Here is a 115,343-nt window from a genome sequence, read left to right as displayed (position 1 = left end):
ATGAATAGTAATAATATCAGCTTGTTCAATTAACTGCTCCAATGGCGTAAAGGTGCGCGAATCGCCTTCTTTCTCCTTAGGAGGATCATTGATAAGCACATTAACCCCAATGCCCTGCAAACAATGCTGTAAATAACTACCGACTTGCCCAGCTCCGACAATCCCAACTGTTTTATCGAATATAGAAAACCCGTGCTGCTGGGCAAGCACCATAATGACACTCACCACATACTCTGCGACCCCAACTTTGTTACATCCTGGAGCAGCAGTAAAGAAAATACCTTTTTCATTAAGTAAGGCTTTGTCGACATGGTCCATACCCGCTGTTGCAGTGCCAACAAATCGAAGCTTATTTGCCTTGGATAATAGTGACTGATTAATTTGAGTTACCGAGCGAATCATCAGTGCATCGACATCAATTAGATCATCTGCGGTCAATGTACGGCCTGGTTTTAAAACAACCTCTCCTATTTGACTGAACAATTGCTCAGCATAAGGCATATTTTCATCTATAAGGATTTTCATGGTTTGACAAGTTAGCGATTAGAAACTGATACGATTGTGCAAAAAAGCGCGAGTGGTGTCGAGCATTAGCTGAAAATGAAAAAAAAACACCGCCCATTGAAAAAGAAAAATGCCTAGCAAATGCTAGGCATAAATGAAGTCCATACGGGCTTGCTACTTAAACTTAGTACTTTTTGATGACCAAAGTAGCGTTTGTTCCACCGAAGCCAAAGCTGTTTGACATTACAGTGGTAAGCTCTGCTTCACGAGTTTCCGTTACTATATCCAACCCTTGTGCTGCTTCATCAAGGTTCTCAATATTAATGCTCGGCGCGATAAAGTTATTATCCAACATCAAGGTCGAATAGATCGCTTCATGGACACCTGCCGCTCCTAGTGCATGACCTGTCATTGCTTTAGTTGCAGAGATAGCTGGGCTGTCATTACCAAACAGCTCTTGAATTGCTCCAAGTTCTTTGACATCACCAACGGGTGTTGAGGTGCCATGGGTATTGACATAATCGATGGTTTCAACGTCTTGCATCGCCATTTTCATGCAGCGTACCGCTCCTTCACCAGAAGGCGCTACCATGTCATAACCATCCGAAGTCGCACCGTAGCCAACAATCTCGCCGTAGATTTTTGCTCCACGCGCCAGTGCATGTTCTAACTCTTCAATAACCAACATTCCGCCACCACCTGAGATGATGAAGCCATCGCGATCCGCATCATAAGTACGTGATGCTTTCTCTGGAGTTTCATTGTACTTAGTCGACAAAGCGCCCATAGCATCAAACATCATAGTTTGAGACCAATCTAGCTCTTCACCACCACCAGCAAAAACAATATCTTGTTTACCGAGCTGGATAAGTTCCATCGCATGTCCAATACAATGTGCAGAGGTTGCACAAGCAGAGCTCATCGAATAATTAACACCGCGAATTTTAAACGGAGTTGCAAGACAAGCAGACACAGTCGATGACATGGTACGTGGCACCATATATGGCCCAACACGCTTAACACCTTTCGCTCTCATGGTGTCAACCGCTAAAGCTTGGTTTAATGCAGAAGCACCACCAGAACCGGCTACAATACCCGTGCGGTCGTTAGATACTTGCTCGTCAGTTAAGCCTGCATCTTCGATAGCTTGCTGCATTGATAGGTATGCATATGCAGCCGCATCACCCATAAAGCGCATCTGTTTACGGTCGATGTGTTCAGCTGGATTAATTTTTAAGTCACCCCAAACTTGAGAACGTAGACCTTGTTCTTTGAACTGCTCGGAGGCAGTAATGCCAGATTTATCTGCTTTAAGAGACGCTAAAACTTCTTCGACGTTGTTACCGATACTTGAAACAATACCCATACCGGTGATTACGACTCGTTTCATTATGACATTCCTATAATTCAAAAATCAGCTAGATGATAACTAAGTTGCCTGTTAAAAGTGGTCAGCTTTCCCTGAAAACCGTACAATCGCAACAAGTTTATTGTCTACATCACAAAAATTCACACATTATGACCTCGATTACCAATGCTAAATTGGACTGGAACGACTCAGGCACTCCTGTGTCAGACAAGTTTGATGATGTCTATTTCTCCAATGTTAATGGTCTTGAAGAGACCCGCTACGTATTTCTGCTACAAAATAATCTACCCCAAAGATGGCAAGATTATGACCAACGTCGATTTGTTATTGGAGAAACAGGTTTTGGCACAGGTCTTAACTTCCTTGCGGTTTGGCAGTGGTTTGAAAAATTTAGAAGCCAAAACCCAAATGCGCCACTAAAAGAGCTGCATTTTGTGAGCTTTGAGAAATACCCATTGAGCCGCAATGATTTGATCAAGGCACATCAAGCTTGGCCAGAATTGGCGAAATATGCACAAGAGCTTCAGTCTCATTATCCAACTGCAGTTCCTGAATGCCATCGTATTGTCCTTGCAGATGGTGCAATTACGCTTGATTTATGGTTTGGAGATATAAAAGATTGCCTTCCCAAAGTCCCCGTTAAAAAAGAAGGAATGGTTGATGCGTGGTTTTTAGATGGTTTTGCTCCAAGTAAAAATCCTGACATGTGGAGTCAAACATTGTTTGATGGAATGGCGAGTTTAGCTAAGCAAAATTGTACATGCGCCACTTTTACAGCAGCAGGCTTTGTAAGACGAGGACTAATAGAAGCTGGCTTTACCATGAAAAAAGTCAAAGGCTTTGGCACTAAGCGAGAAATGATAGCCGGTCATCTAGAGCAAAGAAAATCACATTCTAACTACAAGCCTTGGTTTCAACGCCACCCAAGCAGTTCAACTGAATCTATTGCCATTATTGGTGGAGGAATAGCCAGTGCAACACTGGCAAAAGCACTCACTCGTAGAGGAAAAAAAGTCACCTTATATTGCCAAGATTCGAAACCTGCACAAGGTGCCTCTGGAAACCGTCAAGGAGCTATATATCCTTTGCTTAATGGCTCTCACACAGGAGTTTCACGAGTATTTGCTCCTGCATTCTTATTCGCTCGACAATTTTTCCAGCAAATTGCTACTTCTGTTTCCTTCGATCACGATTGGTGTGGTGTCGTTCAGTTGATGTGGGACGAAAAGTCACGAGCCAAGCTCGAACGTATGTTGAATGCCAATTTCAGCCCTGAGCTTGTCAGAAAGCTTGATGCAGTTCAAACCAATCAACAAGTAGGGTTAGATGTTGATATTGACAGTATTCACTACCCTCTAGGAGGGTGGCTATGCCCTGCACAACTAACACAAGGCGTGATTGACGAGCTTTTAGAGCAACCGCTGTTTGAGGCTCATTTTAATTCAAAAATCATCGATATGGACCTTAATGATAATGGTTTGAGTTGGTCTCTAAAGTCTGATGATAATGTTTTTGTTCACGATACCGTAATTGTTGCTAACGGCCATCTATTTGACGAGCTTAGGCAAACCAAATCGATTCCTCTGGGCAAAGTAAAAGGACAAGTTAGCCATATTCCAACTACAAATGATTTGAGTCGCTTGAAAACCGTTCTTTGTTACGATGGCTATTTAACCCCTGTAAATCTGAACAATGGTCACCACTGCATTGGTGCAAGCTATGACAGAAACAAGATTGACGACCAATTTGATCCTATCGCTCAACAAGACAATGGTGAAAAACTCATCAGGTGTGTGAGTAAACAGAGTTGGCCCAACCAAGTAGATACTTCAGAAAACCTTTCGCGCCAAGGCATCCGATGCGTAAGCCGAGATCACCTGCCTTTTGTTGGCAATGTTGGAGATTTAGAAAAAATAAAACAGGAATATGCCAATTTAGTGCATGATACTGCACAGGATGCTAAGGAAGTTCCACACTATCCTAACCTATTTTGCATGTTAGGTTTGGGATCTCGCGGATTAACTTCTTCTCCTTTGCTCGCAGAAACACTCGCATCACAAATTTGTGGCGATCCTCTTCCTTTACCCATTGACGTATTAGAAGAACTGCATCCAAGCCGAATGTGGGTGCGAAAACTAAAAAAAGGCAAGTCGATTAGCGAAGGATAATCGCGCTCAATAATAAAAGTGAGGCAAATCAGCTGGGGGGATTCAGCCCCAGCGAGGAAAGCCTTAAGTTACAGCGAGAGGCATCGTTGTAAGGCTGCTAGTCCAAATTTAGCTTATCAATTGCAGACTCTAATTGAGAGCTCAACGATAAATTGGTCAACTTGCCTGATTCCATATCAAAGTTATCGTAAAAGCTTGGAATAGATAGCGATGCTTTAACTTTTGCTCCAAAATATGGTGCTGATGCTGTCGCCGCTGCTAACACACTTGCAGCGCCCCCAGGACCTGGAGAGGTTGCGAGATACAATGCAGGCTTATCAGCAAACACATTTCTTTCGATGCGCGTCGCCCAATCAAACAAGTTTTTGTATGCTGCAGCGTAGGATCCATTATGCTCGGCAAAAGAAATAACGAGTGCGTCAGCTTGAGCAATATCAGATAGAAACATTTTCGCGCCGTTTGCTTGGCCAATCTCTTTCTCTTTGTCTTCACTAAACAAAGGCACATCGTAGTCGTTCAGGTTTAACACCTTAACTTCAGCACCTGAAACTAGGCTAGCAGCGTAGCCAGCCAGTGCCTTATTAATCGATGTCGAGCTGGTTGACGCTCCAAAAGCAACAATTTTCATGAACAAACTCCTTGTTATAAACCATTATGCAAACAAGAGAGTATCGGTAAATGCTAGGTCGAACAAGAACAAAAAACACAACAGGACATTCGAAAATTTCGAACAACCCAAAAATATGTTGTTAACTCTAGACTAAGCTTGGTTTGCCAGCTCTAGCCACAGATCATTAACAATAGTTCTATCCGCTGGGGTCAGCTCTGAACGGGCAGCGTCTAGGCTAGCTTGGATGCGTTGCTTAAGTTCTTCCACATCATTAATACCTTCTTCTTCGCACGCAGCGGCAGACAGCGAAATGTGCCCTCGCAAGTATCCCCCAGCGAATAATTCATCATCGGAAGCAGTGGAAATTCGTGTATCAATCAACTCTAGTAGCTGTTCTTCAAATTCAATAATCATTGTGGCCTCATGCCTAATCAGTTTGCTTCTCAAAAAGAATGGCAAGCTTCTCACATTGAGAATTCCAACGCAAACCCTAGCAATATCAAGGCCTCACATTATGGCACGTAGTGTGCAACCAAGCAGATATTCCGTCAGATTAGCGAGGAATTTCCCATGAAAATAAAGCCTTTGGCATCAAAAATATCCCTACTCTGTGTCGCCTTCAGCCAAAGCATGTATGCATCGGCAGAAACGCCTTTTAGTTCATGCCCTACACAAGCGTTTTTAATTCAGAACCCAACAGGAACACCTGTCTCTTACGGTGTAAACATCGACGTGGGCAGCTATGTCACCTTGGATTCTAACCTTGGAACCGCGAAACTAAATGGCGTTGGCTATAGCAAACATGATGACTTTATTTACGGCTGGGATTATGGGGCTGCTTCTCTATCGCGGATTGACTCAACCTTTACTAAGACACTACTGAATGTAACAAAACCTTCTGGGGCACCAACTTCTATATACGTTGGTGATGTCTCGTTAGATGAGAATGCTTGGTATGGCTACAGACCAAGTTACGGCCTGTATCGTATCGATTTAGATACGTTTGTCATGGAACTTTCTTCTCCTCCGAGTCAGTTCGGTAATCCATCGATCTTTGACTTAGCTTTTCACCCCGACAACGCTTTGGCTTACTCTATTGATGCCAATGGATACCTGTGGGAAATCGACGTTAGCTCAGGAACCACATCAAGATTAAACCAATTACTCGACAAAAATGTGCTCGGCTACAAGCTTACTTTTGGGGCCGTATACTTTGATGTAGATGGTAATTTCTATGCGAGCAATAATAGCAATGGTTACGTATTCAAAATAAATATCAATGGCTTTAGCTCTTCAGCCGATTTTTTCGCATACGGTCCATCGAGTAGCTCAAATGATGGTGCCCGCTGTGCTCTCGCTCCCGTCGAGCCTACAGAGTATACAGACTTTGGTGATGCACCAGACTCCTACCAAACAACGTTTGCAGAATCTGGCGCCCGCCACGGTATGTCAGATCTAAAATTGGGTTCAGTTATCGATGGGGAAACAGATGGAAGCCCATATCCACTTAGTGATGACTCTTCAGATGGTATCGATGATGATGACGGTATCCAGTTCCCTGTTCCTATTCAGGTAGGGCAAATGAGTAAAATCATAGCCACCGCATCAGGAACTGGTAACGATTCGGTGTTGAATGCATGGATAGACTTTGACCGTGATGGTGTATTTGAGTCAAGCGAAAAGATTATCAGCGATCAGTCAATGACAGATACAACCAGTGATGTGTTCTTCTCTGTCCCAACTTGGGCAGTCGCCGGTGATACTTGGGCTAGATTTCGAATCTCAAACACATCAGGTATAGGACCAACAGGTGGTGTACCAGCTGGTGAAGTTGAAGATTACCAAGTAGATGTTACAGAGAGCGGAGTAGTGACCGAACTATACCCTAGTGGAGGCGGTTATACCTCTTTTGCGTATGAGGACCAATACCCCAAAAGCGGCGACTATGATATGAACGATGTGCTTATGAACGTGAAGTACACAGAATATCAATTAGATAACCAAGTAATACGTATGAAGATCGAGGGAAAACTCGCCGCACTTGGAGGGGATAATCATTCAGGTTTCGCTATTCGCTTGCCTAATGTCGTAAAAGAGGACATCAAGTCAGATTCTGTACAGTTGTACGTAAACAACGAGCTACAATCCGGCACTATTTTAGAAACCGACACCACAGATGCTGTATTCATCATTCAAAATGACCTTAAAGACATAGTTGAGCCAGGTGAAGCAGAAGTATGTACCATGTTTAGAACACAAGAAAACTGTGGTACGGCATATCGACCAAGTTGGGTTCTCACCTTCTCTTTCAGTAACGCAGTTAACACCTCTGTCATGCCGAATTTCCCCTATGACCCATTCATTTTTGCAGCGCCTGGTCACTACTATGGTGATATTGGATATGAGGTTTCTGGGGGCTATCCAGGAAGAGGCTTAGAGATACACCTCAAAAATCAAGCACCAACCAGTAAGTTTGACACTCGGTATAAGTCGTATGGTGTAGACACGTCCAATGGCGATACTCACTATCATGATGCAAACGGACTTCCATGGGCAATAGAAATACCAATTTCATGGAAACACCCTTTTGAGCAAGTCAATATTTTAGAGGCATATGATAAATTTGACGATTACGCTCAAGACGCCAGTGGACGCACAGAGCCCACTTGGTACGAAAACTTCCAAAGCAACAAAATATTTATAGATTAAAGGAGATAGGATTATGCATAACATACACTCAAAAATCCTAATAGGACTTGCGATGCTAATGACTATCTCGGCATGTGGCGGCGGAGGTGGTGGTGAAGGAGGCTCTACTTCAGGTTCATCACCCAGCACTACAGTAGAGAGCGCAACTCGCTTGGCAGATATCAAAATCGACCCCAGCAATAGCTTAACTTCTGTTTATGATGTGGATATTGATGTGTCTCTGCCACATCTAGCAACTTCTCAGGTATACATATCCGTATGTGATAATTCAGGAGGAGGAATTGAATCAATTAACTATGACAATTGCCTACTCAAAGCAGCACTTCAGTCTGGGGCAGGGAGTTACCAACTGCGCGTACCCAACCACTGTGATTCATTAATTGCTGTAGTTAATATTATGGAGCCGGATACTAGCCCATTGGTTTACACTCTCAATCATAACAATCAAGCTGAAACGACTTGGTTGATTCAATAAAGAACTACCGAGATAACCCGAGCGAGCCATCAAGTATGGCTCGTTTTTATTTCACTTCAAACAAAGAGTAATCTAGCTCTGGTTGATGGTAAAAACACCTCAAGGCCTCTGACAACATACCAACTCGTAGTGGTAAGCCACGAGCCAATATATCACCGACTTCTTTGTGCACTCTTCTCATAAAAGCCAATCTATCTGGCTCAAATTCGCCGTTAAGATTGTCACAACTCACAGTAAATGGAAAACCCGCGCTAATCGATAGAATCCATTCATAAGCTTGTGGACGCACCTCCACATTTTCAAACTCAGCCTGAGTAGCTTGAGTTCGACCATCGGGCTCATACCAATAGCCAAAGTCTTCTTGTAAACGACGTTCTGGACCAGCCACACACCAATGCGCTATCTCATGAAGTGCTGAAGCATAAAATCCGCGAGCAAAAATAATTCGGTGATGAACATTTACCTCATCTGCTGGTAGATATATGGGTTCATCGTCTCCTAGCTCTAGACGAGTGTTGTACTCCCGAGAAAAAGTATCATTAAAAATATTGATTAAATCTTGATATTGGTGGTGCATTGATTCAAGCGTTGTTATAAATAGTCCTCGGACTATTGTCTCACGTCTGCTCTTAGTTGCAACTTTTGAACTCATTGCATTAGAAATAGTTATGTGAAAAGCTATTTTCTAGTGAGAAAATATCATTCGTCACAGATCACATTTCCGACTAAAATCCTATTGATTATTTTCAGATTAGTCAATTTATCTGCCACTTATCACCAAAGGTGAAACAATGTTATTAAGCATTTTATATATCATTGGCATCACAGCTGAAGCCATGACTGGAGCATTGAGCGCTGGTCGAAGAAAAATGGATTGGTTCGGTGTCATGCTCGTTGCCAGTGCGACAGCCATTGGTGGTGGGACTGTGCGTGACATCTTGCTTGGGCACTACCCTTTAGGCTGGGTTGAAAACCCTCACTTTCTCGCCATTACTTGTATCGCAGGCATAATAACCACTGGTTTAGCTCGATGGATTATTAAACTCAAAGGGCTTTTTATACGTTTAGATGCACTTGGACTAATCGTTTTCAGTATTATCGGAACTAAGGTCGCTATGGGGATGGGTCTCCATGCTCTAATTTGTATCGTGTCAGCATTGGTTACTGGTGTATTTGGAGGGCTACTGCGCGATCTGATTTGTCGCCAAACACCTCTGGTACTGCACGAAGAGCTTTATGCGTCAGTAGCAATAATTGCTTCTGGTTTGTATCTAATACTGCTTGAGTTTGGAGTGCATGATGTGACAGCAACCATATCTACTCTAGTGATTGGCTACCTGCTGCGAATGGCCGCAGTCCGTTTCAAATGGCGTTTACCTTCTTTTCACCTTGAGGGTGAAGGCTCTGTTCATTAAACCTAAATTGTCTTTAAAATAAAAAGGCTCCAAAAGGAGCCTTTTTTACAATTAGATTTTAGGTGTATCTGTGTGAACCCCATAATTTTGCCCACGGTGACGAAGTAAGTGATCCATCACCACTATCGCCAGCATAGCTTCAGCAATAGGCACAGCTCGAATACCAACACAGGGATCATGACGCCCTTTGGTAACCAGTTGGGTGGGCTCACCTTGTTTAGTGATCGTCTCCCCCGGTACGGTAATACTTGATGTCGGTTTGAGTGCGATATTGGCAACGATATCTTGGCCAGTAGATATACCACCTAAAACACCACCAGCGTGATTACTACCAAACCCACCAGGGGAAAGTGTATCGCGGTGCTGACTACCTTTTTGGCTAACCACATCAAACCCATCACCAATTTCCACACCTTTAACGGCATTAATGCTCATTAAAGCATGTGCTATGTCAGCATCTAATCGATCAAAAACGGGCTCTCCTAGTCCAACAGGGACATTTGTGGCAACAACTTGCAACTTTGCACCAATGGAATCTCCTTGTTTTTTTAGATCCCTTATCAATTGGTCGAATGCTTCAACTTTGTTTGCATCAGGACAGAAAAAAGCGTTGTTTTCAATTTCATCCCAGTCAACAGAATCAATCGAGACATCCCCCATCTGAGCAAGATAAGCACGAATTTCAATACCAAATTCTTGTTTGAGGTATTTTTTCGCCACGGCACCAGCTGCCACTCTCATCGCCGTCTCTCGAGCCGAAGAGCGGCCTCCCCCACGATAATCACGAATTCCATACTTTTGGTGGTAGGTATAATCCGCATGCCCAGGGCGAAACTTATCTTTTATCTCGGAGTAATCTTTCGAGCGTTGATCGGTATTTTCGATCATTAAACCAATTGAAGTACCTGTCGTTTTACCTTCAAATACACCAGAAAGAATTTTCACTTCGTCAGGTTCTCGACGCTGAGTCGTATAGCGAGAGGTACCAGGGCGACGGCGGTCAAGATCGATCTGTATATCTGATTCTGTAATCTCTAATCCCGGTGGGCACCCGTCGATAATACAACCTAATGCGATACCGTGACTTTCTCCAAATGTGGTTACTCGGAAATGCTGTCCGATACTGTTTCCTGCCATTCCTTCCTCTACCTCAGACTGTAAATAATAACTTACGCTTTAAATTTTAATAATTTCATAGTCGCTTTATTAGAGATCGATGTAAACCCCTAAACCGATCTATTTTGCTTTTAATAATACAAAAACGCCAAGCTATGGTTAGCTTGGCGCGACTGTTTGGAAGATAAGCCATTTCCATTAATCTTTATAGATGGAAAACTCTTGAGCATGTTCGAGTAGCTGTGCTCGTGTCAGCATAAACACGCCATGGCCTCCATTTTCAAACTCTATCCAAGTAAATGGGATATGTGGATATTGCTCCATCATATGCACCATAGAGTTACCGACCTCGCAGATAAGAATACCCTTTTCTGTAAGGTAGTCAGGTGCGTTCGCAATAATACGCCTTACCAATTTCAAACCGTCAGTACCAGCAGCTAAGCCAAGCTCAGGTTCGTGAGTAAACTCATCCGGTAGGCTATTCATGTCTTCTTCATCCACATAAGGTGGATTAGAGACAATTAAGTTGTATTTCTCTTTGGTAAGATCTCTAAATAAGTCAGAGCGGATTGGGAACACTTGCTGCTCCAACCCATGTTCCTGAACATTTTGTTCGGCCACCTGCAGTGCATCAGTAGAAATATCGATCGCATCCACTTCAGCCTCTGGAAAAGCATGGGCGCACGCAATCGCAATACAGCCACTTCCCGTACATAGGTCCATGATACGAGTTGGCTCTTCGATAAGCCATGGCTGAAACTCCGCTTGAATCAGCTCTCCGATTGGAGAGCGAGGGATAAGAACCCTTTCATCAACGAAAAACTCTAGACCACAAAACCAAGCTCGATTAGTTAAATAAGCCGTGGGCGTTCGCTCGTTGATACGCTTCACCACTCTTTCTACAACGCGTAAACGCTCACTGCTGGTTAAACGAGAGTTTAGTGCATGTGGAGGAACATCAATAGGCAAATACAATGTAGGAAGAATAAGCTGTAACGCCTCATCCCATGCGTTATCAGTACCATGTCCATAAAATAGGTTCGCCGCGTTGAATCGACTTACCGTCCAACGAATCATGTCCTGAAGCGTGTGTAACTCTGACACAGCCTCTTCTACAAAAATCTTATCCAAAATTGCCTCCGAAAAGCGCTACAATACTGCCAATAGCATTTTATTTAAGTATCTATAACCGAATGAGCAAGAAAGACACCGAAATTAATGACGATTTCTCCCTTTTTAGGGATGCAGTACAAGGCGTTAAAAAGTTGCGTCAGGATACCATAGTCCAGCAACCAAAAAAAAACACTAAACAAAAAGAAATCACACGCCAAGCCCGTGAAGCGAGCGATACAGAGTTTTACTTTTCTGATGAATTTGTGCCATTACTCAGCGAAGAAGGTCCAACACGTTATGTCCGCGATGATGTCTCTCATTATGAAGTAAAGCGCCTTAGACGCGGCGTATACGTCCCCGATGTCTTCCTAGATATGCATGGTATGACCCAAAATGAAGCCAAACGAGAGTTGGGTGCCATGATCGCTTACTGCATCAAAAATGAAATCAGTTGTGCCTGTGTGCAACATGGCATTGGCAAACATATACTCAAACAAAAAGCACCACTTTGGCTGGCTCAACATCCTGATGTAATGGCATTTCACCAAGCTCCTCTCGAGTTTGGTGGTGACGGTGCACTACTGGTCTTACTCTCTATCCCAGACAAATAAAAATTACTATTAGATTCTGCTACTTTCGGTATTGCGGTGGAATAGGTAAATCAGATGCTTTGAAGTTTGGCCTTTGACCACCGCGCTTGCGGTATTGCTTTAGCTGAAAAACATAAGCAAGTACCTGCGCTACTGCGGTAAACAAACCATCAGGAATGGCTTGCTCTAATTCAGTGGAATGATAAAGGGCTCTCGCAAGAGGGGGAGCTGGTATCACATAGATGTCATGTTCTCGAGCCACTTCTCGAATTTTTAGCGCCATATGATCACTACCTTTAGCAACAACAATAGGCGCTTTATCTATATCTTGTTTATACCTTAAAGCAACAGAAAAGTGCTCTGGGTTAGTCACAATAACATCAGCTTGAGGCACTTCTGCCATCATTCTCCTCTGAGCGGCTTCCCTTTGTAGCATGCGAATACGACCTTTAACTTCAGGCTTACCCTCAGTATCTTTATATTCGTCTTTGACTTCCTGTTTTGTCATTTTAAGTTGATTGGCATGCTGCCAAATCTGAAATGGAATATCAATTGCGACAACAATCAGCAGCGAACAACTAATTAAGAGTACAAAATTAAGCAGTATATCTAAGGCATGAAAAATATTTTGCGGGTACACATCTAGACTGAGTTGGAAGAGATCTTCCTGAGCTGCATTAATCAAATAAAATGCAGCGCCCGATACTAAAATAACTTTTAGAATTGACTTGATCAGTTCAACCCAACTTTGTACCCCGACCATGCGCTTTAAGCCACTTAAGGGGTTCATTTTAGACCACTTAGGCATGGCAGCCTCAACGGAAAAGCTGATCCCACCAATACCAGCAGCACCAGCAAAAGCCGCAACAAAAAGGACAAAAAGGATGATAATAAGTGGCCATAGTAACTCCCCCATAGCCCCAAACGCGATATCAAAAAGTTTCGTCAGATCAAAGACTTCGTCTCGGGAGAGGCTGAATAGTCTTCCCATCAAAGTGTAAAGAGAACGAGACAACCATTCTCCGAACCACATAAGAGCCACAGCCCCAACGACTAATACTGAAACCGATGCCAGTTCCTTAGAGCGTGCAACTTGGCCTTTTTCACGCGCCTGTTGCAATCGCCTGGGCGTGGCCTCTTCGGTACGTTCTTGACCGTCTGATTCTGCCAACTCAGCCCCCTAGCAATCCAAGCGAATAAAGCGACATACTTGCTGCTCTCCTTGTAACCAGAATAGCTCATAGTGGCTATACAAACCTGAGATAATGTACCAACAAAGTAACAAGCCTACGATCAGTGCAAAGGCAAAGCCAAGAGAGAATATATTCAACTGAGGAGCTGCACGAGTCATAACACCGAAAGACAAGTTAATGGTTAGCAAAGCAATAATGCCAGATAAAGACATGCTCAGCGCAACTTGGAACATAATACCAAGCCAAAGAGCCAGCTCTCTAAAGTCAACCGTATTGAGTGAGCCGCTACCAATAGGTAATGACTTAAAACTCATCACAACCAACATAATCATCTTGAGATGACCATCTGTCGCTAAGAAAAACATGGTCGCCAAAAACATGAACAATTGACCAAGTAATGGCGTGTTCTGACCATTGGCAGGGTCAACCATAGACGCGAAACCTAAACTCGACTGCATACCCAATATTTGACCGAGAATAACAAAGGTCTGGATCATGAACTGAGTGATCGTTCCCATAGCAACACCAATGATGATCTGCTCAAGAACCGTCATAAAGCCTTGGAAAGAGAGGAGCTCAATATTATCAGGAACAACAGGAACTGACGGCATTACAGCAAAAGTGATCGCCAACCCTAAATAAAGGCGAACACGGGTAGACACAAATCTTGCACCAGTCACCGACATCACCATCAACATGGCCGCAATCCGAGTGTAAGGCCAAAAGTAGTTGGCAATCCAATCGAGTATTACGCTAGTCGGATACTCCATTCTCAATCACCTTAATATAAAACCTGAGGTAAACGTTCCACGATCGAGAAAAAGTACTCCATTAGCATCTGCGTCATCCAGTGAGCGAAAACCATCATAGCCAATAAAGTCACTACTAGACGAGGTAAAAAGCTCAATGTTTGCTCGTTGATTGACGTCGCCGCCTGAAAAATTGCCACAATCAAACCAATCAATAAACTGGGAATAATGATGGCACATACCATAAGTAGCACCATCCATAACGCATCTCTAAATAGTTCGACAAATAACTCTGGCGTCATGCTCTCCTCCCTCTATAAGGCAAAGCTACCTGCCAATGTTGACAGAATCAGATTCCAGCCATCGACCAGCACAAATAGCATCAATTTGAAGGGTAAAGAGACAATCATAGGCGATAGCATCATCATACCCATAGCCATGAGAACTGAGGCAACCACTAAGTCAATAATCAAGAAAGGCAGAAACAGCATAAAACCAATTTGAAAAGCCGTCTTAAGTTCAGAAGTAATAAAAGCGGGTATTAACACTGCCATAGAAACATCTTCAGGTCTGCGAGCATCAGACCCAGAGATATTAACGAAAGTCTCCAAATCCTTAACCCGAGTCTGCTTGAGCATGAAGTCTTTCATTGGCATTTGAGCTAAATCAAACGCTTTGCGCGCTGTTATTTGTTCATTGATATAGGGCTGAATTGCATCTGTATTTATCTTATCAAGGACAGGCGACATGATAAAAAACGTCAGGAAAATTGCGATACCAATAATCACTTGATTAGAAGGTGTTTGCTGTAGACCCATCGCCTGACGAAGAATCGACATCACCACAACAATTCGAGTAAAGGAGGTCATTAAAATAACCATGGCAGGCAAGAAGCCCAACATGGTCATTAGCGCCAATATTTGCAGGTTAATCGTATAATCTTCGCTACCATCCGGATTGGTGGTCATGGTAAAAGCGGGGATGCCACCTCCACCTCCAGAAAAGCTGCTAGTTGAAATCGTTCTTGCAGCTCCCTGGTCCTTCTCCATTGCAGAAACCGTAACCGCTTGTGAGGGCGCAGCATTAGATGGAATTGGAGTAGGAAGAGATTCTTCAGATAAAGACAGCGTAGAATACGCTGTCAAAAAAAAAGCCAGAATGAATGGTAACAACTTGCTAGTGTTTATCATTTTTTTTCAATATCTGAGTGAGTTGAGTAGCGAAAGGCGTATTCGCTAGGGCTGATTTACTCAGTTCTTCTTGATTCAAGGGTGTATCCAATTTAGAAATCAGTTGAACCGACTGTGATGTAACACCGACTAAAAACTGTTCTTCTCCAGCTTGCACTATCACCACACGCTCACGAGTACCAACTGGCAACTGGCGAACAATACTTAAACCACCTTGATTCATCATTGATGGCACTCGCATACGCTTTAATAGCCATGCGAGAAACAAAATAAACGCCACAACAAATATCAAAGAACCAAAGGTTGTAGCCCAATCCAATTGTTCATTACTAGAACTTTCAGCCAGAGCAAACGGTGAGATAGGTAACAGAGCCAAGACTTTGAACCTGTTTCTACAACTTGTCATAACCTACCTTAGTTTCTTAATTCGTTCAGTTTGGCTAATAACATCTGTTAAACGAATACCAAACTTATCGTTGACGACGACAACTTCACCATGGGCGATCAAAGTTCCATTAACCAATACATCCAAAGACTCGCCTGCTAAACGCTCGAGTTCAACAACCGAGCCTTGGTTAAGTTGTAATAGATTACGAATACTAATTTTTGCGCGCCCAACTTCCATAGAGATGGTCACTGGAATATCTAAAATAGTGTCCAGTTTACGACGTTCATCATCTGAGATAGGAGATGAAGTATCTTCGAGCTCATCAAGCTGCGCAGACATCACTTCCTCTACGTCTACCTCAGGAGCATCTGGATCCTCGCCAAGCGCTGCGGCCCATTCATCAGCCAGTTTTTGATCTTCATCCATACCTAATTACCTATTTTCTAATCTTCTATTTCGCCGTCATCATCTTCTAATTCAGAGATGACGTCCTTACCCAAAAATGCGATATCCGTTTTCACTACATCAGGACGTTTAATTTTCTCGGATACTTGCACTGCCAACATCTCGCCCGAGCGTCCCATTTTTACACGATATGTGGGAAGCTCTTCGACAAACATAGTGGCGTTTTCTGGCATGGCAACAGGAATAATATCACCCGGTTGAAGCTCCATCAGATCGCGCAGAGAAATATCATGCTCGAGCAAATTAACCCTAAAGTTGATAGGAACATCCATGATTTCTTCTCGCAAAGCACTACTCCAGCGGACATCAGCTTCCATTTTGTCAGACTGAACACCAGCATCAAGCAGTTCTCTTATCGGTTCAACCATGGAATAGGGCATAACTACGTGAAAGTCACCGCCGCCACCATCAACTTCAATGTGGAATGAGCTAACCACGATAACTTCCGTAGGGCTGACTATGTTCGCCATACTCGGGTTAACTTCGGAATCAAGATACTCAAACTCTACGCCCATTACAGGCGACCATGCCTCTTTGTAGTCTTCAAACACAATTTTTAGGAGTAACTGGACAATTCGGCGCTCTGTTGGTGTAAACTCACGACCTTCAATCCGAGCATGGTAACGTCCATCGCCACCAAAAAAGTTTTCCACCAAAATGAAAACCAAACGCGCTTCCATTGTGATAAGTGCGGTACCTTTAAGCGGCCTAAAGCGTACCATGTTCAAACTTGTTGGCACGTAAAGCGTATTCTGGTACTCACCAAACTTCATCATTTGAACGCCGTTGATGGAAACCTCGGCAGCTTTTCTGAGCATATTAAACAAACTGATCCGCATATGTCGGGCAAAACGTTCGTTAATAAGCTCGAGTGTCGGCATTCGACCACGAACAATCCGGTCTTGGGACGAGAAGTCAAAATCTACTGACGAACCACCGCCGTCACCACCACCGTCACCACCATCATCGACATCGTCAACACCATGAAGAAGCGCATCAATCTCATCTTGGCTTAATAAATCGGTCACTCATCACCTACTGTATTACAAAATCAGTAAACAACACACGTTCAATAACGGGCTGCCCTACGGCTCTATTTAAACTCGCCTTAATATCGTTTGTTGCTTTGTCTCTAAGTTCCACTCTGCCGTTGACACTTCTAAGTTGCTCAACCGTAGCCGAGGCAAACGTCCCTAGTAACGAGCTCTCAATTAGCGGAGAGTGATAGCGAGCCAAGTTTTCATTTTCGAACCCCCTCACCATCAGTTGTACTTTTATCTGCACCAATCGTTCTTTGGTATCACCTGTCACATTAAACAGAAAAGGCTGGGCAATATTGACATAGGAAACAGGTTCCGCTGAAACCTCGACTTCCTGTTGAGCAACTTCTCCCGCTTCTTCTTCATCTCCTGAACCCATCATAAAAAATGCGGCACCGCCACCACCAACTAGTAACACAACAACAGCGATGATGATAACTAACAGCTTACTTTTACCTTGGGGAGCTTCTGTTTCGATTTCTTCGTCGGCCATATTCGTGGTTCTCTATTTTGCTTACTTTTCTATAGTTTAAGCGTAATAACTGATTCCATCACGCTTTGTTGTAACATTCAAATCAAGATTGACGCCTGGTTCAAGGTTTTCTTCGTTAGAAAAGGCTTGATTGCTGTCGCCTTGACCACTCTCCGAGTTATTTCCAGCGTAGCGGTTGTGCTGCCCAGAAGACTGTTGTTGAACAGATGAGTCACCCAACTGGACCCCTTGCTGCGCCAACATTTCCCTCAAACGTGGCATAGATTGTTCAATCACATCTCTAGCTTGTTGGTTTGCAACGGTGAAATGTACTGTTGCACCATCTCCCCCTACATTTAAGCGAATTTGCAATCGCCCTAATTCTGGAGGATCAAGACGAATATCAACATTCTTAAGGTTTTTGGACATCATCATCTGAACACGCTCAGCAACTTGCTCGCCCGCTAGCTCTCTATTTAATGGCAAAGGGGCTTGAGCCGAAGCTTGTTCTGCACGTAGTTGTGTTTGCCCAGCTCCAACCTGTTGACCTGTTGCCTGAGATAACTGTTGGGCCAAGCTAAACTCTTGTCCTTGAGGCGCTCCCTGCTTGGAGCCTGATTGAGATAGTTTCCCAAGCGACCCTAAAGTCTTAGCTCCCATTACCGCCTTTAACATAGCCTGCTCACTAGCAACCGGGGTTGCTGCAACCTGCTGAAGCTGATTAACAGAAAAGTCATTCGCTAGAGGGACATTTGCCGTCGCCTGAATAATATTCTGATTATTAGCTAGCTGGGATGATTGAGAAGCTTGATTCACCCCTTGAGGACTTGTCTGGACGATATGTGCTTGGGGCACCTTTTGCTTTCCTTCAAATTTTTGTAACACCTCACTCGCGTCTACCTCCTCAGAGGGTGTTGACCAAGGAATGGCTGAACTCGCCATTGCTGGCGAAGCTTCTAGTACCTGTGAAGGTCTAGCCTGAACATTAACACTGTCGGTAATATCTATGTTTTGTGGATTAAGACCTGACTGTCGTAGCTCTGTATGTACTGCTTTTGCCACCGGAGTAATATGACCTTGCAATTGCTCAGACATAGCCTGAGACTTCGCGGACGCAATAATTTGCTCTAGTTCAACCTCTGAAAGGCCCTGCCCTTTAAGTTGATGTTTTAAAAGCTCAATATCCTCTTTAATCGCTAGCTCAGCTTGCTCCACATCAAACATATTGGCGTTACCCACTGTCTTTACATCTGAGAGATCGTAAGTGTCGAATTCAGGACTTAAAGCCAGATCTGATGGTATCTGTTCAGGTTCAATAAACTGTTTTGCTATTTCAGGAATATCAGCAATTTGCTCTTTATAAGTAGTATGAGCCAATGCTGCAGGCCCTAGTTTATCAAGGTCACTCGATAGATCAGCTGTTAGATCCTTTTTACCAAGTGATTGGTGTAAATTATCTTGGTTGTATTGCACATTTGGATCGTCACTAGAAAGGACCTGATCACTCTTACCCTCTAGTGGCAACTCCTTGCCGGGTTGGTCTTGTAATACTTTGTTTGCATCATCCAACCTTCCGAGTAATTCACCATTTTCTGAGACTATCTTATCCGCATCAGATTCAAGTAAGTTGCTCGGTATAGCTGAATTACTCTTTAGTACTGCTTCTTCAGCTAAAACCTCCGATTGGCCTTTTAGGCTGTCAACATCTATGTGTTTTTCTGAATCGGATAAATTGTTTTTACCAAGATGGTTAACTTCCTCACCACCAAAGTCACCACCAGGACTAACCTCTTGTTCTAGCATTAATTTAGTACTTTCATCCCCCTCAACAGGAGAGTCCTTTACTACTGTATCTGCCGCTTGTTTTTCACTAGGTTCACCTTTTATGAACGCAGCCAACTTGGCAAAAAAACCTTCTGGTTGCTCAGTCTCTGCAGACTGAGGATTAGTCGAGATCGCTTTAGAAGAATCGGAGACTGGGGGTATATTTACATTCATAAACAGAGCACTCACATACAATTGAGAGAACAGCCGCAGATAATCATTAAAACAACCATCAGCGACGCAGCAATATTTAACAATGTTTAATGAGCAAGAAACGCGCCAAGTAAGTAGTCATACAACTGATACAAGGTAGCTGACTTTATATAATGTTAGAACTAGTTTGTAGAGCGGCGGGCATACTGTACAGTAGCAAACTCATCCATTTGTTTTTGTTCTCGGATGTGCTGTATCCGTTGCTTTTCTTCCCGCTTTTTCTCGATAAGCCATTCATAAGATCGACGCTGCTTTCGACATTCAGTCCAATTGTGCTCACAATTTTCTACTTGTGAGATGAAATGTTGTTCCGCCTGCTTTTGTTTAGATAACGTTTCATCAAGTGTTGTAAGAAATCTATTTAGGTGCATATACTGACTGGCCGTCAAACCCTGCTTACCTTTTTCTACAAGTTGGTCACAATAGTCTAAGCGGTAGTTCTCTATTTGTTTCAACTGCTGATAATAATCTTCTAGTTCAGCTCTAGCCTGGCTAAGTGCAAGAACCGCTTGGTTTTCGCGCTCTTTAGATTGTTCAAGCAAAAATACAACCGCGTTATCCATACATTACTCCTCCGTTTGCACTTGCAGCAGGTTACGCAACATACTAATGCTCATATCGAAGGGGACGGTTTCTTTCATTCCTTGTTGTAGGTAGGCGTCTAGCCTTGGTTTAAGTGTAAACGCACTGTCTATTGCAGGATCTGAGCCTGGCTTATAAGCACCAATGGATACCAAGTCTTGGTTTTTTCTACAAACTGACAGTACCTGTCGCACAGCTTTAGACATCAGGATTTGCTCTTCATTAGTTACCTGAGGCATCACACGGCTGACTGATCTTTCAACATCAATTGCTGGGTAGTGGCCAGCATCTGCCATTTCACGCGATAACACAATATGACCATCAAGTATCGCCCTTGAAGCATCAGCAATAGGGTCTTGTAAATCATCTCCCTCAGTAAGAACAGTGAAAAAAGCCGTGATGGACCCATGTTCTTGATTGCCATTACCAGCACGTTCTACCAGAGAAGGCAGCTTAGCAAATACAGATGGCGGGTAGCCTTTAGTCGCTGGTGGCTCACCAACAGATAAAGCGATTTCGCGTTGAGCTTGTGCAAAACGGGTAAGAGAGTCCAATAAAAGTAACACATCAAGACCTTGATCTCGAAAATACTCAGCAATGGTCAATGCTGTTTGACAGCCCTTAAGACGCATGAGTGGAGAGGAATCTGCAGGCGCCGCAACAACAACAGAACGCTGACGTCCGTCTACTCCGAGTATTTCATCAATAAATTCTTTTACCTCACGCCCCCGCTCACCAATGAGACCCACCACTACAACTTGAGCGGTTGTTCCTCGTGTCATCATTCCCAAGGTGACAGACTTACCTACACCAGAGCCTGCAAATAAGCCGATACGTTGGCCTTTACCAACTGTTAGCAAACTATTAATTGCTTTTATCCCGACATCTAAAGGTTCAGAGATTGGCTTTCGAGAAAGAGGGTTAATCGGATCAGAGTTAAATTTAGCACGCTTATCCGTATACAGTGGCCCAAGACCATCGAGCGGGTTGCCTACCCCATCGATCACTCGACCGAGCAATTCCATTCCTACAGGTAAACCAGAGTCCGTAGCCAATGGAGTAACTTTAGCTCCAGGCAGAACCCCCGTAATTTGCTCACTAGGCATAAGGAACAAGTTATCACCTGAAAAACCGACCACTTCGGCATCCATGTGTCCATGTATAGTCTCGACTTGACATAAACTGCCAATTGGCGCTCGGCATCCTGTCGCTTCTAGTGTGAGTCCAACGACACGTACTAGCTTACCTGATGCAACAGGGCGACAAGTCAGGCCTTCAGTGTGATAATGTGAGAGACGTTCAGCAAGCGCTAACATTAGTCACCACCTTGATGATGATTTGCGCCACAGAAGTTATCGAGAACATTACGAATTCTGTCCTCTAATCGGTAATTAATGCTGGACTCACCCGCTTCAATCTGTAAGTCGCCGGGATTAAGTGCAGGTTCAGAAACTAGCAACCAGTTACGAAACTCCAGCTCCCCCTCACCGTACGCAGAACGCACGATCTCCACATCATCTGGGTGGAGTTTGACGGTAATAGAGTGCCCTGATATTGGCAGGGATTCTACCGATTGTTTAACAGTATCTAACACCACTTTAGGATTGATTTTAGCTTCAACATGGACAACTTCTTTGACCAAAGTCAGCACCATATCAACGATCTGTTTTTCGACCTGAACATTAAGTAGCTCAAGTGGCTGGGCAAACTGATTCGCCAGATCAACAAAGGTACTAATTTGCGCCTGAATAAGTTCTTGTCCAGCTTCTATACCTTCAGCTTTACCCTCTTCAAAACCTTCCTTATGGCCTTCAGCACTTCCTTGTTCCTTGCCTTTTTCATATCCTTGTGTAAATCCAGCCTCTTGTCCTTGTAGCAACCCTTCTTCATAAGCTTGCTGCTTGATTTGTTGTATTTCTTCTTCTGTTAGCTCTTTCGGAGGTTCTGGCTCAGGCTCAGGAAGCATAGGCATCCAACTGGGGTCATAATTCAACGCGGTCTCTTTAGCCTGAGAACGAGTTTCCGAAGAGTAATCTGGCATGCCCCACAACTCAGTCTTATGAGCAACATCCCCTTCCTCTATACGCAGGTATCCTCGCTTTCTTTCATCTGACATGACCAAATCACCTAATGTTCAAGACTATAAGAATTCATCGGCACCACCGCCAAGAACAATTTCACCAGAGTCAGCCATTTTACGTGCAACGGCCAATACCTCTTTCTGCGCAGCTTCAACGTCAGAGACTTTAATTGGTGCCATAGCTTCAAGGTCATCAGCCATAAGTTCTGCCGCCCGTTTAGACATATTCTTGAAGATTTTTTCACGCAGAGCATCATCTGCACCTTTGAGTGCTCTCTGAAGAGACTCTTGCGGAACATCACGCAGCAGTTTTTGGATACCTGAATCGTCGACTTCGATAAGGTTTTCAAATACAAACATAAGATCTTGTATCTGTGTTGCCATATCTTCGTCTTGCTCACGGATTTGCTCCATCATGATGCTTTCCATCTGGTTATCCATAAAGTTCATGATTTCGGCCGCAGCTTTAGTACCACCAATTTTCGCGGCTTGGGCACCCGCTTGACCAGCAAACTGTTTCTCCATGATTTCATTCAACTCAGCAAGGGCTGATGGCTGCACTTCTTCTAGCGTGGCAATTCGCATAATAAGGTCAAGAGCATCACGCTCAGCAAACTGTGTCAAAATTTCAGCAGATTGATCGGGCTCTAGGTAAGAAAGTACAATGGTTTGAATTTGAGGGTGCTCGTTGATGATGATACTGGCTACCTGACGAGGATCCATCCATTTTAGGGAATCCAAACCTTTCGAGCCTGTGCCAAGTAAGATCTGGTCAACAAGGTTGTTAGCTTTGTCTTCACCTAGAGCAGCAACCAAAGCATTACGCATAAAGTCTTCACTGCCCATACCTATGTTGGTGTACTTCTGGATATCTTCCAAAAAGGCCCGATGAACAACACTCACCTTCTCTTGGTTGAAGCTAGCAGCCTGAGCCATTGCACTACCCACGCGCTGCACTTGCTTGGGTTCTAGATGGCGAATGATACCAGCCGCGTCTTCTTCATTAAGACTCAGCAAAAGGATCGCCGCACGCTCTTCACCGGGTACACTTTCAATATCTAAGGTGTTTTCTTCACCCTCACCTTGAGGGGCAACGTCATTAGCCATCTTCCATCCAGTTCTTCACTACTTGTGCCGCAAGTTCAGGCTCATTCGCTACAAGAGCTCGAACCGCTTTCAGCACGTCTTCATCTTTATGGAGATTGGGTAAGTCGATGCTAGAGCCAAACTCAAACAATTCTCCACCGTCCATGTCGCCACCAATCAGGCTTGTTTCACCATCAGCACCAATTGGTAAGCCATCAGGCCCATACAGGTCCTCGTCATCATCCGAAGCAGGGTTCAATAGCTTGGTCATTGCTGGGCGAACCAAGACAAGAACAATCACGATAATGACAAGTGCACTGGCTAACCATCTCATCCAATCATTGAAGTTTTCATGCTCCCAAATTGGCACATCGAGTACAACTTCAGACTCAGGTTCCGCAAACTGCATACTGAGGACATTAAGTAAGTCACCGCGACTTTCATTAAAACCTACTGTACCAATCAACACTTCGCGAATGGACTTCAATTCAGCGTCAGAAATCGGTTGATACGTTGTTTCGCCAGTATCTGGGTTGGTTGTAGGACGATTTTTTATCGCAACAGCAACCGTTTGACGGTTAACAACACCTGTCTGACGCCGCTCATGACTGATCGTAGTATCCAGTTCAAAGTTACGCGTCGCTTCCTTATGCACTGAGCCTTGCCCAAGCAAAGATCCATCCTTCATTTGCGCCACATCTTGCGGAATAGATGCATCTGCAGGAGGTTGGTTACTAAGCGCACCAGGAACACCAGCAACGACATTACCATTATTATAGTCTTCTAGTGTGTATTCACTTCGAGTAGAAGGTGTGTTGGGATCAAAGCGCTTACGGGTTTGCTCCACTGCACTGAAATCTAACTGAATATCCACCTGCGCCGTATAGTTACCGAAACCAAGAATTGGAATAAGCACAGAGTCTATTTTCTCTCGTAGTGCTTCTTCTTGTTTTCTCTCAAGCTCATGTTCTTTACGACGCGCGGCTGAGGCTGGGTCTTGGGAGCCAGAGCTCAACAAACGCCCATGCTGATCCGTCACCGTAATTCGATTTGGTTTCATCCCAGGGACCGCACTTGCAACTATATCGACAATAGAGTCGACTTCTTCTTGCTTTAGCGAAGCACCCATACGAAGCGTTAGAAATACAGAAGCCGATGCTTCCTGATTATGCCTAACAAACACGCTTCGTTTAGGTAAAGCTAGTAAAACACGCGCTTTACGCACATGTTTCATTTCCTCAATCGCCATAGCAAGTTGAAGCTCTCGACTGAGTTTTAAGCGTTCTTGTTCTAAGCGCTGCGAGACACCAAACCCCATGTTCTGCATCAATATGTCATTTCCAGCTTGTTTTTCGGTATTCAAGCCAGCACGGACCATATTTAACTTAATGGAGTTGTAGTCGCTAGCAGGTACTGAGATGGTATTACCGTCAAGGTTATAATCTATTTTTTCTTGATCAAGGTAGTCGAGAACTGGAATCAGTTCCTCGGTCTCATACGCCCCTAGTGGACGCATTTCAGGCTCTCGAACCCAGAAAAACAGCATCACAATCAAGGCAACACAAATGGAGATAGAGAAGACAAGTACAACTTGACGAAGAAGGTCAAGGTCTCCCACAGCCATATCGAATTTTTTCGAGCTTTGCTCATCCAAATCTGGATTTTGAATATCAGTATCCAAATCAGATGCAGCTACCATACCTGTATCCGGCGCATCTTCCGCTACAGCTAGCTCTGTTGATGGGGTTTCTTCTTCTGACACAGACAGTACCTATTGCTTAAACTGGCATATTCATCAATTCTTTGTACGCTTCGACAAGCTTGTTACGCACTTGAATCGTTGCTTCAAACGCAACGCTCGACTTGTTTCTCGCAATCATAACGTCAGACAACGAAATATCCTCGTCACCTCGATCAAAACGCATCTGTAGGTCACTTGATGATTTTGCTAATCCATTAACGTTATTAATAGCGTTGTTGAGCATATTTTTAAAATCGGCGCCAACTTTCTGTCCAGTTGCAGCAGGCTTGGTGTTCGCTGCTTCGAACATCATTGACTGTAATTCGCTTTGAAAACCATCCACTTTCATTGAACACCTCAACCGTCAACTCTTTGACCATAGTCCTTGTTGTTAGAATAATCTGCAATCTACATGCCATAAAGATATAGCAATGCTATGAGCGCCTTAATTGGGGATATCAATTCCCGCATCTCTCATTTTTGCTAGCTTGTAGCGTAGCGTTCGAGGGCTAATACCAAGTTTTTCGGCCATATCCTTACGACGTCCATTACACTCTGCCAATGTGTCAAGAATAATCGCAAACTCCTGCTCTCGTAATTCGCCTCCTAAACCAGAAGACATAGGGAGCTCATCTTCAGCTTCAGCCAAAGGCTTTATATTAGGCGCACTAATCTGACCGGTTTCCACTATATGCTGCAAACTGCACGCATCCTGCCAATCAAGCCCTTCTAAAAGGATATGTTCAGACATAATCTGCTCATTTTCACTTAAAATAAGAGCGCGCTGGATAACATTGTCTAACTCACGAACGTTGCCTGGCCAATGATAGGCGTGGAGTTTATTTAACGCGTTAATAGCCAGTTCAGGAACAGGAAGCCCTAACTTTTTGCAATGACGTTCAATAAGATGCTTAGCTAGAGGCTCAATATCTCCTTTTCGCTCGCACAACGCTGGCCAAGCTAGTGGAAAAACATTTAAACGGTAATATAAGTCTTCACGAAAATTACCTTCTTGGACATAAAGTTTAAGATCTCGGTTACTCGTCGCTAAAACCCGCACATCAAGCTTAATGCTTTTACGACTTCCCAAACGTTCAACTTCTCTCTCTTGTAGAACACGCAGTAACTTGGCCTGAAGGTTCAAGTCCATCTCACTGATTTCATCGAGTAGAATCGTACCGCCTTGAGCTTGTTCAAATTTGCCTGGACAAGCCTGCACAGCACCCGTAAATGCGCCTTTTTCGTAGCCAAATAGAGTTGCCTCCAGCATATTATCTGGAATAGCAGCACAGTTTATCGCGACAAAAGGTCCATCTTTACGGTTCGAAGCATTATGAATATAACGTGACATGACTTCTTTACCAGAACCACTAGGTCCAAGAACCATAACATTCGCATCTGTCTTTGCCACTTTATCGGCCATAGCTAATAATTTGAGGCTTTTATCATCGGCAACCACAGCGTCACCATTATCCTCTGATTTACTGGGCGCATAGCGGCTAACCATATTGAGCAAAACTTCGGGCGCAAACGGTTTGGCCATATAGTCTATCGCCCCGTCTTTCATTGCTGATACGGCATCTTCAATGTTTGCATATGCTGTCATAAGTAAAACAGGAATATTTGGCCAATGCTGCTTGATGGTACGCAATAGAGCTAGCCCTCCCATCCCTGCCATTTGCACATCAGATACCACTACATCGACAGAATGTGATTTGAGTTTAAGCAAGGCATCTTCAGCGCTGTCTGCTTCTAGCCATTCATATCCTGCAAGGGCAAGAGTATCAACTAAGGCTTCGCGCAAGCCTTCATCGTCTTCCACGATCAGTACTTTGCTTTGCGTCATTGTCCTTCTCCTGTGATTGTCTTAGGGTTGGCATTTGAGCTGCTTTCAAGAGGAATGCAGACAGTAAAGCATGCACCTTCTCCTTGTTCAGAAATTAGCTCCAGCCTTCCATCATGAGCACGGCATACCATCTGTACAACAGCCAGCCCAAGCCCTGTTCCTTGAGAGCGAGTTGTAAAAAACGGCTCCATAATTTGATCTTGTAATTCTTTCGGCACACCTGGCCCATTGTCTTGAACCGAAATTTTAAGTTCACTACGCACTGGCCTGAAAAAAACATCTATCTGGGAGTCCTTACCAGCAATCTGAATTGCATTCATAACCAAGTTACTCAAAGCCGATGCTATTGCATTAGCATTACCTAGAAGCTGAGCATCTTCTTGTTCAACTTCTAGGTGATAGTCAATCTGATTGTTTTTAAGCGCCGTCTCAACCATGGGGGAGAACTCAGAAACTAATTCCGAGACAGTGAAAGGCTTAACAACTTTATTGTCACCGCCTTTGGCAAACAACAACATATCGTTCACTTGCTTTTCTAAGTCGTGTAAGCGGTCCATCAGCTTAGCTTGGAAACGTTGCTTAGTTGCAGCTGATAAGCTAGGAGCACCTAGGTTTGATGCGTAGAGCATAGCACTGGATAAAGGGGTGCGTACTTGATGCGCAAGTGAAGCCACCATTCTGCCAAGAGAAGACAAACGTTGAAGATCGCTGATGCGTGACTGTAAGAGCCGAGTTTCAGTCAAATCAGTAATAAGTATTAACTGTCCTGTGGTCGAAGCAGAAATAGCAAGCCTGACTTTACGTCCATTTCGTAAAGAAACTTCATGCCCATCATCCTCTCTGGGAGCAAACGCTCCTTGGATAACTTCAAACCACTTTTGCCCAGTCAGTGGCATTTCCAATAATCGCTGAGCTTCGGGATTGGCTTCATGCACAACGCCTTGAGTGTCCAACAAAATCACTCCTGCTGGCATAACATCCAATACTTGTTTGTATCTCTCAACTTGCTCTTCAATAGTACCAAGCGGAGTATGATTCGTAGTAGCTTGAGCTGCTTGCATGTCGTATTTCTGCCTTTAAAAACAACAATAGTCTGAAATGCAAAAAGCAAGCCAGACTATTCTTGTTTATATTCAACAACTTAATTAATGGTCAGAATTTTGACAATACGAAGAATTGGCGCACTAGCGCTGAACGTTATACTTTCGCATTTTCTCGACTAAGGTTGTACGCCGCATACCCAACATATCTGCTGCACGAGCAACAACGCCATCTTGAGCCTCTAAAGCTTGGTTAATCATATTCACTTCTATCTCTGCAATCATTTCCTTGAGATTAACGCCCTCGGGTGGAAGTTCTTGGGGAGCATTAGCATGATCGTGTATTCCTTCCGTTTTATCGAGACTAAAACCCTCAGAGAATATGTCTTGCAATACATCTCGTTCTTGCTCCTCAACGGAAGCAAACGCATTATACTCTGGGTGAAACTCAGGGATATCACTATAACGATACTTGGTCGGCAAATGATTGACATCAACTAAACTATTTGGATAGAGAATAACCATCCTCTCCACCAAGTTAGCTAGCTCCCTCACGTTACCTGGCCAATTATGTTCCATCAATGAGTTAATTGACCTTGGGGTAAAACAGATTGGCTGACTGCCTTCAGACTCCATACGAGCCATCAGTTCCTGAAGTAAAAGTGGTACATCGTTAATACGATCACGCAAAGGGGGCATATCAATGGGAAAAACATTTAAACGGTAATATAAGTCTTCTCGGAAAGATTCCTCTTTTATCATCTTGTCTAAGTTTCGATGAGTAGCGGCGATAACCCTTACATTAACTCTTATGGTTGTATTGCCCCCCACACGTTCAAAGCATCGCTCTTGCAATACCCTGAGAAGCTTAACTTGCATCGGCATTGGCATATCGCCAATCTCGTCCAAAAACAAAGTACCGCCTTCAGCTAATTCAAAACGCCCTTTACGTGAGGTAATGGCTCCTGTAAACGCACCTTTTTCATGACCAAATAGCTCGCTTTCTAACAAATCAGGCGGAATAGCACCACAATTTATGGGTACAAATGGCCCTGTTTTACGTGCAGAGTGGTAGTGAATATTGCGAGCAACGACTTCTTTCCCTGTACCAGACTCACCTAGTATAAGTACGTTTGCTTCGGTCGTAGAGACTTGCTCTATAAGGTGTCTGACTTCCTGTATACCCATACTTTGTCCCACCAGACTTCGGAACAAAGCGTTATCACGAGAGGAAGAAGTAAGATTTACACCTTGACGCCCTAGAAACTCCTTACAATGGCGCAGAGCTTCACTTAGTTGAGGGTAATTTAAAGGATATTCCAGTTCGCCAACATAATTGGTCATTTCTTCAACTGGATAAGAGTGGGGCCCTAACATAAGTAAAGGTATATGGTTGGCTTTTAAGAGATGGCCGTTTAGTTGAGTGGAGAACCCTTGATTATTCATAGAACCAAGAATGCACCCAGCCCAAACATTAGACCAGTCAACGTCGTTTAACTGTGCGGAGCTTATTGCCTCGCACTGTTCTCCAACGAACTCCAATATGTTACGCAGAACGATGCGTGCTTGTGCATCATCTTCAATTACGAGCAGCTTTGCTAAACCTTGCATGGGTGAGAATTATTGCCTTTATTTTCAAACGTTGTGGCTGACATTTTGTTCTGGCGACTAATCTAACTATAGAACAGGATTAGTGATAGACAATTTATAAAATTTAGCAACAAATTTAGCCACTAAACAAGTTAGTGGCTTACATTCTATTTGATAAAAAAATAAAGGCAACCAAGCAATTAGGTGATGTGATATTTATACCAAAAGCTTTGGAGCAAAATATGTTTATAAGGCCGATTAAATCAATATTTTTATTTAACTTTCCGCATCATTTGCAGTTAAATTGTGATATTCCGCTGGTATCTGTTCCCAAGCAGACTTAATTTCACGAATTATATCAATAACATCATCAATTGGCTGAGGATCATTTTTATGATTAGCTTCGGTTATTTGCGTAATCATAAACTCGTAAAGTTGATCAAGGTTTTGAGCAATATCACCACCATCATCCATCGATAAACAACTACGTAAGCTGATAATAATATCCAGCGCTTTACCTAGCCTTTCTCCTTTGATCGGAATATTTCCTTGCTCCATTGCCGCTTTACCTTGAATCAAACGCTCAATCGCTCCTGCCATAAGCATTTGAACAATCTTATGCGGGGAGGCAGCACTGAGCTGGCTATCTACTGATACCTTCTTGTAAGCCTGTAATGAACCACGCATAACAACCCTCTTTATAAAAATTTTTTGTACTGCTGAACCGACTTACTGCCGTAGCGATACTTTTTCAAATCACTGCCAAGTTCTGCGGTTTTCTTTTGCATTAACTCAACAGTCAACTGAGTGCGCTTTATGGCATCCTGCCATTCTGGTAATTGCGCTAACTCATCCTGTTTATTTATTATACTAATCAAGGTTAGCAATATCTGTTCCCTTATATCGACTCGATCAAGAATTTCTTCAGAATTAATCTCTTCTTCTGCAAGTTTAAGAGTGATTTCGTGATCTACATCACTTAGCTGAGACAGCTTTTTCAAAAATTCATCCGCCAAGTGCATTCATCATACTCGCTAGCTGGGACTGCATATTGCTCGTAGCATCTTGCATTGCCGAAAATTTGGCGTGCGTACGTTTTTGAAGGCTCTCCATACGCCTATCTAGTACTGCTTGATCATCATCAAGGCTATAGTTGCGTTCAATCATGGTTTTTTCACGAGTCCTAAGTGTTCCGGTGACACCAGTTATCCCCTGAATCGCTTCTTCTACTTTCTTAGCAAAGCCCTGATTACCACCAAAGAAATCCTCTAGCTTATTGAAGTTTTTATTGATTTGACGATCTAGCATATCATAATTGATCTCTAACGTGCCTTGGCGAGTCGTCGCTATACCAAACTCTGTAAGGGTCTTAAGATCATCCGAAGCTGGCTCAATTGGGGAAGAAAAAACTGACTTTAGCCTTGAGTCAGCATTGCGTACAACGCTCTCCCCTGCGAGAGGTCCGGCTTGTCCTGTACTTGGATCAACACCGGCAAGCTCTTTTGATACTTGATAAAACTGGTTATATGCTGACACAAACTGCTCAATATCCGCTCGGACTCGCAAACGATCGTATTCAATATCAATCTCAGAGGGAGCTTTGTTCATATCCGAGCGCCCCTTCAAGGTTAAGTCAACGCCTTCAATCGCATCTTCAATGATATTGTTGTCGCTCGAAAGTTGAGCCACACCATCAAGCAACACCTTGGAATCTTGAGCAGCTTGAACCTGAGTCATACCTCGATAAGCATCAAAAGACTCCTGAGCTGATTTTAAGTCCGCCTGGGCTTTATCGATGCGTTCTAGGTATTCTCTTTCTTCTTGAGGTAGCTTGGATAGTTCAATTTGCTTGGCTTCTTCTGGCGTCAGTTCTCCAGAAAGTACTTTTGCATCGAGCGCTGCTTTTTCCTGAGCTAGTTTCTCTTCAAGAGCTGCTTGCTTAGCCTCAAGAGCCGCTTGCGCTTCTTTGGGAGTGACATAAGAATCAGTCAATGTTCCGGAAGCTGATGGACTCCAACCAGGGACGTCAGGCGCTTTCTCTAACGCTTTTGCATCAAGTTGTGGTTCTGGCTCCCAATATGAGTCTAACAAAGTACCTGACGCTGTATCTGTCCAGCCAGGTATCCTCTCTTCAGGTCTTAGATATTGATTCGCTTGGGTGCCAGCAGTTGCGGCTGCAACTGCCGCTACATCAGATAACTCATTGCCAGCACTTGCGTCCTTAGCAGCATTTGGGTCAACGGCGATTGCCGCTTGTTTTGAAGCATCGGCAATTTCTTGATCGACAACTTTTGCCGCTTTAATATTGTTTTCTGCAATACGATCCGCCACTGCTTGTTCGTCTTCAGTCAGCGGCTTTATCAAATCTTGTGCTGTTGAACGGGCTTGTTCGAGATCTTTAACACGTTGCTCTAAGGTCTTATATTCGAGTCTTTTTAGGAGATTGCCAGGCTCAGCTTCAGCACTTAGGGTCAGTGCATTTTTCTCCCCTGAATTACTTGATGCAACAATAAGACGCGGACCTTCAACATCATTAATAACTGAGGCTCGAACACCCGGGTTTGCTTTGCTTTCATTAATGCCGCGAACAATGTCAGTAAGCTTTGCATTGTTTTTTACTTGAACTGTAAATTCCTTGTTATCTAAAGAAATCTGCAGCTTACCCGGGCCAAATTTTGCATCTTGCGGCATTACATCAGATGCAATTTTATGACTCTGGGCAAGCTGCAACACATCAATAGCATATCTACCAGCGATAGCTTCAGTGGTTGCTGTCGCAGAAATGACGGTCTCGTCTGTCGATTCAACCTTTCTTGCGGCGAAAGCTTTCTCTTGGCGAAAGCTCACCATCAAGTTTTTCATCGTATCCAACGACTCTCTGAGCCGACCGTAGGCACTGATACTGGAATCAATTTTGTCACGCTCACTGTCAATTCGCTGCTGTTTAGGAACACGCTCCGAATCAACAACTTTGCTGACCATGGCATTGATATCCATGCCAGAATTCATCCCTACGGGGCCAAAGCTCATTCAATCACCTCAAAATACGATCACACCGTGTGGTTCAGAAGTCCCGACGAATATCGAGCTGTCTGATCACGCAGGCGTCGCAGTATTTCTAACATTTCCTCATCGGGTATCTGACGAATAATATCACCAGTATCCGCTTCATAAATGGTTACTACATCTCTTCCCGATTCTTCATCGACTCGGAAAGATAGGCCAGTGTTGATGGACGAAATGAAATCATTCATTTGCTGTACCATACGTTGCCGTTCTGCCCTGTTGAGCTTTTCACGTTGTTGAGACGCTTCGATAGCTTGTTCAACAGCTTGAGCAGCTTGTTCTCTCACCTCGGTCGTAGAAACCTGTTCTTTCCGCGAGGAAACTTGTTGTGCACCACCATACTTTGAAGCAACTTTAGTGCCACTTTCTGAGCCGTAAGGCTGGATGTTCGATGTGTTGGATGGTATTTCCATAACAATCTCCCTTCCACCTTATAGGTTGGTAACCTTGTTACCTACCAATAAGCTCGTTCGAACCTATCGGTTAACCTAATAAGCTAAGAGCTGCTGATGGTGACTGTTTGGCCTGCGCCAAAACAGACGTACTCGCCTGCTGCAAAATCTGCGACTTGGTCATTTCAGTCGTTTCTTTTGCATAATCTGTATCTCGAATACGGCTACGAGATGAATTAACATTCTCGTTTATGTTATCCAAGTTACTGATCGCATGGCCAAAACGGTTCTGGAATGCCCCTAACTCCGCACGCTGACTATCTACAGTCGTTAATGCGCCATCTATGATGGAGACTGCCATTTGCGAGCCTGCAACAGTAGAGACATCAACATCAGCAACCGTTCTATCTTCTGCTGCTCCAAAACCAATCTCGCCTCCCAAAGCCCCACCAATAGTGACATCGGTTGCAACTCGGTTATTGGCAGTAAACAGTTGCAATTTCCCTTCTTCGCCAACGGACGCCTTAATATCTGGGCTTTGACCATTAATGTAGGTGGCGAGCTGTTCAATATCATCGCCCTCTTTAGCATTAATGGTTAGCGTCTGCGCTTCACCATATATATCAGTATAGTCGAGTGTAAGGTCGGTTGAGCCTTGAGACACCTCCCAATCTGGATCCTGCCCAGTTTGAGCAACATAAGCTTTGCCGCCCATTCCTTCATTATCAGAGCGCAGATTACCCATTGTGAGCATGACTGCCTCACCTGAGCCAGCGCCTATCTGGAAAGATTGGCTACCATAAGTACCGTTCAAGAGTTTGTTACCACCGAAAGAAGTTGTCTCGGCAATACGGTTGAGCTCATTATTGAGTGCAGTGACCTCTTCTTGAATCGCAAGACGTTCCGAACGTGAGTTCGAACCATTCGCCGATTGAAGTGATAGATCCCGCATACGTTGGAGAATGTTGGTCGTCTCATTCATTGCACCTTCTGCGGTTTGTGCAATTGAAATCCCATCATTGGCGTTTTTCACCGCCATGTCTAAACCACGACTTTGCGATGTTAAACGGTTGGATATTTGAAGCCCTGCTGCATCATCCCGGGAACTATTAATTTTGTACCCCGATGATAGGCGCTCCATCGATCTCTGCATGCCGTCAGCCGACCCATTAAGGTATCGCTGAGCAGTCATCGCAGACACATTCGTGTTTACGTTAATTGCCATACTGATCTCCTTAGGCATTAAGGGTGATGCACCTTAGCGTCTCTCACCTCGCTTTAGCACATCTCATTTCTCTCAGTCTTGTTAACGGCTGAGCTAATATATCCTTTAGAGAAAAGTTTGAAAAAAAATTTTCAAATAGAGCAAATATGCAACAAAGTTATTTTAAATCAGACAATTAAAAAGCAAAAAAAAATCCAGCCAAAGCTGGATTTTTTTCTTTTATTTAGACTTAACCAAGTAGGTTCAGAGCCGTATTTGGTGTTTCTTTTGCCTGAGCCAAGATTGAGCTGGACGCTTGAGATAGAATCTGCGACTTGGTCAGTGCAGTTGTCTCTTTGGCAAAATCGGTATCTTTGATTCGGCTCTTAGATGCATTCACATTCTCATTGATGTTATCCAAGTTAGTAATTGCATGAGTGAATCGGTTTTGGAAAGCACCAAGCTCTGCGCGGTGACTGTCGACATATTTTAGAGCTGAGTCTACAATCGCCACAGATTGCTGGGCTCCACCGACTGTAGTTACATCGATAGTGTCAACAGTGACCGCCTCTCTTGGTCCCATACTTAAGTCACCCGCTAGACCACCACTAAAGCTCACATCACCTTGGACTTTATCTGTGCCAGCGAAGATTTGAAGCTTACCCTCGCCGTCCACTGAAGCACTGACTAACTCAGTTTGACCATTGATGTAAGTAGCCACTTCTTCAATATCATCACCGACTTTTGTATTGATAGTAATGGTTTGTGCGTTGCCTTCATTATCAACAAGGTCCATTGTAAAGTCATTAGTACCTGCTTCAACAACCCAGTCTTTATCTTTACCGTTTGCTGCGTGATACATGCCACCACCCATGCCAACATTGTCAGAACGCATGTTATTGAGGGTTAACATCACCGCTTCACCGCCGTTAGAACCAATTTGGAAAGCGCGAGTTGAATAAGTACCGTTAAGCAATCTATTGCCACCAAATGATGTGGTTTCCGCGATACGGTTAAGTTCATCGTTAAGCGCCGTCACTTCTTCTTGCAATGCAATTCGCTCTGAACGTGAATTTGAACCGTTTGCTGATTGAAGAGACAAGTCTCTGATACGTTGTAAGATGTTAGTACTTTCGTTCATAGCACCTTCTGCAGTCTGAGCAATTGAAATACCATCATTTGCATTACGTACCGCTACATGAAGACCTCTACTCTGAGATGTTAATCTGTTTGAGATTTGGAGACCCGCTGCATCATCTTTTGCACTGTTAATCTTAAAACCTGAAGATAAACGTTCCATTGATGTTTGCTGTGCGTTGTTAGCGCTGTTTAGGTAACGTTGTGCTGTCATTGCTGCTACGTTAGTGTTTACATTCACTGCCATGGTGATTTCTCCGTTTGATTTTCCTGTGTTGCGATTCCCGACGTCTCGGAAAATCAAAAGTAGTTCTCTCAAAGTTACTTCTATTAACGGCTCTATTTCTAAAACCTTGAGAATTTTTTTACGTTATTTTTGAAAAAAATATGCTGGTAGAGGTAAATTTGATCAAGACTCAAAAAACATTAAAAAGATGGAATTTTTTTCTAAAGCTTTAATGAAGATTGTCGAATGGGCGATGAGCTTAACCAAGCAAAGTTAGAGCTAGATTTGGCTGTTGTTTTGCCTGTGCAAGAATAGAGGCACTGACTTGCTGTAGAATTTGCTGCTTGACCATTTGAGTGGTTTCTTTCGCATAGTCAGTATCTTTAATACGACTCTTTGATGCCGCCAAGTTTTCGTTAATGTTGCCAAGGTTGCTGATTGCGTGCCCAAAGCGATTTTGCATGGCTCCCAACTCAGCTCGATGGCTATCGACATACTGCAAAGCCGTATCGATTATAGCGACGGATCGCTGTGCCCCTCCAACGTCAGAAATATCCAAGTTATCAACCGCTTCGTAACCAGATAACCCTATTTGAAGTTCACTAGCCAAGCTGCCTGAGAAAGAAATGGTGCCCGATGTTTCTTTACCCGCCATAAAAATCTGCAGTTGTCCGTCTTGATTGACCGAGGCTGAGACCTTACTCGTTTGACCATTAATATAAGTAGCCAGTTCTTCAATATCATCGCCAACTTTGGCTTCAATTTGAATCGACTCCTGCTGCCCAAAAGCATCGATATAGTCCATAGTCAAAACGTCAGAATTTTGTTTCACTTGCCAATTTTTACCCGCTTTGCCAGCGGCAATATAACTAAACCCACCCATGCCTAAAGTATCTGAACGCATATTGTTCAACGATATTTGAACCGCTTCTCCCGAACTGGCACCAATTTGGAAAGCAGAACTAGAAAATGAGCCATTGAGCAATTTTCGACCACCAAAAGAGGTGGTTTCAGCGATTCTATTCAATTCATCATTCAAAGCCGCCATTTCTTCTTGTAATGCCAGCCTCTCTGAGCGACTATTTGAACCATTTGCAGATTGTAAAGACAGGTCGCGCATTCGTTGCAATATGTTAGTCGATTCGTTCATCGCTCCTTCGGCGGTTTGCATGATGGATATTCCATCGTTCGCATTACGCATCGCAACACTCAAACCTCTCATTTGCGATTCCAGACGATTAGAAATCTGTAAACCAGCAGCGTCATCTTTTGCACTGTTAATACGATAGCCTGAAGATAATCTCTCCAAAGACTGGTTTAACATGTCTGTTGCATTGGTTAAATACCTTTGCGCCGTCATTGCTGAGACATTGGTATTAACAGTGATGGCCATAACGCTTAGTTGTATTACTCATGAGGACTAATACTTATATCGGCAATAAAAGATTTTCTTTAGTTTTTTATCGCCTACAAGCCGCCCGCTAAATCCAAGTAGTTGCCGGTAGAAAACGATGATTTTTCACACGCAAGCCAATAGATAGCTTCAGCAACCTCCTCGGGCAAACCGCCTCGCTGCATTGGGATGTGACTTTTTAGTCTATCGACACGCTCAGGCTCTCCACCATCTGCGTGCATTTGGGTATGAATCAACCCTGGGCGAACGCAGTTAACTCTTATTCCCTCTTTTGCCACTTCAAGGGACAAACCTTTGGTTAAGGTATCAATTGCGCCTTTCGACGCAGCATAATCAATATACTCATTAGGAGAGCCTGTTCTTGCCGCCGTAGACGATACGTTGACTATGACGCCTCCTAAACCTCCATGATGGGTCGACATTCGCTTAACCGCCTCTCGGCAACACAAAAAGTAACTCGTCACATTATTGGTCAAAATGGTATTGATACGCTCTGCATTCATTTCATCTAAGCGCATCTGTGTTTGCAAAATCCCAGCATTATTAACAAGAACCGTTAATCGACCGAGCTCCATATCTACCGTATCAAACAAACGGCAAACATCTACCTCTTGAGAAACATCTGCTTGCACAGCAATGCAACGTCCACCACTTGAGTTAATCTCATTGGCAAGGGCAGTCGCCGCGTTAGAGTTAGACTTGTAATTAATGCACACGGCATAACCATGATGAGAAAAAAGCTTGGCGGTTGCAGCTCCGATGCCGCGCCCACCTCCGGTAACAATAACGACTTTAGAATGGTTCATGAATTTACATTTATATGCTGAAAAGAATTTAAAACACTATAAATAACAAAATCTTAAATTACAAAACTAATGAAATGAATGTGATATAACTAACACTAGCTAGTAAAAAGCCGAACACTGAGGTTCGGCTTCATTTTCTTAATTGGTCGCTGAACTTATTTTATGGTCAGCGTTTTTAGCATTTGGGCTGACGGGGCAAAAAAGTAAGCGCCTGTTACCGCTTTTGAAAAACGTAGTAACTGATCATATTTACCATCTGTTACCGCATACATGCTTTCTAGCATAGCCTTGAAATTGTGCAGAGTATGACAATAAGCAATAAATAGTAGGCCGTGATCACCTGACACACTGCCATAAGGTAAGCTGTGGCGAACGATCTTAAGCCCTTTACCTTCTTCTTTTATATCAACCCGTCCGACATGAGAAGCGGCTGGTACATCGTCTAATTCAACAGAGTCGGCTTTAGTACGCCCAATTACTTTTTCTTGAGCTGAAATATTGAGGCGATTCCACGCCGGTAAGTTATGTACAAAGCGTTGCAGCATTACGTAGCTACCCCCTGAAAACTCGCCTTGTGGGATTATCGCCGCTTCTTGGCGCTGATTACCATGCGGGTTTTCTGTACCATCAATAAACCCTGTCATATCACGTGCATCTAAATAGCGATAACCATAAGTTTCATCAACAACCGTAACGTATTCAGCAAGGGTCTCAAATAACTTACATAGAAGGTGAACATGTAAATCATGACGCTTTGAATGGCAATGTATTAACACGTCAACATCTGTACTAGGTGCCTGCATATCCCCTTCCCCTAGCTGCGGAAAGTCTATCAGTTCTTCTGGAACAGGGACATCAAGCTGACTCCAGAAAGATCGGGTAAAAGCAATCGAAAGCGTTAAATCAGCACCAGTTTGCTGGTTATTGAGCTCTTCAACCAAAGCAGGCAATGATTGTAACTGTTTTAATACTTCTGCTTGATTTTGCTTCACTTTCAACAAAGTGTACTGAGCGAAAGGACTCGCTTCAGGAAGAATGGCACTTTGAGGGGTCGGCATAATTGTGTCCTCACATTTAAATAATTTCTCAGTGTATTATGTTTATTGTAATTTTAATTACTAGGTTATCAATAAGTTATTTTACTCTGTAATCTTGGGCTGATGCTTCAAGCATTCCCTTACATGACGGCTATTATAGGTATAAAGCATAAACCATAACAGGATGACAAGAGTGACAGCACTGGACCATTTAAAGACACCATGTTCAAGATAGACATGGTAAACGGTTTGAGAAAACTGCCCAGTTATGATCAAGAGAGTAAAAGGTTTAGCAACTCTGAGGACTTTGTTCACCCAAAGCCTATCAGGGCTTCGTAAACCAATAGCCCACATCAAAGCTAAACTAGGCAGCCCCATACCAAGGTCTAAGTAAAACAAGGCATGATCTGGGTAAATAATATCAAGAATTTGAGCGCCATTTTCCCTGCTAGCGCCAGCCATAATAAAGATTACCCAAGCTTTAGTGAGAAACAGCCAGCCTAGCCAAAGCCACAAGGGAGCCTTGAGAAAGCCATGTTTATCATATTGTTCTAAACTGTATCGCACGATAACTTCATAACTGTTAATACTCCCCCCCACTTTATACTATTCATCCGATATTACTATCTCTTGATAAAATTAAACCGTGTTAGAATACCGTCATTAAGGTTCACCCAGCACACGACTAATGAAAAACAAAATATCCCCTTCCCTTGAAACTCAACAAGAAGCGTTAAAGATAGCGAAAGCGACACAAAAACCCGGCCAGACTAAAGAACAAACAAAATTAATAGCTCAAGGCATAGAAAAAGGTATCGCTCAGTACAAAAAACAGCATAAAGAAAAAGCACGTCAAGCAGACAAAGCCAAAAAGAAAGCAAGAAAAGTCAAACAAACTCAACTTGAAGTCGAGACCAATATACAGACTGAGAGTGCCTACTCTACGGTAAGTCACCCAAGGTTTTCTTTTGTCCCTTGGACCTTACTTATTTTAAGTTGGATAGGCTTCATTCTTTACGCAGTAAAGCTCTAATCTTCAAAGGGCAATGTGCTCATCACCCTTTTACAAATTATGCATTGAACCCCAAGCTTGTTTCTATATCTGTTCGCCTATCTGACACCCACTGGTAATCAAATGGGCCCCAGTTAGAGAGTTGATAGTAGCCGTCATTGTGGCGGCGTCCATCTTGAACAAATCTTAACTCGATACCAATTCCGGGTAATGCTTTAAGAACATCTTGAATAGTACGACGTGGCCAGCCCGTATTCTCAATAAGTTTAGGGACATTAGGCCTATCAAGATTTTGCACCAATAATGCTAAATATAAGCGTCTTGCAAAAATAGGACTCAACTCCATTGATACCTCCTAACAAATAAACAAGGTCATTATTTCTGTTTTGCAGACTCATGCGTTGCGTTCGATCAATAACCACTTAATCGTCAAAGATTGAATGCATGTTTTGCGTAAACAAAATAGTTTGCTCACACTTTTGTCTATACGAATACTTCCTGCTAGGATGCCCAGAGCGTCAATAGAGTTTATTTAAAGGTTGAGTTATGACAATAACCATGTACGGAATTACGAATTGCGACACGATAAAAAAAGCCAAAAAATGGCTAGAAAAAGAAGGAATAGAATTCCAATTCCACGACTACAGAAAACAAGGTGTTAGCAACGATATGATTGCGATATTTTGCCAACAGCTTGGTTGGGAAAATGTCGTGAACAAGCGCGGCACAACCTATCGCCAATTAAGCCAAGAACAAAAAGATAATTTGAACGAAGAAATGGCAATAGCGCTGCTAAGTGAACAACCAGCTATGATAAAAAGGCCTATTCTGGTTACAGATAACAATTACCACCTTGGCTTTAAAGCCGAACAATACTCCGCCATCTTCTCTGCTGTATAAGGAATTAGAGAATGACTGACACACCTACTTTGGCACTCGCAAAAGACCTGATTAGTCGCCAGTCGGTAACCCCTGTAGATGCAGGTTGTCAAAATGTAATGATAGAACGCTTACAAGCACTAGGATTCAAAATAGAAGTGATGGTTTTTGAAGATACCACTAACTTCTGGGCGCGTCGTGGAACCGAAACTCCGCTGTTTGCTTTTGCTGGACATACAGATGTTGTTCCAGCAGGTAATCTAGAACTTTGGGATACACCACCTTTTGAGCCAACCATCAAGGATGAGTTCCTTTATGGTCGGGGAGCGGCAGACATGAAGGGATCACTCGCTTCAATGGTTGTTGCAGTTGAGCAATTTATCGCCCAGAACCCAAACCACAAAGGCTCGATTGGCTTTCTTATTACTTCCGATGAGGAAGGACCATTTATCAATGGTACTGTTCGAGTCGTAGAGGCTCTGATGGAACGTGGTGAAAACATTGACATGTGTATCGTTGGCGAGCCCTCTAGTACAGAAATCGTTGGCGATGTAGTAAAGAATGGTCGCAGAGGCTCTATCACTGGTGACTTAACAGTCAAAGGTATCCAAGGACACGTAGCTTATCCTCACCTTGCTAAAAATCCAGTACATCAGTCTCTAATGGCTCTGAATGAATTAGCTTCGACTGAGTGGGACCAAGGTAACGACTATTTTCCGCCCACCAGCTTTCAGATCCCAAATATTCAGGCAGGAACTGGGGCTTCGAATGTGATCCCAGGCGAGCTCAAGGTTCAGTTCAATCTGCGCTTTAGCACTGAACTTAATAATGACGTGATCGTCAAGCGGGTAAATGAGACTCTTAGCAAACACAACCTAGATTATCAATTGGATTGGACCTTCAACGGAGACCCATTCCTAACCGATACCGGCGACTTACTTGATGCTGTTGTTACTGCTGTTGGAGACGTCAACCAAACTAAACCTGAATTGCTGACCACAGGTGGCACCTCAGACGGTCGCTTTATTGCACGTATGGGAGGTCAAGTTGTTGAACTGGGTCCCGTTAATGCCACTATCCACAAAGTTAACGAGTGTGTAAAAATTGACGATCTTGAAAAACTGACCAATATGTATCAAAAGACACTGGAGAATTTATTGGCATGATAATGACGCCTGAGCAGCTGGTTGGTAAAGTAAACTCACATCTCATCGACACTCACATTGGCGAACAGTCTTTACTTGTACATACCATGGTCACAGACGACCTTCAGTCGCTGAGAGACGCAGCCGTTCAGGCCGGATTTGATTTCCATATAGCGAGCGGATTTCGCGATTTTGAACGACAGAAATCCATCTGGGACCGAAAAATAACGGGACAACTCCCAACTCTCGACCAAAATGGCCAGCCTCTTGATATCAGTAACCTTTCAGAGCGCGAAAAGATCTATGCCATCTTACGCTGGTCTGCGCTGCCGGGTGCAAGTCGACATCACTGGGGAACTGACTTCGATGTGTTTGATAAAGCAAGCTTACCTGAAGGGGTTAAATTGCAATTGGAACCTTGGGAATACCTCAGTGGTCATCAGGCTCAGTTTCATCAGTGGCTGCAAAATAATCTCAGGAGATTTGGCTTTTTCTTTCCTTATGCAGAGGATAGAGGTGGTGTAGCTGCCGAGCCTTGGCATATCAGTCATAAGACGACAGCATCATTATGTTTATCACTTTTTGAACTTGGTACTTTAAATGACCAAGTTTCAAACTGCGGTTTAAAGGGAGTAGACTCAGTGCTCGCAGAGTTAGATACTATATACAATCAATACATTATCAACATCAGCACTGAGGCAAGTTAATGGATTTACTGACTAATCCTTGGGTTATCATTGTTATTGTTTTAAGTGTCGTGATTGGAAACATCGCAGCACTTAAATACACAGCCAAAATGAAATTTGGCCAGATGGAAAAAAAAGAACCGTCACAAGAAGACTCTAAGAAGCCCTCTGAAAATAACGAACAGGACCCGCCTCAATAGCGGGTTCTTTTACTTAATATGGTCCCATGAAATATTCGAGACTATTCGGCACTCATCGCATTTGAAGTGGAAAATATCGAGCTCAGGTTCGGCAAGTAACCAATCCCCTCCGCATTTTGGGCATTTGCGCTGCTTTTCAGCCTCTAGATTTTTCCCACCCACACGATATTGATAATAATACGTCGGTGTTTTGGTGAGGTGCTCTATACGGCCTCGTAAGTCCCAGCCACGCTTAAACAACACGCTATCCACATCACATATCTCGTGCAGCGCTGCATGCTCAGCTCGACAAGCGCCAGCCATTTGAATCTCGTCACAAGCTTGCCACTCAGTCTGCCACTTAATTAGCGCCTTATGATCGCCATTCAAGGTCGGAGAATTACGATAGAGCGGAATTGGCAGCAAAGTATCACCACTTCTCAATGGCGAACAGGTATGCACGTAAGTGGTATACAGTACTTGCCAACTCGGCATAGTATCTTCTGCAGCTTGTTCGGAGTTAAGATCACGTCCGAGAAGACGCGCTTTAGGTGTCAGCAGACTGGCATCTGACAATCTATCTAAGCAAACTTTGACAAAATCAGAATGATAATCTGGGTGCAAACTATCTTGCTCTGGGCAGACGACACGAACAAAGAACTCTCCGTCACCCATAACAATAGGAAACTCTCTTCCCAAAACTTGGCCATTGTAGCGTAGTGCATCCATCAAGCCGTTTATCGCTTTATCAACCGCGGTAATTGTGGTGTTATCAAAACACTCAAATTGAAGCTCTATTACATACATTGCTAAACCACCGGGGTTAGCTGCTGAAGAAACTCAGAGATGCTCTTGGCTAATACGTCTCGTTTATCTGTTCCCAGTCGCTCTAGAATGACATTCCCTGAAAGATTACAGATAGAAATGACATCAAGTTCCGCATCCGTTGTGGCAATAAAGACGGTAGGCTTTAGCTTTAAACGACGCTGAGTAACTAAGTGGCCCAATATATTTTCCTGCAAACGAATGAAATCCTCATCATTCCATACTTGAAGTAGTGTTAGTTCATTACCATTCCAAGTTGCGTCCATATCGGCACTATACTGGCCACCATAAAACGCCTTTATGTCTTGATGAAGGGTTAAATCAATACCATGTTCTAGGTTTGAGAAATCCGCATCTTGCTCGCGAGAACAAGCCTGCCATTCGACCGACTCGCCTTTTTTAGCTGTTACACAAGGAGAAATAAAATCGGATAACTGATCACTTACTGGCTGGTGACCATGGCATTCAAAATATGTGTTGCGGTACTTTTCACTGAATGAAACTAATGCAGGAAGGGCTTGTCCAGCCATGAAGTTCTCCAATATGAGTCGCCTTTTCTATACACGACATTGTCTATTATTCTGGCTGTTCTAATCTAAAAGAAATAACTAGCATGAGCATATATTCAAGCGTTCTAACCCTTGCTTGGCTATTACACAATCTGAATTCACTATGCTTTGAGGCTTTCTGTATTTCAAACAGTTCCAACTTGGTTCAAGTTTAATGAAACTAGAGGTCAGTATCAAACAACAAGCAACCTTTGCAATTGATTCTACAAAATCAATTACATCAATAGTGGGGTGAAGATGATTTTACTGATATCATTCGTCGATACCACTATAGATAGCTAAACCCATGGGCATATATAAGGATTGAGATAAGATTATGGAGGTTTTTCGCTTGAATCGATTGCTGGCACTACTTATTTTTTTACTACCAGCTTTGGTGTCAGCTTCCACTGTTTATTCATCAGCCATGCTCAATGAAGCAGACTCTTTAGTCAATATTGTCCCAAAACAATCAAAAATATTAGCCTCTAATTATCTAACGCAGAGAAAGCTTATGGCCCAGTCAGAAAAAGGGCCATCAACTATGTCTCGCGATGACTCAGACACTCGCTTTAGAACTCCTGGCAGTACAATTGATGCATTAAAGATTTTAGCACGAGCAGAGTTTAACCTTGGCAACTCAGAAGAAGCTCAGAGCTATATCCAACAGGCAAAAGCCTTAACTGACAAGTACAACTTGCCATACCTACGCTTGGAACTAAGTTTGCTTGAACTTCGCCTTAATTGGGAAGTTGATGGCAGTACTCCTTTGATAGAAACCAAACTTGATGGGATCGAACAGGAACTGAACTCGATACGTAACCCAGAAAATTTAGCCAAAGGACTTACCTATCAACTTGTGATGCTAAAAGCCGATATTGCTTCGAGCCAAGATCAAGTCAAACTTGCAGAAACACTGTATAAGCAAGCCATCCCTTTCATTGAACAATCAAAAAACAAACAGAGCATCATTGACTATCATATTTCACTTGGTAAACATTTTCTAAACCACAAAATCTACAATAAGGCTTTATCTGAATTACTGATTAGTTATTGGAGTGCGATTGAAAACACGTCTGGATTGCAATTGGCAGAAGCAAACCGCTTAATTGGTCAGCTATTTTATGAACGAAGAGTACTTGATAAAGCAGCTGACCATTTATCTCAAGCGGCGGACTTTTATGATAATTATGAAAGCTCTCCTATACTGCCTCCGATACTAAAACGTATGGGAGACATTTATTACCATCAAGGTAAATACAACCTTGCTCTCGTTCACTATTTCAATGCTATTGACCACGAACGTCTACAAAACAATATTGAAAATGTCGTTGATATTCGACTTGCTCTCGCTTCCACCTACTTGAAATTAGTCAACTTCCCACTCGCAGAGCAATATTTAACCCGAGCTAAAGAGCTATTGAATTACATTGATATTCCTAAACTACAAGCAAAATATTTACTATTAGAGGCAGGATTAGCGTCACACCGAGGGCAGCCTAAAGAAGTGTTGGAAAAAGCCAACCAAGCACTCGATATTGCACTTGAACTCAATGATCTCAGTTTAGAAAAAAATGCCTATAAAATGCTTAACCTCGGCAACGAATTGCTTGGAAACTACAAACAAGCGCTGCGCAGCCTGCAGCAATATAACGCACTTGCAGCTATCGAACAAAAAGCACTAAACCTTATAAATGAAGATGATTTTAGACAACAAAAAGATGTCGTTGAGCAAACATTGCACTTAGTTGGTCAAAAAGAACAGCTAAAAAAAACTCAGAATGAATATCATAAATTTCAAAAGATCTCTTTAACTTTATTTGTCACCTGCGCTTTGCTGTTTGTCTTCTTATTACGCCGTGGACATATTATTAGCGTTCAAAAAGAAGAAATTGATGAGCTAAATGATGAGCTTTATGCTCATTCACGTTCTGGACTCAAAAACCTTCGCATGCTGAGTGTAAAGCTGCCAGCATCACTGGAGGCAAGTAGCCACAAATTTGAAAAGTGGCATGCTGGCGATCTTATCCATGAGCCACTTAGCGATAGGTTACACTTTGTTATGATAGATTTACCCTTTTTACGCAACCTATCCCTTCAGTATGGCTACACTGAAGGACTGAAAGTTGAGAAGGCTTTTGGGCTGTTTCTGAAAGAGAAAATTGAACACCCAGCCCGTGTGTATCATTTCTCTGATGCCAACTTGCTCTATATCGAGCCCGACAATGGTAATACCACCAAACCTGAGCAAGTGTTCGAAAAGATCCAAGCTTGGGTTAACGAGTTCACTCACAAATATAGCCTAAACAACATAGTACGGATTGGAATGGCGGATTACCCCTTCCTTCCACGTGCATATACTGCAATAAATGATAAGGAACTACTCGATATTCTTCTTATGTCGACAAACGCTGCTCGAACTTTGAGCATGGAAGACAACACGAGTCAGTGGGTTTACCTCAAAGCAATAAAAAATGCGCCAGCTGCCAGCTTAGCAACAGGAAACATTCGCAAAGCCTGTAAACACTCAATTAATCAAGGCCTTATTAAAGTTCATTCGTCTTACCCAAATGAAGAATGTATCAAAAAGCTCTTAAAAGACGAATAAATCCTAGTTTCGATTAAGGTGTACGGTATGTACCTGCTTGGTTTAAAAATAACAACCATGTTTTAAATCACGGTAATATGCAGATAATCTTCAGCCCTGTTATCGATGCTATATTTACCCGAGACTCGATAAAAACCTCAACTCACTGCTTTAGGTTATTCACTATCAATTATCAAAGGCTGAAACTATGGATACCAGTTATTATTGGTGTATATATATCAATCAGTTAGCCTTTATTTCTCATCAAAGCATGCTAAGCTTAGTAAAGTCTCTTGGATTTCGTTTACGAAATTAAACCGCTTTCATCACGCGAGATACTCACAATAAGAAGTATTACAAGGAAACTTCTCTTATCAAGGAGGTCACCATGATCACTCATATTAGTCCTGCGGGTAGTATGGATCTGCTTTCTCAACTTGAGGTTGAGCGTCTTAAAAAAACTGCCGCTAGTGATCTGTACCAGCTCTACCGAAACTGCACCCTCGCAGTGCTTAACTCAGGCAGCCACACAGATAACTCAAAAGAGCTACTCGACAAGTACAAGTCATTCGATGTCAATGTTGTCCGTCGTGAACGTGGTATCAAGCTGGAGCTAAGCAATGCACCTGAGCATGCCTTTGTAGATGGCAACATAATAAAAGGAATACAAGAACACCTATTCTCGGTGCTGAGGGATATTGTCTACGTCAATATGCATCTTGCAGATAATCAAAGGTTGAACTTAACCAATGCCAGTCACATCACTAACTTAGTATTTGGTATTTTACGCAACGCTGGCGCCCTGACTCCGGGAATCGAACCAAACCTTATTGTGTGTTGGGGAGGGCACTCTATCAATGCAACTGAATACCAATACACTCGAGAAGTGGGCAACGAGCTAGGCCTGAGAGAGCTCAACATTTGTACAGGCTGTGGCCCAGGAGCAATGGAAGGACCGATGAAAGGAGCAGCAATTGGTCATGCCAAACAGCGTTATTACGATCAACGTTATCTCGGACTAACAGAGCCATCTATTATTGCCGCAGAGCCACCTAACCCAATTGTCAATGAATTAGTCATTATGCCAGACATTGAGAAAAGGCTAGAAGCGTTCGTTCGTATGGCGCACGGCATTATTATTTTCCCCGGTGGCGCAGGAACCGCAGAAGAGCTTCTCTACATACTGGGTATTATGATGCACCCAGATAACTCAGAGCAGCCACTTCCAATTGTCCTCACAGGACCAAAAGAAAGCGAAGCCTATTTCCAATCAATCGATAAATTTATTGGTGATACCCTAGGTAAAGATGCCCAGCGCCACTACCAAATTGTGGTCGACGACCCTGAAAAGGTGGCAAAAATAATGAAAGGTACCATGCCGGATGTACGCCAGCATCGTAAAGATACTGGTGATGCCTATAGCTTCAACTGGTCACTCAAAATTGAGCCTGAGTTCCAGTTACCTTTTGATCCAACTCACGACAATATGGCAAGCTTAGATTTACATCTAAACCAGCGTCCGGAAAACCTTGCAGCCGCTCTGCGCCAAGCATTTTCTGGCATAGTAGCGGGTAACGTCAAAGCTGAGGGTATCCGCGAGATTGAACGCCACGGCCCATTTGCTTTAGATGGTGATGCTACTTTAATGAAGAAAATGGACAAGCTGCTAAGAGATTTTGTCGAGCAGGATCGTATGAAGCTTCCAGGTGGTAGCGCCTACGAGCCATGCTACCAGATCAAAACTACCGGGTAATACACTCATTTAAAACTAGGATCTGACTGGCCGGATACAACAGGTTCTAGTAATCTGTGTATCTTGCTATACAATAAGGGCTTTCATAGCCCTTTTTTCTGATTCCTATGTCTATTCATCTAGTTATCATCGATGCTCTAAATCTCATACGGCGCGTCCATTCAGCTCAACCCAACTCTGATGATATAGCGAGAACGATAACCACAACGACCCGAACTCTACATAAGATCATTAACGAATCTCAACCCACTCATATTATTGCTGTTTTTGATCATCATCTTCAGGAAAGAGGATGGAGAGCCGATATACTGAGTGACTATAAAAGTAACCGCAAACCTATGCCCGAAGCACTGTATGAAGGCCTTGATGCCATACAGGAAGCCTGGTGGCAATTAGGAATAGATTCTTTGCTGTCATCAGGTGATGAAGCAGACGATTTAATTGCAACACTTGCAATTAAAGTCGCCAATCGAAATCAAACCGTCACTATCATCTCAACCGATAAAGGGTACTGCCAGCTATTATCACCAAGGCTTCAAATCCGTGACTACTTCCAACATCGCTGGCTCGATGCTCCCTTTATAGAAAAAGAGTTTGGTGTTAAGCCATCACAACTCCCCGATTACTGGGGCTTAGCAGGGATAAGCTCCAGCCAAATCTCTGGCGTACCGGGAATTGGACCAAAAGCTGCAAAGGAAATCTTAACCAAATATGAGGATATCGAGCACGCCTACACTTCTGAGGAACTTGAAACTAAATATAAAAAAAAGCTCAACGAACATATTGAGACAGCTCGCCGGTGTAAAACAGTGTCAGCTCTAAAAACAGATATCGATCTTGGATTTAACTTGCAAGACATTCGTTATCAAGGCACTGAGGTTGATTGAATATTTTCAATCAACCTGAAGGTATTGAATAATAAAACTGATTAGCGAGGAGATATATTTGACAAACACTGTATGTGGACAGTGATTTCTTCTCGATCGTGGTAGAGATGTTTTGCTTGAAGTTTAAACTTAACTTTATTCTCGATCAAAAAGAGTTTGAGGTTTTCAATATCCTCTAACACTTCATCATAACGACCTTTCATCGGCAACTTTAGGTTAAAAATTGCTTCTTTGGCCCAACCAGAAATTAACCACTCACCCATCAGTTGAGCTACCCGAGAAGGCTTCTCAACCATATCACAGATCAGCCAAGTTACGTTTTTACGCGCTGGTTCAAACTTGAATCCATCTTCTTGATGATGCTTTACTTGACCGGTTTCCATTAGGCTATCAGCCATCATACCGTTATCAACAGCGTGAACAAACATGGATCGTTTCACCAACTGATAAGTCCAGCCCCCAGGACAAGCGCCTAAATCAACCCCCCACATCCCTGAAGCCAATCGTTCGTCCCACTCTTCTCGCGGAATAAAAACATGAAACGCTTCTTCAAGTTTTAATGTTGATCGACTTGGTGCATCTGCAGGAAATTTAAGGCGGGGAATACCCATAAAAAAGGGCGAATTATTGCTCGGCAGTGAATAACCCACAAAACAATGGCCAGGAGCAACAAAACAAATGTGTAACACTGGTTTTTTAGGGCTGTCTTTGGCCAACAGAACCCCTTTACCACGCATTGCTTGGCGCATAGGTACAGTGAATTTTCGGCAAAACTTTAGCAGTTCTTTTGCTTCATTAGTATCAGGTGTTTCGATGCGTATATCACCGCACTTAGGAAAACCTGTAATATCAGACAAGCTGGCTAAAATAGGAGAAATGCGGTCTTCACGAGGAAGTTCTTGAACCTCAGCAGCAACAGCAAACATCTGACGAGCGAAGATCAAAGCTTTAAAATCAAGCTCCTTAACTAAGCGCTCAGCATCACCTGGCTGATAGCATTCAAACAGGACATAGCCCGTATTATTTTTTAAACGAGGGAAGCCAAACACTTCAAGTTGTGTTGCACGATCCTGAATTTCTCCAGCGCACTCCTTCTCAAAACCTGAGCGACAGTAGAGCATTAAGTGTTTCACTGATTTACCTCTTTAATTTGTAGCGCCGCAAACACAAACAGTCCCCATCCCAGAATAAAAGCGAGACCGCCGAATGGAGTGATTGGCCCAAACCATTTAACCCCACTTAATACCAAAGCGTAAAGACTGCCACTAAAGCAAAAGATGCCGATGATAAAACAATTTGCCGCAAGGGAGAAATATTTTTGCGATTTATCAACAAGCCCTGAGGCCAGTATTACTCCGCATAGTATGATGGCAAGTGCGTGAATCAACTGATATTGCACCCCAGTGTAAAATACATCCAGCATCTGGGCTGGCAATATGGTTTTGAGTCCATGGGCTGCAAACGCACCTAATACAACGCCTAGCCCAGCAAACAAACCGCCAAAAGCTAATATCGACCTAATCTTCATCGTATATTCCTAAGATAAAATCAGCGAGATACTTTATTGCTAAATCAATATTCTCCGATTCACTGTATCCGGAACTTTTTCGGGGATTAAAGCTATGATCGCCATCAGGAATAAACTCGACACCAACTTTATTTGAAAACTCAAAACCATCAAACTCATCGCGCTTTCCAAATGTGTCTCTTTCTCCTTGCAGAATAAGACAAGGCTTCTCAAGCTTGGCTAAGTGTCCGCCTTTGTAATTTTCTGGCTTGCCCGGTGGGTGAAATGGATAACCCAAGCAAGCAACCCCAGCTACGAGGTTTTCTTCAGCCAGCAAACTTGCCATTCTCCCTCCCATCGACTTCCCACCAATAACAATAGGTTGCTTGGCAAATCGCTTAATCACTTCTCTATAAGCTTCTAATAGCTTAGGAGCACGATCTGGTGGACGCCGTTTACCATCAAGAGAACGTTTAACCATATAGGGAAAATTAAAACGCACCACTTGAATGCCTCGTTGTGATAAACCTTTTGCTATCGCACTCATGAAGTCATGATCCATACCTGCTCCAGCACCATGGGCAAAAACAAATATTGGTTGACCTTTTTTACCATCAATCAAAAACTCATTCATCCAACAGTTCCTCTTGCTCACTCTGTGCTTTCGCAAGCATCCAATCTCTAAAAGTGGCAATTCTTCCCATATCAGCTTGCTTTTCATGACACACCACATAAAACGCATTCTTGGAGACTAAAACCTGATCAAAGGGCGCAATCAAACGCCCCGCTTCCATTTCTGGTTGTGCGAGAACATTGTTTCCTAATGCAACACCCTGCCCATGCGCAGCAGCTTGAAGCACCATAGTAGAATGGCTAAAAATGGGGCCATGATTGACATTAACCCCTTCAATACTATGCTCTTTCGCAAACTGCTTCCAATCTTTGCGCGATGTATCATGTAAAAGGGTGTGCTGCTTAAGATCGCCTAGTTTCTCTAATGATTTGCTTCCCATTAACAAAGAAGGTGAACAAAGAGGAATCAAAAATTCTTGGTACAGTTTATCTGCACGAAGGCCTGACCAGTTACCACGTCCATAATAAATCGCAACGTCTACATCATCGGTCAGAGAACCTTCATCCATATCCACGGCTTTGATGCGGACATCGATGTCTGGCTCTTGTTGATTAAAATCGGCTAAACGCGGAACCAGCCACTGGATTGCAAAGCTGGGAGGTAAACTAATCGTCAGTGCCCCCTTCTCACTGCGTTCAAGTACTTTATCAGTAGCCTCAGCAAGCAGGGTGAAGATATCTTTGATATCGAGAAAATAGCTTTGCCCTTCCTCGGTTAGTAACAAGGAACGGTTACGTCGCCTGAATAATTTTAGGCCTAAAAACTCTTCTAAAGCCTTAATCTGATGACTTACTGCTGCCTGAGTCACAAATAACTCCTCCGCTGCTCTAGTAAAGCTCAAGTGACGAGCAGCAGCCTCAAACACTTTAAGAGAGTTTAAGGGGGGCAATCTTCTCGACATAGTCATTGTCTCCAGGTTGGATTAGTTTTTCTTATCTGAAACATTATAAAATGTCCGTTGCCTCTCGGCCAGAGAAATTCTATATTTCTCCCTGCGGCAAGAGTCAGAACGGCTTTATTCCCTTTGGGAGTGAATTGACATATTGCCGCGATGTTGTGTTTGCAAACTCGTATTTCGAGTTAGGTAGATTTCTACCAAGTTTCGTCTCTCTAACTAGAGCCGAAGCGATACTTCCTGTATTTATTTTTTGACCTGTCTGTCAAATTGTTTAACACCGCCATAGGGCGGTGTTTTTTTATCTATCCTACTGGATAAGTGGGCAGAAATCAGTGTGAGAGGTTAGGAAAAAAGCGCTGATAAGATGAACTAACAGCGCTGGTAGAAGATGCTAAACATTAAGGGCGATAAACTTTGATATTAGTAAACCCTTGATCTTGAAGATACAGTGCTTGTAAGCGGCTCATAACACCACGATCGCAATAAAGTAGGTAAGTTTTACTTTGGTCCAAATCCCCAAACTGAGTACCCAATTTGTAGAAAGGCAGATGTATCACTTCTACTCCATCTATCTCAAGCGGGCTATCTTCTTCTTCCTCAGGACTACGGATATCAAGAACTGTTGCATGTTGTTCCACGGCTTGAACCAACTCGATTTCAGGCGCGGCCTCCTCGGCTTCTTTGGCTATATCACGAATGTCCATTTGACGAGCATCTCTCACGACTTGCTCTAGGATTTCAAAATCAAATTTCTCTTCTTCTGCTTCTAACTTCGCTTTGATCGCTTTAACTGTCGGTTTCTTAGAAATCACACCACAATATTCGGGCATCGTCTTAGCAAAGTCTTCACTGCCAATTTCGCGAGCTAAATCAATGATATCTTCTTTATCCCAGTTAATTAACGGACGTAAAATTAAAGTATCGGTGACTGTGTCAATATGACGAAGATTGGTCAGCGTTTGACTCGATACTTGACCAATAGCTTCACCAGTAACTAGGGCTTGAATACCAAATTTGTCGGCTACCATACCAGCCGCTCGCATAAACATACGTTTTAGGATCACGCCCATTTGGCCGTCATCTACTTTCTCAAGGATCTCTGCCACAACGGGTTCAAAGTCCACTGAAATAAAACGCACTTTGGCTGAGGAACCGTACTTATTCCAAAGGAAATGAGATACTTGCTTAACACCTATCTCATGGGCAGGACCACCGAGATTAAAGAAGCAGTAATGTACTTTTGAGCCTCGCTTAATATGTAGATAGCTCGATACACCTGAATCAAAGCCACCAGAAATCAAACTCAGGACATCTTCCTGAGTTCCGAGCGGGAAGCCACCTAACCCCTTGTGGCGAGCAATAACATGATTAAGCTTATCACCCGCAACCTCAACTTTTATCGTGACATCAGGGTTGTGAAGCTTAACACTCGCACTGCCGACAGCTTGGTTAAGGCCGCCACCTACATAACGCTCTAACTCAATAGACGTAAAATCATGTTTCCCTCGACGCTTAGCTCGGACAACGAAGGTCTTACCTTCTATCTTCGACCGGTTAAGTTCTAATACCTGCTCGAAGATGTCATGCAAATCGGTGAAGTCAGATTGTTTTACCTCTAAAACATGATGGATACCAGGAGTATGCGTAAGGATTTCTACGGTTTCTTTATAGTAATGATCTGATTCTGAGGTGACTTCGATGTGATCACGACGATTGAACACAGCGACAGATTCCGTGCGGCTTTTAATAATATTGCGAATATTACATTCAAGAATCTTTGTGAAGCGCTTGCGCACCGATTCACTTTTAACAAAAATTTCAGGATGGGGCTTAACGATAAATTTCATAGTTCACTTCACAACTCAACAGATACGGCAAATTGGAGAATTTACAACTAGCTTCATTGTAGTTTACGGAAGCTATACTCCAAAGGCGCAAGATTATACATGAACCATAGGCTATAAAAAAGGCGAGCCCTTAGCTCGCCTTGTGATTTAATTGGAGTTAGGCAGTGTAGGGACTTCATCACTCAATAGCGCCTCACCTTGCATGATACTGATTTCTACACGGCGATTTCGCGAACGTTGAGCTTCGGTATCATTTGGCCCTAGTGGCTGAGTATCCGCCATACCTCGAACCTGAAGACGCTGATGGGAGAAGCCTCGTACCTTTTCCATTTCTTGCGCTACAGATACCGCTCTCTGAGAAGATAGGTCCCAATTTGAACGATAAAGCTCAGAATCCAATGGCTGATTGTCCGTATGACCGGATACACGAATAATACCAGGAACGTCTTTAACCAAATCCGCAATTTGACGTACTAGAGGCCGGAATTTAGGTTGAAGAAACGCCGAACCATGGGGAAACGCACCTTTTTCCCTAATTCGGATATCGATTTGCTGGCCAAGGTTTTCTATCTCAATCGCCCCTTCATCAATCTCACGCTCTAACGCTTTTTTGATACTTTCCATCAGGGTTTCAAGCTCTTGTGACATTTCTGCTGACTGCTGTTGCTGACTTTCAGACTCGGCATTTTGGCTGTCTTGAGTTGAAGTATCCGGTGATTTCCCTCCCGTCTGTTTACCCTCGTCTTTTTGAGTACCACCCGCTCTGTCAGATTCCCCTTCTTGAAACTCTAAAGTTTGCTGGGTTATGTCTATTGTCTGCTGCATAATGACATCGATAGGCGTAGGCTCAGGACGTCCCGGGCGAAATTCCTGCGCGATAATACTGGTACCTTTGGGAATATCTTTTACTTCTAGTCGGTTTTGAACACCAAAAGCAAACTTCATAGAGCCCGCTATCTGTTTAAACTTCAATACATCCATCTCGGAAAACGACAGCAGAAGTACGAAGAAACACATCAAAAGTGACATCAAGTCCGCAAATGTTCCCATCCAGAGTGGCAACCCGGGAGGAGGACATTTACAACCTTCTTCATCATCCATAGCGGTTTCCTTACTCTGAATCTACATCAAGAACACGCTTACCTTCGTTGAGGTAATTCTTCAGGTACCCATCAATAACTCGTGGGTTTTGTCCATCTTGAATCGCTAGCACGCCATCCATAATTAAACGGCGGTTGAGTTTTTCTTGTTCACGACGCAGTGAGAGTTTATCGGCAATAGGGAAAAAGACCATGTTGGAGAGTATCGCTCCATAGAGCGTCGTCAATAGTGCGACAGCCATTGCTGGGCCAATCGCCTTAGGATCATCCATGTTTGAAAGCATGGCTACCAAACCAACCAAAGTACCAATCATTCCCATCGCTGGAGCTACATCACCAAACGCTCGAAATACGCTAGTACCGAATTCATGCCTTTCATCGGTCAGAACAATATCTTTTTGTAAAGCAGCGCGCACCACGTCGGCACCATGACCATCAACAAGTAGGTCTATGCCTTTTTGCATAAAGTTGTTGGTAATTTCCATCTCTTCCAGCGCAAGGAAGCCGCCTTTACGTGCTGCATCAGCCATTTCAACCACTTTAGCAATTAAGTCTTCAGGCTCATCAGACTTAAACATGAATGCCTTACCAGCAATTTTGCCCGCTCCGAAAAACTGCCCCATAGTAAATTTCATTAGCACAACGAATGTCGAACCACCCACTACGATAAGAATCGAGGTAACATCAACGAACATCATGATACTTCCACCTAAGATCATCGCCATGATGACAAAGGCAAAGCCTCCAATGAGTCCTAGCAGCGTTGCTAAATCCACAAAGCACTCCTCATGCTATCTTTATAAGCTTCTGGTAAATTATATCGGCAACATCTTCAGATCTTTAGTCTTTTATTGGTACTACTCTCACACAACTATAGATCTTATCGCCACAGAGTAAACCAACCTCCGCTTGAGATGCGATCTTATAATCACAATATAGACACCCACATTCGCTTTTTCGATCAATTTCCCTTGGTTAAATTTGACCATTAACACCACCTAATGTAACTTTCGTGCATCTTCCACAATGTAGATAATGTTATGGCTAGCAAGAAACCTGAAAACATGTCCTTTGAAGCAGCAATCGAAGAGTTAGATTCGATTGTCGAACACCTTGAAAAAGGCGATCTTGCCCTTGATGATGCTTTGAAAAAGTTTGAACGCGGTGTCACTCTTGCTCGCGAAGGACAAGCTAAGTTGAACGATGCAGAACAAAGGGTGAGTATTTTATTAAATAATGATGATAGTGCTCCTCTTACAGAATTCACACCATCACAGCCAGAATAATCACCACAAGAAGAGTTTCTCTTATGCATGAGGCACTAACCTCTTTACAAAAAAGAAATAATCGACAGTTAGAGCAGTGGCTTAGTCAATTTCCGCGTTCTGGACAACCACTGATAGAAGCTATGTATTATGGCTTACTACTGGGTGGAAAACGTGCTCGGCCTTTTCTAGTTTACATTACCGGCCAAATGCTTGGGTGCCAGCTTGATGAACTTGATGCACCTGCATGTGCTGTCGAATGCATACACGCATATTCGCTTATCCACGATGACTTACCCGCTATGGACAACGATGAACTGCGACGAGGGCAGCCAACCTGTCACATTAAGTTTGATGAGGCCACCGCGATTTTAACTGGCGATGCACTACAAACTCTGGCATTCACCATACTTACTGATGGAAAGTTAAGCACACAAGCAGAACAGAATCGTATCAGAATGGTCAGAGCGTTAGCTGAAGCCTCGGGAGCTAATGGTATGTGTTTAGGACAAGCACTTGATTTGGCCGCCGAAGGGAATAAAGTCTCATTAGAGGAATTGGAAACTATTCATCGTAATAAGACTGGGGCATTACTAAAATGCGCGGTGAGGTTGGGGGCCCTCGCGGCAGGACCAAAAGGTGATGCTATTTTGCCTCAATTGGATAAATACGCTGACGCTATTGGACTTGCCTTTCAAGTTCAAGACGATATTTTAGATATCACTAGTGATACCCAAACTCTCGGTAAACCTCAAGGCTCAGACCAAGCTCTTGAAAAGAGCACCTACCCTGCTCTTTTAGGGTTAGATGGTGCAGTTAACAAAGCTCACACTCTTTTGAAAGAAGCCCTTCAAGCATTGGAAACAATCCCATACAATACTAGATTACTCGAAGAGTTCGCCCGATATGTCATCGAGCGCAAGAACTAAACGATAAGCGCCCTATATATGACTCTTGATATTTCCAAATATCCAACACTGGCATTAGCCAATACACCGGATGAATTACGTAGCCTTCCAAAAGAAGCGCTGCCTAAGCTATGTGACGAATTACGTACGTACTTATTAAACTCTGTTAGCCAATCAAGCGGCCACCTTGCATCAGGTCTAGGAACCGTAGAGCTAACCGTAGCACTGCATTATGTCTATAATACCCCATTTGACCAACTGGTATGGGATGTCGGGCATCAAGCCTACCCACATAAAATTCTCACTGGCCGCAGAGATAGACTGCCAAGCATTCGACAAAAAGAAGGATTACACCCCTTCCCTTGGCGAGAAGAAAGTGAATACGACACCTTGTCTGTTGGTCACTCTTCTACCTCGATTAGCGCCGCATTAGGCATGGCAATTTGCGCCGAAAAAGAAGATAAAAACCGCAAGGTTGTCAGTGTGATTGGTGACGGCGCTATTACAGCAGGCATGGCTTTTGAAGCCATGAATCATGCTGGTGACGTACATTCAGATATGCTGGTCGTTCTCAACGATAATGAAATGTCGATATCAGAAAATGTTGGTGCGCTCAATAACCATTTGGCTCAAGTATTATCTGGTAGCTTATACACCTCCATACGCGAAGGAGGGAAAAAAGTCCTTTCGGGTGTCCCGCCTATCAAAGAGCTAGTTCGAAGAACGGAAGAACACCTTAAAGGCATGGTGGTGCCTGGCACTCTATTTGAAGAACTCGGCTTTAACTACATTGGTCCTGTCGATGGACATGATGTCTGCGAGTTGGTCAAAACACTAAGCAATATGCGCGAGCTAAAAGGACCGCAATTCTTGCATATCATGACCAAGAAAGGCAAAGGTTACGAGCAAGCTGAGAAGGACCCAATTGGCTACCATGCTGTCCCTAAGTTTGATCCTAGCCATACTTCTCTACCCAAAGCTAAGGTAAGCCAACCTACTTTTTCCAACATTTTCGGCGATTTTTTGTGTGATATGGCTGCCCAAGATCCCAAACTAATGGCCATCACTCCGGCGATGAGAGAAGGCTCGGGTATGGTACGTTTTTCAAAGGAGTTTCCAGAGCAATATTTTGATGTCGCCATTGCAGAGCAGCATGCTGTTACACTAGCATCAGGCATGGCGATTGGTGGCAACCATCCGATAGTCGCTATATATTCAACATTCTTACAACGTGGTTATGATCAACTCATACATGACGTTGCTATTATGAATCTACCTGTCATGTTTGCTATTGATAGAGCTGGCTTAGTCGGCGCAGATGGTCAAACACACCAAGGGGCTTTCGACTTGAGCTTTATGCGCTGTATCCCCAATATGGTCATCATGACACCAAGTGACGAAAACGAATGCCGCCAAATGCTCTATACGGGGCATACGTATCAAGGTCCAAGTGCAGTACGATACCCAAGAGGAACTGGGACTGGTGTAGATGTCGATAAAGAGTTCACCGCCATACCTATAGGTAAGGGCCGTGTTATCCATAAAGGAAAAAAAGTTGCTATCCTCAACTTCGGCACTTTCTTGGATAACGCTCAACAGGCCGCTGAAAATCTTGGTGCTACGCTTGCTGACATGCGCTTCGTCAAACCTTTAGATGGTGACCTGGTAAGGAAATTAATCGAAGAACATGATGTTATCGTCACAATAGAAGAAAATGCTATTGCAGGCGGTGCTGGTGCTGGTGTTGTCGAGTTTATGATGCAAGAGAAACTCATAAAACCTGTTCTTAATTTAGGTTTACCAGATAAATTTATTGCACAGGGAACCCAACAAGAGCTACATACCGAACTAGGGTTAGATGCAAAAGGCATTGAGGATTCAATACACGCCTATTTGGCCAAATAAACCTCGAACAATCTTGAAGCTCTCACTGGAGGGCTTCACCTACCTTTACTTAAACTTTCCAGCCAAACTCATCGCATAGTCTCAGCCAAGTTTGATCCACCTTTGCACTAATAGAAATATTTTTCTTTGTATATGGATGAATAAATTCTAATCGTGATGCATGAAGAAGTAATCGATGAGAGTCATATACCTCTCTGAATAGTTTGTTATGTTTTCCATCCCCGTGCGTAGTATCTCCCACAATAGGGTGGCGAAGATGTGCCATATGCCTTCTGAGCTGGTGCTTTCGTCCTGTTAGTGGTTTTAATTCCATTAAACAATATCGAGTGGTAGGAAACTGACCTGTAGAAATAGGTATCTCTATTTTTTCTATAGGTCGATAATCGGTAATCGCTTGTTGAGCTTCTTTTTCTTGATCCGCATGTTTATCTGCTATCTTATCCAATTCAACCTTCAAGTCGTAATCTAAACGCCCAGACTCTTCTATCCAACCGCGAACAATCGCATGATAAGTTTTATTCATTGCATGATTTGCAAACATAGGCATAACTTGGGAGGCAACCTCACTCGATAGTGCAAAAATTAATACCCCTGATGTTGGCCTGTCGAGACGATGGAGCGGAAAAACATGCTGCCCGATTTGGTCACGCAAAGTTTGCATAACAAACTGAGTTTCATGCTTATCAAGCCAACTGCGGTGAACAAGCATCCCGGCAGGCTTGTTAACGGCTACAAAATATTCATCATGAAAAATAATATCCAACATCAAGCGCAAGCCTCATCAATCGCCTTAATCAAATCAATTAAGCTCTGATAATCGTTATTATTCTTCCAGCACTGTTCAAAATAAGGGGCTAAGCAGAAACCTTTAGGTAAGGGCATCTGTCTTTCAATTAAATCTGTCATCTTGGGAATAAAAATCCATTGTAGCCATTCATGCGGTTGTAATGTATCGACAGCAAATGGCTGATTGCTTTCTAACAAATGTTCGCTAGGGCTTGTCGATTGCCATAGCCGCAAGCTTTTCATTTGCTTTGTAAGTTGCTCCAAAAATACTCTCATTTGCTGATTATCTGCCATAAAACACGTGTGTTAACCTTGAAATTAGGCTCAAGAATACCATCTATATAGTAAATTTAGTTAGGACTATTAAGTAATGGCCACGATTCATACACTCAGTCAACTTCTGAACCAAAGCGATTGCCAATACCAGGTATACGACTTAGGACGCCGCATAAAACGCATTGATAATAAGACTTTTTCAGATGTTGAGCACGGCCTTCAGCCCTATCCATACCCGTTACAACGCAAGGCTCATCTCGCAATTTGTTACTGGAACGAAAGCAAACAGCCATGGATCTGGTTTTTAAAATTTGAGCTGGATGAGCGTGGATTACTAAAACAAGCGGATGTTGGAAATTTCCTTAAATACGTCATCGAAGCAATGGGAACACGTATCAATAAGGAGATGACACAAGAACAACAGCAGAAATTGGCAAATAATCCATATACCTTCAAACCTGCTGAAGACAAAATGGCGGTATTCCATAGCCAAATTCGAGCTTTGCTATCGCTACCTTGCAGCCAATATTACGAGCATGCACAATGCTACTTTTCTGGCAAGCTAGGATGGAACAAATGGCAAACTGTCGGGCTACAAGGCGTAACCGATGTCTGTGCTCGCCTGAGCGAAGAACAGAATGGTGTATATTTACGTAAAGCAATAAAACAACTGCCAAATGAGCCTCTATATGCTCTACTTGGTGCCCTCGAACATTCATGTCTACCAGATAAACTCGCAGAGCGACTGAAAGAATTAGCCTTCGACAAAATCAATCAACAATGCCCAGATCTTTTCCTCATTGGAGCGTTAACTCGTGCTTTATCTGGTGCAGATGACCAGTATTTGTATCCAGTAATTAAGGAAATCCTTTCATCGGCACGTCTCAGTCACCAAGAAGTGCTTATCGGAATCGCGGGACGCTGTTGGCATATACTTGCATGCCCCGAGTTATCAGAGACGTTTTTACTTAGGTTGGCACAAACTGGCAATCAGGCATTATTTAATCAGCTATTTGCTGACTTAGTCATGTTACCTGAGCTGAGAATGGTATTACTCCCCTTGCTACATTCAACACCGACTCCCGAGTTAGCAAACGCTCTGACTCAGCTCCAGCAAGCAACAAAAGGCTAGTTAATGATTGGGAATTTGTTTGCCATATTAGCCCTGTTTCTGCTCGCCTTTATTTTCTGGCAACAAAGGCGACAAGCAGAATTAGCTAAGGCAATAGCGTCTAAGAAATGTAAACAACTTGACTTGCAACTACTGAGTGTCGCGCTAAAAAAACATAGTGCAAAAATGCCCGATGGCCGCTGGTACTGGCACTCTATTTATCAATTCGAGTTTTCTTCACTTGGCGATGACTGTTATCAAGGACAGTTGATTATGCGTGGCTTGAATCTGATGCAAGTGAAAATTCCGCCTCATAGGATGTAGATACATAGCGGTAATAATATGGAGCAGCATAGGCATCACCTCCTTGTCGCTTGAATCCTACCTTCTCCAAAACTCGGATTGAAGGGATATGACAACTATCGACTTTAGCGCTCACCTGCTGCAGATTTAAATCATCCAAGGCTTTGGGTAAGAAAGCTCCTATGACTTCACTTGCTAACCCTCTTCCCCAATAGGCTTTATCAAACATAAAGCCTAATTCTGGCTGCCTATCTAGGTCGTGAATAAATACATGACCAATATAATCTCGTGAGTGATTATCGAGAACAGCAAGAGCGTATATACTCGGATCATGCAGAATACGTTGGAAGAGGCCTTTAGCAGAGGATACTGTAAGTAGGGCTTCTCGTTGATTAGAGTGCCTGACACAGTAATTGAGTATTAAGAACTCAGACTGTAGAGATTCATTGTAGGGAACGAGTAAAGTTCGACGAGTTGCAATAATCATGGCCCCACCTTATTGACAGCGTGCCCCCTACACTGCAGGGGGCACTTTCATTTCTCTTCTAGAGAAATAAGGCCGCAAGTCATACCAACTAAAATATTTATTGTTGTAGGTTATTACTTTTTGACGTTGTTAGTTTGAATAATGACTAAGCCAATATATCCTTGATGCATTGCATCTTATTAGCTATCTGCCTAGTTTTACTGCCTAGTCACTAAAAACCACTATACTGAATGCTGTAGAGCTTTCATTTTTTATTATAAGTATCAGTGCCCTAGCGACGGATACACTTTATAACATTCAGTAATATAAGCAATGTCCTAAATCACTTTACTACTAATGACTCAATATTAAAAAATCAAAAAATCCATATTATTCATAAAGTTAAACAAAACCATCACTTGCGCAACTGATAAAACTAAATTTTATCTCACGAGGACTATAAGAGATCTCTTACAAGAGGGCTAAGTGTTTTCTATTCGCATTCAGATATGAGTTTAAGTATGATTAAAGTAAATCAAAGGTAAGGAGAACTAATGCTTACTCAAGATGTTAGTGATGAGTTAACTAAAGTTTTACAGCAAATCCAGGCAGAGGGCAAAGAACCGACGGTCGCACTCGTTAAGTCCCGTTTAAAGACTGCTGTTCCTATTCCAGCTTTAATCAAAGTTATAAAAAACTGGAAGCATTCCAAACATGTCCCAAAGGTAGAAGTTTCAGCTAAAGAAGTGAGCAGTGATGAAAAGATCGCTCAGTTAGAAAAACAAATCGTAGACCTAACGATGAGACTCGAGACGCTGGAAAAGAGGTTTTCACAAGGTTAGCTTTTAGGTTCAACTTAGATATAAAAAAGGCTCAGCAATATGCCAAGCCTTATAAGGTATTTTAAAAAGTAGATTACCAGCCAGTTACTTCACGTAGACCTTTGCCGATGTCAGCTAGAGACTTAACAGTCTTAACGCCCGCAGCTTCTAGTGCAGCAAACTTGTCTTCAGCTGTACCTTTACCACCAGAGATAATCGCGCCAGCATGACCCATACGCTTACCTGGAGGAGCTGTAACACCAGCAATGTAAGAAACAACTGGTTTAGTGACGTTCTCTTTGATAAACGCAGCAGCTTCTTCCTCAGCAGTACCGCCAATTTCACCAATCATTACGATAGCTTCAGTTTCAGGATCTTCTTGGAACAGTTTAAGGATATCAATGAAGTTTGAGCCAGGGATTGGGTCACCACCGATACCAACACAAGTGGACTGACCGAAACCTTCATCTGTAGTCTGCTTGACTGCTTCGTAAGTGAGAGTGCCTGAACGAGACACGATCCCAACTTTACCTTTCTTGTGGATGTGACCAGGCATGATACCAATCTTACATTCATCTGGAGTGATTAGGCCTGGACAGTTAGGACCGATCATGCGAACGCCAGTTTCTTCTAGCTTCACTTTCACGTCGATCATATCTGTTGTAGGAATACCTTCAGTGATGGTTACGATAAGCTCGATACCCGCATCAATCGCTTCTAGGATTGCATCTTTACAGAAAGGTGCTGGTACGTAGATAACTGTTGCCGTTGCACCCGTAGCTTCTACTGCTTCGCGTACTGTGTTGAATACAGGAAGACCTAGGTGGGTTTGACCACCTTTACCCGGAGAAACACCACCAACCATTTGCGTACCGTATGCAATGGCTTGCTCAGAGTGGAAAGTACCTTGACCACCAGTGAAACCCTGACAGATTACTTTGGTGTCTTTATTAATTAGTACAGACATTATTTGCCCTCCGCAGCAGCAACAACTTTCTGAGCTGCGTCAGTTAGCGACTCAGCTGCAATGATATCAACATCAGAATTAGCAAGAACTTCGCGACCTAGGTCAGCGTTAGTGCCTTCTAAGCGAACAACAACAGGTACGCTTACACCAACCTCTTTAACTGCACCAATAATACCCTCGGCAATCATGTCGCAACGAACAATACCACCAAAAATATTTACCAGTACGGCTTTCACATTGTCATCAGACAAAATGATCTTAAACGCTTCAGCTACACGCTCTTTAGTCGCGCCGCCACCTACGTCTAGGAAGTTAGCTGGTTTGCCACCGTGTAGGTTTACAATGTCCATGGTACCCATAGCAAGGCCAGCACCATTAACCATACAACCAACATTTCCATCTAGTGCTACGTAGTTCAGTTCCCACTGAGCAGCGTGTGCTTCACGTTCATCTTCTTGTGAAGGATCATGCATTTCACGTAATTTAGGCTGACGGTAAAGAGCATTAGAGTCGATGTTGATCTTACCGTCTAGACAAAGTAGGTTACCTTCGCCTGTTACAACCAAAGGGTTTATTTCAAGCAACGCAAGATCGTACTGTGCAAACATAGTGCCCAGTCCCATAAAGATCTTAACAAACTGCTTGATCTGATCGCCCGAAAGGCCGAGTTTAAAAGCTAGTTCACGACCTTGGTAAGCCTGAGGACCAACAAGTGGGTCGATGGCTGCTTTATGAATAAGCTCCGGAGTCTCTTCCGCTACTTTTTCGATCTCGACACCACCTTCCGTCGAAGCCATAAATACAATCTTGCGAGTTGCACGATCAACCACAGCGCCTAAGTAAAGCTCATTAGCAATATTTGATGCTTCTTCAACAAGAATTTTTGTTACTGGCTGACCATTAGCATCTGTTTGGTAAGTGACTAAGTTTTGACCTAGCCACTTTTGTGCAAATTCCTTGACGCCTTCTTTTGTGTCATGTAATTCAACACCACCAGCTTTACCACGTCCACCTGCGTGCACCTGACATTTAACGACTTTCTTCTCTGTGTTTATTCTTCCCGCTGCTTCGAAAGCTTGCTGAGGAGTATCACACGCATAGCCTTCAGGCACAGGCAAACCGAATTCTGCAAACAGCTGTTTGGCTTGATATTCATGCAAATTCATTTTGTTATTCCGCTTGTTTTCCCTTAAGGGGTTTATTATGTCCATGACGTTTTCATCTATTGATCTAAACGTCTGTAGGGTCTTCTCAAATAAAACGCTAACTATGTAACGATTCAAATGAAGGCGGAACATTGAGCCTGTTCCGCCTTTTCAAAACCATTACCACTGAATACGAAAATTCCATCAGTGGTAAGAGTTAACTATACGTCAAGAAGTAGACGTGCAGGATCTTCAAGAAGCTCTTTGATCGTAACCAAGAAACCCACTGACTCTCGACCATCAATTAGGCGGTGATCGTAAGAAAGTGCAAGGTACATCATAGGCAAGATTTCAACCTTTCCATCCACAGCCATCGGGCGATCTTGGATTTTGTGCATACCAAGAATTGCAGACTGAGGTGGGTTGATGATAGGGGTAGACATTAATGAACCAAACACACCACCATTTGTGATTGTGAAGTTGCCGCCCATCAATTCATCAACAGTAAGTTTTCCATCACGACCTTTGATAGCTAACTCTTTTATACCTTTTTCGATCTCAGCAAAACCTAACGTGTCACAGTCCTTAAGCACAGGAGTAACCAAACCACGCGGCGTAGAAACTGCCATACTGATATCGAAATAATTATGGTAAACAATATCGTCACCATCTATCGACGCATTGACTTCTGGGAAACGTTTTAGAGCTTCAGTAACCGCTTTCACATAGAAAGACATGAAACCCAGACGAATACCATGACGCTCTTCGAATTGGTCTTTATATTGCTTACGAAGGTCCATAATCGGCTTCATGTTAACTTCATTAAACGTAGTCAACATAGCTGTACTGTTTTTAGCTTCAAGCAGGCGATTAGCCACTGTCTTACGCAGACGTGTCATAGGAACGCGCTTCTGACTGCGAGCTGCAGCTGGAGCTTCAACACTTGGCGATGCAGCTGCCGCGGGGGCAGATTTAGCATTAGCTAGGTGAGCTTCTATATCTTCACGAGTAATACGGCCGCCAACACCTGTGCCTTTCACTTGGCTTGCATCTAAGCTATGTTCAGCTAGTAGGCGGCGTACCGCAGGGCTTAGAGCATCATTAGTCTCTTCAGTAAGAGAGGCTGTGTGTCGCTTGTCAGGAGAGGCCTCTGCTGCCTCTGTTTTATCCTGCGTTGGCTCACCAGCAACAGCGCCTGGGTTTAGCTTAGCGATAAGTTGCTTAGAAAGAACTGTGGCTCCCTCTTCTTCAATTATCGCTTCAAGAACACCAGCTTCAGGTGCTGGTACTTCCAAGACTACTTTGTCGGTTTCAATATCAACCAGTACTTCGTCACGCTCTACTGCGTCACCTGGTTTTTTGTGCCATGTTGCTACTGTCGCATCTGCAACAGATTCAGGTAAATCTGGAACCAGAATTTCAATTGTCATATCTGTTTCTTCCTTTCACTTCTAGTTCTTAGTTCGAAGTTGTTGTATTAACGGTAAGCGCATCTTCAACTAGCGCTTTCTGCTGTTTTAAATGTACCGACATGTAACCAACAGCTGGTGAAGCAGACGCTGCTCTACCTGCATACTTGAGATCCGCTCCGGCTGGAATGGCCATGCGGAAGTTATGTTGACTACTGTACCAAGCTCCCTGATTCTGAGGCTCTTCCTGACACCAAACATAATCTTTCACATTCGTGTACTGTTCGATAGCTGCTTTAACTTCCTCCAATGGGAAGGGATAGAGCTGCTCAATGCGCACGATGGCAACATCTTCCTGCTCATTGCTGCGACGCTGTTCAAGCAAGTCAAAGTAAACTTTGCCTGAACAAAAGACCACTCGTTCTACTTTGCTAGGATCTAAATCATCTATTTCGGCAATAGCAGGTTGGAAAGTTCCTTCTGCCAACTCTTCGAGAGTCGATGTACAAAGAGGATGCCTCAACAATGATTTAGGTGACATAACCACAAGAGGTCTACGCATAGGTCTCACGACTTGGCGTCTTATCATGTGGTAAACCTGGGCCGGAGTTGAGGGAACAACAACCTGCATGTTTTGTTCCGCACACAGCTGTAAGTAGCGCTCTAGGCGAGCTGACGAGTGCTCTGGACCTTGCCCTTCATAACCATGAGGAAGCAACATAGTTAAGCCACATAAACGTGCCCACTTCTGCTCACCCGACGAAATGAATTGGTCGATTACTACTTGAGCGCCATTAGCGAAATCACCAAATTGAGCTTCCCAAATTGTAAGGCCACCAGGCTCTGCCGTAGCGTAACCATACTCAAATGCGAGAACAGCTTCTTCTGATAATACAGAGTCGTAGACTTCGAAAGGACCTTGTTTATCGTGCACATTAGCAAGAGGTATGAAAGTACTTGCATCAGTCTGATTGTGGAGCACTGAGTGACGATGGAAGAAGGTGCCGCGACCAGAATCCTGACCAGAAATACGGATACGCTTACCATCGTCAACCAAAGTCGCATATGCCAAGGTCTCTGCCATACCCCAGTCTAATGCTTTTTCGCCGCTCATCATTGACATACGGTCGTTGTAGAGCTTATTAACCCGACTTTGAAGTCTATGGCTATCTGGGTATTGGCAAATTCGTTGCCCTAATTCAACGAGGCGCTCTTTGCTGTACGTACTGTCCCATGCAACATCCCAGTCATGCCCTATGTATGGAGCCCAATCTACAGAGTGCAGAGCCATAGGTCTCCACTCTTTAACAACGACTTCACCACGATCAAGTGCATCACGATACTCATTTACGAGTTGAGTTGCAGTATCAATACCAAACTCTCCACGTTCAATCAAAACGTCAGCGTACAACTTACGTGGTGTAGGATGTTTTTTGATCTTTTGGTACATTAAAGGCTGAGTCGCATTTGGCTCATCGGCTTCATTGTGACCGTGTCGGCGGTAACACACCAAATCAATGACAACATCACGTTTGAACTCATTACGGTAATCCAAAGCAATGCGCGTAACAAATGCCACCGCTTCGGGGTCATCCGCATTAACGTGGAATATCGGCGCTTGGACCATCTTGGCGATATCCGTACAGTACATTGTTGAACGGGTATCGTTTGGATTAGACGTTGTGAAGCCAACTTGGTTGTTCACGACAATGCGCACAGTACCACCAACTCGGTAGCCACGGGACTGAGACATATTAAAGGTCTCAGCAACAACACCCTGCCCTGCAATCGCCGAATCACCATGAATGGTAATCGGAAGTACTGTATTACCTTCAGCATCACCTAAGCGGTCCTGACGCGCACGAACTGAACCTATGACCACTGGATTAACAATTTCTAAGTGGGAAGGGTTAAATGCAAGTACGAGGTGAACATCGCCACCAGGCGTTGAAAAGTCAGCGGAGAAGCCTTGGTGATATTTAACATCACCTGTACCCCACGTTTCATCGTGTTTACCAGCAAACTCATCAAACAGGTCTTGAGGCTTTTTACCCAGAACATTGACCAACATATTCAACCGGCCACGGTGCGCCATACCCACGACGACTTCACGCATGCCATTTTTACCAGCATGTCTAATGAGTTCCTTCATCATAGGAATGAGGGCATCACCACCTTCGAGAGAAAAACGCTTAGCTCCCGGGAATTTCGCCCCTAGATAGCGTTCCAATCCTTCCGCTGCTGTAAGCTCTTCTAAGAACTCTTGCTTCTCTTGTTTAGAGAATGAAGGTTGACCAACAACTGACTCAAGACGCTGTTGAATCCAGCGTTTTTGTTCAGTATTCGTCATGTGCATGTACTCTGCACCGACAGAACCACAATAAATCTTATTCAAAGCTGAGTGGATATCTTTGAGCAACATGGTCTCTTGACCAATTGCGAAAGAACCAACATTGAACGATTCTTCAAAGTCTTCTTCAGTGAGGTGGTGGAATGCGGGATCTAGCTCCACCACTGCAGGGCGTTGCCATAAACCGAGAGGATCAAGTTTCGCTGCTTCATGACCGCGGAAGCGGTATGCATTGATCAGTTGGAGAACTTTTACTTGTTTTGCGTCGACATCTGGGTCACTAACTTGGACATTGTAATGCTTTGTTTCTTGAGCGAGACGCCGGAAGTAATCACGGACACGTGAATGAGGTTGTTCTTTCACCTCTTCTAACGGCTTGGGCAAGCCATCAAATACACGTTTCCACTCCTCACTTACCAGGTCGGGGTCACTTAGATACAGTTCGTAGAGATCTTCTACATAAGTTGCATTGGCGCCAGCCAAGTGTGAAGACTCGAGCCATGCCTTCATCACGCCGTTGTGCATATTTTCCCTTAACCAGTAGTTTTCACGTTTGCTTCGGTCTATGCCGAGCTATAGAAAGCCAGCTACCAAAATAGCTGGCAATTTTGTTATCAATTTACACCGAACGATTAACCAACATAGATTTAATATGACCTATGGCTTTCGTCGGGTTGAGTCCTTTAGGACAAACACTTACACAATTCATGATGCTATGACAACGGAAAACGCTAAATGCATCATCAAGATTTGACAAGCGTTCATCGGTTGCAGTATCACGGCTATCAATCAACCAACGATAAGCAGCCAATAAACCTGCAGGACCAATAAATTTGTCCGGGTTCCACCAGAATGACGGACATGATGTGGTACAACACGCACACATGATACACTCGTACAAGCCGTCCAAATGAGCTCGCTCATCTGGAGATTGCAGATTTTCACGAGACGGCGGCAGAGCATCGTCATCAATCAAGAAAGGTTTAACTTTGGCGTAATTGTCATAGAACTGGATCATATCAACGATTAAGTCGCGTACCACTGGCAGTCCTGGCAACGGACGAATCACTATTTTTCGCCCTGTCAAAGCTGACAAGGGGGTGATACATGCCAGGCCATTTTTGCCGTTCATATTCAAACCATCGGAACCACAAACCCCTTCTCGACATGAACGTCGGAAAGCGATAGTTGGATCTTGTTCTTTCAGCAGAATTAACGCATCTAACACCATCATGTCAGAGCCTTCATCAACCTCTAAAACGTAATCCTTCATGTATGGCTTTTTGTCTACATCTGGATTGTAGCGATACAAAGAGAAGTTCAGTTTCATAATTCAATCCTCCCCTAGTATGTACGAACTTTAGGCGGAAATGCTTCACGATGAACTGGTGTCATATTAACATCGCGTTTTGCCATTGCTTCCGTTTCCGGATTGTATATTGAATGGCACAACCAGTTTTCATCATCGCGCTCAGGATAGTCAAAGCGAGCATGCGCTCCACGACTCTCAGTCCGGTAATTCGCAGCCACTGCGGTTGAGAATGCCGTTTCCATCAAGTTGTCGAGTTCCAGGCACTCAATACGTTGAGTGTTAAATTCTGACGACTTGTCAGCAAGGTGGGCATCTTTGAGGCGTTCACGAATAACTTTAAGTTCTTCCAAACCTGTAGCCATTGCATCACCTTCACGGAACACAGAGAAGCTATTTTGCATGCAAGTTTGTAGATCTTTACGGATTTGAACAGGGTCTTCCCCGCCTGTACTATTTTCCCATCGCATAGTTCGAGCTAGCGACGCTTCAATGTCAGATTCAGTAGCAGGACGAGCTTCCGCCTGCGCAGCCAAAGTCTCACCTAAGTGAAGACCGGTTGCTCGACCAAATACGACTAAGTCAAGCAGAGAGTTACCACCTAAGCGGTTAGCACCGTGTACAGAAACAGAGGCAATTTCACCACAGGCATACAGACCTTGAACTTCAACATCACTGCCATCAGCTGTTTGTTTAATCGCTTGTCCAGAAACCTGAGTTGGAACTCCACCCATCATGTAGTGACAGGTTGGGATTACTGGGATTGGCTCTTTAACAGGATCGACGTGAGCAAAGGTTCTTGAAAGTTCACAAATGCCAGGTAGACGAGACTCGAGGACATCTTTACCAAGATGATCAAGCTTAAGCTTGATATGTGGTCCCCAAGGACCATCGCATCCACGACCTTCTCGAATTTCAATCATCATTGAGCGAGCGACAACGTCTCGACCAGCAAGGTCCTTAGCATTGGGAGCATAACGCTCCATGAATCGCTCGCCATCTTTGTTTAACAGATAACCACCTTCTCCACGACAACCCTCTGTCACGAGTACACCAGCTCCGGCTATACCAGTTGGGTGGAACTGCCACATTTCCATGTCTTGCATAGGAACGCCAGCACGCAATGCCATGCCAACACCATCACCGGTATTAATGTGAGCATTCGTAGTCGAAGAGTAGATTCGACCCGCTCCCCCTGTTGCCAATATCGTTGCTTTGGATTTGAAGTAGCAAATTTCGCCACTCTCCATACAGATTGCTGTACATCCCATAATGGCGCCGTCTTGGTTCTTGACCAAGTCTAATGCGTACCACTCAGAAAATATGGTGGTTTTGTACTTAACGTTCTGCTGATATAAGGTATGGAGAAGAGCGTGACCTGTTCGGTCAGCTGCAGCTGCTGTTCTAGCCGCTTGCTCACCGCCAAATTCTTTCGACTGGCCGCCAAAAGGACGCTGGTAAATAGTTCCGTTATCAAAGCGAGAAAATGGTAGACCCATTTTTTCTAGTTCAATAACAGATTCAGGGCCATTTTTACACATGTATTCAATAGCATCTTGGTCGCCGATATAGTCCGAACCTTTGACTGTATCGTACATGTGCCACTGCCAGTCATCCTTATGCGAGTTGCCAAGGGCTACTGTGATACCACCTTGAGCAGAAACAGTATGAGAACGAGTAGGAAAAACTTTTGATAGCAAGGCACAAGTTAAGCCTTGCTCTGAAATTTGCAGTGCTGCACGCATGCCTGCACCGCCAGCGCCGATTACTACGGCATCAAATTCGCGAACTGGAATAGACACTTACGCACCCCACAAAATAAAGAGACCAGAAAAAAAGTAGCCAAATAACACTGCGATTACACCCAACTGAAGGAAACCGCGTAATTTGGTGCACTTGATGTAGTCTGTAAGCACTTGCCAAAGACCTATCCATGCGTGAATAAGCACCGATACCAAAGCAAGCATAGTAAATACTTTTGTGAAAGTTCCACCAAAGAACTGTGTCCATGAGACGTAAGAGATATCCGCGAAAGCACAGAAGCTTACTAAATATATAGTGTAAAGGGTCATAATGATCGCCGATGCACGGATTAGCAAAAAGTCATGCACACCATTGCGACCAAAAGATGAAATGTGTTTTACCATACTAAAATCCCCGCCAATACTGACAGAACGACTGTTGCTGCAAATGCTACTTTTGCACTCATTGCACCAGATTCCAGCTCTTCAAAATGACCTAAATCCATTAGCAAATGACGAATACCACCTGCTATATGGTAGGACAAAGCTGTCAAAATACCCCATAAAATAAATTTCACAATGAAACCGTCGACAATATCGACAGCTTGTGCATAACCTATTGGGGAGGACAGGGAAATGGATAATAACCAAAGAAGTATCCCGATCGCGACAAACGTAATTACCCCCGAAACTCGGTGTAAAATGGATGCGATTGCGGTGATCGGAAAGTTTATTGTCTGTAAATCTAAATTAACAGGTCTTGACTTTCTTTCTTTCACGGGCTTGCTCACTCAGCTCCACTGAAGCATTTATAGTTATGAACGAAATCTGACTACAAACCTACAAAAGTTAACATTTATTCAACAGCTAACACGCCTATAAAACGTAATGAAGTTGCATAAAATTTTAACGACAAGGGTTGAAACATCACCTCACATATGTTCCAAACCTTCATTTTATAAGGTTTCAGTCAAAATTTACGGCGCCAATATACGGCTGACCATATTTTAGCACAATTGATGTAACAATTTTTGCTACATAGAACAGATTTTTAACCTTATACGTATAAAAAATCATAACAAGTGCACAAGTCGGAGCAGAATAATTGACTTTGATAACGAACACACGTACAAAAATGTTACACAAACATCCTGGACGGATTTAATAATAAACAAAGGAGACTGTTATGGCGGATAAGAAAGCGACCCTTCATGTCGAAGGGAAAGCGCCTATCGAACTGCCGATTATGGAAGGTGCTCTTGGTACTCCCGTAATTGATGTTCGAACACTTGGAGCAAACGGCTATTTTACGTTTGACCCAGGTTTTCTTGCCACTGCATCCTGTGAATCTCAAATCACCTATATTGACGGCGGAAAAGGTATCCTTTTACACCGTGGGTACCCTATTGATCAGCTTGCTAACAACGCTGATTATTTAGAGGTATGTTATATTCTTCTTTATGGTGAAGCCCCCACACGTGAACAATACGAGCAGTTTAAGCTTACTGTTACACGACATACTATGGTACATGAACAAATCGCGAGCTTTTTCCACGGATTCCGACGTGACGCTCACCCAATGGCCGTCATGTGCGGTGTAGTTGGAGCATTGTCTGCCTTCTATCATGATTCCATGGATATCAACAACGATACTCACCGCGAAATCACAGCATATCGTTTGTTGTCGAAAATGCCGACGCTTGCCGCAATGTGTTACAAGTACTCGATTGGTCAGCCTTTCATTTATCCACGTAATGACTTGACCTATGCTGAAAACTTCCTGCATATGATGTTTGCTAACCCTTGTGAAGACTATGAAGTCAACCCCGTTGTCGCAAGAGCAATGGATAAGATATTCACTTTGCATGCGGATCATGAGCAAAACGCATCGACTTCTACTGTCCGTCTAGCTGGTTCTTCTGGCGCCAACCCATTTGCATGTATTGCCGCAGGTATCGCATCATTATGGGGACCTGCACATGGAGGCGCTAATGAAGCATGTCTTAAGATGCTTGAAGAGATCGGCAGCGTTGATAAGATCCCTGAATACATCGATCGTGCGAAAGACAAAGATGATCCATTCCGCCTAATGGGCTTTGGTCACCGTGTCTATAAGAATTACGATCCACGAGCGACTGTCATGCGTGAAACCTGTCATGATGTTCTCGAAGAGTTGAACATTAGCGATCCACTACTAGATGTTGCCATGGAGCTAGAGCGCATTGCTCTGTCTGACGAATACTTCGTTTCGAAGAAACTGTATCCAAATGTTGATTTCTACTCAGGAATTATTCTTAAAGCCATTGGTATCCCTGTGTCTATGTTCACCGTAATCTTTGCATTATCGAGAACAATAGGTTGGATTGCACATTGGAACGAAATGCATAGCGATCCTCTTAACCGTATCGGTCGTCCTAGACAGCTCTATACAGGTAAGAAACAACGCAATTTCAAACCTTTACATGACAGAGACTGATTAAGACTCATAAGGTATTATTAAAACAAAGGCCGACATAATGTTGGCCTTTATTCTACTCGATAAATCTATTCAGTATTTACACTGGGTTGTCTATGTCGACAAACTCGACATCTAAACCATGTTCTTTTGCCAGCCATTCTCCTAGCGCTTTTACTCCATACCGCTCTGTAGCATGATGTCCGGCAGCAAAGTAGTGAATATCCATTTCCCTTGCGGTGTAAGTGGTTCTCTCGGATATTTCACCGGAAATAAACGCATCTATGCCATGCTTAACCGCCAGCTCAATATAGTCCTGACCTCCACCTGTACACCAGCCCACAGTTTCAATTAACTTTTCGCTATTTTCGGGTGCAATATGTAGTGGAGAGCGATTCAGGGCCTGATTAATTCTTTGGGTGAATTCTTTCCCTGTGACAGGATGTTTTAATCGGCCAAACATAGCAACAGACTGGGGGTGCCCTTCCAATCCACCTTCGACTTGTATATCGAGAAGTCGCGCCAATTCGGCGTTATTGCCTAATTCTGGGTGTATGTCCAATGGCAAGTGGTATCCATACAAATTGATGTCATTTTTGATTAGAGCGCGAATTCGATTGCCTTTCATTCCCCGAATAGGCTCGGGCTCACCTTTCCAGAAATAGCCATGATGAACAAGTAATGCATCCGCTTTCTTCTCTATCGCTTTTTCAATCAGAGCTTGAGAAGCCGTCACTCCTGTGACTACGGTGTGAACCTCCAACTTCCCTTCTACTTGAAGCCCATTGGGAGCATAATCTTTTACCAACTTGGGAGAGAGTTTTTCGTTTATAATTTGCTCTAATTGTGTATTTTTCATCTTAGCTTCCAAAAATCAATCTTTGCACACAGTGTATTGCAACAATATTTAGGATGCTAGTTTCAAGCTAATCTGTTTAAAATGCTAATAGACTTTTGATTTTACAGATACTAGGTATTAGATATGAGTGACATGTTGCGCTTTTATAATTGGATTTCAAATACACCTCCTTTGTTTAAGCTAACTCCCCCTTTTGAATCTCTACAGTCACTTACAGTTCAGCTTCCTTTGAATACTGACTATCAAGGTAACCCCAGACTGGGTTTCATTTACCAACACTTATCGACTCAACTGCTAATAAGTAGTGGACGTTACACCGTAGAATTAGAAGAGCTTCAAATCAATGACACCAATGGCCAAACCTTAGGTGCCATTGATCTTATCCTTAAAAATCACCAAACCAATATGCAAGAGCACTGGGAAGTCGCGATTAAGTTTTATCTCCTTCACCAAGGCATTTGGTATGGGCCTAATGCACACGATCAATTGGATAAAAAATTAGATAGAATGCTGTCACATCAGTTAAAAATGAGCAGTTCCACAGCATTTTTAGCCAAGCATCCTGAAATGAGTAGTTTATCTGAACATCTCCTTTTGCAAGGTCGACTCTACATCAACCCTTTTTCATCAGAAGTGACTCCCGCCCACTGCTTAGGATATGAAATAAACCCCTCTCAGGTTTCAGGGTATTGGTGTTTCGAGAAACAATGGGAACAAATTGCTGAGCCACTTTACGAGCTAGATAAACAGTATTGGGCTACTGGTATAGAAAAATGTGAACGACCACTGAAAAAACCAAATGGACGTTTTGTTCACGCACAAACTCAGCAGAAAGTATTTTGGTTTATCGTCCCTGACGACTGGCCGAATAGATAAAAAACCTGATAGCCCTAAATATAAAAAGGTTGGCTATTTCTGCCAACCCTTTTCATCACGACCATTAACTATCATAAACCTGCGTTTTTGAACACCTGATTAACGATATCTTGGGCTTCTAACTCTATTTGTTTTAAGTGTTCTTCGCCCTTGAAACTCTCACAATATATTTTATAAATATCCTCAGTGCCGGAAGGACGAGCTGCAAACCAGCCATTTTCTGTGGTGACTTTAAGGCCACCAATAGCAGCACCATTGCCCGGAGCATGAGTCAGACGAGCAGTGATCTTCTCTCCAGCAAGGTTTTCTGCCGTAACCATGTCAGCCGAAAGCTTTTCTAAAACTTGCTTTTGAGGGCCGTTTGCGGTGGCCTGAAGACGGCTGTAGTGTGAAGACCCATGCTTGGCAGTAAGATTTTGATAATACTCTTGAGGATTCATACCCGTTACTGCAGTAATTTCGGCGGCAAGTAAGCAAAGAATAATCCCGTCTTTATCGGTAGACCAAGGTGTACCATCTATGCGCAGGAATGAAGCGCCAGCACTCTCTTCACCACCAAAGCCAAGTTCCCCTTGATACAAACCGTCAACAAACCATTTAAAACCAACAGGCACCTCACAAAGTTCTCGCCCTAAATCACTCACCACACGATCGATCAATGCGCTTGATACTAATGTCTTACCGACAGCAACAGATTCACTCCAACCTTGACGGTGACGATAGAGATAGTCAATACATACTGCGAGAAAATGATTGGGGTTCATCAAACCACTTGGCGTCACAATCCCATGACGATCATAATCAGGGTCATTGCCGAAGGCTAAATCAAAATTATCTTTATGCGCCAGTAAACCAGCCATGGCATAAGGAGATGAGCAATCCATACGAATCACACCATCTTTATCCAAGCACATAAACTGAAAAGAAGGATCAATCGCATCATTAACTAGGGTTAAATCCAACTCATAACTTGTCGCAATTTGACGCCAATATTCAATACCACTTCCTCCAAGAGGATCAACGCCTATTTTGAGATTCGCGTTTTGAATAGCCTCCATATCAATGACATTCTTTAGATCTTCTACATATGGGGTAATTAAATCACGTTCAACAAAACACTCAGATGACTTAGCATTTGTAATCGAGACTCTGTTAACACCGACTAGCTTCTCAGCAATTAATGCATTAGCGTAGTTTTCAATCGTTTTGGTTAACTCACCTTCTGCTGGCCCGCCGTGTGGTGGATTGTACTTAATACCTCCATCCTGGGGCGGATTATGAGAAGGGGTTATAACAATGCCGTCAGCTTTCGACGTACTTAAAAGGTTATGAGTCAAAATTGCATGTGAAATTCCTGGGGTAGGTACATAACCATTACCTTGCTGGACTATCACTTGAATATCATTCGCGATCAGAACTTCGATAACACTATAAAATGCAGGCTCAGAAAGTGCGTGAGTATCCTTGCCAACAAACATAGGGCCAGTAATACCTTTCTCGCTCCGAACTTGAACAATAGCTTGTGCAATAGCCAAGATGTGAGTTTCGTTGAAAGTACACTTACCTGCTGTACCGCGATGCCCAGATGTACCAAATTTAACCTTGTGGTCAGTATTTAAAGGCTCGGGCTGAAAAAGGTAATAGTTAGAAACAAGCTCGGGGAGATTATGCAGATCTTGTTGTTGCGCTTTTGTTCCTGCGCGAGGGTGTATCGCCATTATTGGCATCCTCTATTTAAATCTAAAAATCAAAAACCCCACAATACTCAGGAAACACCGAGCATTATGAGGTTAAAGCCAAGAATGATCAGATTGAGTTGGTTACTTTCTCAATTAAATCAGCGGGAAAGTGCATTCTTGCCATTAATTGGTCAACCATTTGACGCTTACGGCTAGTGTTATTGTTGGTAATAACCCAAAACGGCGAGCCAGGAATCGCCTTAGGTTTGGTCGTGTTACCATTTTCTAATAAGGTTTTTTCATTGTTGGCAAAGTAAACACGTTTACGCCCTTTAACTAGAGTTGCTTCAGAAAACCCTTGAGGATCAAGACGATTAAGTGTTGAAAGCACCAGCATAAAACGGTCAATTGCCTTTTTGAGACCTGCAAATTCATCTGAAATGAGCAAAGAGCGCATGGCTTTAACGCTATCGACTTTTTCATCTTTTGCAGCATCTCTGCTAACAACAATTCCTTTCGCCTGCATCGCTGCTTTCATCGGTGTCGTTTGTTGCTCTTGAGCATTAACATCCAAAAGGCGTCGTAAGATATCGGAAGCACTTTCACCAATGTGTTGGGTTTGACCTGCGATGTAACGGTATAGATCCTCATCAACCTCAATTGTTTTCATTCGCTTTTCACAATCTCTATGTTTAAACTCTGTGGGATTATATACCTAACTACCCTCAATATGCGAGTTTCAGTTCTGTTATAGCGAGCAGATTCATGGCCTAATGAGGTACTACGTTAAATCAGTCACGAATATAGAAAAATGTCACAACTGCTTAACTATAAAATTGAAGGTGAAGGCCAAACCATTGTATTACTCCATGGCCTATTTGGTAATCTTGATAACCTTGGCTTACTTAGCAGAGAGCTACGCCAACACTATCAGGTGATCTGTTTAGACCTGCGAAATCATGGTCTTTCTTTTCAGTCACCTAATCATAATTACCAAGTTATGGCTCAAGATGTGGTTACTACACTCGAGCATATAGGAATCAAGAATTACATATTAATTGGCCACTCAATGGGCGGAAAAGTAGCAATGAAGCTTGCAGAACTTGCCCAATCAGAAGTTGAGAAACTAGTGGTACTAGATATGGCGCCAGTAAGCTACTCTAAGAGCCGCCATGACAATGTATTTAATGGACTTAAGGATGTGCTCGAACATAAGCCTACATCTCGTCAACAAGCGATGCAAATTCTTGAGCACCATATCGAATTGCCCGGGGTGAGACAATTTCTAGGTAAGTCCCTATATAATAACGGCCAATACTTTGAATGGCGCTTTAATGTACCTAGTCTTTGGCAGAACTACTGGGAAATCCTAGGCTGGGAAAACATTAACACCATCAGCACTCCGACCTTATTTGTCAAAGGGGGAAACTCCGACTACCTTGCCACCGAACATCAAACTGACATACAGCAACAATTTTCCAATGCCAAAGCGCATATTATTGCAAACACTGGTCATTGGCTTCATGCAGAGAAACCTCAAGAAGTATTACGCGCAATCGGGAAGTTTATCCAATAATGGTAGAATGGGTCTCGTTTACCCATACCCGTTAACTTTACCTTTTAACAATGGTATAGTTCAGCGCAAGTAATTTGGCATAAAGGGATTCCATGCTATACGACTATATGAACATATTGGAGTCAATTGGGCTCGACTTGCTTTTTGCGTCTATCTTTTTCTTAATCGGTATGGCAATAAAAGATGTTCTCAAAGCTGGGAATGTCCCCCCGTTTGGTCGTCGTATTGTTTGGCTCGTGCTCTTTCTTGGCTGTGCTGGCTTTATCGCTAAAGGCCTCATTCAGTTAAGCTGGGAAGGCACAGGGCTAGGTTAATTCCCCCTGATTAAGCCACAACACAAATCGGTAAAGGTAACGAATTTATGGCAAGTGTAGGCATCTTCTTTGGCAGCGATACAGGTAACACCGAAGCGATTGCAAAGATGATTCAAAAACAACTCGGCAAACAACTGATTCACGTACAAGACATCGCGAAAAGCAGTAAAGAAGACATAGATAACTTCGACTTATTACTGCTTGGCATTCCAACATGGTATTACGGTGAAGCACAATGTGATTGGGATGACTTTTTCCCTGAACTTGAACAAATTGACTTCTCGACCAAGCTTGTTGCTATCTTTGGCTGTGGTGATCAAGAAGATTATGCAGAGTACTTCTGCGATGCCATGGGTACTGTTCGTGATATTGTTGAATCCAAAGGTGGCACGATTTTAGGCCACACATCAACTGAAGGCTACGAGTTTGAGGCATCCAAGGGCCTTGTTGAAGGTGATGATAGCTTGTTCGTTGGTTTATGTGTTGACGAAGACCGCCAGCCAGAACTGACCAATGAGCGTGTGACTAATTGGTGCAAACAAATTCATGAAGAAATGTGTTTAGAAGAACTTGAGGGCTAACCCTCAAGTTAAATAAGGCCTTCAGAAAAGAAGGCCTTATTATGCAGCTTGATTGTTTTCGACAGCTTGGTTTCGATAGTCTGGTTTTTTACGTACATACAACAGGCGCTTTACTTCAGAAATCACATTTCCTTTATTGTCCTTCACATAAGTCACAAACTCAGGAAAAGACTTATCTCCATTGACTGTCTCTTGCAAAATACTATCTAACATTTCTTGTGTAACTATAAACTCGGCATAAAGATCGCTTTGACCTGGCTTGATAAAATTGATACTAGCCTGCTTATCCCAAACAAAATAGCCTTCTCCTAAAATCCCCATCAACATCAGACAATAAATAGGATCAGTTAAAGAGAAAATACTGCCTCCATATTGAGTACGATTAGCATTTTTATTCCACCAGCGCAGCTTAAGTCTTACCTTAACCTGACGGAAATCCTCGCTAATTGAAACAATTTTGATGCCAGCTCCCCAAAAGGGTGGCCATATGTTCAAAGCAAATCTAACTATCTTAGGTCTGTATAACCTGCTGACTAATTTACCCATACCTATCTTCCAAACTTCCATTTTGACTCATCAATGTTAATTAATTGTAACTGGTCTGATGAGAAGCTTCAGTGATGTTAGACTAGTTTATGAAAATAATAATAGTAACCCTTTGAAGTTCGTGGTTTATTGTTACCGTCTACTACCCTATAATGGTAGCAATAGTGAACTCTGCTGAATGCAGAGGTTAATTAACGGGAAAATTTATGTCGGACAACAACCAAGCTCTAAAGGATGCTGGTCTTAAAGTTACCTTACCAAGATTAAAGATCTTGGAGGTACTGCAACAACCTGAGTGCCAACATATCAGTGCCGAAGACCTGTATAAAAAGCTGATAGATCTTGGTGAAGAAATCGGCTTGGCAACAGTGTATCGAGTTTTAAACCAGTTTGATGATGCAGGAATCGTCACTCGTCACCATTTCGAAGGTGGAAAGTCGGTATTTGAACTTTCAACTCAGCACCATCACGATCATCTAGTTTGTCTAGATTGTGGTGAAGTTATTGAGTTTGCTGATGACATTATTGAAGAAAGACAAAAGCAAATCGCTGCTGAGTATAATGTCACTCTCACGAACCATAGCTTGTACTTATACGGCAAATGTAACACAGGTAACTGTAAAGATAACCCTAATGCCCATAACAAGAAGTAATACTCTCAACTTCCTATTTGGTAACATTCAAGCAATATAAAAAAAACCACACATGTTTAGTGTGGTTTTTTTGCATAATGAATCGCTAAAACGTTATTTAGCCTCAATCTTAGCCCAAGTATCCCTCAATCCGACAGTGCGGTTAAACACTAAAGCTTCCGGTTTTGAATCGACAGCGTCGGCACAGAAGTAACCCATTCGCTCAAACTGAATTCCTTTTTCAACTTCAGCATCAACTAAACTTGGCTCAACAAATCCATTCATCACAATAAGCGACTCAGGATTAACAGACTGAGTAAAGTCATCAGCAGCCGCAGGGTTAGGCACAGTAAACAAACGATCGTATAAGCGAATTTCAGCTGGCACAGCCTTATCTGCCGAAACCCAATGGATAACACCTTTAACTTTACGACCGTCTTCAGGGTTCTTACCTAATGTGTCGGCATCATATGAACAAAAGATTGTCGTGATGTTACCTTGCTCGTCTTTTTCAATACGTTCAGCTTTAATGACATAAGAGCCACGCAGGCGAACTTCTTTACCCAAAACGAGACGTTTGTACTTCTTATTCGCTTCTTCACGAAAATCTTCGCGTTCAATCCAAAGTTCACGAGAAAACGGAACCTCACGCTCTCCCATCTCTGGTTTATTTGGATGGTTTGCGACTGTCAGTGACTCTACCTTTCCTTGTTCAAAGTTCTCAATAACAACTTTGACAGGGTCAAGTACCGCCATGGCTCGCGGCGCATTTTCGTTTAAATCATCTCGGATGCACGACTCAAGTGATCCCATCTCAATCATGTTATCTTGCTTAGTGACGCCGATACGCTTACAAAACTCACGAATAGAACCAGGAGTAAAGCCACGACGACGCAAACCTGAAATGGTTGGCATGCGCGGGTCATCCCACCCATCGACTAGATTTTCAGTGACTAGCTGATTGAGTTTACGCTTAGACATTACCGTATATTCTAAGTTTAAGCGGCTAAATTCATACTGATGCGGCTGACAATCAATTGTAATATTGTCTAAAACCCAATCATACAAACGGCGGTTGTCTTGAAATTCCAATGTACACAAAGAGTGTGTGATACCTTCCAGAGCATCAGAAATACAATGTGTAAAATCGTACATCGGGTATATACACCACTTATCGCCCGTTTGATGATGCTCAGCGAAACGCACACGATATAAAACAGGATCTCTCATCACCATAAATGATGAAGCCATATCAATTTTGGCACGCAGACAGGCAGAACCTTCTGCAAACTCACCAGCACGCATTTTCTCAAACAGAGCTAAATTTTCTTCCACACTACGATCACGGTAAGGGCTGTGCTTACCTGGCTGAGTCAAAGTACCTCGGTACTCACGAATTTCATCAGGACTTAACTCTTCAACGTATGCCAAGCCTTTTTCAATTAATTCGATTGCGAACCCATAAAGCTTATCGAAATAGTTAGATGAATAACAAACTTCACCATCCCATTCAAAGCCTAACCAGCTAACATCATTCTTAATAGACTCAACATACTCTACGTCTTCTTTTTCTGGGTTAGTATCATCAAAACGAAGATTACATTTACCCTGGTAGTCCTGAGCAATACCAAAATTTAAGCAAATTGACTTAGCATGACCTATATGCAGGTAACCATTCGGTTCCGGCGGAAAACGAGTATGTACGCTAGCATGTTTACCATCCGCTAAATCCTTAGCTATGATTTGGCGGATAAAGTTCGATGGACGAGCCTCAGCTTCACTCATCTATATCACCTCAATGGTTGTAGTATTGTTCAGAAAAGTAGTCAGCAAGGAGCAATAGACATGCTCCAAACATTTAATGCCTAATAATCCACAATTCTTCGCCATTACACAACTACAACCTAGTGTTAATTGGCAAATATTGATTCATTTTTACCAATTAAGCGCAAAACAACCCAATTGTTCGACTGTCATACTCTACTCCGAGCCTAAAACAACAAAGCCTCCCGCAGGAGGCTCTAGAATGAGTAGTCTACCTTAAGTTGGGATCACAACCGAAGACAGGTCTTCATCTTTAGGAATTTTCTTCATTTCACCCGCCACGATCTCAGCAAGTGGACCAAGAATAACTTGAACGTTATTAGCGCCCAGTTTCACTACCCCCATAGCTCCGAGGTTCTTAAGGGTCGATTCATTAATCACACTGGTATCTTTAATCGTTAAACGCAAGCGCGTGATACAAGCATCAATTGCAGTAAGATTTTCATGTCCCCCAAGAGCCTTGAGGTATTGCTTGGCAAGCTCCGATGAACTACCTGAAGCGACAAGCTCAGAGGAGTCCTCATCTTCACGACCTGGTGTTTTAAGGTTGAATTTCACAATCACGGTGCGGAAAACCGCATAGTAGATACAGAAGAAAACTAAGCCTTGGGCTATCAACATATACCAATTTACAGCAAGTGGATTTCGTGAAGAAAGAACCATATCAACAAGGCCAGCAGAGAAGCCAAAGCCTGCTATCCACTGCATTGAGGCTGCGATGTAGACTGATATACCGGTTAATAAGGCATGAAGTCCATATAGCATAGGTGCAAGGAACATGAACGAAAACTCAAGCGGTTCAGTCACGCCAGTAAAGAAAGAGGCAAAGGCTGCAGCAAGCATGATAGATGCAACTTTTTCTTTGTTCTTAGATTTCGATGTATGGTAAATCGCCAGCGCAGCACCTGGTAAACCAAACATCATAATGGGGAAGAAACCAGCTTGATACATACCAGTCACACCTACAATTCCTGTGCCCTCAGCAATAGATTTTGCTCCGCCAAGGAAATTAGGAATATCGTTTATGCCTGCAACATCAAACCAGAAAACTGAGTTGAGTGCATGATGAAGACCAACTGGAATCAAAAGTCTGTTAAAAAACGCATATATACCAGCACCTAGCTCACCCATTCCTTGAATCGACTCACCAAAGCTCACCAACCCACCGTAAACCGAAGGCCAAATATACATCAAAATGAAGGCGATAAAGATACCTGCAAAAGAGGTTAAAATCGGAATCAAACGTTTACCGGAGAAAAATGCCAGCGCTTTGTGAAGCTCAACATGTGAAAAGCGATTATAGATCTCAGCTGAGACAATACCCACTAAAATACCGACAAATTGGTTATTGACCTTGCCAAATGCAGCAGGCACGGCACTCATATCAATGCCTTGAATTTGTGACACCGCGCTGGGAGACAGCAAAGTGGTAACCACGAGGAAACCAACAAAACCAGATAACGCAGCCGCACCATCTTTATCTTTAGACATACCATAGGCAACACCTACAGCGAAAAGTACGGACATGTTACCAATAATCGCATTGCCGGCCGTAATACAGAACGCTGCAACCGCACTGTTCGCTCCCCAACCGGTTGGATCTATCCAGTACCCTATACCCATCAATATTGCAGCAGCAGGAAGCGTTGCAACGGGTACCATCAACGCCTTACCTACTTTTTGGAAATACCCAAGAACATTCACTGTCAGTTCCCCCTATAGGATTTAATATTTTTCTTTTATGGTATTAGGTAACTTTTTTTAGCCACCCAATTTAGTTCTTCCAGTGTATGCTTTTAATTTCGCCCTGCAAATTTAAACCTTATCAATTGTGACTATTATCACCAGATTTAAGGCTAGAGAGAGGTTTTTGCTAGCAAGATCATAAAACTTATTTTACAATTCAAAAAATGATAATTTAAGCCGTTTTGAGTGACGTTTTAAGTTTACTTATCGTAAGCACAAAAATAAAAAACGAAGGATTAATCTAGATCTCAATAACGTCTTCAATGACATTGACTTAGATAAGTTTGTTTAAGCATATGACCTGCATAATCTATTGATCACCATTCATTGATTAGGATAATTTACCTCTAATTGCAGTTCACAAATAAAGTTAAAAAAACCTTATGCATATACGATCACAAAAATAATGGCCGATGCATAAATTTAATTAATGAGGATTCGCTAAACATGTATGCGCTAACTAATTGTAAAATTTTCACGAGTAACGATATTCTCATTGATCATGCCGTCGTGATTAAGGATCAGCTGATTAGTGCTGTATGCCCGAGAACGGAACTCCCTCATGATATCAAGATCATTGATTTAAATGGCGCGAACCTAAGCCCTGGTTTTATCGATCTACAACTTAATGGCTGTGGCGGAGTCATGTTCAATGATGCGATAAGCTTTGAAACACTCGAAATAATGCATAGAGCAAATCTAAAGTCAGGATGTACTAGCTACTTACCAACGCTAATCACGTCATCTGACCAAGATATGATCCAAGCAATCAAGGCAACGAGAGAGTATCAGGCTAAATACCAGAACCAGTCTCTTGGCTTACACCTCGAAGGGCCTTATCTAAATAAAGCAAAAAACGGCATTCATAATATCGACTATATTCGCCCGTCCGATAATGAGATGATTCAGTTAATTTGCGAAAATTCAGATGTAATTACTAAAGTGACGCTTGCACCTGAGCATAATGCACCCGAGCATATTCAACGTCTTAAGCAAGCAGGAATTACAGTAGCTATCGGTCATTCAAATGCAACCTATGCACAAGCTCGCGGAGGTTTTGATTCTGGCATTACCTTTGCCACCCATTTATTTAACGCCATGTCGCCAATGGAGGGTCGTGAGCCAGGCGTCGTTGGGGCTATTTATGATACACCTCATGTGTATGCTGGTATTATTGCTGACGGGCTCCATGTTGATTATGCGAATATTAGAATTGCTCACAAAATCAAGGGGGAAAAGCTTGTATTAGTGACTGATGCCACAGCTCCTGCAGGTGCAAACATGGATTACTTTATTTTTGTTGGTAAGAAAGTATATTACCGCAATGGCAAGTGTGTTGATGAAAATGGCACACTGGGCGGCTCTGCTCTGACCATGATTGAAGCGGTTCAAAATACAGTAGAGCATGTCGGTATCGCTTTGGACGAAGCACTACGAATGGCAACATTGTATCCTGCACGGGCAATAGGCGTAGACAATAAATTAGGTCTAATACGCCAAGGCATGATTGCAAACCTCGCCATTTTTGATCGTGATTTCAATGTTCAAGCGACGGTTGTTAACGGACAATATGAGCAAAGTTGAGAATGAATGGCGGACAAATAGGTAATGTAGACTTAGTAAAACAACTAAACAGCGCAGCCGTTTATCGATTAATTGATCAACAAGGCCCAATATCGAGAATCCAAGTTGCCGATGTAAGTCAGCTAGCACCTGCTAGTGTGACCAAAATAACCCGTCAGTTACTCGAGCGTGGATTAATAAAAGAGGTCGCTCAACAAGCTTCTACAGGTGGTAGGAGAGCGATATCTTTGACCACAGAGATAGCCCCTTTCCACTCAGTCGCAATCCGATTGGGAAGAGATTACATACAATTTAGCCTCTTCAACCTCGGTGGTGAGGAGCTATTATCAGAGTCCCAAGAGTTCTTTTATACAACACAGGACGACTTAGTCGACGGTTTGACCGCCTACCTCAGGCAATTTATCGACTCCCACCAAACCATCATAAACCAACTTATTGCGATAGGTATTATATTACCCGGGCTTGTAAACCCCGAGAATGGTGTTGTTGAATATATGCCCAACATCACAGTAGATAACCTTGTACTGGCTGAAATTGTCGAGCACAAATTCCACGTGCAATGTTTCGTTGGCAATGATGTTCGTGGCATGGCTTTAGCCGAGCACTACTTTGGAGCGAGTCAGGATTGCCAAGATTCTATACTGGTGAGCGTTCACCGTGGGACTGGTGCGGGTATTATCGTGAACGGACAAGTTTTTCTCGGATTCAACCGGAATGTGGGGGAGATTGGCCACATTCAAATTGATCCATTAGGAGAACAGTGCCAGTGCGGCAATTTTGGTTGCTTGGAAACCGTCGCAGCGAACCCCGCAATTCTTGATCGGATTAAAAAACTAATCAAACAAGGGTATGAGTCCAGCTTGAGCGGTAAAGAAGGTTTGACTATCCAAGATGTATGCGAGCATGCCAATATTGGCGATGAGCTTGCCAAACAAAGCTTAATCCGAGTAGGCAACCAACTTGGAAAAGCGATCGCAATAACAATTAACCTTTTCAACCCACAAAAAATTGTCATCGCGGGTGATATCACCCAATGTAAAGACATTGTCTTCCCTGCCATTCAGCGTAATGTCGAAAATCAATCATTGACCACTTTCCACAATAATCTGCCCATAGTGGCGTCTGAAATTGATAAAAAGCCGACATTAGGCGCATTTTCAATGATTAAGCGTGCCATGCTCAATGGTGAGTTACTGCAAAAATTACTAGAAGATTGAGCGCGATATCTTCCTTCATAAGTTAAACTTACGGGTTACATAGGTAGCCCGTTTTTAATTGCATAAGAATCATATATATATGGAACTCGTCTTACTCTCTGCTGCTTTTCTCGCTGGCTTTGTTAGCCTTAAATGTCATTTACCACCACTGGTTGGTTTCCTCCTAGCAGGCTTTGCTCTCCATGGGTTCGGCTTTGAAAGTAATGAGACCATAGTAACACTTGCCGATCTTGGGGTAACCATACTACTGTTTTCTATAGGGTTGAAGTTAGATGTAAAAACACTTTTATCCAAAGAGATTTGGGCTGGCGCCACTCTTCATAACCTGTTTTCTACCGCACTATTCTGCGCGGCACTATTTTGCTTAAAGTTTCTCGGAATAAGCTCCTTAGCCAGTATGTCACCAGAGCAACTTTTGCTGTTAAGTTTTGCTCTATCTTTTTCCAGTACTGTTTTTGCCGTCAAAACCCTGCAAGAAAAGGGGGAGATGAACGCTACCTATGGCACCATTGCAATTGGTATTCTTGTCATGCAGGATATTTTCGCAGTGATATTCCTGACCGCATCAACAGGAAAAATTCCCCACTGGTACGCCATTATTTTATTTGCCCTGCCGCTTCTTCGTCCATTATTTTACAAAGTACTCGATTGGGTGGGCCACGGGGAGATGCTGGTTCTGTTTGGTATTTTCTTTGCCTTGGTTGTGGGAGCTGGGCTATTCAAATTCGTTGGTATGAAGCCAGACCTTGGTGCTCTTATTTTGGGTATGTTACTCGCAGGCCATAGTAAGGCATCGGAGTTATCCAAAGCTCTGTTTAACCTTAAAGAACTCTTACTGGTGTGCTTTTTCCTTAATATCGGTTTATCTGTCCAGCCGACGATGACAGGATTAGCGTTAGCTTTGCTATTTTTGATCCTTTTACCCATAAAAGGGATTTTGTATTTTACTGTACTTAATGCCTTTAAATTCAGAGTCAGAACCTCTCTGCTCGCCTCACTTAGCTTGTTTAACTTTAGCGAATTTGGCCTGATTGTTGGGGGACTCGCATTTAAACTCGGCTGGCTTAGCAGCGATCTACTGGTTGCGTTAGCACTTGCGGTATCGATTTCTTTTATTATCGCCTCACCGCTTAATCGCAAAGGACATGAACTCTATCGTCGTTCAGGGCACTGGCTAAAAGAACATGCAGCAGAAAGTCTAAACAACCGAGATAAATTGATTAACCCTGGCAATGCACAAGTGTTAATTCTTGGTATGGGACGAATTGGCACAGGCGCTTATGACGAAATAGTGACCCGTTATGGCAAAGTAAGCCTAGGGATAGAAGTGAGAGAAGACGCTGCAGAGGAGCACCAGCAAGAAGGGCGTAATGTCATTGCCGGAGACGCAACAGACCCAGATTTCTGGGAGCGAATTATAGATACAGCGAACGTCAAATTGGTACTACTTGCTATGCCTCATCACCAAGGAAATCAAATTGCCTTAGAGCAATTAAAGCAAAGAGGATTTAGTGGTCAAACCGCTGCCATTGCCGCCTATTCAGATCAAATAGAGAGTCTACTTGAAGAGGGTGTGGATGCCGCCTTCAATGTATATAGAGAAGCGGGTACTGGTTTTGCTCGCCATGTTTGTGACCAGCTTAACCCTCAGCTAACCCAAAAATAACCTTCCTCATTTGAAAGGCAGTACTTTGCTGCCTTTCAAGACACCCATCATTTTTTGTCTATAAAACAAGCTGACATTAAAATGCATTCATAAAAGAGCTGATTAAATTAAATAAAATTTAGTGCAAGCTAGTTTATATAAACTTTTTTGTTATTTCTTGTTGATTTTTTTAACCAAAATGGCAGATTTTAGCTAACAGGTTAAAAAAGATTTATAAAGGAACTCATATGTGCTCTATCTTCGGTATTCTTGACATAAAAACAGATGCCCAAACACTGCGCCCAATCGCACTCGAAATGTCCAAAAAGCTGCGCCATCGTGGACCGGATTGGTCTGGGATCTATTCTTCTGATAGAGCCATTCTCGCTCATGAGCGTCTTGCCATCGTCGGCTTAAATACTGGTGCGCAGCCTCTGTTTAGCTCTGATAAAAAACACATATTGGCGGTTAATGGCGAAATCTACAACCACAAAGAACTTAGAGCTCGTTACGAAGGGAAATATGACTTCCAAACCGACTCTGACTGTGAAGTTATCTTGGCACTTTATCAAGATATGGGTGAAGAGCTCCTTGAAGAGTTAAACGGCATCTTTGCTTTCGTGCTCTATGATGAAGAAAAAGACCAATACCTCGTCGGTCGTGATCATATTGGAATTATCCCGCTATACCAAGGCTATGACGAACACGGTAACTACTATGTCGCATCTGAAATGAAAGCATTAACACCGGTATGTAAAACCATCAGCGAATTTCCCCCGGGCTGCTTCTATAGCTCCAAAGATGCAGAGCCAAAACGTTACTATGTTCGCGATTGGAACGAATATGCCGCAGTACAAGGCAACACAACCAGCAAAGAAGAACTAACTGCGGCACTTGAAGCCGCTGTTAAACGCCAGTTGATGACAGATGTGCCCTATGGCGTGCTGCTATCTGGTGGCCTAGACTCATCCATTACTTCAGCTGTTGCGAAGCGTTTTGCAGCAATGCGTATCGAAGATGATGAAAAATCAGAAGCTTGGTGGCCTCAACTGCATTCATTTGCTGTAGGTTTAGAAGGCGCTCCAGATCTTAAAGCAGCAAGGGAAGTGGCTGAAAAGATTGGTACAGTGCACCATGAAATGACCTACACCATTCAAGAAGGTCTCGATGCTATTCGAGATGTTATTTACCACATTGAAACCTATGACGTAACAACCATTCGTGCATCAACGCCTATGTTCCTTATGGGACGAAAAATAAAAGCCATGGGTATTAAAATGGTCTTATCTGGTGAAGGTGCGGATGAAATCTTTGGTGGTTACCTCTATTTCCACAAAGCACCGAATGCTCAAGAGTTTCACGAAGAAACAGTACGTAAACTACTAGCACTTAACATGTTTGACTGCGCTAGAGCCAACAAATCTTTGGCAGCTTGGGGCGTTGAAGGACGAGTGCCATTCCTTGATAAAGAGTTCATTGATGTTGCCATGCGCTTAAACCCACAAGATAAAATGTGCGGCAACGGAAAAATGGAAAAGCACATACTGCGCGAATGTTTTGAACATTACTTGCCAGACTCTATCGCATGGAGACAAAAAGAGCAGTTCTCTGATGGTGTCGGGTACAGCTGGATAGATACCTTAAAAGAAGTCGCAGAAAGTAAGATCACAGATCAGCAAATGGAAACCGCGAAATTCCGTTTTCCTTACAACACACCGACCACAAAAGAAGGTTATGTCTACCGAGAAATATTTGAAGAACTATTCCCTCTTCCATCGGCAGCCGAGTGTGTACCAGGTGGACCTTCAGTTGCCTGTTCTTCGGCAAAAGCGATCGAGTGGGATGAATCTTTCCAAAACTGTGTGGATCCATCAGGAAGAGCCGTTCAAGCAGTACACAATGACGCTTACTGAGTCTAAGGCAAGCTCTAACTACATTTAGTTCTATGCTGATCACCCCTTGATATTGTAACAAACAACATCAAGGGGTGATTTATTATCAGTCAATCATATTAACGAGGAAAAACACACCACCACACGTAAGTAACTGACTCACAACGCAATAAGAAGCACAATTACCAAAAAAACATCATGTATATGACAAGAAAATGTCAGAACCTCTTTCTCATAACTGCAAACTTAGTTTCATAAAAAAATCCCACCAAAATAACAAAGTTAATTACACCTATTTTTCAAAAGGTTATGCTCAAACCATAAATGACACTGATAATTCAGTATATTGCAGATATTTTAACTAATTAGTATATGTACTAGCATATTAAATTCTTTAATGGACTAGATTAGTAAAATTTATGGCAAATCATCGACAAATACTTGGCCACCCTCGAGGCCTATTCCTATTGTTCGGAACCGAACTTTGGGAGCGTTTCTCTTACTATGGTATGCGCGCCATTTTAGTGCTGTATTTAACAGACAAAACGATCAATGGCGGCCTAGGCTGGACAACCAAAGACGCGCTAGATTTGTACGGTATCTACACAGGTCTTGTCTATATCACGCCTTTGATTGGCGGCTGGCTTGCAGATAACTACCTCGGCCAACGCAGATCAATACTGATAGGTGGTGCGCTGATGGCAGCTGGCCAGTTTACACTGGCATTACCTGCTGAAATGATTGGTATGAGCACTCTTCACAGTTTTTATCTCGGTCTCGCTCTGCTGATTGCTGGTAATGGACTCTTCAAACCTAATATCTCAACTATGGTGGGCGATCTCTATCAAGAGGGTGACAACCGCCGTGATGGCGCCTTTACCATTTTCTATATGGGTATCAACTTAGGCGCATTATTAGCCGGAATCATTGTCGGTTCGGTCACTGGGGAATTTGGCTGGAAATCAGGATTTGTTGTGGCAGGTATTGGTATGGTGATTAGCCTTGTCATGCAAATGAGTTTAGCTCAATCTTGGCTTGGCGACATAGGTATGGAACCTTCTGCCAAGCGTGAACTTGCCAACAAAAAGTCGCAAAGAAAAGAGCCACTCACCAAAGAAGAATTCGATCGCATCAAAGTCATTTTGGTCATGAGTGTATTCACAATTGTCTTTTGGGCAGGGTTTGAACAAGCTGGTGGTTTGATGAACATTTACACCCAGCAATACACAGATCGTATGATCGGCGGTTTTGAAGTTCCTGCCGCTTGGTTCCAATCACTCAACCCATTTTTCATTATTACCCTAGCACCAATACTTGCTATTTTATGGGTCAAGCTGGGTAAGCGCGAGCCTAACTCTCCAGTTAAATTTGCACTTGCAATGTTCTTCCTAGCTTTAGGCTTCTTATGTATGGTTGGCGCTGTAATGGAGCAAAATGGTGATACGAGTGTCAAAACTTCTATGCTTTGGCTAGTAGGCGCTTTCTTCTTCCACACATTAGGCGAGCTTTGCCTCTCTCCAATTGGATTGTCTTTAGTCACTAAACTAGCTCCTCTTCGCTTAGCTTCTTTGATGATGGGCGCATGGTTTGGTTGTACTGCAATTGCAAACTACGTCGCGGGCTACGTTGGCTCACATGTGGGCGAACTTGGTGCTATGGCCATATTCAGTGGTATTGCGGTCACAGCGATTGTTTCTGGGGTTATCTTATTACTCTTCTCCAATACACTTGTCCGTTGGATGCACGGCGCAGAATCTCCGCTTAGCAATGCAGAACAAGTTGAAGAGCAGCAGAGCCTAGCCGTATAGTAAAAACTAAGTATACAAACAAAACGCCCGACACTAAGTCGGGCGTTTTTTTATGTTAGCTATCACTAACTTGGGTAACCCTACTCGCTTTCTCTTTACTAGCCGAGACAGAACGAATATAGACACTGCCTTGCACTGTTGGCCTCTGGCTATCTGTATAGGTTTTCCACTCTTGTCCATCTATCGAGTATTGCAGCTCAACACCAGGGAAAGCACTATTCATCATAAGCTTGCCCGCTTCGATTCTTCCGCCAGGTATAGGAAGACGGTAATCAATGCCTGCTTTTTCAAGTTTTGCCAATTCACGTTGACCAAGGAGGTTGGCAAAGCGATTGTAATCATTGTTTAATTGCGCCTTATCTACCCGACGAGTCTCTTGAGAATACTCCACTCCGGCTTTAACATCGTTTTCCCAAGTACCTTTATGCCAAGCTCGCTCAGCCGCAGCCAAGACTCGTGGAAATACCATGTACTCATATTGCTCATCGTTTCGAACCGTCTCAGACCAAAGCTGGGCTGATAATCCATAAAAGGGTCCAGCGGCAATATCTGTACTTCCAGAGAAGCCATTACCATCTCGATCTAGCGATGTTTCAGCATTCTGTGGCATGTTTTCAGGAGCAAAACTGAACATTTTTCTTGTATCGGTCGCACGCGTTGCCCAGTAGTATCCACGTTCTTTAGGGTCTACTTCATATGGCATATCCATGTAGACATAATCAGGGTTTGAGACAATGACATCGTAGCCTTTACTCGCCCATTCATACACAGACTTTGTTCCACCCCAGTAAAGCACATCCCAGAAATTCACACGAGTATTGCTCGTTGCAAAGGATGCTGGCCCTTCACTATATTTGAGGCCATCTTGCCATGCTTGAAAACTCTCGATTTGCTTGTCTTTTGCTATTTTCGCAACCTGCTCGGCAAAATAACTCGGTAAGTGAGCAAAATCGCTTACAGCGCCACTGGCCACCAGCTCCTGACACTGAGGAGACTTGGCAAAAGGCTTGTCTTGTTTTGCAAGATCTATGTTGCCTTTCCATTCAACCTTATCCGTGGCATTAATATCTTGAAATCCCGCCCCAAGTTTAATGTTTTTCGCTTCATCACCACCAAAATGCCATGTGCTTAATGGCGCTCCCGCCTCTTTATACATGGCTGCAACTTCAGCGATAACTTTATCCACAAACCTAGCAGATGATGGCAGACATGGGTTGATAAAGCTCTTCTTATCGTAAAACTGTACAGTCGTAACATTTGATGTATCTTCAGGGTCAAGTAAGCGATATTGGTTAGCTTCTTCTGCCTTATTGTCTTTCATTAGACGCTGATATCTAGCTTCCATTGATACCACAGCTGCTCTCGCATGCGCTGGCATATCAATTTCAGGAATCACCTCAATATGACGTGCCTTGGCGTACTTCAAAATCTCGACAAAGTCAGCACGACTAAAATACCCGCTGCCAAAGTTATTTGCCTCTGGCCCCGAGCCAAGCTGAGGTAATAGGCAGTTCTGCTCTGTCTCGTCAAAACAGCGCTGACCTCCAATATCAGTAAGCTCTGGTAAGCCGGGTATTTCTAAACGCCACCCCTCATCATCAGTAAGATGTAAGTGCAGCTTGTTCATCTTATAGGCCGCCATTTGATCGATAGTGGCAAGAATAGCCTGCTTTGAATGGAAGTTACGCGCCACATCGACCATTACACCGCGGTAATCAAAACGCGGAGCATCCTTAATAGAAACAACTGGCAAGGTATCTGGGGATTGGCTATCAACCAAAGCAAAGATGGATTGAACGGCGTAAAATGCTCCCGCTTGATCAAAAGCATTAATCTTGATGCCGCTTGCGCTAATTTGCAGTTGATAAGCGCCGGACTTAATCAATTCACCTGAGAATAAGTTTGGATCAATAATCAAATTAACCGCTTGGCGACCATCAAGCTTTATCCCGATCAATTCGCCTCGGGTCTCAAGTGCCTGATATTGTTCGGGGGTAAATGCTTCTGGCGGCAGGGCAATACCCTTGGTAATATCTAGCTTACCTTGGCCTTGTTCAATATCCATGGGGGTTGGAATCAAGGACGCTGATACATCTTGCTTGACTAAATCCTGATTTTTCTCATAGCGAGAAATCGCAGTTGCAAAAATGTTCTTGTCATCAGGCGTGCGTTTTAAGTTATTTCCCTCTAGGCCCGAAACATAAGAAGCCGTATCTTCGGTATCCAGAGAAGCAATCACCCTTGGCTCAGCATGAGGAGAGGTGATAAACGCCCGTGGCATAAAATCAGTTTCAAATAGCTGCCAGTACTCACCAATTAAAGGCAACACCACCTTTTCACCAGCCGCAAAGCCATCAAATTTATCAGTAGGCTCTAATTTATGTAGATCACCAGTAACATGGGATACTTTGAATTGGTCATTATCAACATCAAGAATTAAGCGAATACTGTGAAAGTAAATCGACCAATCTTTGGCATCAACCGCTTGCCCCTTATTGACTACAGTCATAGTCACTTGGTTACAAGAAGCCCATTCAGCGCCCAGATCTTGACATGCTAATCCTTGGCTTGCTCCATGATTGGTGATCACTTGATAGTCAATATCAAGGTTTTCCGCTAATGAATTGACCACACTTTGCTGTGAAGATTGCAAAGTGCTACATCCTACTAATGTCGCAATAATCGATGTTGCGAGCAGACCTTTTTTTACCATCCAACGTTACTCCTAATTTAACTGCTGTTACCAGCATATTCCTAGATGTTGAAAGGGGTAAAATAATCAAGTCATGAAAGTGATCCTGCTCGAACTTAAGCTTCATTAATAATAAAAAGTACATTAAAGACAATAAACTAAAATAATAGTTAAAAACGTCATTTAAAAAACAACAATCTTTCTTTGAAATAAATCACACCAAAAGTCACAAGACTTATGAGTGTTCGAAGCCGGATCACAAGACGAGTGACATAAGATTAAGCTAAGCTATATAACAAAATATAAAAATGTGATTTTAGACTCAAATTGCTATTGTTAAATTACGTTAAAAGCTTCTATTTCAACAATTTTTCCGTAAGGTAAGCGGCTAAATGCAAAAACTATGGTTATCAATTTTTCTCTTCACTTTCTCGCTATCGTCATTCGCTGAGCCCTTATATTGGCATGCTAAGAAAGGAAAGACGCGTTACCTTATCTTTGGTTCAGTGCATGTCGGCGACAAAAGTATGTATCCTCTTGCCAAAACGATTACCGACACTCTAGCAGAAAGCTCAGGGCTTATAGTGGAATCAGACATAAGGAAAATGCAGGATGTTCGCTACCCTGAGGTCACAATTGTGACCAAAGATGTTCTCAGTCCCAAGCAAATGGAGACTTTAGGCGGTTTAGCGAGCCTTTTTAATATTGATGCCAAGCAACTTCTCGATAGCCCGCCGTGGGCGACAGCATTAACCCTACAAATGAAGCAATTTGAATACCTTGGTTATCAAGCATCTTATGGTATAGATACTCATTTAATGTACAAGGCGACCGCTCAGAACCTTCCTATATTTAGCCTCGAGTCTCTTCAGTTTCAAATCGACTTACTAACAGGGCAAAAAGAATCCGGAAAAGAGCTATTAGTGAGTGCGTTAGATGAATTTGACCGCGCAGAAGATTTAACTAAATGTTTAATCACCAGCTGGAAAGCCGGTGATTTGGAAAAACTCAATCAGTTTGCACAGTTAACTGAAATGTCGCCAGAGCTAGAGAACGCTTTTATTAGCCAAAGAAACCTCAACTGGGCAGAAAAACTGGCTAAGCCAACTTGGTCAAAAGAGCGTAAAGCAAGCTATGTTGTCGTCGTTGGCACTATGCACCTGATTGGCGAAAATAACCTGCTTACTTTACTCAAAGCCAAAGGGTTTAAAGTCACACAGGGCTCAACCAGCCGCGCCGCTAACTGCCAGTTTGAATATTAAGCTCTGTTTATTTTTGTGATTACATTTTGTTCGATACAAAACACGCCTAGAAGCAATAACTTACGCAACTAATTCAATATCATTGATCTAGATCAGTACTCTATGTTTCATTTCGCCTTATCGTAATACCTGTCATCACTACTTCACGACTGGAGGCAACATGGATTTATGGCTAAATCTCCTGTTTGGTAATGCGGTTGGACTATCTTCTATGTTAGTCATTTTCGGAGCTTTAGGCTTGATGCTGTTCTATGGTGGTTACTTCATCTACAAAGTAATGCATGACAAATCTCCTCACTAGAATCGCCTAGCCCTATCTGAAAATAGGTTGTTGCTATGCACCGAAGTAGATTGATTGTCTGCTTCGGTTTTTTAGGTATTGGTGCAGCCAATACTGTTAATACTCATGTATACTAGCTATATCGATTTACGGCCTTCGTATTACCTTATGCCTCACGATAATGAATCCTCTCTATTTCAAGCGTTAATGGGGGATGTAACCCCACTAAAACAAGACACTATTGAGCACCCAAAGTCCCATAACGTCACTGAGGCGCACATCGCACGACGTGAAGCTGCCATCTGGCTTGATGAAAACGATCCGCAGTATTTATCCCTTGAGCACGCCCCTATGCTCAAACCTGAAGATCTGATCGAATTCAAACGAGATGGAGTGCAAGATGGTGTCTATCGCAAATTGCGTTTAGGTAAATACCCTATTCAAGCTCGCTTAGAGCTTCATCGTAATAGCTTAAAAGATGCCAGAGATGCGTTGGTTAAATTCTTAAAGCAATGCATTGAAATGGACATACGCAGTGTACTTATCGTTCATGGACGCGGCGAGAAGTCCAACCCTCCCGCCTTGATGAAGAGCTATCTTGCGAACTGGTTAACTCAAATTAAGGACGTTCAATCAGCCCATAGCGCCCAAGCATTTCATGGCGGTACTGGAGCTGTTTATGTCATGCTGCGTAAAAGCTCAGAAAAGAGATTAGACAACCGAGAACGCCACCAAAAACGGCGCAGTTAAAAGGCGCTCTTACTCAAACCAAGCATTAGTGATAGAATGCCCCCAATTCGTTAAGGACTCTTGTTAGTCCACCAGTATTCCGTTGTGAAACGTTAAAGAGAGAACACTATGCCATCTGAACCAAAGCGCCTGAATAAATTTATTAGTGAAACCGGTTTTTGCTCGCGAAGAGAAGCAGATCGACTGATTGAGCAAGGTCGCGTCACCATTAATGGTCAAGTCCCCGAAATGGGTACTAAGGTACAAAGTGGCGATCACGTTTGCGTTGATGGCAACCCGATTTGCGAGGCCACGGAGCGCCCTATCTATATCGCATTAAATAAACCAACGGGTATCACTTGCACCACAGAAAGAAACATTGCCGGTAACATCGTTGACTTTATTGGCCATAAAAAACGTATTTTCCCGATTGGACGCTTAGATAAACCCTCTGATGGTTTGATCTTTTTGACCAACGACGGCGATATCGTCAACAAGATCCTTCGTGCGGGTAACAATCACGAGAAAGAATACGTGGTACGAGTCAACAAGCCCATTACAGATCAATTCATCAAAAAGATGAGCGCTGGCGTTGATATCCTTGATACCACCACCTTGCCTTGTAAAGTCACCAAGGAAACCAAGTTTTCCTTTCGTATTGTGTTAACACAGGGGCTAAATCGACAAATTCGCCGAATGTGTGAAGCGCTCGATTATGAAGTTTTTAAACTGCGCCGTGTTCGCATTATGAATATTACCCTAGATGGTATTCCAAACGGCCAGTGGCGCTATCTAACAGACAGCGAAGTGGAACAAATCCTAGCGATGTGTGAGCACTCTAGCGGTACAGAAGATGCCTCAAAAACTGATACTCACGGCAAAACAATACGCAGAGCAACGGATGCCAAGCTATTTGATAGCCGCGAGGAAAACCAAGGCTCAAAAGCAAGACGCAATCAAAAAACGCGCACTTTTAAAGGCAAAGACGCCGATAAGTTTCGCCGAGGCCCAAATGCTAAAAAGACTCGCTCTGAATCCTCTGAGACAAGAGTAAAACAAGGCAAGTCTAGCCTTCATTCAGGCCAAAAAGCCCAGCCTAGAAAATCAGGCACATTAAGCCTAAAAAAGTAGCCTGCAAGCGAAACTATCCCTTTTAGAAATCAAAGCTATTTAGCCCACGCTAAATAGCTTTTTTATTAATGGGTCACCAAACAAGCTTAGCTTTACGATTTGGTAAGCACTTTAGCCATACTAGGACAGGTAATGTCATTAGGCTTGTCAGCGCCATATCGGCTAGGGTGTGATAGCCTTGGTACAGCATCAATAAACAATAACAAACCATAGATATCACTGTGATACGTCTGACTTGTTTGCCAATCAATGCAAGGGTTGTGACGAACACCAGCGCCAAGGCTGTATGCGTACTATAATCAAGCCCAATTGACGCATAGGCTGCAAAATAAGCATCAAGAAACATTAAAGCATAGATATATATCGCGCCCAGTGAAGTGGTCATGCCCTCAATAAGCGCACTTTTTATCCCTAGACGACACGCCTTTATCAGTAGCCAAACCAGTGTCAGAATGCCCAGCAGAGGTATATATGAATCTGCGATAGCGTCCAGTTGTTGGTAAGTCACCTTTAAAATCCTACGTTTTCTTTATTATTCAATTGTGTATAGGTGTGTGGCAACTCACATGCCAGCACCGTTTACTCCCTACCCAGATTTTCAGGCTCTTCTTGCTGTAAATTTTCAGCTAAGCCAATTTCCCCAGCAAAAAATAGCACGCTACCGACTGCTGATAATGTTTCATTGCCCTCTCTTGCTGGAAAATAACCTGCTTTATTAACACTATCTGGCTCTATAACATTATTACAGACAACACTGGCGCAGCCTTCCTCCACTATCTTTTCTGGCGGAAAATCTGGCACATCGGCCAAACAATTTACCGCTAGCGTAGCAATAAAAGCAGATAAAACAGCACAATACTTCATTACCAGAATCAACCTATTTATCATTAATACATCAACTAGGACAATGATAAGCCCCTCGCGTTCAAACAAAAAGGGCAAAAGCCCTTTTGTTTGATTGAGGTTTGTTGTGAGATTAAGCCTGCTGGCGCGTCGCACAAACCACGATTTCGCGGATGCATACACCTTGAGGCTGCTGATAAGCATACTCAACAGAGCGGGCAACATCGTCTGGGGAAAGTGCTCCGCCCATTGACCCTTTCCAATCTTCGTAGCCATCAATAATATCGCTTGAGGTGGTGTGCGACAGTAACTCAGTTTCGACCGCACCTGGGGCGATAGTTGTCACTCGCACATTAAAGTCTGCTACTTCTTCACGCACATTTTCAGAAATGGCATGAACAGCAAACTTAGTACCGCAGTATGCCGCATGATTGGCAAATGATTTTCGGCCCGCAATTGAGCTGATATTAATAATGGTGCCCGTTTGACGAGCTTTCATAGGAGCCAATACCGCCTGCATCCCATTCATAAGGCCAATCACATTCACATCAAACATGGTTTTCCATTCAGCTGAGTCTTGGACATCAAGTGGGCTTAGCAGCATCACCCCTGCATTATTGACAATGCAATCGGTTGGGCCAAACTGCTCTTCCGCTTTAGCGATGGCAGCCTCAAATGATGACTTATCAGTTACATCGACTTTTTCACATAGGGTATTAGGTAAATCTAATGCCTGAAGACGGTCTACACGACGAGCAAGCAATAACAAAGGATGCCCCGCATCACTTAGACGACGTGCGATAGCTTCACCAATACCTGAACTTGCACCTGTGATAACGATTAATTTTTTCATGTTTCTCTCCAATGATTTATCCAATTGACAACATCTGTTGTTGCGATGGATGTATGTTAAGAAAAACATTGGTGTTGATATATAGCGCTTAAATCAAATTACTGTTGTTATATAGCAACAATAACTATGTACATAAGTAAAAGCCGTAGTCTGCTCACTTAAACAAAGGCGTAACCTGAACTATTAGAAATCACGCTCAAAGCATTGCTTGATAAAGTCGATAAAGGTTCGCAGGCGGATAGGTTGATATTTATCTCTATGATAAATGGCGGAGAATGGCACCAATGGAATTTGCCATTGCGGCAGAACACGAACAAGCTCCCCCTCACTCACGGCTTTCTCACAATACATAATAGGGGTACGAATAATGCCATTGCCGACAAGTGCAGAATTGATCATCGCATGACCATTTCTACTGACCAGTTGGCCCTCGATGGTGACATCATAATGCTCTTGGCTGTCTTGAATTGATTGAAAACTCCAGCGTGTGATTGAACCTATAAGGCAGCGATGCTGAGTTAAATCTCTAGGGTGCTTGGGGCTGCCATATTGCTCGATATAACTGGGGCTGGCTAGTGTCGCAATCTCAACATCCATCAGCTTTTTAGCAATAAACCCTGAGTCTTCCAACTCTCCCATACGAAAAGCGATATCAAAGTCATCTTGGATCAAGTCAACCCTATGGCTACTAAAATCTAGGTATATTTGTATTTGAGGGTATTGAGCCATAAACATAGCCACATAGTGAGAGATTATGCTTTCACCAATATACCCACCGACACAATTTACTCGAATTAAACCACGCACCTCTTGGGTATCATCAACCGCGGCAATCAAGGCTTGATCGATCTCGTTTAACGCTTTTTCGCATTGAAGGTAAAAACGCTCACCTGCATGGGTTAGCTTTAAACTGCGTGTGGTTCGCGTAAGGAGTGTTACCTTCATCTGTTTCTCTAGCGCACTGATCTGCCGAGAGACATGAGAGCGAGAAACAGACAGCGCCTCGGCCGCCTTGGTGAAGTTACCCAATTTGGCTATAAGCACAAAGGTTCGAACATCGGATAAGTTAATATTGTTTAGCATTAGGATCACCGCGGATTATTGTTGCCACATAGCAATAACGGTAAGATTGTATCTCCATACATCAACAATGTATGCCACTATCTTATCCATTAATGCTTTATCTGTTAGCTAGGGCTCCGCGATAAACAAGCTGAAAGAGTGTGACTCTATTGGCATTCAACCCGTGAGGGAATCCTTATCTCTTGGGATGTAATCGTTTCGCCCACTTCGATCATAACCGCTCCAACTCTGTCGTTTTTTAAAAAGACTTTGCTGCCATGATCGAACCCATAGGATGTAGAAGGGCTCATAATTTGAGTGGTGTGCTGCCGCTTAGTTTGGATAAATGAATGCCCATGACCGCATATAATATATTGAATATTTTCATTATTTAAAACAGAGGTCGCGACTTCTTTCTGGTTTTCTAACCCAATTTCATTGAACCAATCACAGTCATTTTCAAAAATGGGATGATGTATAACTATCGCCGTCTCTTGCTTGGCATGGTCAATTCTTTTAATGTCTTCACTGGCGACTCGACCCGCCCCTAGCATCATTGCCTTTTTCGGCTTTTTGCTAGAGTCAATAAACATGAAATTAAACCTCTCTATGGCTACCTGTTCAGCCACTTTTATCCATGTGTCTTTGAAAGCAGATGTCATCATGTCTATGCAGTCGTGATTACCCGCGATTGCGTATATATTGGGCGTAGTAATGTACTCAGAAATCAAACGAGAAAATGTTTCATATTGCTGTATGGACGGGCTTTCGCAAATATCCCCAGTGATAAATAGATAGTCAAAGTTTAAACGATTGATAAAGTCTAATGTATTCACCAACGCTTGCTTAGCGTTAGCTTTATTTAGATTAAAATGACAATCACTAATTTGAACTATGGTTTTCATTTCTTAGCTTCTCTATTTAATAAGCGACTGAAAAACCGCCACTAACTCGCGCAGGACTTTCTTTATTGCGGCCGATAGTAGCATGATAAGACGTTTATCATCTGACAAGTGAGCTTTTTAATCCATCTCTAGGATAATCAGTAAAAGCGAAATTTTAGAGAAACTCTAGATGGACACCTTACTAGTGTTTTACGTCTAAATAACTAGTGCTGCCTCCGCCAATAGAGTTGATGTAGCTATAGCATGCATTACTTTACAGCGGGATCACACTCTCCCTTTAAAGGCGTTGGATCAAGTGCCAATGCAACATATGTTTTGTTATATTTCCTTATAACAATTGGCTTCCTTACATCATAAGTACCCTGTTTAGCCTTATCCCAAAAACAAAGGTAAAAATTACCTTTCCGCTCTTCCAGTAACTTAAATTTATAAAACCAATACTCCCCATCCATTACTATCTCATCCGCTGTTATTTTGGGGCTCAAGAGAAATTCCATATGTTCTCTACCTTTAAAGTCAGGTAAATACTTTTCACCAAGGCTTCTTGGGTTCAATGATGTTTGTAATGGGGTCAGGTCTTGCCTTTTGCCACTCGTTAATTTTTGTATATCAAATCTACCGAATGTTTTTTGCTCAAACTTCGACACGTAACGCAGAAAGGGGCAAAAACACCCCAGTCCAAAGAACTACGCTAAGTTCCACCCTCTTCAGCAGCCCCCTGACCAAAGTAAAATTAAACCCAATAGCAGCAAAAAACGTTCAAATGGGTGTTATTTCGCAGCAAATAGACCGTTTCTTTCGGACTCGGTTGGAACACAGGATCGCAGGCTGGTTTGTAGCCAATCAGTGAACTTTTGCTCTGCTTCATCAGGTGTTTTCTCGAGGCCAAGTAAAATGTATTTATGACCAGATAACCCAAAGCCAAATGGAGCGACTAAATTGCCCCTTTTTATATCATCAACCACAAGCGGATAAGAACCTAAGGCTGCGCCAAGGCCTTCAACCGCAGCTTGAAAGCAAAAATAGAAATGCGCATAAGATTGGTGCACATTGTTTAACAGATGAGAGTAGCCATTGCTGGATAACCACTTCTCCCATGCGTGCGGCCTTGTTTGGCTATGAAGAAGTTTGGCGGTACTTAAATCGTTTTTAACTTGATGCCAATAGTGAGGCGCAAACACGGGCCCAACCCATTCATCCACCAAGCTTGTTTGCTTGTAGTCATGAATAAGCTCAAAGTCATCACGGCGAATGGCCAAAGATAACCCAGTCACCCCCAATAAAACCGGCCCTCCTGCTGTTGAGAGCCTAACATCTACCCCAGAGCTCATATAAAAGTCAGATAACCTAGGCATCAGCCAACGCATGGTCAATGTTGGCTCACAAGACACCTCTAAACACTGACTTTTTACCTGAGTTAGCTTGTTCACTCCGCTTTCAAGCGCTTGAAATGCTTGCTCTGTATAGCTTTTTAGTAACTCGCCTTCTTGGGTTAAATACACCTTTCGGCCTTGCTTATAAAACAAAGGCTGGGATAAATAACTTTCAAGCACTTTGATCTGCTTGCTTACCGCACCATGGGTAATATTTAACTTACTTGCCGCTTGGGTAAAGCTTGCTGAAGATGCCGCAACATGGAATACATGGAAGGCTTTTAAGTGCCTCATCTGTGAAGTTTTCTCACATTTAAACTGAAATCAATTCGATTATAGTCAGTCTAACAAACACATACAATGTGCGCTCACAACGTAGAATAAATCAAGTTTGGAGTGTATGTGGAAATTTTTAGTCTTGCCATTTTAGGTATATTAATCGTCATAAGCCCAGGTGCTGACTTTATTTTGGTGCTTAAAAACAGCCTTAATCAAGGCCGAATAGCTGGGATCTGGACAGCACTTGGCGTGAGCCTAGCCATTTGTGTCCACATCAGCTATTCCATGCTCGGAATAAGTTACTTAATCTCACAAAATGAATGGCTGTTTAATTTTGTCCGATATTTAGGCTCGGCTTATTTAATCTACCTTGGGATTAAAAGTATTTTTTATGCCAGTGATAAATTTGAAGCCATAGGAGAAAACCACCAAGAAGTGGCTACTTGGCGCTATTTGGTACAGGGCTTTCTGTGTAATGTGCTAAACCCTAAAACCATGCTGTTTTTCTTGAGTATCTTCAGTCAAGTTATTTCCTTAGATTCAGGCAATAACCAGTGGGCGTTAATCTATGGCGTCTACATGGTGGCTCTGCATGGAATCTGGTTTGGTATTATCGCGGTTCTTTTTACCTCCAATACCCTGCAAACACGCTTAAAAAGAGTTAAGAAAAGGCTAAACCAAGCCTGCGGAACGGGCTTACTCGCTTTAGGAACGCTGCTTGCTGTTAAGTCATAAGGCTAGGGATTGGATTGAAACATGATAAAAAAGCCCCTAAACGCCAAAGCGTTTAGGGGCTAAATCGATTAAAGGTTTGGTCTTTATCTTGTTACGGCGTGCAGTATGTTACGGCGTGTAGTAGGTTGCCGCGCCGGGGCCAACAGGTAGGCCGAACACGAATACCCATAGGTAGAAGAGTAGGCTCCAGCCAACGATAAAGCACAATGAATAAGGCAACATGGTGGCGATTAGGGTGCCAATACCGAGGTTTTTCATATAGCGGGTTGCAACCGCCAGAATAAGGGCGAAGTAGCTCATCATAGGCGTGATAATATTGGTGGTCGAATCACCAATACGATATGCCGCTTGAATGGTTTCTGGCGCGTAGCCAACTAGCATCAACATAGGCACAAAGATAGGCGCCGTCACCGCCCACTGAGCTGAAGCTGAGCCAATCATCAAGTTAATAAAGCCGCACATCAAAATAAAGGCGAAGAACAACATAGGCCCTGTTAAACCAATCTCTTGCAAAAAGCTTGCACCCGACACGGCAAATACTTGACCAAAGTTGGTCCACTTGAAAAAGGCGACAAACTGGGCGGCGAAAAACACCAGTACAATGTACATCCCCATTGAGGACATCGACTTTGACATGGCATCAATCACATCGCGGTCAGTTTTCATTGTGCCGACAACTTTGCCGTAAACTAGCCCTGGAACCGCAAAAAAGACAAAGATAAAGGCGACGATACTTTTCAAAAATGGAGAGCCCGCCACTGTGCCAGCATCGGAGCGTAAAATGCCATCGGCTGGCACTATAGTCCAAGCGATCAATGCACACACAACCAAAACTGCAAGGCCAGCGCGTTTCATGCCTTTTTTCTCAACCTCGGTTAACTTGCCCAATGAGTCGTGAGATAAGTCTTCTGAGGCTTCATCTTGGTTGTATTTACCAAGTTTAGGCTCAACAATTTTTTCAGTAACAAAGGCGCCCATTGCAGCAATAAAGAAAGTTGAGACAAACATGAAGTACCAGTTTACTTCAGGGCCTACCGTGTAGCTTGGGTCTATCAATTGCGCGGCGGTTTCTGTGATCCCAGATAACAAAGGATCGACCGTACCAATCAGCAAATTAGCCGAATAGCCGCCAGAGACACCGGCAAAAGCGGCGGCAAGGCCAGCTAAAGGATGTCGACCCAAAGAATGAAACAGCATAGCGGCAAGAGGAATAAGAACAACATAACCAAGCTCAGAAGCCGTGTTAGAGATAATGCCAGCAAAGACAACGGTGACCGTGACCATGCGCTTTGAAGCGCCCATCACCATACCGCGCATCACAGCAGAAAGTAGCCCTGAGTGTTCGGCAACTGCAACACCCAATAAGGCAACAAGAACGGTTCCAAGCGGCGCAAAACCAACAAAGTTTTTCACTAAATTGGTAACGATTAACTCTAGGCCATCGGCATTAATAAGGCTGACAACATGGATCATGCCGTCTGCCGCTCGCCCTTTTACACCTTCTGGTCTTGGGTCAGCAACCGAGAGTTCAAAAAAACCAGCAATGCCTGATGCGACCAATACAGAGGCACAAAGGATCACAAATAATGTGATGGGGTGAGGCAGTAGGTTGCCTAGGTACTCGACAATGTCTAAAAAGCGCGTGAATATCGGCTTTTTAGGTGAGTTAGGTGTAACTGAAGCAGATGACGTCATCTGATCCCTCCTTGTTAGTTTCTCCTGCGCTTTGTAACAATTTTCCAACAAAGCCTGCGAAGATTACTCAACAAAGAAATCAATTAAAAGTCGTAAATGTAACAAATCGTTAGTCTGATCATGATATCTCAGGGAATAAAACCCTAAAATTAGTGATATAGCCCATATAATCGACAATAATCAATATAATCAGTTACACCACTAATTTTGTTTATTTAGCGCTGAACCGCTTTAAAACGTGGGTTGGCCTTGCAAATCACATACAGCCGCCCTCTTCGCTTTACGATTTGACAATCAGGGTGACGTTTTTTCGCGCTCTTTAATGATTTCAGTACTTTCATTTACTCGTTTCCTTTAGAAAACTGGCCAAATCGACGCCTAAAGTTCGCCACTCGACCTTCTTGATGGATCACGCGCTGCTTACCTGTGTAGAAAGGATGAGATTTAGATGACACCTCAACCGTAAAATAGGGGTAAGTTTTGCCATCTTTCCACTCAATAGTGCGATCGGTTTGTAAAGTTGAACCAATCAAAAAGTATTCATCAATACTGGTGTCATGGAACACCACGGTTCGGTATTCTGGGTGGATATTGTCTTGCATTATTAACTCTCAAATAAATTGTTATGTTATAACATAATTTATGATAACCATTCTCATTAATCATTGCTAGCGTTTTTTATGTTAGCTTTACGCCACCCCTATTTTTAGAGAAAAGCCATGTATTCTGTAGAACCTATCGGTTTTATTGAAAGCCCATACAAAGAGAAGTTTGCCGTTCCTCGCCAGCCGCGGCTTGTGACTGAGGCTCGCTCTAGAGTTCGCTTAATCAACGCCGCCAATACTCCAGAAGCGGTAAGAGAGCTGGATCAGTTTTCACACCTTTGGCTGCTGTTCTTGTTTGATCAAAATTTAGAGGCTGGCTGGAAACCGACAGTGAGGCCACCAAGGCTGGGTGGAAATCAACGCGTCGGCGTGTTTGCGTCTCGCTCAACATATAGGCCCAACGGCATAGGTATGTCTGCAGTTGAAATGAAAGGGATAGATCAAGTTGGTGAGCAAGTTTATCTTGATCTTGGCAACGTTGATCTCGTCGATGGCACGCCCATTATCGATATCAAACCTTATATCCCCTACTCTGACTCGATAGAGAGTGCTCATGGTGGCTACGCTGAAGCAGCACCCGTCACACTCGCGGTAAGTTTTTCACCAGCGGCGACCGAGCAGTTAACCAAGCACCGCGATACTCAACATGTAAAAACCGTCATAGAGCAGGTATTAGCGCAAGATCCACGGCCAGCGTATAAAAAAGGCAAGCAAGATAGTAAAGAATACGCCGTCAATCTATTCGATTTGAACGTCAAATTTAGCATAAGCGACAACTTAGTCACGGTTACTGCAATTGAGTACTTTTGACAAAGGCGTTTGACTGATATTATAGGCGGCTATTTATTTCCCTGATGGGGATTCTCTCCTCCTGTCCTTCTTGGCTGGAGAAAATAACTTTAATAAACGGATAAAATTAATGCGTACCAGTAATTATCTTCTTTCTACTTTGAAGGAGACTCCAAACGACGCAGAAGTTGTGAGCCACCAGCTCATGCTACGTGCAGGTATGATCCGTAAGCTGGCTTCAGGTTTATACACCTGGCTACCTACTGGTCTTCGTGTACTGCGTAAAGTCGAAAACATCGTTCGTCAAGAGATCGACAATGCAGGCGCAGTCGAAACGTTGATGCCCGTTGTTCAGCCGTTTGAACTTTGGGAAGAGACAGGCCGCAGCGAAAAGATGGGCCCTGAGCTACTTCGCTTTACTGACCGCCATACTCGTCCGTTTGTTCTAAGCCCAACCGCTGAAGAAGTGATCACTAGCCTAGTGCGCAATGAAGTTAGCTCATACAAGCAGTTGCCGCTTAACTTGTACCAAATCCAGACCAAGTTCCGTGATGAACGCCGCCCTCGCTTTGGCGTGATGCGCGCACGTGAATTCTGCATGATGGATGCCTACAGCTTTGATATCGACAAAGAAGGCCTACAAAAGTCTTACGACGCTATGCATGACGCCTACTGCAAAGCATTCGATCGTATGGGCCTTGAATATCGCCCTGTGCTTGCCGACTCCGGTGCTATTGGCGGTAGCGGCTCACAAGAATTCCATGTGCTGGCGGAAAGTGGTGAAGATCTTATCGCTTTCTCGACAGAATCGGACTATGCAGCAAACATAGAAAAAGCCGAAGCTGCGGCGCCTTCTGGCGAGCGCGCACAACCGACTCAAGAGATGACGCTGGTTGATACACCGAATGCAAAGACCATTGCCGAGCTTGTAGAGCAACATGGCTTAGCAATTGAAAAAACGGTTAAAACACTGTTTGTCAAAGCATCTGAAGAAGTGGATGCCGATATCATCGCACTTATCATTCGCGGCGATCACGAGTTAAACGAAGTCAAAGCAGAAAATCTTCCGCAAGTGGCTGCTCCTTTAGAAATGGCGACTGAAGAAGAAATTCGTGCGCTAGTCGGCGCAGGGCCTGGCTCTCTCGGCCCAGTAAACCTAAGCCTGCCATTTATCGTTGATCGCACCGTTGCGGTAATGAGCGATTTTGGCGCTGGTGCTAACATTGATGACAAGCACTATTTTGGCATCAACTGGGGCCGTGATGTTGAGCTTGGCCAAGTTGAAGACTTACGTAACGTAATCGAAGGTGATCCTAGTCCATGTGGCAATGGTACCTTGATGCTTAAGCGTGGTATCGAAGTGGGCCATATTTTCCAGCTTGGTAACACATATTCTCAAGCAATGAACTGCGGCGTACTTGGTCCTGACGGTAAAAATGCCATTTTAGAAATGGGCTGTTACGGTATTGGTGTATCGCGTGTGGTTGCTTCTGCTATCGAACAAAACCACGACAAGTATGGCATCATCTGGCCAGACGCTCTTGCGCCTTTCCAAGTGGCTATCGTTCCAATGAACATGCACAAGTCGGAAGAAGTAAGAGAAGCCGCTGAAAAGCTTTATCAAGAGCTCTCTGACATGGGCATCGAAGTCCTATTTGATGACCGCAAAGAGCGTCCAGGTGTGATGTTCTCTGATATGGAGCTTATTGGCATACCTCATACTGTCATAATTGGCGATCGCAGCATAAAAGAAGGTAACTTCGAATATAAGAACCGTCGCACTGGAGACAAGACTCCGGTGGCTATGGCGGAAATCGTCGCTCACCTAAAAGCGCAACTTGCTTAAATCTTAGTAAGCAATAAGCAAAAGGCTGATGGTAATACATCAGCCTTCTTAGTTTCTAGCAATGATGCTTATTCTAGAGGCTCAGTCGGTGCTTGGCATTTCACTTTTTTCTCAGCAAAAGGCACATCGATTAATTGCTCGGCATTGCCATCGGCCAATTCTCCGCAGTGGAACAAACCAAACTCTCCGGGCTTCATTCGGTGCCATTCCTCATTATCAGTCAGAGGCTGAGTGGCAATAACAGACACCACATCATTTGGCGTCGTTTCTTCCTGAAAGTTTATCTCTACATCTTCATCAATCAAAGACGCTTTACCAAATGGCGCTCGGCGGGTAATCCAGTACAAATGGTTAGTACAATAGGTCATCACATACTCACCATCAGACAAAAGCATATTAAATACGCCCTTCTCACGCAGCTTGTCACAACACTGAGCGATAAACTTAAAGACACTCGCCATGTCTTGAGGTGGCTGCGGGTACTTGTCTTCCATTTGCTTTAGTAACCAACAAAAAGACAGCTCACTGTCGGTTTGGCCAACGGGACGGTGGCGCCCTGTCACTAAATCTTGGTAATCACATAGCTGACCATTGTGAGCAAAGGTCCAATAACGTCCCCACAACTCACGCGTAAAAGGGTGCGTGTTTTCAAGATTCACCGCACCGCGATTTGCCTGACGTATGTGGCTGATCACAGCGCAACTTTTGATTGGATAGTTTTGGACTAGTTCGGCAATTTTGGAATCACAACTTGGGTTAGGATCTTTAAAATTACGAAAGCCCTTCCCTTCATAAAAGGTAATGCCCCAACCATCACGATGCGGGCCAGTATTACCGCCGCGTTGCATCAATCCAGTAAAACTAAAACAAATATCAGTCGGCACATTGGCGCTCATTCCGAGCAGTTCACACATAGCTCAAGAAGCTCCTTATAAAACAGCAATACCAGTGATTAACACTGGTATTATATAAGTTCAATTAACCCTTAACCATTTACAATGATTACTTTTCCATCTCTTTTTCGATTAACTGAATCACTATGTGGATGATCTTGATGTGCACTTCTTGAATGCGATCAGCATAGCCAAAGTGAGGGACACGAATTTCAATATCCGCAAGCCCCGCCATCTTGCCGCCGTCTTTACCGGTTAGTGCGATGGTTTTCATTCCTTTAGCTTTCGCCGCTTCAATTGCCTTTAGAATATTGCCTGAATTACCAGAGGTTGATAAACCAAACAAGACATCGCCAGTAGAGCCAACAGCTTCAACATAACGAGAAAAAACATGGTCGTAACCAAAGTCATTACTCACGCAAGACAAATGGCTAGGATCTGAAATCGCAATGCCTGGATAGCCAGGGCGGTTCTCACGGTAGCGGCCTGTTAGCTCTTCAGCAAAATGCATCGCATCACAATGTGAGCCACCATTTCCACAAGAAAGCACTTTGCCACCTTGTTTGAAAGAATCAGCGAGCATCTTGGCTGCTGCTTCGATTTGAGCAATATTTTGTTCATTACTCAAAAATGCATTCAGTACGTCAGCAGCTTCCGTTAATTCTTTTTTGATCAAATCCTGATACATAGGTTGTTCTCTAATTATTGGGTCTTCAAAGGTCGATGTTTTTATCGACGTAGTTATAGTCAGAGTTTACTCAAACAATCCTCAGTGTCGATAGCTGCCAGCAAACAATTCCATTTTTATCGTGCTTCTGCGCCTAAAAAACCCGCTCCCCTCTTCATTTTTAGGTTTTTTACTCTACTAAGATCACTTTTCAAGCACATTTGTGTTTTACATTTATTTAATATTTTTATTACACTCTTACTGGTTGGACCTCTACCTGCTTTACAGCGTATAAACAGATAGTAACGCTGAACAAGGAACATAAATTATGGACACTTTGCTTTCTATACTTGGATTTTCTGCTGTACTGGCAGTCTGTCTATATAATCGAACAGCCTTGATCAAATCGATGGCTGCTCTTACCGCAACCTTATTATTACTGTCAGTCTTTGGCGCTGCAGGTTCAGTTAGCTGGATCCTTTTCATAGCATCAGCGGCTGTTCTTACCATTCCCTCGATACGTCAGTCACTGATCAGTAAAAAAGCGCTGACTGTATTTAGAAAAGTGCTCCCTGAGATGTCACAGACAGAAAAAGAAGCACTAGATGCAGGGACGGTTTGGTGGGAAGCAGAGCTGTTCAAAGGGAAGCCAAATTGGAACGCGCTGCATGATATTCGTGCGCCCGAGCTCAGTGCTGAAGAACAAGCATTTCTCGACGGTCCAGTCAGTGAAGTCTGCGCCATGGTCAATGACTATCAGGTGACTCATGAACTAGCAGACTTACCGCCCGAGGTATGGCAATACTTAAAAGACAAAAAATTCTTTGCCATGATCATCAAGAAAAAGTATGGCGGTTTAGAGTTTTCGGCTTACGCTCAATCTCTCGTTTTGCAAAAGCTTACTGGCGTGTCATCGGTTCTGTCTTCAACCGTTGGCGTACCAAACTCACTTGGTCCTGGCGAGCTTCTTCAACACTATGGAACCAAAGAACAAAAAGATCACTACCTGCCAAGACTTGCTGAAGGTAAAGAGATCCCATGCTTTGCTTTAACCAGCCCAGAAGCAGGATCCGATGCCGGCTCAATTCCAGACTTTGGCATAGTGTGTAAAGGGGAGTGGGAAGGAAAAGAAGTGCTAGGTATGTGCCTAACATGGAACAAACGCTATATCACATTAGCACCTATTGCTACGGTGCTTGGTTTAGCCTTTAAGCTGCGTGACCCAGAGGGGTTATTAGGTGACGAGCAAGAGGTAGGCATCACATGTGCACTTATCCCAACTAATCTCAAAGGTGTGGAAATAGGTAACCGACATTTCCCGCTTAATGTACCGTTTCAAAATGGCCCTACGCGTGGTGAAGATCTCTTCGTCCCATTAGATTTCATCATCGGTGGCCCTAAAATGGCAGGCCAAGGCTGGCGTATGTTGGTTGAGTGTTTGTCAGTCGGACGTGGTATTACACTTCCTTCAAACTCAACCGGTGGCATCAAAACCGCAGCGCTAGCCACAGGGGCATATGCACGTATTCGTCGCCAATTTAAACAGCCTATTGGTCAAATGGAAGGGGTTGAAGAGCCGCTCGCTCGTTTGGGTGGTAATGCCTATGTCATGGATGCCGCGAGTAATCTTACTGTTGCCGGAATCGACCTTGGACAAAAGCCTTCGGTTATCTCTGCAATTGTTAAATACCACTGTACCCATAGGGGTCAGCAAAGCATCATAGATGCCATGGACATAGTTGGTGGTAAGGGTATCTGTTTAGGCCCATCAAACTTCTTAGCTCGCGGCTACCAAGGCGCACCAATAGCAGTGACTGTTGAAGGTGCCAATATACTGACCCGTTCAATGATTATTTATGGGCAAGGCGCAATTCGCTGTCATCCATATGTACTTGAAGAAATGGATGCCGCTTATTCTCAAGATTCAGATGCGCTAGATAAATTTGACGCCGCCTTAGCAGGCCACGTTAGCTTTACTTTGAGTAACCTAGTACGCAGCTTCTGGTTAGGTCTAACAGATGGCCGTTTTTCATCGGCTCCAGTCAAAGACTCGACCAGTCGCTACTATCAACAGCTTAATCGTTACAGTGCTAATATTGCCTTTCTATCTGATATTTCAATGGCGGTATTGGGCGGTACCTTGAAGCGTAAAGAAAGACTTTCTGCCCGTTTAGGTGACATCCTCAGCCAGCTTTATCTAAGCTCTGCAACATTGAAACGTTTTGATAGTGATGGTCGTATTGCAGATGACTTGCCTTTATTACACTGGGGGCTTCAAGACAGTCTCAAGCAAGCAGAAATGGCGATCGATGAGCTGTTGGCTAACTTCCCCAATAAATGGCTAGGAAAAACGTTAAGGGTTGTGATTCTTCCTTTTGGTCGTATTAGAAAAGCACCGAGTGATCAGCTTGATAGTGAAGTAGCGCGAATTCTACAAACACCATCGGCCACACGTGAGCGTTTAGGACGTAACCAATATTTCCAAGCAAGCGAATTTAATGCCGCTGGTAAAGTTGAACAAGCGCTGCATATCATTTTGCAAGCTGAGCCTGTGTTTAACAAAGTATGTCAAGCGATAGACGAACGACGTCCATTCTTACGACTGGATCTCATCGCAGATCTTGGCTTAGAAAAAGGCATCATAGACTCAGACGATGCGCAGTTACTACGCGATGCTGAGCAGCACCGTTTGTATGTGATCAACGTGGATGACTTTGACCCAAAGGACTTAGCTGCGACACCCAAGGAGGGTTTTCCTCTAATGGATGAAGTGGCATAAAACAACCAACAAGGGCTGCCTCGGCAGCCCTTTCTTTTATTATCGTACTTGCACTATTTCTTAGGCATCTCTAACTGCATTTCAGGCATTTCTTCTTTCTTCGGTCTGAGTTTGAGTTTGAGTTTACCGATACCAAAGTACATTGCCAGGCCAATAAGGATCACAACTATATTGGCTACCGCAATCATAATCATGGTCTTGGTACGCTTTTCTTCTCGCATCTCAAGCAAACGCATTTCTTCCATTAATTTCTGCTGTTTCAACCTCTCTTCTTCCTGAAGTCTACGAGTTTCAGCAATATCAACTTCTTGAAGAACACTGTATGTCTGCTTTTGTATTGGAAAATAGAGCGGTCGACCAGAGCCTAATTCGGTTGCAAAAGCTTGCCCCATCCAAGAGTAGTTGCCAATATCGCCGTTATATGGAATCGGTATTAACACTCTATCAGCATCTTCAGCGGCACTTTTTGCCACCACATCTTCTTTCCCATTTGGCGATATGTGCTCGATTTGAGCCGCAATACTACCGGGCTCAATCATGCCCTTTTCACCAGAAACCGCCACCATGTGATCTTTACCTTCAAAACGGCTT

At 43.3% G+C, this 115,343-nt stretch carries 114 protein-coding genes (2 of these 114 cut by a window edge); 38 read left to right on the top strand and 76 right to left on the bottom strand.

Annotated features, from left to right (window positions below; genetic code table 11):
* Positions 1–525: the 5' portion of a 4-phosphoerythronate dehydrogenase gene (locus tag AAFM34_RS00835; RefSeq protein WP_341658976.1), read on the bottom strand. 609 nt of this gene lie to the left of the window's left edge; only the first 525 of its 1,134 coding nucleotides appear in the window; the start codon lies at positions 523–525; its stop codon lies off the left edge, out of view.
* 163 nt (positions 526–688) lie between these two features.
* Complete coding sequence (fabB, locus tag AAFM34_RS00830; RefSeq protein ID WP_341658974.1) at positions 689–1,894, bottom strand: beta-ketoacyl-ACP synthase I; 1,206 nt, start codon at positions 1,892–1,894, stop codon at positions 689–691.
* A 128-nt stretch (positions 1,895–2,022) separates the two neighbouring features.
* On the opposite strand from fabB, the gene mnmC reads away from it, so the two are divergent.
* Positions 2,023–4,041 (top strand): bifunctional tRNA (5-methylaminomethyl-2-thiouridine)(34)-methyltransferase MnmD/FAD-dependent 5-carboxymethylaminomethyl-2-thiouridine(34) oxidoreductase MnmC, encoded by a 2,019-nt coding sequence (gene mnmC, locus AAFM34_RS00825; protein ID WP_341658972.1) that lies wholly within the window; start codon positions 2,023–2,025, stop codon positions 4,039–4,041.
* Between the two features lie 97 nt (positions 4,042–4,138).
* Here mnmC and AAFM34_RS00820 read toward each other — a convergent pair whose 3' ends face one another.
* Together AAFM34_RS00820 and AAFM34_RS00815 are read right to left on the bottom strand one after the other, a co-directional pair.
* Positions 4,139–4,669, bottom strand: coding sequence for an NAD(P)H-dependent oxidoreductase (locus AAFM34_RS00820; protein ID WP_341658971.1), 531 nt, complete (start codon positions 4,667–4,669; stop codon positions 4,139–4,141).
* A gap of 132 nt (positions 4,670–4,801) precedes the next feature.
* A complete protein-coding gene (locus AAFM34_RS00815) occupies positions 4,802–5,065 on the bottom strand; it encodes a YfcL family protein (protein ID WP_341658970.1) in 264 nt (87 codons plus the stop codon).
* Between the two features lie 156 nt (positions 5,066–5,221).
* Between AAFM34_RS00815 and AAFM34_RS00810 the strand changes: the two genes are divergently transcribed.
* Positions 5,222–7,360, top strand: a complete 2,139-nt coding sequence (locus AAFM34_RS00810; RefSeq protein ID WP_341658968.1) for an LruC domain-containing protein — start codon at positions 5,222–5,224, stop codon at positions 7,358–7,360.
* Positions 7,361–7,373: 13 nt separating this feature from the next.
* Entirely contained in the window at positions 7,374–7,835 is a 462-nt protein-coding gene (locus tag AAFM34_RS00805; protein WP_341658966.1) for a hypothetical protein, read from the top strand.
* A gap of 46 nt (positions 7,836–7,881) precedes the next feature.
* Here the strand turns inward: AAFM34_RS00805 and AAFM34_RS00800 are convergent, their stop codons facing one another.
* A complete protein-coding gene (locus tag AAFM34_RS00800) occupies positions 7,882–8,412 on the bottom strand; it encodes an elongation factor P hydroxylase (RefSeq protein WP_341658997.1) in 531 nt (176 codons plus the stop codon).
* Positions 8,413–8,626: 214 nt separating this feature from the next.
* Here AAFM34_RS00800 and AAFM34_RS00795 point away from each other — a divergent pair, with 214 nt between their 5' ends.
* Positions 8,627–9,250 carry a trimeric intracellular cation channel family protein gene (locus tag AAFM34_RS00795; protein ID WP_341658964.1) on the top strand — a complete coding sequence of 208 codons (624 nt, stop codon included), beginning with the start codon at positions 8,627–8,629 and terminating at the stop codon, positions 9,248–9,250.
* A 51-nt stretch (positions 9,251–9,301) separates the two neighbouring features.
* On the opposite strand, the gene aroC is transcribed toward AAFM34_RS00795, so the two are convergent.
* On the bottom strand, positions 9,302–10,387 hold the full coding sequence (gene aroC, locus AAFM34_RS00790) for a chorismate synthase (protein WP_341658962.1): 1,086 nt from the start codon (positions 10,385–10,387) through the stop codon (positions 9,302–9,304).
* Positions 10,388–10,564: 177 nt separating this feature from the next.
* A complete protein-coding gene (gene prmB, locus AAFM34_RS00785; protein WP_341658960.1) occupies positions 10,565–11,497 on the bottom strand; it encodes a 50S ribosomal protein L3 N(5)-glutamine methyltransferase in 933 nt (310 codons plus the stop codon).
* 62 nt (positions 11,498–11,559) lie between these two features.
* Between prmB and smrB the strand changes: the two genes are divergently transcribed.
* Positions 11,560–12,090 carry an endonuclease SmrB gene (smrB, locus tag AAFM34_RS00780; protein ID WP_341658958.1) on the top strand — a complete coding sequence of 177 codons (531 nt, stop codon included), beginning with the start codon at positions 11,560–11,562 and terminating at the stop codon, positions 12,088–12,090.
* 19 nt (positions 12,091–12,109) lie between these two features.
* Here the strand turns inward: smrB and flhB are convergent, their stop codons facing one another.
* From flhB to AAFM34_RS00640, 28 genes are all read right to left on the bottom strand, one after another.
* Positions 12,110–13,240: a flagellar biosynthesis protein FlhB gene (gene flhB, locus AAFM34_RS00775; protein ID WP_341658955.1), complete on the bottom strand. Its 1,131-nt coding sequence runs from the start codon at positions 13,238–13,240 to the stop codon at positions 12,110–12,112.
* Between the two features lie 9 nt (positions 13,241–13,249).
* Entirely contained in the window at positions 13,250–14,032 is a 783-nt protein-coding gene (gene fliR / locus AAFM34_RS00770) for a flagellar biosynthetic protein FliR (RefSeq protein ID WP_341658954.1), read from the bottom strand.
* Between the two features lie 11 nt (positions 14,033–14,043).
* Positions 14,044–14,313 (bottom strand): flagellar biosynthesis protein FliQ, encoded by a 270-nt coding sequence (fliQ, locus tag AAFM34_RS00765; protein WP_341658953.1) that lies wholly within the window; start codon positions 14,311–14,313, stop codon positions 14,044–14,046.
* A 12-nt stretch (positions 14,314–14,325) separates the two neighbouring features.
* Positions 14,326–15,201: a flagellar type III secretion system pore protein FliP gene (fliP, locus tag AAFM34_RS00760; RefSeq protein ID WP_341658952.1), complete on the bottom strand. Its 876-nt coding sequence runs from the start codon at positions 15,199–15,201 to the stop codon at positions 14,326–14,328.
* Positions 15,188–15,607, bottom strand: coding sequence for a flagellar biosynthetic protein FliO (fliO, locus tag AAFM34_RS00755; RefSeq protein WP_341658951.1), 420 nt, complete (start codon positions 15,605–15,607; stop codon positions 15,188–15,190). The genes fliP and fliO overlap by 14 nt, the downstream gene beginning before the upstream one ends.
* 3 nt (positions 15,608–15,610) lie before the next feature.
* Positions 15,611–16,015, bottom strand: a complete 405-nt coding sequence (gene fliN / locus AAFM34_RS00750; RefSeq protein ID WP_341658950.1) for a flagellar motor switch protein FliN — start codon at positions 16,013–16,015, stop codon at positions 15,611–15,613.
* Positions 16,016–16,032: 17 nt separating this feature from the next.
* Positions 16,033–17,082 (bottom strand): flagellar motor switch protein FliM, encoded by a 1,050-nt coding sequence (fliM, locus tag AAFM34_RS00745; RefSeq protein WP_341658949.1) that lies wholly within the window; start codon positions 17,080–17,082, stop codon positions 16,033–16,035.
* A gap of 7 nt (positions 17,083–17,089) precedes the next feature.
* Positions 17,090–17,587, bottom strand: a complete 498-nt coding sequence (fliL, locus tag AAFM34_RS00740) for a flagellar basal body-associated protein FliL (protein ID WP_341658948.1) — start codon at positions 17,585–17,587, stop codon at positions 17,090–17,092.
* Positions 17,588–17,623: 36 nt separating this feature from the next.
* Positions 17,624–19,564, bottom strand: coding sequence for a flagellar hook-length control protein FliK (locus AAFM34_RS00735; protein ID WP_341658947.1), 1,941 nt, complete (start codon positions 19,562–19,564; stop codon positions 17,624–17,626).
* A 161-nt stretch (positions 19,565–19,725) separates the two neighbouring features.
* Entirely contained in the window at positions 19,726–20,166 is a 441-nt protein-coding gene (fliJ, locus tag AAFM34_RS00730) for a flagellar export protein FliJ (RefSeq protein ID WP_341658946.1), read from the bottom strand.
* Between the two features lie 3 nt (positions 20,167–20,169).
* Positions 20,170–21,501, bottom strand: a complete 1,332-nt coding sequence (fliI, locus tag AAFM34_RS00725; protein WP_341658945.1) for a flagellar protein export ATPase FliI — start codon at positions 21,499–21,501, stop codon at positions 20,170–20,172.
* The gene (gene fliH / locus AAFM34_RS00720; RefSeq protein WP_341658944.1) at positions 21,501–22,301 is read right to left on the bottom strand and encodes a flagellar assembly protein FliH; all 801 of its coding nucleotides are present in this window, start codon (positions 22,299–22,301) and stop codon (positions 21,501–21,503) included. The genes fliI and fliH overlap by 1 nt, the downstream gene beginning before the upstream one ends.
* A 24-nt stretch (positions 22,302–22,325) precedes the next feature.
* The gene (gene fliG, locus AAFM34_RS00715) at positions 22,326–23,372 is read right to left on the bottom strand and encodes a flagellar motor switch protein FliG (RefSeq protein ID WP_341658943.1); all 1,047 of its coding nucleotides are present in this window, start codon (positions 23,370–23,372) and stop codon (positions 22,326–22,328) included.
* The gene (gene fliF / locus AAFM34_RS00710; RefSeq protein ID WP_341658995.1) at positions 23,365–25,050 is read right to left on the bottom strand and encodes a flagellar basal-body MS-ring/collar protein FliF; all 1,686 of its coding nucleotides are present in this window, start codon (positions 25,048–25,050) and stop codon (positions 23,365–23,367) included. Before fliF ends, fliG begins: the two co-directional genes overlap by 8 nt.
* 79 nt (positions 25,051–25,129) lie before the next feature.
* Positions 25,130–25,441, bottom strand: coding sequence for a flagellar hook-basal body complex protein FliE (gene fliE, locus AAFM34_RS00705; protein ID WP_341658942.1), 312 nt, complete (start codon positions 25,439–25,441; stop codon positions 25,130–25,132).
* Between the two features lie 96 nt (positions 25,442–25,537).
* Positions 25,538–26,938 carry a sigma-54 dependent transcriptional regulator gene (locus AAFM34_RS00700; protein ID WP_341658941.1) on the bottom strand — a complete coding sequence of 467 codons (1,401 nt, stop codon included), beginning with the start codon at positions 26,936–26,938 and terminating at the stop codon, positions 25,538–25,540.
* Positions 26,935–27,999, bottom strand: coding sequence for an ATP-binding protein (locus AAFM34_RS00695; protein WP_341658940.1), 1,065 nt, complete (start codon positions 27,997–27,999; stop codon positions 26,935–26,937). Before AAFM34_RS00695 ends, AAFM34_RS00700 begins: the two co-directional genes overlap by 4 nt.
* A 123-nt stretch (positions 28,000–28,122) precedes the next feature.
* Complete coding sequence (locus AAFM34_RS00690; RefSeq protein ID WP_341658939.1) at positions 28,123–29,589, bottom strand: sigma-54 dependent transcriptional regulator; 1,467 nt, start codon at positions 29,587–29,589, stop codon at positions 28,123–28,125.
* A gap of 255 nt (positions 29,590–29,844) precedes the next feature.
* Complete coding sequence (gene fliS / locus AAFM34_RS00685; protein ID WP_341658938.1) at positions 29,845–30,255, bottom strand: flagellar export chaperone FliS; 411 nt, start codon at positions 30,253–30,255, stop codon at positions 29,845–29,847.
* Between the two features lie 11 nt (positions 30,256–30,266).
* Entirely contained in the window at positions 30,267–30,590 is a 324-nt protein-coding gene (locus AAFM34_RS00680) for a flagellar protein FliT (protein WP_341658937.1), read from the bottom strand.
* A complete protein-coding gene (gene fliD / locus AAFM34_RS00675; RefSeq protein ID WP_341658936.1) occupies positions 30,574–32,598 on the bottom strand; it encodes a flagellar filament capping protein FliD in 2,025 nt (674 codons plus the stop codon). The genes AAFM34_RS00680 and fliD overlap by 17 nt, the downstream gene beginning before the upstream one ends.
* A 20-nt stretch (positions 32,599–32,618) precedes the next feature.
* Entirely contained in the window at positions 32,619–33,047 is a 429-nt protein-coding gene (gene flaG / locus AAFM34_RS00670; protein WP_341658935.1) for a flagellar protein FlaG, read from the bottom strand.
* A gap of 70 nt (positions 33,048–33,117) precedes the next feature.
* On the bottom strand, positions 33,118–34,251 hold the full coding sequence (locus AAFM34_RS00665; RefSeq protein ID WP_341658934.1) for a flagellin: 1,134 nt from the start codon (positions 34,249–34,251) through the stop codon (positions 33,118–33,120).
* 229 nt (positions 34,252–34,480) lie between these two features.
* Positions 34,481–35,614: a flagellin gene (locus tag AAFM34_RS00660; RefSeq protein WP_341658933.1), complete on the bottom strand. Its 1,134-nt coding sequence runs from the start codon at positions 35,612–35,614 to the stop codon at positions 34,481–34,483.
* A gap of 238 nt (positions 35,615–35,852) precedes the next feature.
* Positions 35,853–36,986: a flagellin gene (locus AAFM34_RS00655; protein ID WP_341658932.1), complete on the bottom strand. Its 1,134-nt coding sequence runs from the start codon at positions 36,984–36,986 to the stop codon at positions 35,853–35,855.
* Between the two features lie 74 nt (positions 36,987–37,060).
* Positions 37,061–37,813 (bottom strand): SDR family oxidoreductase, encoded by a 753-nt coding sequence (locus AAFM34_RS00650; protein ID WP_341658931.1) that lies wholly within the window; start codon positions 37,811–37,813, stop codon positions 37,061–37,063.
* Between the two features lie 155 nt (positions 37,814–37,968).
* Complete coding sequence (locus tag AAFM34_RS00645) at positions 37,969–38,871, bottom strand: Dyp-type peroxidase (protein ID WP_341658930.1); 903 nt, start codon at positions 38,869–38,871, stop codon at positions 37,969–37,971.
* Positions 38,872–38,952: 81 nt separating this feature from the next.
* Entirely contained in the window at positions 38,953–39,417 is a 465-nt protein-coding gene (locus AAFM34_RS00640) for a DUF2919 domain-containing protein (protein WP_341658929.1), read from the bottom strand.
* Between the two features lie 121 nt (positions 39,418–39,538).
* On the opposite strand from AAFM34_RS00640, the gene AAFM34_RS00635 reads away from it, so the two are divergent.
* Positions 39,539–39,883, top strand: a complete 345-nt coding sequence (locus AAFM34_RS00635; RefSeq protein WP_341658928.1) for a DUF2956 domain-containing protein — start codon at positions 39,539–39,541, stop codon at positions 39,881–39,883.
* A gap of 37 nt (positions 39,884–39,920) precedes the next feature.
* Here AAFM34_RS00635 and AAFM34_RS00630 read toward each other — a convergent pair whose 3' ends face one another.
* The gene (locus AAFM34_RS00630; RefSeq protein ID WP_341658927.1) at positions 39,921–40,208 is read right to left on the bottom strand and encodes a helix-turn-helix domain-containing protein; all 288 of its coding nucleotides are present in this window, start codon (positions 40,206–40,208) and stop codon (positions 39,921–39,923) included.
* 200 nt (positions 40,209–40,408) lie between these two features.
* Between AAFM34_RS00630 and AAFM34_RS00625 the strand changes: the two genes are divergently transcribed.
* The 4 genes from AAFM34_RS00625 to AAFM34_RS00610 are packed head-to-tail and all read left to right on the top strand — an operon-like array spanning position 40,409 to position 42,772.
* Complete coding sequence (locus tag AAFM34_RS00625; RefSeq protein ID WP_341658926.1) at positions 40,409–40,762, top strand: ArsC family reductase; 354 nt, start codon at positions 40,409–40,411, stop codon at positions 40,760–40,762.
* Between the two features lie 11 nt (positions 40,763–40,773).
* A complete protein-coding gene (dapE, locus tag AAFM34_RS00620; protein WP_341658925.1) occupies positions 40,774–41,907 on the top strand; it encodes a succinyl-diaminopimelate desuccinylase in 1,134 nt (377 codons plus the stop codon).
* 2 nt (positions 41,908–41,909) lie between these two features.
* Positions 41,910–42,593 carry a M15 family metallopeptidase gene (locus AAFM34_RS00615; protein WP_341658993.1) on the top strand — a complete coding sequence of 228 codons (684 nt, stop codon included), beginning with the start codon at positions 41,910–41,912 and terminating at the stop codon, positions 42,591–42,593.
* Entirely contained in the window at positions 42,593–42,772 is a 180-nt protein-coding gene (locus tag AAFM34_RS00610) for a DUF2897 family protein (protein ID WP_341658924.1), read from the top strand. The genes AAFM34_RS00615 and AAFM34_RS00610 overlap by 1 nt, the downstream gene beginning before the upstream one ends.
* Positions 42,773–42,781: 9 nt before the next feature.
* Here AAFM34_RS00610 and AAFM34_RS00605 read toward each other — a convergent pair whose 3' ends face one another.
* Positions 42,782–43,558, bottom strand: a complete 777-nt coding sequence (locus tag AAFM34_RS00605; RefSeq protein WP_341658923.1) for a Zn-ribbon-containing protein — start codon at positions 43,556–43,558, stop codon at positions 42,782–42,784.
* A 2-nt stretch (positions 43,559–43,560) separates the two neighbouring features.
* Positions 43,561–44,106, bottom strand: coding sequence for a SecY-interacting protein (gene syd / locus AAFM34_RS00600; protein WP_341658922.1), 546 nt, complete (start codon positions 44,104–44,106; stop codon positions 43,561–43,563).
* A gap of 355 nt (positions 44,107–44,461) precedes the next feature.
* Here syd and AAFM34_RS00595 point away from each other — a divergent pair, with 355 nt between their 5' ends.
* The 3 genes from AAFM34_RS00595 to xni all read left to right on the top strand — a co-directional run bounded on the left by AAFM34_RS00595 (position 44,462) and on the right by xni (position 49,351).
* Entirely contained in the window at positions 44,462–46,732 is a 2,271-nt protein-coding gene (locus tag AAFM34_RS00595) for a tetratricopeptide repeat protein (protein WP_341658921.1), read from the top strand.
* A 367-nt stretch (positions 46,733–47,099) separates the two neighbouring features.
* Entirely contained in the window at positions 47,100–48,464 is a 1,365-nt protein-coding gene (gene ppnN / locus AAFM34_RS00590; protein ID WP_341658920.1) for a nucleotide 5'-monophosphate nucleosidase PpnN, read from the top strand.
* 107 nt (positions 48,465–48,571) lie between these two features.
* The gene (gene xni / locus AAFM34_RS00585) at positions 48,572–49,351 is read left to right on the top strand and encodes a flap endonuclease Xni (protein WP_341658919.1); all 780 of its coding nucleotides are present in this window, start codon (positions 48,572–48,574) and stop codon (positions 49,349–49,351) included.
* A 41-nt stretch (positions 49,352–49,392) separates the two neighbouring features.
* Here xni and rlmM read toward each other — a convergent pair whose 3' ends face one another.
* The 7 genes from rlmM to pomA form a co-directional block, all read right to left on the bottom strand.
* Positions 49,393–50,484 (bottom strand): 23S rRNA (cytidine(2498)-2'-O)-methyltransferase RlmM, encoded by a 1,092-nt coding sequence (gene rlmM, locus AAFM34_RS00580; protein WP_341658918.1) that lies wholly within the window; start codon positions 50,482–50,484, stop codon positions 49,393–49,395.
* Positions 50,481–50,879 carry a DUF423 domain-containing protein gene (locus tag AAFM34_RS00575; protein WP_341658917.1) on the bottom strand — a complete coding sequence of 133 codons (399 nt, stop codon included), beginning with the start codon at positions 50,877–50,879 and terminating at the stop codon, positions 50,481–50,483. The genes rlmM and AAFM34_RS00575 overlap by 4 nt, the downstream gene beginning before the upstream one ends.
* On the bottom strand, positions 50,869–51,492 hold the full coding sequence (locus AAFM34_RS00570; RefSeq protein WP_341658916.1) for an alpha/beta fold hydrolase: 624 nt from the start codon (positions 51,490–51,492) through the stop codon (positions 50,869–50,871). The genes AAFM34_RS00575 and AAFM34_RS00570 overlap by 11 nt, the downstream gene beginning before the upstream one ends.
* Entirely contained in the window at positions 51,485–52,393 is a 909-nt protein-coding gene (locus AAFM34_RS00565; protein WP_341658915.1) for a transcriptional regulator GcvA, read from the bottom strand. The genes AAFM34_RS00570 and AAFM34_RS00565 overlap by 8 nt, the downstream gene beginning before the upstream one ends.
* Positions 52,394–52,788: 395 nt before the next feature.
* Positions 52,789–54,237: a tRNA uracil 4-sulfurtransferase ThiI gene (gene thiI / locus AAFM34_RS00560; protein ID WP_341658914.1), complete on the bottom strand. Its 1,449-nt coding sequence runs from the start codon at positions 54,235–54,237 to the stop codon at positions 52,789–52,791.
* A gap of 147 nt (positions 54,238–54,384) precedes the next feature.
* A complete protein-coding gene (locus tag AAFM34_RS00555) occupies positions 54,385–55,338 on the bottom strand; it encodes a flagellar motor protein MotB (RefSeq protein WP_341658913.1) in 954 nt (317 codons plus the stop codon).
* A 10-nt stretch (positions 55,339–55,348) separates the two neighbouring features.
* The gene (gene pomA / locus AAFM34_RS00550; protein ID WP_341658912.1) at positions 55,349–56,113 is read right to left on the bottom strand and encodes a flagellar motor protein PomA; all 765 of its coding nucleotides are present in this window, start codon (positions 56,111–56,113) and stop codon (positions 55,349–55,351) included.
* 264 nt (positions 56,114–56,377) lie between these two features.
* Between pomA and xseB the strand changes: the two genes are divergently transcribed.
* Genes xseB through dxs form a run of 3 tightly spaced genes read left to right on the top strand, consistent with a single transcriptional unit; the run spans position 56,378 to position 59,415 of the window.
* Positions 56,378–56,623, top strand: a complete 246-nt coding sequence (gene xseB / locus AAFM34_RS00545) for an exodeoxyribonuclease VII small subunit (protein ID WP_341658911.1) — start codon at positions 56,378–56,380, stop codon at positions 56,621–56,623.
* Between the two features lie 23 nt (positions 56,624–56,646).
* Complete coding sequence (ispA, locus tag AAFM34_RS00540; RefSeq protein ID WP_341658910.1) at positions 56,647–57,531, top strand: (2E,6E)-farnesyl diphosphate synthase; 885 nt, start codon at positions 56,647–56,649, stop codon at positions 57,529–57,531.
* An 18-nt stretch (positions 57,532–57,549) separates the two neighbouring features.
* A complete protein-coding gene (dxs, locus tag AAFM34_RS00535) occupies positions 57,550–59,415 on the top strand; it encodes a 1-deoxy-D-xylulose-5-phosphate synthase (RefSeq protein WP_341658909.1) in 1,866 nt (621 codons plus the stop codon).
* Positions 59,416–59,464: 49 nt separating this feature from the next.
* Here the strand turns inward: dxs and truC are convergent, their stop codons facing one another.
* Together truC and AAFM34_RS00525 are read right to left on the bottom strand one after the other, a co-directional pair.
* A complete protein-coding gene (truC, locus tag AAFM34_RS00530; protein WP_341658908.1) occupies positions 59,465–60,181 on the bottom strand; it encodes a tRNA pseudouridine(65) synthase TruC in 717 nt (238 codons plus the stop codon).
* Positions 60,181–60,495 carry a YqcC family protein gene (locus tag AAFM34_RS00525; protein ID WP_341658906.1) on the bottom strand — a complete coding sequence of 105 codons (315 nt, stop codon included), beginning with the start codon at positions 60,493–60,495 and terminating at the stop codon, positions 60,181–60,183. Before AAFM34_RS00525 ends, truC begins: the two co-directional genes overlap by 1 nt.
* A 76-nt stretch (positions 60,496–60,571) precedes the next feature.
* On the opposite strand from AAFM34_RS00525, the gene AAFM34_RS00520 reads away from it, so the two are divergent.
* The gene (locus AAFM34_RS00520; RefSeq protein ID WP_341658905.1) at positions 60,572–61,609 is read left to right on the top strand and encodes a DUF3549 family protein; all 1,038 of its coding nucleotides are present in this window, start codon (positions 60,572–60,574) and stop codon (positions 61,607–61,609) included.
* Positions 61,610–61,612: 3 nt separating this feature from the next.
* Positions 61,613–61,912 carry a DUF3301 domain-containing protein gene (locus AAFM34_RS00515; protein WP_341658903.1) on the top strand — a complete coding sequence of 100 codons (300 nt, stop codon included), beginning with the start codon at positions 61,613–61,615 and terminating at the stop codon, positions 61,910–61,912.
* On the opposite strand, the gene AAFM34_RS00510 is transcribed toward AAFM34_RS00515, so the two are convergent.
* On the bottom strand, positions 61,860–62,378 hold the full coding sequence (locus AAFM34_RS00510) for a GNAT family N-acetyltransferase (RefSeq protein WP_341658901.1): 519 nt from the start codon (positions 62,376–62,378) through the stop codon (positions 61,860–61,862). The genes AAFM34_RS00515 and AAFM34_RS00510 overlap by 53 nt on opposite strands.
* 533 nt (positions 62,379–62,911) lie before the next feature.
* Between AAFM34_RS00510 and AAFM34_RS00505 the strand changes: the two genes are divergently transcribed.
* Positions 62,912–63,199: a hypothetical protein gene (locus tag AAFM34_RS00505; RefSeq protein ID WP_341658899.1), complete on the top strand. Its 288-nt coding sequence runs from the start codon at positions 62,912–62,914 to the stop codon at positions 63,197–63,199.
* A gap of 73 nt (positions 63,200–63,272) precedes the next feature.
* On the opposite strand, the gene sucD is transcribed toward AAFM34_RS00505, so the two are convergent.
* The 8 genes from sucD to sdhC form a co-directional block, all read right to left on the bottom strand.
* Complete coding sequence (gene sucD / locus AAFM34_RS00500; RefSeq protein ID WP_006881309.1) at positions 63,273–64,145, bottom strand: succinate--CoA ligase subunit alpha; 873 nt, start codon at positions 64,143–64,145, stop codon at positions 63,273–63,275.
* Positions 64,145–65,311, bottom strand: coding sequence for an ADP-forming succinate--CoA ligase subunit beta (sucC, locus tag AAFM34_RS00495; protein ID WP_341658887.1), 1,167 nt, complete (start codon positions 65,309–65,311; stop codon positions 64,145–64,147). Before sucC ends, sucD begins: the two co-directional genes overlap by 1 nt.
* Before the next feature lie 200 nt (positions 65,312–65,511).
* Positions 65,512–66,720, bottom strand: a complete 1,209-nt coding sequence (gene odhB, locus AAFM34_RS00490; protein ID WP_341658885.1) for a 2-oxoglutarate dehydrogenase complex dihydrolipoyllysine-residue succinyltransferase — start codon at positions 66,718–66,720, stop codon at positions 65,512–65,514.
* A 28-nt stretch (positions 66,721–66,748) separates the two neighbouring features.
* The gene (sucA, locus tag AAFM34_RS00485; protein ID WP_341658883.1) at positions 66,749–69,574 is read right to left on the bottom strand and encodes a 2-oxoglutarate dehydrogenase E1 component; all 2,826 of its coding nucleotides are present in this window, start codon (positions 69,572–69,574) and stop codon (positions 66,749–66,751) included.
* A gap of 94 nt (positions 69,575–69,668) precedes the next feature.
* A complete protein-coding gene (locus AAFM34_RS00480; protein ID WP_341658881.1) occupies positions 69,669–70,379 on the bottom strand; it encodes a succinate dehydrogenase iron-sulfur subunit in 711 nt (236 codons plus the stop codon).
* Between the two features lie 14 nt (positions 70,380–70,393).
* Positions 70,394–72,160: a succinate dehydrogenase flavoprotein subunit gene (gene sdhA, locus AAFM34_RS00475; protein WP_341658879.1), complete on the bottom strand. Its 1,767-nt coding sequence runs from the start codon at positions 72,158–72,160 to the stop codon at positions 70,394–70,396.
* A complete protein-coding gene (sdhD, locus tag AAFM34_RS00470; protein WP_114786635.1) occupies positions 72,161–72,505 on the bottom strand; it encodes a succinate dehydrogenase, hydrophobic membrane anchor protein in 345 nt (114 codons plus the stop codon).
* Complete coding sequence (gene sdhC, locus AAFM34_RS00465) at positions 72,499–72,891, bottom strand: succinate dehydrogenase cytochrome b556 subunit (RefSeq protein WP_152431009.1); 393 nt, start codon at positions 72,889–72,891, stop codon at positions 72,499–72,501. The genes sdhD and sdhC overlap by 7 nt, the downstream gene beginning before the upstream one ends.
* A gap of 395 nt (positions 72,892–73,286) precedes the next feature.
* Between sdhC and AAFM34_RS00460 the strand changes: the two genes are divergently transcribed.
* Positions 73,287–74,576, top strand: a complete 1,290-nt coding sequence (locus AAFM34_RS00460) for a citrate synthase (RefSeq protein WP_341658876.1) — start codon at positions 73,287–73,289, stop codon at positions 74,574–74,576.
* A gap of 79 nt (positions 74,577–74,655) precedes the next feature.
* On the opposite strand, the gene AAFM34_RS00455 is transcribed toward AAFM34_RS00460, so the two are convergent.
* On the bottom strand, positions 74,656–75,414 hold the full coding sequence (locus AAFM34_RS00455; protein ID WP_341658874.1) for a Nif3-like dinuclear metal center hexameric protein: 759 nt from the start codon (positions 75,412–75,414) through the stop codon (positions 74,656–74,658).
* A 123-nt stretch (positions 75,415–75,537) separates the two neighbouring features.
* On the opposite strand from AAFM34_RS00455, the gene AAFM34_RS00450 reads away from it, so the two are divergent.
* Positions 75,538–76,290: a DUF1853 family protein gene (locus AAFM34_RS00450; protein ID WP_341658872.1), complete on the top strand. Its 753-nt coding sequence runs from the start codon at positions 75,538–75,540 to the stop codon at positions 76,288–76,290.
* A gap of 71 nt (positions 76,291–76,361) precedes the next feature.
* Here the strand turns inward: AAFM34_RS00450 and pgm are convergent, their stop codons facing one another.
* Together pgm and seqA are read right to left on the bottom strand one after the other, a co-directional pair.
* A complete protein-coding gene (gene pgm / locus AAFM34_RS00445) occupies positions 76,362–78,008 on the bottom strand; it encodes a phosphoglucomutase (alpha-D-glucose-1,6-bisphosphate-dependent) (protein WP_341658871.1) in 1,647 nt (548 codons plus the stop codon).
* An 88-nt stretch (positions 78,009–78,096) separates the two neighbouring features.
* The gene (gene seqA / locus AAFM34_RS00440) at positions 78,097–78,639 is read right to left on the bottom strand and encodes a replication initiation negative regulator SeqA (RefSeq protein ID WP_341658869.1); all 543 of its coding nucleotides are present in this window, start codon (positions 78,637–78,639) and stop codon (positions 78,097–78,099) included.
* 141 nt (positions 78,640–78,780) lie between these two features.
* On the opposite strand from seqA, the gene AAFM34_RS00435 reads away from it, so the two are divergent.
* From AAFM34_RS00435 to fldA, 3 genes are all read left to right on the top strand, one after another.
* Positions 78,781–79,545 (top strand): alpha/beta fold hydrolase, encoded by a 765-nt coding sequence (locus tag AAFM34_RS00435; RefSeq protein WP_341658867.1) that lies wholly within the window; start codon positions 78,781–78,783, stop codon positions 79,543–79,545.
* A 92-nt stretch (positions 79,546–79,637) separates the two neighbouring features.
* Complete coding sequence (locus tag AAFM34_RS00430) at positions 79,638–79,859, top strand: DUF2788 domain-containing protein (RefSeq protein ID WP_114786627.1); 222 nt, start codon at positions 79,638–79,640, stop codon at positions 79,857–79,859.
* 47 nt (positions 79,860–79,906) lie between these two features.
* Positions 79,907–80,440, top strand: coding sequence for a flavodoxin FldA (gene fldA, locus AAFM34_RS00425; RefSeq protein WP_341658864.1), 534 nt, complete (start codon positions 79,907–79,909; stop codon positions 80,438–80,440).
* 39 nt (positions 80,441–80,479) lie between these two features.
* On the opposite strand, the gene AAFM34_RS00420 is transcribed toward fldA, so the two are convergent.
* On the bottom strand, positions 80,480–81,007 hold the full coding sequence (locus AAFM34_RS00420) for a DUF4442 domain-containing protein (RefSeq protein ID WP_371833239.1): 528 nt from the start codon (positions 81,005–81,007) through the stop codon (positions 80,480–80,482).
* 185 nt (positions 81,008–81,192) lie between these two features.
* Here AAFM34_RS00420 and fcrX point away from each other — a divergent pair, with 185 nt between their 5' ends.
* Positions 81,193–81,639, top strand: coding sequence for a ferric iron uptake transcriptional regulator FcrX (gene fcrX, locus AAFM34_RS00415; protein WP_114786624.1), 447 nt, complete (start codon positions 81,193–81,195; stop codon positions 81,637–81,639).
* A 93-nt stretch (positions 81,640–81,732) separates the two neighbouring features.
* On the opposite strand, the gene glnS is transcribed toward fcrX, so the two are convergent.
* Together glnS and nagE are read right to left on the bottom strand one after the other, a co-directional pair.
* Entirely contained in the window at positions 81,733–83,403 is a 1,671-nt protein-coding gene (gene glnS, locus AAFM34_RS00410; RefSeq protein ID WP_341658861.1) for a glutamine--tRNA ligase, read from the bottom strand.
* A 255-nt stretch (positions 83,404–83,658) separates the two neighbouring features.
* On the bottom strand, positions 83,659–85,146 hold the full coding sequence (gene nagE / locus AAFM34_RS00405) for an N-acetylglucosamine-specific PTS transporter subunit IIBC (protein ID WP_341658859.1): 1,488 nt from the start codon (positions 85,144–85,146) through the stop codon (positions 83,659–83,661).
* Between the two features lie 489 nt (positions 85,147–85,635).
* Between nagE and nagA the strand changes: the two genes are divergently transcribed.
* From nagA to AAFM34_RS00380, 5 genes are all read left to right on the top strand, one after another.
* The gene (nagA, locus tag AAFM34_RS00400; RefSeq protein WP_341658857.1) at positions 85,636–86,772 is read left to right on the top strand and encodes an N-acetylglucosamine-6-phosphate deacetylase; all 1,137 of its coding nucleotides are present in this window, start codon (positions 85,636–85,638) and stop codon (positions 86,770–86,772) included.
* Positions 86,773–86,774: 2 nt separating this feature from the next.
* Positions 86,775–87,989: an ROK family protein gene (locus AAFM34_RS00395; protein ID WP_341658855.1), complete on the top strand. Its 1,215-nt coding sequence runs from the start codon at positions 86,775–86,777 to the stop codon at positions 87,987–87,989.
* Positions 87,990–88,068: 79 nt separating this feature from the next.
* Entirely contained in the window at positions 88,069–89,655 is a 1,587-nt protein-coding gene (locus tag AAFM34_RS00390; RefSeq protein WP_341658853.1) for a cation:proton antiporter family protein, read from the top strand.
* A 227-nt stretch (positions 89,656–89,882) separates the two neighbouring features.
* Positions 89,883–91,547 (top strand): asparagine synthase B, encoded by a 1,665-nt coding sequence (gene asnB, locus AAFM34_RS00385; RefSeq protein ID WP_341658851.1) that lies wholly within the window; start codon positions 89,883–89,885, stop codon positions 91,545–91,547.
* A 398-nt stretch (positions 91,548–91,945) separates the two neighbouring features.
* Complete coding sequence (locus AAFM34_RS00380) at positions 91,946–93,334, top strand: peptide MFS transporter (RefSeq protein WP_341658849.1); 1,389 nt, start codon at positions 91,946–91,948, stop codon at positions 93,332–93,334.
* A 55-nt stretch (positions 93,335–93,389) separates the two neighbouring features.
* Here AAFM34_RS00380 and AAFM34_RS00375 read toward each other — a convergent pair whose 3' ends face one another.
* Positions 93,390–96,047 carry a beta-N-acetylhexosaminidase gene (locus AAFM34_RS00375; protein WP_341658847.1) on the bottom strand — a complete coding sequence of 886 codons (2,658 nt, stop codon included), beginning with the start codon at positions 96,045–96,047 and terminating at the stop codon, positions 93,390–93,392.
* Between the two features lie 371 nt (positions 96,048–96,418).
* On the opposite strand from AAFM34_RS00375, the gene AAFM34_RS00370 reads away from it, so the two are divergent.
* The 4 genes from AAFM34_RS00370 to rluF all read left to right on the top strand — a co-directional run bounded on the left by AAFM34_RS00370 (position 96,419) and on the right by rluF (position 99,428).
* Complete coding sequence (locus tag AAFM34_RS00370) at positions 96,419–97,288, top strand: TraB/GumN family protein (RefSeq protein WP_341658845.1); 870 nt, start codon at positions 96,419–96,421, stop codon at positions 97,286–97,288.
* A 160-nt stretch (positions 97,289–97,448) separates the two neighbouring features.
* A complete protein-coding gene (locus AAFM34_RS00365; RefSeq protein WP_114786614.1) occupies positions 97,449–97,589 on the top strand; it encodes a DUF3149 domain-containing protein in 141 nt (46 codons plus the stop codon).
* 147 nt (positions 97,590–97,736) lie between these two features.
* Complete coding sequence (gene smrA / locus AAFM34_RS00360) at positions 97,737–98,318, top strand: DNA endonuclease SmrA (RefSeq protein WP_341658842.1); 582 nt, start codon at positions 97,737–97,739, stop codon at positions 98,316–98,318.
* Positions 98,319–98,426: 108 nt separating this feature from the next.
* Positions 98,427–99,428: a 23S rRNA pseudouridine(2604) synthase RluF gene (rluF, locus tag AAFM34_RS00355; RefSeq protein ID WP_341658840.1), complete on the top strand. Its 1,002-nt coding sequence runs from the start codon at positions 98,427–98,429 to the stop codon at positions 99,426–99,428.
* Positions 99,429–99,501: 73 nt separating this feature from the next.
* Here rluF and AAFM34_RS00350 read toward each other — a convergent pair whose 3' ends face one another.
* The 7 genes from AAFM34_RS00350 to AAFM34_RS00320 all read right to left on the bottom strand — a co-directional run bounded on the left by AAFM34_RS00350 (position 99,502) and on the right by AAFM34_RS00320 (position 104,758).
* Positions 99,502–99,936 carry a hypothetical protein gene (locus tag AAFM34_RS00350; RefSeq protein WP_341658838.1) on the bottom strand — a complete coding sequence of 145 codons (435 nt, stop codon included), beginning with the start codon at positions 99,934–99,936 and terminating at the stop codon, positions 99,502–99,504.
* Positions 99,937–100,007: 71 nt separating this feature from the next.
* Positions 100,008–100,292: a hypothetical protein gene (locus tag AAFM34_RS00345; protein ID WP_341658835.1), complete on the bottom strand. Its 285-nt coding sequence runs from the start codon at positions 100,290–100,292 to the stop codon at positions 100,008–100,010.
* 112 nt (positions 100,293–100,404) lie between these two features.
* Positions 100,405–101,124 (bottom strand): SDR family oxidoreductase, encoded by a 720-nt coding sequence (locus AAFM34_RS00340; RefSeq protein ID WP_341658834.1) that lies wholly within the window; start codon positions 101,122–101,124, stop codon positions 100,405–100,407.
* A gap of 183 nt (positions 101,125–101,307) precedes the next feature.
* Positions 101,308–102,207 carry a LysR family transcriptional regulator gene (locus AAFM34_RS00335; protein ID WP_114786607.1) on the bottom strand — a complete coding sequence of 300 codons (900 nt, stop codon included), beginning with the start codon at positions 102,205–102,207 and terminating at the stop codon, positions 101,308–101,310.
* 146 nt (positions 102,208–102,353) lie between these two features.
* On the bottom strand, positions 102,354–103,091 hold the full coding sequence (locus AAFM34_RS00330) for a metallophosphoesterase (RefSeq protein WP_341658831.1): 738 nt from the start codon (positions 103,089–103,091) through the stop codon (positions 102,354–102,356).
* 248 nt (positions 103,092–103,339) lie between these two features.
* Positions 103,340–103,738 (bottom strand): hypothetical protein, encoded by a 399-nt coding sequence (locus AAFM34_RS00325; protein ID WP_341658829.1) that lies wholly within the window; start codon positions 103,736–103,738, stop codon positions 103,340–103,342.
* A gap of 123 nt (positions 103,739–103,861) precedes the next feature.
* Positions 103,862–104,758, bottom strand: a complete 897-nt coding sequence (locus AAFM34_RS00320) for a LysR family transcriptional regulator (RefSeq protein ID WP_341658827.1) — start codon at positions 104,756–104,758, stop codon at positions 103,862–103,864.
* 108 nt (positions 104,759–104,866) lie between these two features.
* Between AAFM34_RS00320 and AAFM34_RS00315 the strand changes: the two genes are divergently transcribed.
* Positions 104,867–105,478 carry a LysE family translocator gene (locus tag AAFM34_RS00315; RefSeq protein WP_341658825.1) on the top strand — a complete coding sequence of 204 codons (612 nt, stop codon included), beginning with the start codon at positions 104,867–104,869 and terminating at the stop codon, positions 105,476–105,478.
* A 108-nt stretch (positions 105,479–105,586) separates the two neighbouring features.
* On the opposite strand, the gene AAFM34_RS00310 is transcribed toward AAFM34_RS00315, so the two are convergent.
* From AAFM34_RS00310 to AAFM34_RS00300, 3 genes are all read right to left on the bottom strand, one after another.
* Positions 105,587–107,173, bottom strand: coding sequence for an AbgT family transporter (locus AAFM34_RS00310; protein WP_341658823.1), 1,587 nt, complete (start codon positions 107,171–107,173; stop codon positions 105,587–105,589).
* 215 nt (positions 107,174–107,388) lie between these two features.
* Positions 107,389–107,514 (bottom strand): type B 50S ribosomal protein L36, encoded by a 126-nt coding sequence (gene ykgO / locus AAFM34_RS00305; protein WP_114786599.1) that lies wholly within the window; start codon positions 107,512–107,514, stop codon positions 107,389–107,391.
* Positions 107,515–107,775 carry a type B 50S ribosomal protein L31 gene (locus AAFM34_RS00300; RefSeq protein ID WP_114786598.1) on the bottom strand — a complete coding sequence of 87 codons (261 nt, stop codon included), beginning with the start codon at positions 107,773–107,775 and terminating at the stop codon, positions 107,515–107,517.
* A 117-nt stretch (positions 107,776–107,892) separates the two neighbouring features.
* Here AAFM34_RS00300 and tsaA point away from each other — a divergent pair, with 117 nt between their 5' ends.
* Both tsaA and AAFM34_RS00290 read left to right on the top strand, forming a co-directional pair.
* Positions 107,893–108,588 (top strand): tRNA (N6-threonylcarbamoyladenosine(37)-N6)-methyltransferase TrmO, encoded by a 696-nt coding sequence (gene tsaA, locus AAFM34_RS00295; protein WP_341658820.1) that lies wholly within the window; start codon positions 107,893–107,895, stop codon positions 108,586–108,588.
* 109 nt (positions 108,589–108,697) lie between these two features.
* Positions 108,698–110,413: a proline--tRNA ligase gene (locus AAFM34_RS00290; RefSeq protein WP_341658818.1), complete on the top strand. Its 1,716-nt coding sequence runs from the start codon at positions 108,698–108,700 to the stop codon at positions 110,411–110,413.
* A gap of 68 nt (positions 110,414–110,481) precedes the next feature.
* Here AAFM34_RS00290 and AAFM34_RS00285 read toward each other — a convergent pair whose 3' ends face one another.
* Positions 110,482–111,327, bottom strand: a complete 846-nt coding sequence (locus AAFM34_RS00285; protein ID WP_341658816.1) for a class II glutamine amidotransferase — start codon at positions 111,325–111,327, stop codon at positions 110,482–110,484.
* Between the two features lie 88 nt (positions 111,328–111,415).
* Entirely contained in the window at positions 111,416–111,994 is a 579-nt protein-coding gene (gene lpcA, locus AAFM34_RS00280; protein WP_114785266.1) for a D-sedoheptulose 7-phosphate isomerase, read from the bottom strand.
* Between the two features lie 307 nt (positions 111,995–112,301).
* Here lpcA and fadE point away from each other — a divergent pair, with 307 nt between their 5' ends.
* On the top strand, positions 112,302–114,752 hold the full coding sequence (gene fadE / locus AAFM34_RS00275; RefSeq protein ID WP_341658814.1) for an acyl-CoA dehydrogenase FadE: 2,451 nt from the start codon (positions 112,302–112,304) through the stop codon (positions 114,750–114,752).
* A gap of 53 nt (positions 114,753–114,805) precedes the next feature.
* Here fadE and AAFM34_RS00270 read toward each other — a convergent pair whose 3' ends face one another.
* Positions 114,806–115,343, bottom strand: the 3' portion of a protein-coding gene (locus tag AAFM34_RS00270; protein WP_341658813.1) for a TIGR03503 family protein. It continues 722 nt past the right edge of the window; only the last 538 of its 1,260 coding nucleotides appear in the window; the start codon falls outside the window, past its right edge — the gene reads right to left on this strand; its stop codon occupies positions 114,806–114,808.

The organism is Vibrio sp., from assembly GCF_038138445.1.
Classification (GTDB): domain Bacteria; phylum Pseudomonadota; class Gammaproteobacteria; order Enterobacterales; family Vibrionaceae; genus Vibrio.
This window is presented reverse-complemented; position numbering and strand designations above follow the sequence as displayed.

Coding starts and splice junctions, on each gene's coding strand:
- AAFM34_RS00805 (WP_341658966.1), top strand. CDS start 7,374: ATGCATAACATACACTCAAAAATCCTAATAGGACTTGCGATGCTAATG.
- glnS (WP_341658861.1), bottom strand. CDS start 83,403: ATGAGTGAAGCTGAGGCTCGTCCATCGAACTTTATCCGCCAAATCATA.
- fliL (WP_341658948.1), bottom strand. CDS start 17,587: ATGGCCGACGAAGAAATCGAAACAGAAGCTCCCCAAGGTAAAAGTAAG.
- AAFM34_RS00380 (WP_341658849.1), top strand. CDS start 91,946: ATGGCAAATCATCGACAAATACTTGGCCACCCTCGAGGCCTATTCCTA.
- fliN (WP_341658950.1), bottom strand. CDS start 16,015: ATGGATGAAGATCAAAAACTGGCTGATGAATGGGCCGCAGCGCTTGGC.
- AAFM34_RS00480 (WP_341658881.1), bottom strand. CDS start 70,379: ATGAAACTGAACTTCTCTTTGTATCGCTACAATCCAGATGTAGACAAA.
- dapE (WP_341658925.1), top strand. CDS start 40,774: ATGACTGACACACCTACTTTGGCACTCGCAAAAGACCTGATTAGTCGC.
- rluF (WP_341658840.1), top strand. CDS start 98,427: ATGCCATCTGAACCAAAGCGCCTGAATAAATTTATTAGTGAAACCGGT.
- fliP (WP_341658952.1), bottom strand. CDS start 15,201: ATGATAAACACTAGCAAGTTGTTACCATTCATTCTGGCTTTTTTTTTG.
- truC (WP_341658908.1), bottom strand. CDS start 60,181: ATGTTGGATATTATTTTTCATGATGAATATTTTGTAGCCGTTAACAAG.
- AAFM34_RS00455 (WP_341658874.1), bottom strand. CDS start 75,414: ATGAAAAATACACAATTAGAGCAAATTATAAACGAAAAACTCTCTCCC.
- xseB (WP_341658911.1), top strand. CDS start 56,378: ATGGCTAGCAAGAAACCTGAAAACATGTCCTTTGAAGCAGCAATCGAA.
- AAFM34_RS00810 (WP_341658968.1), top strand. CDS start 5,222: ATGAAAATAAAGCCTTTGGCATCAAAAATATCCCTACTCTGTGTCGCC.
- AAFM34_RS00510 (WP_341658901.1), bottom strand. CDS start 62,378: ATGATTATTGCAACTCGTCGAACTTTACTCGTTCCCTACAATGAATCT.
- asnB (WP_341658851.1), top strand. CDS start 89,883: ATGTGCTCTATCTTCGGTATTCTTGACATAAAAACAGATGCCCAAACA.
- ispA (WP_341658910.1), top strand. CDS start 56,647: ATGCATGAGGCACTAACCTCTTTACAAAAAAGAAATAATCGACAGTTA.
- AAFM34_RS00320 (WP_341658827.1), bottom strand. CDS start 104,758: ATGAGGCACTTAAAAGCCTTCCATGTATTCCATGTTGCGGCATCTTCA.
- AAFM34_RS00735 (WP_341658947.1), bottom strand. CDS start 19,564: ATGAATGTAAATATACCCCCAGTCTCCGATTCTTCTAAAGCGATCTCG.
- AAFM34_RS00340 (WP_341658834.1), bottom strand. CDS start 101,124: ATGAAAAAATTAATCGTTATCACAGGTGCAAGTTCAGGTATTGGTGAA.
- AAFM34_RS00375 (WP_341658847.1), bottom strand. CDS start 96,047: ATGGTAAAAAAAGGTCTGCTCGCAACATCGATTATTGCGACATTAGTA.
- odhB (WP_341658885.1), bottom strand. CDS start 66,720: ATGACAATTGAAATTCTGGTTCCAGATTTACCTGAATCTGTTGCAGAT.
- ykgO (WP_114786599.1), bottom strand. CDS start 107,514: ATGAAAGTACTGAAATCATTAAAGAGCGCGAAAAAACGTCACCCTGAT.
- AAFM34_RS00695 (WP_341658940.1), bottom strand. CDS start 27,999: ATGCAAGCAGCTCAAGCTACTACGAATCATACTCCGCTTGGTACTATT.
- nagA (WP_341658857.1), top strand. CDS start 85,636: ATGTATGCGCTAACTAATTGTAAAATTTTCACGAGTAACGATATTCTC.
- AAFM34_RS00450 (WP_341658872.1), top strand. CDS start 75,538: ATGAGTGACATGTTGCGCTTTTATAATTGGATTTCAAATACACCTCCT.
- fliS (WP_341658938.1), bottom strand. CDS start 30,255: ATGCGTGGTTCATTACAGGCTTACAAGAAGGTATCAGTAGATAGCCAG.
- ppnN (WP_341658920.1), top strand. CDS start 47,100: ATGATCACTCATATTAGTCCTGCGGGTAGTATGGATCTGCTTTCTCAA.
- fldA (WP_341658864.1), top strand. CDS start 79,907: ATGGCAAGTGTAGGCATCTTCTTTGGCAGCGATACAGGTAACACCGAA.
- fliH (WP_341658944.1), bottom strand. CDS start 22,301: ATGTCAGATGAAAGAAAGCGAGGATACCTGCGTATAGAGGAAGGGGAT.
- AAFM34_RS00430 (WP_114786627.1), top strand. CDS start 79,638: ATGCTATACGACTATATGAACATATTGGAGTCAATTGGGCTCGACTTG.
- AAFM34_RS00435 (WP_341658867.1), top strand. CDS start 78,781: ATGTCACAACTGCTTAACTATAAAATTGAAGGTGAAGGCCAAACCATT.
- AAFM34_RS00460 (WP_341658876.1), top strand. CDS start 73,287: ATGGCGGATAAGAAAGCGACCCTTCATGTCGAAGGGAAAGCGCCTATC.
- lpcA (WP_114785266.1), bottom strand. CDS start 111,994: ATGTATCAGGATTTGATCAAAAAAGAATTAACGGAAGCTGCTGACGTA.
- AAFM34_RS00665 (WP_341658934.1), bottom strand. CDS start 34,251: ATGGCAATTAACGTAAACACGAATGTGTCTGCGATGACTGCTCAGCGA.
- AAFM34_RS00615 (WP_341658993.1), top strand. CDS start 41,910: ATGACGCCTGAGCAGCTGGTTGGTAAAGTAAACTCACATCTCATCGAC.
- mnmC (WP_341658972.1), top strand. CDS start 2,023: ATGACCTCGATTACCAATGCTAAATTGGACTGGAACGACTCAGGCACT.
- flaG (WP_341658935.1), bottom strand. CDS start 33,047: ATGGAAATACCATCCAACACATCGAACATCCAGCCTTACGGCTCAGAA.
- sucD (WP_006881309.1), bottom strand. CDS start 64,145: ATGTCTGTACTAATTAATAAAGACACCAAAGTAATCTGTCAGGGTTTC.
- fliF (WP_341658995.1), bottom strand. CDS start 25,050: ATGGTAGCTGCATCTGATTTGGATACTGATATTCAAAATCCAGATTTG.
- AAFM34_RS00300 (WP_114786598.1), bottom strand. CDS start 107,775: ATGCAAGACAATATCCACCCAGAATACCGAACCGTGGTGTTCCATGAC.
- smrA (WP_341658842.1), top strand. CDS start 97,737: ATGCCTCACGATAATGAATCCTCTCTATTTCAAGCGTTAATGGGGGAT.
- fliG (WP_341658943.1), bottom strand. CDS start 23,372: ATGGCTAATGACGTTGCCCCTCAAGGTGAGGGTGAAGAAAACACCTTA.
- AAFM34_RS00655 (WP_341658932.1), bottom strand. CDS start 36,986: ATGGCCATCACTGTTAATACCAATGTCTCAGCAATGACGGCGCAAAGG.
- AAFM34_RS00650 (WP_341658931.1), bottom strand. CDS start 37,813: ATGAACCATTCTAAAGTCGTTATTGTTACCGGAGGTGGGCGCGGCATC.
- AAFM34_RS00420 (WP_371833239.1), bottom strand. CDS start 81,007: ATGGAAGTTTGGAAGATAGGTATGGGTAAATTAGTCAGCAGGTTATAC.
- AAFM34_RS00660 (WP_341658933.1), bottom strand. CDS start 35,614: ATGGCAGTGAATGTAAACACTAACGTAGCAGCAATGACAGCACAACGT.
- AAFM34_RS00795 (WP_341658964.1), top strand. CDS start 8,627: ATGTTATTAAGCATTTTATATATCATTGGCATCACAGCTGAAGCCATG.
- AAFM34_RS00680 (WP_341658937.1), bottom strand. CDS start 30,590: ATGCACTTGGCGGATGAATTTTTGAAAAAGCTGTCTCAGCTAAGTGAT.
- AAFM34_RS00345 (WP_341658835.1), bottom strand. CDS start 100,292: ATGAAGTATTGTGCTGTTTTATCTGCTTTTATTGCTACGCTAGCGGTA.
- AAFM34_RS00520 (WP_341658905.1), top strand. CDS start 60,572: ATGGCCACGATTCATACACTCAGTCAACTTCTGAACCAAAGCGATTGC.
- AAFM34_RS00595 (WP_341658921.1), top strand. CDS start 44,462: ATGGAGGTTTTTCGCTTGAATCGATTGCTGGCACTACTTATTTTTTTA.
- AAFM34_RS00365 (WP_114786614.1), top strand. CDS start 97,449: ATGGATTTATGGCTAAATCTCCTGTTTGGTAATGCGGTTGGACTATCT.
- AAFM34_RS00815 (WP_341658970.1), bottom strand. CDS start 5,065: ATGATTATTGAATTTGAAGAACAGCTACTAGAGTTGATTGATACACGA.
- xni (WP_341658919.1), top strand. CDS start 48,572: ATGTCTATTCATCTAGTTATCATCGATGCTCTAAATCTCATACGGCGC.
- AAFM34_RS00635 (WP_341658928.1), top strand. CDS start 39,539: ATGAAAAACAAAATATCCCCTTCCCTTGAAACTCAACAAGAAGCGTTA.
- AAFM34_RS00700 (WP_341658941.1), bottom strand. CDS start 26,938: ATGACGCAAAGCAAAGTACTGATCGTGGAAGACGATGAAGGCTTGCGC.
- fliQ (WP_341658953.1), bottom strand. CDS start 14,313: ATGACGCCAGAGTTATTTGTCGAACTATTTAGAGATGCGTTATGGATG.
- AAFM34_RS00605 (WP_341658923.1), bottom strand. CDS start 43,558: ATGTATGTAATAGAGCTTCAATTTGAGTGTTTTGATAACACCACAATT.
- AAFM34_RS00370 (WP_341658845.1), top strand. CDS start 96,419: ATGCAAAAACTATGGTTATCAATTTTTCTCTTCACTTTCTCGCTATCG.
- AAFM34_RS00290 (WP_341658818.1), top strand. CDS start 108,698: ATGCGTACCAGTAATTATCTTCTTTCTACTTTGAAGGAGACTCCAAAC.
- AAFM34_RS00820 (WP_341658971.1), bottom strand. CDS start 4,669: ATGAAAATTGTTGCTTTTGGAGCGTCAACCAGCTCGACATCGATTAAT.
- AAFM34_RS00800 (WP_341658997.1), bottom strand. CDS start 8,412: ATGCACCACCAATATCAAGATTTAATCAATATTTTTAATGATACTTTT.
- AAFM34_RS00575 (WP_341658917.1), bottom strand. CDS start 50,879: ATGAAGATTAGGTCGATATTAGCTTTTGGCGGTTTGTTTGCTGGGCTA.
- sucC (WP_341658887.1), bottom strand. CDS start 65,311: ATGAATTTGCATGAATATCAAGCCAAACAGCTGTTTGCAGAATTCGGT.
- fliD (WP_341658936.1), bottom strand. CDS start 32,598: ATGAGCTTTGGCCCCGTAGGGATGAATTCTGGCATGGATATCAATGCC.
- AAFM34_RS00570 (WP_341658916.1), bottom strand. CDS start 51,492: ATGAATGAGTTTTTGATTGATGGTAAAAAAGGTCAACCAATATTTGTT.
- fliI (WP_341658945.1), bottom strand. CDS start 21,501: ATGTTAGCGCTTGCTGAACGTCTCTCACATTATCACACTGAAGGCCTG.
- sucA (WP_341658883.1), bottom strand. CDS start 69,574: ATGCACAACGGCGTGATGAAGGCATGGCTCGAGTCTTCACACTTGGCT.
- AAFM34_RS00505 (WP_341658899.1), top strand. CDS start 62,912: ATGCTTACTCAAGATGTTAGTGATGAGTTAACTAAAGTTTTACAGCAA.
- syd (WP_341658922.1), bottom strand. CDS start 44,106: ATGGCTGGACAAGCCCTTCCTGCATTAGTTTCATTCAGTGAAAAGTAC.
- pgm (WP_341658871.1), bottom strand. CDS start 78,008: ATGGCGATACACCCTCGCGCAGGAACAAAAGCGCAACAACAAGATCTG.
- tsaA (WP_341658820.1), top strand. CDS start 107,893: ATGTATTCTGTAGAACCTATCGGTTTTATTGAAAGCCCATACAAAGAG.
- aroC (WP_341658962.1), bottom strand. CDS start 10,387: ATGGCAGGAAACAGTATCGGACAGCATTTCCGAGTAACCACATTTGGA.
- fliO (WP_341658951.1), bottom strand. CDS start 15,607: ATGACAAGTTGTAGAAACAGGTTCAAAGTCTTGGCTCTGTTACCTATC.
- fadE (WP_341658814.1), top strand. CDS start 112,302: ATGGACACTTTGCTTTCTATACTTGGATTTTCTGCTGTACTGGCAGTC.
- thiI (WP_341658914.1), bottom strand. CDS start 54,237: ATGAAATTTATCGTTAAGCCCCATCCTGAAATTTTTGTTAAAAGTGAA.
- dxs (WP_341658909.1), top strand. CDS start 57,550: ATGACTCTTGATATTTCCAAATATCCAACACTGGCATTAGCCAATACA.
- AAFM34_RS00625 (WP_341658926.1), top strand. CDS start 40,409: ATGACAATAACCATGTACGGAATTACGAATTGCGACACGATAAAAAAA.
- fliR (WP_341658954.1), bottom strand. CDS start 14,032: ATGGAGTATCCGACTAGCGTAATACTCGATTGGATTGCCAACTACTTT.
- smrB (WP_341658958.1), top strand. CDS start 11,560: ATGAGCAAGAAAGACACCGAAATTAATGACGATTTCTCCCTTTTTAGG.
- AAFM34_RS00515 (WP_341658903.1), top strand. CDS start 61,613: ATGATTGGGAATTTGTTTGCCATATTAGCCCTGTTTCTGCTCGCCTTT.
- AAFM34_RS00690 (WP_341658939.1), bottom strand. CDS start 29,589: ATGCAAGGTTTAGCAAAGCTGCTCGTAATTGAAGATGATGCACAAGCA.
- AAFM34_RS00330 (WP_341658831.1), bottom strand. CDS start 103,091: ATGAAAACCATAGTTCAAATTAGTGATTGTCATTTTAATCTAAATAAA.
- AAFM34_RS00310 (WP_341658823.1), bottom strand. CDS start 107,173: ATGACGTCATCTGCTTCAGTTACACCTAACTCACCTAAAAAGCCGATA.
- AAFM34_RS00565 (WP_341658915.1), bottom strand. CDS start 52,393: ATGTCGAGAAGATTGCCCCCCTTAAACTCTCTTAAAGTGTTTGAGGCT.
- AAFM34_RS00645 (WP_341658930.1), bottom strand. CDS start 38,871: ATGCCGACCCCTCAAAGTGCCATTCTTCCTGAAGCGAGTCCTTTCGCT.
- AAFM34_RS00630 (WP_341658927.1), bottom strand. CDS start 40,208: ATGGAGTTGAGTCCTATTTTTGCAAGACGCTTATATTTAGCATTATTG.
- sdhD (WP_114786635.1), bottom strand. CDS start 72,505: ATGGTAAAACACATTTCATCTTTTGGTCGCAATGGTGTGCATGACTTT.
- AAFM34_RS00285 (WP_341658816.1), bottom strand. CDS start 111,327: ATGTGTGAACTGCTCGGAATGAGCGCCAATGTGCCGACTGATATTTGT.
- AAFM34_RS00395 (WP_341658855.1), top strand. CDS start 86,775: ATGAATGGCGGACAAATAGGTAATGTAGACTTAGTAAAACAACTAAAC.
- fliE (WP_341658942.1), bottom strand. CDS start 25,441: ATGAAAGTGGATGGTTTTCAAAGCGAATTACAGTCAATGATGTTCGAA.
- AAFM34_RS00335 (WP_114786607.1), bottom strand. CDS start 102,207: ATGCTAAACAATATTAACTTATCCGATGTTCGAACCTTTGTGCTTATA.
- AAFM34_RS00525 (WP_341658906.1), bottom strand. CDS start 60,495: ATGGCAGATAATCAGCAAATGAGAGTATTTTTGGAGCAACTTACAAAG.
- fcrX (WP_114786624.1), top strand. CDS start 81,193: ATGTCGGACAACAACCAAGCTCTAAAGGATGCTGGTCTTAAAGTTACC.
- AAFM34_RS00555 (WP_341658913.1), bottom strand. CDS start 55,338: ATGGATGATGAAGAAGGTTGTAAATGTCCTCCTCCCGGGTTGCCACTC.
- fliJ (WP_341658946.1), bottom strand. CDS start 20,166: ATGGATAACGCGGTTGTATTTTTGCTTGAACAATCTAAAGAGCGCGAA.
- fabB (WP_341658974.1), bottom strand. CDS start 1,894: ATGAAACGAGTCGTAATCACCGGTATGGGTATTGTTTCAAGTATCGGT.
- AAFM34_RS00610 (WP_341658924.1), top strand. CDS start 42,593: ATGGATTTACTGACTAATCCTTGGGTTATCATTGTTATTGTTTTAAGT.
- AAFM34_RS00390 (WP_341658853.1), top strand. CDS start 88,069: ATGGAACTCGTCTTACTCTCTGCTGCTTTTCTCGCTGGCTTTGTTAGC.
- seqA (WP_341658869.1), bottom strand. CDS start 78,639: ATGAAAACAATTGAGGTTGATGAGGATCTATACCGTTACATCGCAGGT.